Annotated in this window: 110 protein-coding genes, 3 pseudogenes and 1 riboswitch (2 of these 114 only partly in view); of the genes and pseudogenes, 85 read left to right on the top strand and 28 right to left on the bottom strand. The window is 37.9% G+C overall.

What is annotated here, in order from left to right:
- The 6 genes from uvrB to whiA form a co-directional block, all read left to right on the top strand.
- Positions 1–537, top strand: the final stretch of a protein-coding gene (gene uvrB / locus M2919_RS02485; protein WP_248849120.1) for an excinuclease ABC subunit UvrB. It extends 1,458 nt beyond the left edge of the window; 537 of the gene's 1,995 nt are visible here — the last part of the coding sequence; its start codon lies beyond the left edge, outside the window; it ends in the stop codon at positions 535–537.
- Between the two features lie 18 nt (positions 538–555).
- Positions 556–3,375, top strand: a complete 2,820-nt coding sequence (gene uvrA, locus M2919_RS02480) for an excinuclease ABC subunit UvrA (protein WP_248849119.1) — start codon at positions 556–558, stop codon at positions 3,373–3,375.
- Positions 3,376–3,503: 128 nt separating this feature from the next.
- Positions 3,504–4,541: a branched-chain amino acid aminotransferase gene (locus tag M2919_RS02475; protein WP_023606373.1), complete on the top strand. Its 1,038-nt coding sequence runs from the start codon at positions 3,504–3,506 to the stop codon at positions 4,539–4,541.
- A gap of 126 nt (positions 4,542–4,667) precedes the next feature.
- Positions 4,668–5,555 (top strand): RNase adapter RapZ, encoded by an 888-nt coding sequence (gene rapZ / locus M2919_RS02470; protein WP_023606372.1) that lies wholly within the window; start codon positions 4,668–4,670, stop codon positions 5,553–5,555.
- Complete coding sequence (locus M2919_RS02465; RefSeq protein WP_248849118.1) at positions 5,552–6,547, top strand: gluconeogenesis factor YvcK family protein; 996 nt, start codon at positions 5,552–5,554, stop codon at positions 6,545–6,547. The genes rapZ and M2919_RS02465 overlap by 4 nt, the downstream gene beginning before the upstream one ends.
- 21 nt (positions 6,548–6,568) lie before the next feature.
- Complete coding sequence (gene whiA, locus M2919_RS02460) at positions 6,569–7,510, top strand: DNA-binding protein WhiA (RefSeq protein ID WP_126763523.1); 942 nt, start codon at positions 6,569–6,571, stop codon at positions 7,508–7,510.
- A 52-nt stretch (positions 7,511–7,562) separates the two neighbouring features.
- Here whiA and M2919_RS02455 read toward each other — a convergent pair.
- Positions 7,563–8,710, bottom strand: a protein-coding gene (locus tag M2919_RS02455) for an IS3 family transposase (protein WP_248849117.1) whose coding sequence is annotated in 2 segments (ribosomal slippage) — positions 7,563–8,434 and positions 8,434–8,710 — 1,149 coding nt in all. Because the reading frame shifts where the segments join, the coding sequence is not laid out codon by codon here.
- A 128-nt stretch (positions 8,711–8,838) separates the two neighbouring features.
- Positions 8,839–9,432 carry an ATP-dependent Clp endopeptidase proteolytic subunit ClpP gene (gene clpP / locus M2919_RS02450; protein WP_023605592.1) on the bottom strand — a complete coding sequence of 198 codons (594 nt, stop codon included), beginning with the start codon at positions 9,430–9,432 and terminating at the stop codon, positions 8,839–8,841.
- Positions 9,433–9,604: 172 nt separating this feature from the next.
- Between clpP and M2919_RS02445 the strand changes: the two genes are divergently transcribed.
- Together M2919_RS02445 and rplS are read left to right on the top strand one after the other, a co-directional pair.
- On the top strand, positions 9,605–10,114 hold the full coding sequence (locus M2919_RS02445) for a hypothetical protein (RefSeq protein ID WP_126763521.1): 510 nt from the start codon (positions 9,605–9,607) through the stop codon (positions 10,112–10,114).
- Positions 10,115–10,247: 133 nt separating this feature from the next.
- Positions 10,248–10,595, top strand: coding sequence for a 50S ribosomal protein L19 (gene rplS, locus M2919_RS02440; RefSeq protein WP_126763519.1), 348 nt, complete (start codon positions 10,248–10,250; stop codon positions 10,593–10,595).
- A gap of 56 nt (positions 10,596–10,651) precedes the next feature.
- Here the strand turns inward: rplS and M2919_RS02435 are convergent, their stop codons facing one another.
- Both M2919_RS02435 and M2919_RS02430 read right to left on the bottom strand, forming a co-directional pair.
- Positions 10,652–11,485, bottom strand: a complete 834-nt coding sequence (locus M2919_RS02435; RefSeq protein ID WP_248849116.1) for a VOC family protein — start codon at positions 11,483–11,485, stop codon at positions 10,652–10,654.
- A gap of 64 nt (positions 11,486–11,549) precedes the next feature.
- Positions 11,550–12,089: a biotin transporter BioY gene (locus M2919_RS02430; RefSeq protein ID WP_248849115.1), complete on the bottom strand. Its 540-nt coding sequence runs from the start codon at positions 12,087–12,089 to the stop codon at positions 11,550–11,552.
- Positions 12,090–12,214: 125 nt separating this feature from the next.
- Between M2919_RS02430 and M2919_RS02425 the strand changes: the two genes are divergently transcribed.
- On the top strand, positions 12,215–13,123 hold the full coding sequence (locus M2919_RS02425; RefSeq protein ID WP_023605587.1) for a YitT family protein: 909 nt from the start codon (positions 12,215–12,217) through the stop codon (positions 13,121–13,123).
- 80 nt (positions 13,124–13,203) lie between these two features.
- Positions 13,204–13,593, top strand: a complete 390-nt coding sequence (locus tag M2919_RS02420) for an alpha/beta hydrolase family protein (protein ID WP_248849114.1) — start codon at positions 13,204–13,206, stop codon at positions 13,591–13,593.
- A 28-nt stretch (positions 13,594–13,621) separates the two neighbouring features.
- On the opposite strand, the gene M2919_RS02415 is transcribed toward M2919_RS02420, so the two are convergent.
- Positions 13,622–14,302 (bottom strand): IS6 family transposase, encoded by a 681-nt coding sequence (locus M2919_RS02415; RefSeq protein WP_172442041.1) that lies wholly within the window; start codon positions 14,300–14,302, stop codon positions 13,622–13,624.
- A 132-nt stretch (positions 14,303–14,434) separates the two neighbouring features.
- On the opposite strand from M2919_RS02415, the gene M2919_RS02410 reads away from it, so the two are divergent.
- From M2919_RS02410 to M2919_RS02345, 15 genes and pseudogenes are all read left to right on the top strand, one after another.
- Positions 14,435–14,779: a hypothetical protein gene (locus tag M2919_RS02410; protein ID WP_248849113.1), complete on the top strand. Its 345-nt coding sequence runs from the start codon at positions 14,435–14,437 to the stop codon at positions 14,777–14,779.
- 77 nt (positions 14,780–14,856) lie between these two features.
- Positions 14,857–15,192 (top strand): metal-sulfur cluster assembly factor, encoded by a 336-nt coding sequence (locus tag M2919_RS02405; RefSeq protein WP_126763511.1) that lies wholly within the window; start codon positions 14,857–14,859, stop codon positions 15,190–15,192.
- A 195-nt stretch (positions 15,193–15,387) separates the two neighbouring features.
- The gene (locus M2919_RS02400) at positions 15,388–16,074 is read left to right on the top strand and encodes a DUF969 domain-containing protein (RefSeq protein ID WP_126761397.1); all 687 of its coding nucleotides are present in this window, start codon (positions 15,388–15,390) and stop codon (positions 16,072–16,074) included.
- On the top strand, positions 16,071–16,994 hold the full coding sequence (locus tag M2919_RS02395; RefSeq protein ID WP_023605582.1) for a DUF979 domain-containing protein: 924 nt from the start codon (positions 16,071–16,073) through the stop codon (positions 16,992–16,994). Before M2919_RS02400 ends, M2919_RS02395 begins: the two co-directional genes overlap by 4 nt.
- Positions 16,995–17,020: 26 nt before the next feature.
- Complete coding sequence (gene pcp, locus M2919_RS02390; protein WP_248849463.1) at positions 17,021–17,668, top strand: pyroglutamyl-peptidase I; 648 nt, start codon at positions 17,021–17,023, stop codon at positions 17,666–17,668.
- A gap of 100 nt (positions 17,669–17,768) precedes the next feature.
- Complete coding sequence (locus M2919_RS02385; RefSeq protein WP_248849112.1) at positions 17,769–18,125, top strand: DUF2200 domain-containing protein; 357 nt, start codon at positions 17,769–17,771, stop codon at positions 18,123–18,125.
- 30 nt (positions 18,126–18,155) lie between these two features.
- Positions 18,156–19,070 carry an alpha/beta hydrolase gene (locus tag M2919_RS02380; RefSeq protein ID WP_248849111.1) on the top strand — a complete coding sequence of 305 codons (915 nt, stop codon included), beginning with the start codon at positions 18,156–18,158 and terminating at the stop codon, positions 19,068–19,070.
- A 242-nt stretch (positions 19,071–19,312) separates the two neighbouring features.
- On the top strand, positions 19,313–20,137 hold the full coding sequence (locus tag M2919_RS02375; protein WP_248849110.1) for a phosphate acyltransferase: 825 nt from the start codon (positions 19,313–19,315) through the stop codon (positions 20,135–20,137).
- 18 nt (positions 20,138–20,155) lie between these two features.
- Entirely contained in the window at positions 20,156–21,250 is a 1,095-nt protein-coding gene (gene buk / locus M2919_RS02370; protein WP_248849109.1) for a butyrate kinase, read from the top strand.
- Positions 21,251–22,663, top strand: a complete 1,413-nt coding sequence (gene lpdA, locus M2919_RS02365) for a dihydrolipoyl dehydrogenase (protein WP_248849108.1) — start codon at positions 21,251–21,253, stop codon at positions 22,661–22,663.
- Between the two features lie 15 nt (positions 22,664–22,678).
- On the top strand, positions 22,679–23,665 hold the full coding sequence (locus M2919_RS02360; RefSeq protein ID WP_126761380.1) for a thiamine pyrophosphate-dependent dehydrogenase E1 component subunit alpha: 987 nt from the start codon (positions 22,679–22,681) through the stop codon (positions 23,663–23,665).
- A 30-nt stretch (positions 23,666–23,695) separates the two neighbouring features.
- Positions 23,696–24,682 carry an alpha-ketoacid dehydrogenase subunit beta gene (locus tag M2919_RS02355; RefSeq protein WP_126761378.1) on the top strand — a complete coding sequence of 329 codons (987 nt, stop codon included), beginning with the start codon at positions 23,696–23,698 and terminating at the stop codon, positions 24,680–24,682.
- Between the two features lie 14 nt (positions 24,683–24,696).
- Positions 24,697–24,867 (top strand): annotated as a pseudogene (locus M2919_RS10090) (biotin/lipoyl-containing protein); the annotation flags it as partial.
- Positions 24,868–25,038: 171 nt separating this feature from the next.
- Positions 25,039–25,998 (top strand): annotated as a pseudogene (locus tag M2919_RS02350) (dihydrolipoamide acetyltransferase family protein); the annotation flags it as partial.
- Between the two features lie 166 nt (positions 25,999–26,164).
- On the top strand, positions 26,165–27,211 hold the full coding sequence (locus M2919_RS02345; protein ID WP_170167732.1) for a PTS sugar transporter subunit IIC: 1,047 nt from the start codon (positions 26,165–26,167) through the stop codon (positions 27,209–27,211).
- Here the strand turns inward: M2919_RS02345 and M2919_RS02340 are convergent.
- A complete protein-coding gene (locus M2919_RS02340) occupies positions 27,208–28,098 on the bottom strand; it encodes a LysR family transcriptional regulator (RefSeq protein ID WP_126761372.1) in 891 nt (296 codons plus the stop codon). The genes M2919_RS02345 and M2919_RS02340 overlap by 4 nt on opposite strands.
- Positions 28,099–28,296: 198 nt before the next feature.
- Between M2919_RS02340 and M2919_RS02335 the strand changes: the two genes are divergently transcribed.
- A complete protein-coding gene (locus M2919_RS02335) occupies positions 28,297–28,812 on the top strand; it encodes a DNA topology modulation protein (RefSeq protein ID WP_248849106.1) in 516 nt (171 codons plus the stop codon).
- A 15-nt stretch (positions 28,813–28,827) separates the two neighbouring features.
- Here M2919_RS02335 and cls read toward each other — a convergent pair whose 3' ends face one another.
- Positions 28,828–30,354: a cardiolipin synthase gene (gene cls / locus M2919_RS02330; RefSeq protein ID WP_202585486.1), complete on the bottom strand. Its 1,527-nt coding sequence runs from the start codon at positions 30,352–30,354 to the stop codon at positions 28,828–28,830.
- Positions 30,355–30,728: 374 nt separating this feature from the next.
- On the opposite strand from cls, the gene pflB reads away from it, so the two are divergent.
- From pflB to M2919_RS02260, 14 genes are all read left to right on the top strand, one after another.
- Positions 30,729–32,975 (top strand): formate C-acetyltransferase, encoded by a 2,247-nt coding sequence (gene pflB, locus M2919_RS02325; RefSeq protein ID WP_126761349.1) that lies wholly within the window; start codon positions 30,729–30,731, stop codon positions 32,973–32,975.
- A 58-nt stretch (positions 32,976–33,033) separates the two neighbouring features.
- Positions 33,034–33,804, top strand: a complete 771-nt coding sequence (gene pflA / locus M2919_RS02320; RefSeq protein ID WP_023605567.1) for a pyruvate formate-lyase-activating protein — start codon at positions 33,034–33,036, stop codon at positions 33,802–33,804.
- A 115-nt stretch (positions 33,805–33,919) separates the two neighbouring features.
- Positions 33,920–34,843, top strand: coding sequence for a manganese-dependent inorganic pyrophosphatase (locus M2919_RS02315; RefSeq protein WP_023605566.1), 924 nt, complete (start codon positions 33,920–33,922; stop codon positions 34,841–34,843).
- Positions 34,844–34,916: 73 nt separating this feature from the next.
- Entirely contained in the window at positions 34,917–35,711 is a 795-nt protein-coding gene (locus M2919_RS02310; protein ID WP_211329517.1) for a pseudouridine synthase, read from the top strand.
- 11 nt (positions 35,712–35,722) lie between these two features.
- Complete coding sequence (locus tag M2919_RS02305; protein WP_202585488.1) at positions 35,723–36,016, top strand: hypothetical protein; 294 nt, start codon at positions 35,723–35,725, stop codon at positions 36,014–36,016.
- Between the two features lie 141 nt (positions 36,017–36,157).
- Positions 36,158–37,117 carry a Gfo/Idh/MocA family protein gene (locus tag M2919_RS02300; protein ID WP_222317499.1) on the top strand — a complete coding sequence of 320 codons (960 nt, stop codon included), beginning with the start codon at positions 36,158–36,160 and terminating at the stop codon, positions 37,115–37,117.
- A gap of 31 nt (positions 37,118–37,148) precedes the next feature.
- Positions 37,149–39,929: a helicase C-terminal domain-containing protein gene (locus M2919_RS02295; RefSeq protein ID WP_248849105.1), complete on the top strand. Its 2,781-nt coding sequence runs from the start codon at positions 37,149–37,151 to the stop codon at positions 39,927–39,929.
- Positions 39,930–39,976: 47 nt separating this feature from the next.
- Positions 39,977–40,450 carry a cell wall elongation regulator TseB-like domain-containing protein gene (locus M2919_RS02290; protein WP_023605562.1) on the top strand — a complete coding sequence of 158 codons (474 nt, stop codon included), beginning with the start codon at positions 39,977–39,979 and terminating at the stop codon, positions 40,448–40,450.
- A gap of 17 nt (positions 40,451–40,467) precedes the next feature.
- Positions 40,468–41,670: a pyridoxal phosphate-dependent aminotransferase gene (locus M2919_RS02285; RefSeq protein WP_248849104.1), complete on the top strand. Its 1,203-nt coding sequence runs from the start codon at positions 40,468–40,470 to the stop codon at positions 41,668–41,670.
- 18 nt (positions 41,671–41,688) lie between these two features.
- Positions 41,689–42,987 carry an asparagine--tRNA ligase gene (asnS, locus tag M2919_RS02280; protein WP_126761337.1) on the top strand — a complete coding sequence of 433 codons (1,299 nt, stop codon included), beginning with the start codon at positions 41,689–41,691 and terminating at the stop codon, positions 42,985–42,987.
- Between the two features lie 115 nt (positions 42,988–43,102).
- Positions 43,103–43,552, top strand: coding sequence for a CopY/TcrY family copper transport repressor (locus tag M2919_RS02275; protein WP_248849103.1), 450 nt, complete (start codon positions 43,103–43,105; stop codon positions 43,550–43,552).
- A gap of 1 nt (position 43,553) precedes the next feature.
- On the top strand, positions 43,554–43,763 hold the full coding sequence (locus tag M2919_RS02270) for a heavy-metal-associated domain-containing protein (RefSeq protein WP_248849102.1): 210 nt from the start codon (positions 43,554–43,556) through the stop codon (positions 43,761–43,763).
- A 4-nt stretch (positions 43,764–43,767) separates the two neighbouring features.
- Positions 43,768–45,975 (top strand): heavy metal translocating P-type ATPase, encoded by a 2,208-nt coding sequence (locus tag M2919_RS02265; protein WP_276520511.1) that lies wholly within the window; start codon positions 43,768–43,770, stop codon positions 45,973–45,975.
- Positions 45,976–46,175: 200 nt separating this feature from the next.
- Positions 46,176–46,595 carry a hypothetical protein gene (locus tag M2919_RS02260; protein WP_248849101.1) on the top strand — a complete coding sequence of 140 codons (420 nt, stop codon included), beginning with the start codon at positions 46,176–46,178 and terminating at the stop codon, positions 46,593–46,595.
- 169 nt (positions 46,596–46,764) lie between these two features.
- On the opposite strand, the gene M2919_RS02255 is transcribed toward M2919_RS02260, so the two are convergent.
- A complete protein-coding gene (locus M2919_RS02255; RefSeq protein ID WP_023605555.1) occupies positions 46,765–47,358 on the bottom strand; it encodes a hypothetical protein in 594 nt (197 codons plus the stop codon).
- A gap of 318 nt (positions 47,359–47,676) precedes the next feature.
- On the opposite strand from M2919_RS02255, the gene M2919_RS02250 reads away from it, so the two are divergent.
- From M2919_RS02250 to M2919_RS02195, 12 genes are all read left to right on the top strand, one after another.
- Positions 47,677–49,113 carry an NCS2 family permease gene (locus tag M2919_RS02250; protein WP_202585495.1) on the top strand — a complete coding sequence of 479 codons (1,437 nt, stop codon included), beginning with the start codon at positions 47,677–47,679 and terminating at the stop codon, positions 49,111–49,113.
- A 74-nt stretch (positions 49,114–49,187) separates the two neighbouring features.
- Positions 49,188–49,901: an AzlC family ABC transporter permease gene (locus M2919_RS02245; RefSeq protein ID WP_248849100.1), complete on the top strand. Its 714-nt coding sequence runs from the start codon at positions 49,188–49,190 to the stop codon at positions 49,899–49,901.
- Positions 49,885–50,214 (top strand): AzlD domain-containing protein, encoded by a 330-nt coding sequence (locus M2919_RS02240; RefSeq protein ID WP_248849099.1) that lies wholly within the window; start codon positions 49,885–49,887, stop codon positions 50,212–50,214. Before M2919_RS02245 ends, M2919_RS02240 begins: the two co-directional genes overlap by 17 nt.
- A gap of 53 nt (positions 50,215–50,267) precedes the next feature.
- Positions 50,268–51,125 carry a CvfB family protein gene (locus tag M2919_RS02235; RefSeq protein WP_222317523.1) on the top strand — a complete coding sequence of 286 codons (858 nt, stop codon included), beginning with the start codon at positions 50,268–50,270 and terminating at the stop codon, positions 51,123–51,125.
- 60 nt (positions 51,126–51,185) lie between these two features.
- Positions 51,186–52,412 carry an MFS transporter gene (locus M2919_RS02230; RefSeq protein WP_248849098.1) on the top strand — a complete coding sequence of 409 codons (1,227 nt, stop codon included), beginning with the start codon at positions 51,186–51,188 and terminating at the stop codon, positions 52,410–52,412.
- A 105-nt stretch (positions 52,413–52,517) separates the two neighbouring features.
- Positions 52,518–52,985: a ferric iron uptake transcriptional regulator gene (fur, locus tag M2919_RS02225; protein WP_126761315.1), complete on the top strand. Its 468-nt coding sequence runs from the start codon at positions 52,518–52,520 to the stop codon at positions 52,983–52,985.
- 99 nt (positions 52,986–53,084) lie between these two features.
- On the top strand, positions 53,085–53,972 hold the full coding sequence (xerD, locus tag M2919_RS02220; RefSeq protein WP_202585500.1) for a site-specific tyrosine recombinase XerD: 888 nt from the start codon (positions 53,085–53,087) through the stop codon (positions 53,970–53,972).
- 65 nt (positions 53,973–54,037) lie between these two features.
- Positions 54,038–54,835, top strand: a complete 798-nt coding sequence (locus M2919_RS02215) for a segregation/condensation protein A (RefSeq protein WP_126761311.1) — start codon at positions 54,038–54,040, stop codon at positions 54,833–54,835.
- Positions 54,819–55,427: an SMC-Scp complex subunit ScpB gene (gene scpB / locus M2919_RS02210; protein ID WP_126761309.1), complete on the top strand. Its 609-nt coding sequence runs from the start codon at positions 54,819–54,821 to the stop codon at positions 55,425–55,427. Before M2919_RS02215 ends, scpB begins: the two co-directional genes overlap by 17 nt.
- Before the next feature lie 3 nt (positions 55,428–55,430).
- Positions 55,431–56,153 carry a pseudouridine synthase gene (locus M2919_RS02205; RefSeq protein WP_023605545.1) on the top strand — a complete coding sequence of 241 codons (723 nt, stop codon included), beginning with the start codon at positions 55,431–55,433 and terminating at the stop codon, positions 56,151–56,153.
- 4 nt (positions 56,154–56,157) lie between these two features.
- Entirely contained in the window at positions 56,158–56,868 is a 711-nt protein-coding gene (locus tag M2919_RS02200) for a response regulator transcription factor (RefSeq protein WP_248849097.1), read from the top strand.
- 41 nt (positions 56,869–56,909) lie between these two features.
- Positions 56,910–57,036: riboswitch (FMN riboswitch) on the top strand.
- A gap of 131 nt (positions 57,037–57,167) precedes the next feature.
- Complete coding sequence (locus M2919_RS02195) at positions 57,168–57,764, top strand: ECF transporter S component (RefSeq protein ID WP_248849096.1); 597 nt, start codon at positions 57,168–57,170, stop codon at positions 57,762–57,764.
- Between the two features lie 45 nt (positions 57,765–57,809).
- Here M2919_RS02195 and M2919_RS02190 read toward each other — a convergent pair whose 3' ends face one another.
- Positions 57,810–58,025: a ferredoxin gene (locus M2919_RS02190; protein WP_023605542.1), complete on the bottom strand. Its 216-nt coding sequence runs from the start codon at positions 58,023–58,025 to the stop codon at positions 57,810–57,812.
- Positions 58,026–58,112: 87 nt separating this feature from the next.
- Between M2919_RS02190 and M2919_RS02185 the strand changes: the two genes are divergently transcribed.
- From M2919_RS02185 to M2919_RS02105, 17 genes and pseudogenes are all read left to right on the top strand, one after another.
- The gene (locus tag M2919_RS02185) at positions 58,113–59,111 is read left to right on the top strand and encodes a helix-turn-helix domain-containing protein (RefSeq protein ID WP_248849095.1); all 999 of its coding nucleotides are present in this window, start codon (positions 58,113–58,115) and stop codon (positions 59,109–59,111) included.
- On the top strand, positions 59,108–60,574 hold the full coding sequence (locus M2919_RS02180) for a RecQ family ATP-dependent DNA helicase (RefSeq protein ID WP_248849094.1): 1,467 nt from the start codon (positions 59,108–59,110) through the stop codon (positions 60,572–60,574). Before M2919_RS02185 ends, M2919_RS02180 begins: the two co-directional genes overlap by 4 nt.
- A 31-nt stretch (positions 60,575–60,605) precedes the next feature.
- Entirely contained in the window at positions 60,606–61,286 is a 681-nt protein-coding gene (locus M2919_RS02175) for a LysM peptidoglycan-binding domain-containing protein (RefSeq protein WP_248849093.1), read from the top strand.
- Between the two features lie 65 nt (positions 61,287–61,351).
- Positions 61,352–62,032 carry a (d)CMP kinase gene (gene cmk / locus M2919_RS02170; RefSeq protein ID WP_202585703.1) on the top strand — a complete coding sequence of 227 codons (681 nt, stop codon included), beginning with the start codon at positions 61,352–61,354 and terminating at the stop codon, positions 62,030–62,032.
- 81 nt (positions 62,033–62,113) lie between these two features.
- A complete protein-coding gene (rpsA, locus tag M2919_RS02165; RefSeq protein WP_023605537.1) occupies positions 62,114–63,310 on the top strand; it encodes a 30S ribosomal protein S1 in 1,197 nt (398 codons plus the stop codon).
- Between the two features lie 140 nt (positions 63,311–63,450).
- On the top strand, positions 63,451–64,761 hold the full coding sequence (gene der, locus M2919_RS02160; RefSeq protein ID WP_023605536.1) for a ribosome biogenesis GTPase Der: 1,311 nt from the start codon (positions 63,451–63,453) through the stop codon (positions 64,759–64,761).
- Positions 64,762–64,974: 213 nt separating this feature from the next.
- Positions 64,975–65,250, top strand: coding sequence for an HU family DNA-binding protein (locus tag M2919_RS02155; RefSeq protein ID WP_023605535.1), 276 nt, complete (start codon positions 64,975–64,977; stop codon positions 65,248–65,250).
- A 141-nt stretch (positions 65,251–65,391) separates the two neighbouring features.
- Complete coding sequence (locus M2919_RS02150) at positions 65,392–66,651, top strand: tetratricopeptide repeat protein (protein WP_248849092.1); 1,260 nt, start codon at positions 65,392–65,394, stop codon at positions 66,649–66,651.
- Positions 66,652–66,672: 21 nt separating this feature from the next.
- Positions 66,673–67,161 (top strand): YpiB family protein, encoded by a 489-nt coding sequence (locus M2919_RS02145; protein ID WP_248849091.1) that lies wholly within the window; start codon positions 66,673–66,675, stop codon positions 67,159–67,161.
- A 156-nt stretch (positions 67,162–67,317) separates the two neighbouring features.
- Positions 67,318–68,355: a sugar-binding transcriptional regulator gene (locus tag M2919_RS02140; protein ID WP_126761292.1), complete on the top strand. Its 1,038-nt coding sequence runs from the start codon at positions 67,318–67,320 to the stop codon at positions 68,353–68,355.
- A 41-nt stretch (positions 68,356–68,396) separates the two neighbouring features.
- The gene (gap, locus tag M2919_RS02135; protein WP_126761290.1) at positions 68,397–69,395 is read left to right on the top strand and encodes a type I glyceraldehyde-3-phosphate dehydrogenase; all 999 of its coding nucleotides are present in this window, start codon (positions 68,397–68,399) and stop codon (positions 69,393–69,395) included.
- A 107-nt stretch (positions 69,396–69,502) separates the two neighbouring features.
- Positions 69,503–70,684 (top strand): phosphoglycerate kinase, encoded by a 1,182-nt coding sequence (locus M2919_RS02130; RefSeq protein ID WP_126761288.1) that lies wholly within the window; start codon positions 69,503–69,505, stop codon positions 70,682–70,684.
- A 39-nt stretch (positions 70,685–70,723) separates the two neighbouring features.
- Complete coding sequence (tpiA, locus tag M2919_RS02125) at positions 70,724–71,479, top strand: triose-phosphate isomerase (protein WP_126761280.1); 756 nt, start codon at positions 70,724–70,726, stop codon at positions 71,477–71,479.
- Positions 71,479–73,002, top strand: coding sequence for a 2,3-bisphosphoglycerate-independent phosphoglycerate mutase (gpmI, locus tag M2919_RS02120; protein ID WP_202585697.1), 1,524 nt, complete (start codon positions 71,479–71,481; stop codon positions 73,000–73,002). Before tpiA ends, gpmI begins: the two co-directional genes overlap by 1 nt.
- Before the next feature lie 122 nt (positions 73,003–73,124).
- A complete protein-coding gene (gene eno / locus M2919_RS02115; RefSeq protein ID WP_023605527.1) occupies positions 73,125–74,420 on the top strand; it encodes a phosphopyruvate hydratase in 1,296 nt (431 codons plus the stop codon).
- Between the two features lie 464 nt (positions 74,421–74,884).
- On the top strand, positions 74,885–75,487 hold the full coding sequence (locus tag M2919_RS02110; protein ID WP_248849090.1) for an SNIPE associated domain-containing protein: 603 nt from the start codon (positions 74,885–74,887) through the stop codon (positions 75,485–75,487).
- 85 nt (positions 75,488–75,572) lie between these two features.
- Positions 75,573–76,744 (top strand): annotated as a pseudogene (locus M2919_RS02105) (IS256-like element IS256 family transposase).
- A 129-nt stretch (positions 76,745–76,873) separates the two neighbouring features.
- Here the strand turns inward: M2919_RS02105 and M2919_RS02100 are convergent.
- From M2919_RS02100 to M2919_RS02090, 3 genes are read right to left on the bottom strand one after another with little or no spacing between them, the layout of a single operon-like run.
- Entirely contained in the window at positions 76,874–78,313 is a 1,440-nt protein-coding gene (locus tag M2919_RS02100) for a bifunctional aminoglycoside N-acetyltransferase AAC(6')-Ie/aminoglycoside O-phosphotransferase APH(2'')-Ia (RefSeq protein WP_001028144.1), read from the bottom strand.
- Entirely contained in the window at positions 78,314–78,706 is a 393-nt protein-coding gene (locus tag M2919_RS02095; RefSeq protein ID WP_000393259.1) for a GNAT family N-acetyltransferase, read from the bottom strand.
- 56 nt (positions 78,707–78,762) lie between these two features.
- Positions 78,763–79,935 (bottom strand): IS256-like element IS256 family transposase, encoded by a 1,173-nt coding sequence (locus M2919_RS02090; protein WP_000195429.1) that lies wholly within the window; start codon positions 79,933–79,935, stop codon positions 78,763–78,765.
- 62 nt (positions 79,936–79,997) lie between these two features.
- On the opposite strand from M2919_RS02090, the gene M2919_RS02085 reads away from it, so the two are divergent.
- The 3 genes from M2919_RS02085 to M2919_RS02075 all read left to right on the top strand — a co-directional run bounded on the left by M2919_RS02085 (position 79,998) and on the right by M2919_RS02075 (position 83,153).
- Positions 79,998–80,768, top strand: coding sequence for a GIY-YIG nuclease family protein (locus M2919_RS02085; RefSeq protein WP_248849089.1), 771 nt, complete (start codon positions 79,998–80,000; stop codon positions 80,766–80,768).
- A gap of 433 nt (positions 80,769–81,201) precedes the next feature.
- Positions 81,202–81,753: an RNA polymerase sigma factor gene (locus M2919_RS02080; RefSeq protein ID WP_248849088.1), complete on the top strand. Its 552-nt coding sequence runs from the start codon at positions 81,202–81,204 to the stop codon at positions 81,751–81,753.
- Complete coding sequence (locus M2919_RS02075) at positions 81,750–83,153, top strand: DUF4179 domain-containing protein (RefSeq protein WP_248849087.1); 1,404 nt, start codon at positions 81,750–81,752, stop codon at positions 83,151–83,153. Before M2919_RS02080 ends, M2919_RS02075 begins: the two co-directional genes overlap by 4 nt.
- A gap of 37 nt (positions 83,154–83,190) precedes the next feature.
- Here the strand turns inward: M2919_RS02075 and M2919_RS02070 are convergent, their stop codons facing one another.
- A complete protein-coding gene (locus M2919_RS02070; RefSeq protein ID WP_248849086.1) occupies positions 83,191–83,817 on the bottom strand; it encodes a carboxymuconolactone decarboxylase family protein in 627 nt (208 codons plus the stop codon).
- A gap of 189 nt (positions 83,818–84,006) precedes the next feature.
- On the opposite strand from M2919_RS02070, the gene M2919_RS02065 reads away from it, so the two are divergent.
- From M2919_RS02065 to M2919_RS02050, 4 genes are all read left to right on the top strand, one after another.
- Positions 84,007–84,357: a hypothetical protein gene (locus M2919_RS02065; protein WP_248849085.1), complete on the top strand. Its 351-nt coding sequence runs from the start codon at positions 84,007–84,009 to the stop codon at positions 84,355–84,357.
- Between the two features lie 267 nt (positions 84,358–84,624).
- Entirely contained in the window at positions 84,625–85,314 is a 690-nt protein-coding gene (locus M2919_RS02060; protein WP_248849084.1) for a hypothetical protein, read from the top strand.
- 172 nt (positions 85,315–85,486) lie between these two features.
- On the top strand, positions 85,487–86,341 hold the full coding sequence (locus tag M2919_RS02055) for a Cof-type HAD-IIB family hydrolase (RefSeq protein ID WP_248849083.1): 855 nt from the start codon (positions 85,487–85,489) through the stop codon (positions 86,339–86,341).
- A 331-nt stretch (positions 86,342–86,672) separates the two neighbouring features.
- The gene (locus M2919_RS02050) at positions 86,673–87,359 is read left to right on the top strand and encodes a coiled-coil domain-containing protein (protein WP_248849082.1); all 687 of its coding nucleotides are present in this window, start codon (positions 86,673–86,675) and stop codon (positions 87,357–87,359) included.
- A 53-nt stretch (positions 87,360–87,412) separates the two neighbouring features.
- Here M2919_RS02050 and M2919_RS02045 read toward each other — a convergent pair whose 3' ends face one another.
- The 15 genes from M2919_RS02045 to M2919_RS01975 form a co-directional block, all read right to left on the bottom strand.
- Positions 87,413–89,143, bottom strand: coding sequence for an ABC transporter permease/substrate binding protein (locus M2919_RS02045; RefSeq protein ID WP_248849081.1), 1,731 nt, complete (start codon positions 89,141–89,143; stop codon positions 87,413–87,415).
- Positions 89,136–90,347 carry a quaternary amine ABC transporter ATP-binding protein gene (locus M2919_RS02040; RefSeq protein ID WP_248849080.1) on the bottom strand — a complete coding sequence of 404 codons (1,212 nt, stop codon included), beginning with the start codon at positions 90,345–90,347 and terminating at the stop codon, positions 89,136–89,138. Before M2919_RS02040 ends, M2919_RS02045 begins: the two co-directional genes overlap by 8 nt.
- A gap of 124 nt (positions 90,348–90,471) precedes the next feature.
- The gene (locus M2919_RS02035; RefSeq protein WP_126761411.1) at positions 90,472–91,086 is read right to left on the bottom strand and encodes a GntR family transcriptional regulator; all 615 of its coding nucleotides are present in this window, start codon (positions 91,084–91,086) and stop codon (positions 90,472–90,474) included.
- A 113-nt stretch (positions 91,087–91,199) separates the two neighbouring features.
- Positions 91,200–92,162, bottom strand: a complete 963-nt coding sequence (locus M2919_RS02030; RefSeq protein WP_248849079.1) for an L-lactate dehydrogenase — start codon at positions 92,160–92,162, stop codon at positions 91,200–91,202.
- A gap of 82 nt (positions 92,163–92,244) precedes the next feature.
- Complete coding sequence (locus tag M2919_RS02025) at positions 92,245–93,534, bottom strand: hypothetical protein (protein WP_248849078.1); 1,290 nt, start codon at positions 93,532–93,534, stop codon at positions 92,245–92,247.
- A gap of 14 nt (positions 93,535–93,548) precedes the next feature.
- Entirely contained in the window at positions 93,549–94,226 is a 678-nt protein-coding gene (locus M2919_RS02020; protein ID WP_202585385.1) for a DUF6320 domain-containing protein, read from the bottom strand.
- An 82-nt stretch (positions 94,227–94,308) separates the two neighbouring features.
- On the bottom strand, positions 94,309–95,382 hold the full coding sequence (fni, locus tag M2919_RS02015) for a type 2 isopentenyl-diphosphate Delta-isomerase (protein WP_222317625.1): 1,074 nt from the start codon (positions 95,380–95,382) through the stop codon (positions 94,309–94,311).
- Between the two features lie 14 nt (positions 95,383–95,396).
- A complete protein-coding gene (locus M2919_RS02010) occupies positions 95,397–96,482 on the bottom strand; it encodes a phosphomevalonate kinase (protein WP_248849077.1) in 1,086 nt (361 codons plus the stop codon).
- Positions 96,479–97,480, bottom strand: coding sequence for a diphosphomevalonate decarboxylase (gene mvaD, locus M2919_RS02005; protein WP_248849076.1), 1,002 nt, complete (start codon positions 97,478–97,480; stop codon positions 96,479–96,481). The genes M2919_RS02010 and mvaD overlap by 4 nt, the downstream gene beginning before the upstream one ends.
- Positions 97,470–98,414: a mevalonate kinase gene (mvk, locus tag M2919_RS02000; protein WP_248849075.1), complete on the bottom strand. Its 945-nt coding sequence runs from the start codon at positions 98,412–98,414 to the stop codon at positions 97,470–97,472. The genes mvaD and mvk overlap by 11 nt, the downstream gene beginning before the upstream one ends.
- A gap of 20 nt (positions 98,415–98,434) precedes the next feature.
- A complete protein-coding gene (locus M2919_RS01995) occupies positions 98,435–99,787 on the bottom strand; it encodes a tripartite tricarboxylate transporter permease (RefSeq protein WP_248849074.1) in 1,353 nt (450 codons plus the stop codon).
- Complete coding sequence (locus tag M2919_RS01990; protein ID WP_038100636.1) at positions 99,784–100,023, bottom strand: hypothetical protein; 240 nt, start codon at positions 100,021–100,023, stop codon at positions 99,784–99,786. The genes M2919_RS01995 and M2919_RS01990 overlap by 4 nt, the downstream gene beginning before the upstream one ends.
- Positions 100,024–100,114: 91 nt before the next feature.
- Entirely contained in the window at positions 100,115–101,398 is a 1,284-nt protein-coding gene (locus tag M2919_RS01985) for a hydroxymethylglutaryl-CoA reductase, degradative (protein ID WP_248849073.1), read from the bottom strand.
- Between the two features lie 3 nt (positions 101,399–101,401).
- Positions 101,402–102,580 carry a hydroxymethylglutaryl-CoA synthase gene (locus tag M2919_RS01980; RefSeq protein WP_126761235.1) on the bottom strand — a complete coding sequence of 393 codons (1,179 nt, stop codon included), beginning with the start codon at positions 102,578–102,580 and terminating at the stop codon, positions 101,402–101,404.
- 162 nt (positions 102,581–102,742) lie between these two features.
- Complete coding sequence (locus M2919_RS01975; RefSeq protein ID WP_222317639.1) at positions 102,743–103,498, bottom strand: peptidylprolyl isomerase; 756 nt, start codon at positions 103,496–103,498, stop codon at positions 102,743–102,745.
- Between the two features lie 173 nt (positions 103,499–103,671).
- Here M2919_RS01975 and M2919_RS01970 point away from each other — a divergent pair, with 173 nt between their 5' ends.
- From M2919_RS01970 to obgE, 9 genes are all read left to right on the top strand, one after another.
- Positions 103,672–104,763 carry a DUF871 domain-containing protein gene (locus M2919_RS01970; protein WP_248849072.1) on the top strand — a complete coding sequence of 364 codons (1,092 nt, stop codon included), beginning with the start codon at positions 103,672–103,674 and terminating at the stop codon, positions 104,761–104,763.
- Positions 104,764–104,907: 144 nt separating this feature from the next.
- Positions 104,908–106,641: a sigma 54-interacting transcriptional regulator gene (locus M2919_RS01965; protein ID WP_248849071.1), complete on the top strand. Its 1,734-nt coding sequence runs from the start codon at positions 104,908–104,910 to the stop codon at positions 106,639–106,641.
- Between the two features lie 143 nt (positions 106,642–106,784).
- A complete protein-coding gene (locus tag M2919_RS01960) occupies positions 106,785–107,966 on the top strand; it encodes an iron-containing alcohol dehydrogenase (RefSeq protein ID WP_248849070.1) in 1,182 nt (393 codons plus the stop codon).
- 16 nt (positions 107,967–107,982) lie between these two features.
- A complete protein-coding gene (locus tag M2919_RS01955) occupies positions 107,983–109,428 on the top strand; it encodes a CoA-acylating methylmalonate-semialdehyde dehydrogenase (protein WP_126761227.1) in 1,446 nt (481 codons plus the stop codon).
- 197 nt (positions 109,429–109,625) lie between these two features.
- Positions 109,626–110,210, top strand: a complete 585-nt coding sequence (gene pduL / locus M2919_RS01950; protein ID WP_248849069.1) for a phosphate propanoyltransferase — start codon at positions 109,626–109,628, stop codon at positions 110,208–110,210.
- A 24-nt stretch (positions 110,211–110,234) separates the two neighbouring features.
- Complete coding sequence (locus M2919_RS01945) at positions 110,235–111,545, top strand: aldehyde dehydrogenase (protein WP_168413904.1); 1,311 nt, start codon at positions 110,235–110,237, stop codon at positions 111,543–111,545.
- 72 nt (positions 111,546–111,617) lie between these two features.
- Positions 111,618–112,796, top strand: coding sequence for an acetate/propionate family kinase (locus M2919_RS01940; RefSeq protein ID WP_248849068.1), 1,179 nt, complete (start codon positions 111,618–111,620; stop codon positions 112,794–112,796).
- Between the two features lie 11 nt (positions 112,797–112,807).
- The gene (locus M2919_RS01935; protein WP_276520517.1) at positions 112,808–113,968 is read left to right on the top strand and encodes an iron-containing alcohol dehydrogenase; all 1,161 of its coding nucleotides are present in this window, start codon (positions 112,808–112,810) and stop codon (positions 113,966–113,968) included.
- 209 nt (positions 113,969–114,177) lie between these two features.
- Positions 114,178–115,343: the 5' portion of a GTPase ObgE gene (obgE, locus tag M2919_RS01930; protein WP_023606277.1), read on the top strand. It continues 142 nt past the right edge of the window; only the first 1,166 of its 1,308 coding nucleotides appear in the window; its start codon is at positions 114,178–114,180; the stop codon falls past the right edge of the window.

Raw genomic sequence — 115,343 nt, 5'->3', positions numbered from 1 at the left:
TTAGAAAGAACAGAATTAATTCGCGATTTACGTTTAGGAGAATACGATGTCCTTATTGGTATTAACTTACTGCGTGAAGGGTTGGACGTGCCAGAAGTTTCTTTAATCGCCATATTAGATGCCGATAAGGAAGGCTTCTTGAGAAGTGAGCGTTCGTTAGTTCAAACAATCGGACGAGCCGCGCGTAATGAAAATGGTCGCGTCATCATGTATGCTGATAAAATAACTGACTCAATGAAAAAAGCAATGGACGAAACTGCTCGACGCCGTGAAATTCAACAAACTTATAACGAAGAACATGGTATTGTACCGAAAACTATTAAAAAAGAAATTCGCGATTTAATTCGCATTTCAAAAGTGGCAGAAGAAGACGAATCATTTAGCTTAGTAGATAACTATGCGAATTTAGATAAATCTGAAAAAGAAAAAGTCATGCTGGAAATGGAACATGAAATGAAAGAAGCGGCCAAAGCATTAGATTTTGAAAGGGCGGCTACCTTGCGTGATGCATTATTAGAATTAAAAGGAAAAAGATAGGATTCAGGAGGAGATAGCATGGCAAATGATAAGATTGTAATACACGGTGCGCGTGCTCATAATTTGAAAAATATTGATGTCACGATACCACGGGATCAACTCGTAGTTGTAACGGGGTTATCGGGCTCTGGGAAAAGTTCGTTGGCGTTTGACACTCTTTATGCTGAAGGACAAAGACGGTATGTAGAAAGCTTATCTTCTTACGCCCGCCAGTTTTTAGGACAAATGGATAAACCGGATGTCGATAGTATTGATGGACTTAGTCCAGCTATTTCGATCGACCAAAAGACGACTAGTAAAAATCCACGTTCTACTGTTGGAACTGTTACAGAGATTTATGACTACTTGCGACTTTTATATGCTAGAGTAGGGACGCCGATTTGTCCTAATGACGGCACGGAAATTGCAAGTCAATCTGTCGAACAAATGGTGGACAGAGTCATGGCGTTGGAAGAACGCTCGAAAATTCAACTTCTCGCGCCGATTATTGTTAAGAAAAAAGGGCAACATAAAAAAGTATTTGAGATGATTAAAAAACAAGGATACGTTCGTGTGCGTGTTGATGGCGAAACGTATGATGTGACAGAAGTCCCAGAATTAGAAAAAAATAAAAAACATTCGATTGCGATTGTCATCGACCGAATTATCGTGAAAGAAGGTATTCGTTCTCGTTTATTTGATTCATTTGAAGCGGCGCTACGTTTAGCAGAAGGTTATGCTTTAGTCGATGTGATGGGACAAGAAGAAATACTCTTTAGTGAGCATTATGCGTGTCCGTACTGTGGATTTACGATAGGCGAATTGGAACCGCGTTTGTTCTCTTTTAATGCGCCGTTTGGAGCGTGTCCAGATTGTGACGGATTGAGTATTAAATTAGAAGTCGACCCAGACTTAGTTGTACCAGATAAAAAGAAAACGTTGCGTGAAGGAGCGTTAGTGCCTTGGAATCCGATTAGCTCGAATTATTATCCGCAAATGCTAGAACAAGCATGTCTAGCATTTGATATCGATATGGATACGCCTTTTGAAGAGCTACCACAAACCGCTAAAGATTTAGTATTAAAAGGGTCAAACGGACAAACGTTTCATTTTCATTATGAAAATGACTTTGGAGGCGTTCGAGATGTGGAAGTTCCGTTTGAAGGCGTCTTGAATAACATTAACCGTCGCTATCATGAAACAAACAGTGACTATACGCGCGAACAAATGCGTTTATATATGACAGAGTTACAATGCCAAAGTTGTCATGGTTATCGATTAAATCCGCAAGCTTTATCTGTTAAAGTAGCCGGTAAGCATATTGGTGAAGTGACGGCCTTGTCGATTACCGACGCGTTGACATTTTTTAGAGAGTTGACACTTTCCGAACAGCATCAACTCATCGCTCGTCCAATTTTAAAAGAATTAATAGACCGATTGACATTTTTAGAAAATGTCGGATTAGACTATTTAACATTAAGTCGTGCATCGGGTACACTTTCAGGTGGTGAGGCTCAGCGTATTAGATTAGCGACACAAATTGGCTCGAACTTGTCAGGTGTCATGTATATTTTAGACGAACCCTCAATAGGGTTACATCAGCGTGATAACGACCGTCTGATTGAGTCCCTGAAAAAAATGCGAGATTTAGGCAATACGTTAATCGTAGTCGAGCATGATGAAGACACGATGCGAGCAGCTGACTATTTAATCGATATCGGACCTGGTGCCGGTGAACACGGCGGCGAAATCGTGGCAGCAGGGACTCCTGAAGAAGTGGAAGCACAAGAAAATTCTTTAACAGGGCAGTATTTATCTGGTAAGAAACAAATAGCCGTGCCTGAAAAACGTCGTCCGTCAACCGGGCAATCCGTCCAAGTTAAAGGGGCATCAGAAAATAATTTGAAAAATATCGATGTTGATTTTCCAATGGGACAATTCGTAGCAGTGACAGGGGTATCTGGTTCGGGTAAAAGCACGCTTGTTAACAGTATCTTAAAACGCGCTTTGGCTCAAAAGCTAAATGGTAACAGTGCCCGTCCCGGTAAATATCGTGAAATAACAGGCTATGAAACGATTGAAAAAATTATCGATATTGACCAAAGTCCTATTGGTCGGACACCAAGAAGTAATCCCGCAACTTACACTAGCGTATTTGACGATATTCGCGATTTGTTTGCGATGACAAATGAAGCGAAGGTTCGTGGCTATAAAAAAGGTCGTTTTAGTTTTAACGTAAAAGGTGGACGCTGTGAAGCTTGTCGCGGAGATGGTATTATTAAAATTGAAATGCACTTTTTGCCTGACGTCTATGTTCCGTGTGAAGTATGTCATGGGAAACGTTATAACTCTGAAACGTTAGAAGTCCATTATAAAGGGAAAAATATCGCAGATGTTTTAGAAATGCGAGTTGAAGAAGCGGTTGAATTTTTTGAATCAATTCCAAAAATTCAGCGAAAGCTGCAAACCATAGTCGATGTTGGACTGGGATATATTACGCTTGGACAGCCAGCGACTACCTTGTCTGGTGGTGAAGCACAGCGAATGAAATTAGCGAGTGAGCTTCACAAACGACAAAGTGGCCAAAGTTTTTATATTTTAGATGAGCCGACAACGGGCTTACATTCTGATGATATTAAACGATTATTAGAAGTTTTAAATCGTTTAGTAGATGCGGGAAATACGGTTTTAGTGATTGAACATAATCTTGATGTTATTAAAACAGCCGACCACGTCATTGACTTAGGTCCAGAAGGTGGTGCAGGTGGCGGAACAGTGATAGCGACTGGAACCCCTGAAGAGATTGCCAGTGTAGAAGAAAGCTATACCGGGCAGTATCTCAAAAATGTTTTAAAATAAAAGTCAAAACACTTTACAAATAATGGTTATTTGTAAAGTGTTTTTTGTTATTATGTAAAAAACTCTGTATCTCATGAGTTTTTAATGATACACTAGATAAAATATCATTTTATACAGGAGGAATTGCGATGACAAAAACAAATAATGTGACCCCAGAAACCTTAGACTGGGAAAATTTAGGATTTTCGTATATTAAAACTGATAAACGTTTTGTATCATACTGGAAAGATGGCCAGTGGGATAATGGTGCTTTAGTTTCAGATAATCAAATTACGATTAGTGAAGGGTCTCCAGCATTACATTATGGACAAAGTTGTTTTGAAGGAATGAAAGCGTATCGTCGTAAAGATGGAAAAATCCAACTTTTCCGTCCAGATGAAAATGCAAAGCGTATGCGTAAAAGTTGTGAACGCTTATTAATGCCATCATTTCCTGAGGATAAGTTTGTAGAAGCTGTCAAGCAAGTTGTAGCAGCCAATGAAGCATGGGTGCCACCTTATGAATCAGGTAGTACACTTTATATCCGTCCGTATATGATTGGTGTCGGTGATAACATCGGGGTGGCTCCTGCAACAGAATATCTATTTTCGATTTTTGTTTTACCAGTTGGCCCATATTTCAAAGGCGGGTTAGCTCCGACCAATTTTATCGTATCGGATTATGACCGTGCGGCTCCACAAGGAACAGGGGCAGCAAAAGTCGGAGGAAATTATGCTAGCAGTTTAATGCCAGGTAAAGAGGCGAAAGATAGACAATTTAGTGATTGTATTTATTTAGACCCAGCAACCCATACACAAATTGAAGAAGTCGGAGCTGCGAACTTCTTTGCTATCACAAAGGACGATCGATTCGTGACACCTAAGTCACCGTCTATCTTACCAAGTATTACTAAGTATTCTTTGTTATATTTAGCAGAGCATGCTTTAGGGTTAGAGGTAGCCGAGGAGCCAATATTTATTAACCAATTGGATGATTACAAAGAAGCAGGAGCGTGTGGAACAGCGGCCGTTATTTCTCCGATTGGTGGGATTCAAACGCATGATGATTTCCACGTTTTCTATTCAGAAACAGAAGTCGGACCAGTTACGCAACAACTTTACAAACTCTTAACAGGTATTCAGTTTGGCGATGTTGAAGCACCAGAAGGTTGGATAGAAGTCATTTAACCATCTATCAACACACTGTGAACTCATTGTATGTCAGTGAGTTTGCAGTGTGTTTTTATATCGAATGGATACCATGATACGCCCGGCTGTGTTATACTATATAAGAAGATTGAAGGAGATGATTAAATGATTGAAACATTAAAATTAGTCGTCATCACTGGAATGAGTGGTGCCGGTAAAACCGTTGCAATGCAAAGTTTTGAAGACATGGGATTTTTCTGTGTTGATAATATGCCACCAAGTTTATTACCAAAATTTTGGGAATTAATTAAAGAATCAGGAAAGGTTACGAAACTCGCGTTGGTTATTGATTTACGTTCTCGTTCGTTTTTTGAAGAATTACAAGATACGTTAGTTGAATTAGAGAACACTAAAATGATTGAAACGAATGTTTTGTTTTTAGATGCTTCAGATGAAGAACTAGTATCAAGATACAAAGAAACACGTCGTACCCACCCACTCGCGATGGATGGCTTAGTCACTGATGGGATTCAACGCGAACGCTTAATGTTAGCTGATATTAAAGCGGAGTCAACCGTTATCGATACGACTAATTTGACGCCTCGTCAATTGCGTGAACAAATCATTCATGAATTTAAAAGTGCCGATACTAAAACATTCCGTGTCGAAGCCGTTTCATTTGGGTTTAAATATGGGCTGCCGATTGATGCTGACATTGTAATGGACGTACGTTTTTTACCGAATCCACATTACATACCAGAATTACAACCACTCACTGGAATGGATCAACCCGTTTACGATTACGTGATGTCTTTTGAAGAAACAGAGCAGTTCTATCAACAGTTTAAAGACTTAGTGATTTCGATTTTGCCTGGTTATAAAAAAGAAGGAAAAACAAGTCTGACGATTGCAATTGGATGTACGGGCGGACAACATCGTTCTGTGGCATTAACAGAGCGTTTGAGCCAAGATATAAAAGAAACGACTGAATTTCACGTAAACACTACCCATCGTGACCGTGGAAAACGTAAAGAAACGGTGAATCGTTCATGAAGACCTATCGTATCCGTAAGCCTAAAATCGTGGTGATAGGTGGTGGGACTGGTTTACCTGTTATTCTAAAAGGATTAAAGGACCAAAGTGCTGATATTACAGCGATTGTGACGGTTGCTGATGATGGGGGGAGCAGCGGTTCATTACGCAAATCGGTTAATATTTCACCACCTGGGGATTTGAGAAATGTTTTAGTTTCACTGTCGGAGATGCCTCAAGTTTTTGAAGATTTATTTCAGTATCGTTTTCACGAGAGTGATGAATTTTTAGCTAATCATTCAGTTGGGAACTTAATTATTGCGGCATTGTCTGAAATGAAATCTAGCACATACGAAGCGATACAAATTTTAAGTAAAATTATGCAAGTTGAAGGAGCAGTTTATCCAGCTTCTGAGAAATCATTGACCTTGCATGCGACTTATACGGATGGTTCGACTGCAATGGGCGAGTCTACAATCGGTCAAAATGGCAAACAAATTCAACGTGTCCATGTCACGAATACAGGAGATGACGAAGAACCTTGTGCCTCTCGTAAAGTAGTGCAAGCGATTATGGATGCCGATATGATTGTTTTAGGACCGGGTAGTTTATTTACAAGTATCTTGCCTAATTTGATGATTAAAGAAATAGGAGATGCTGTTAAGAAGTCACCAGCAGAAGTTGTCTATATCTGCAATATTATGACACAAAAGGGAGAAACAGAGCATTTCTCAGATTGCAATCATATTGAAGTGTTACACGATCATTTAGGAGAATCGTTTGTCGATACAATTTTAGTGAATACTGAGCCTGTTCCACACGATTATATGGATCGTGAAACGTATGACGAATACCTTGTACAAGTCGCTCATGATTTTAAAGGGTTGCGTAATCAAGGTTGTCGCGTTATTTCCGCTGACTTTTTAGAATTGCGTGATGGCGGTGCCTTTCATGATGGAGACAAGGTAGTAGAAGAGTTATTTCGGATTGTATTCGGTTCTAGGTATAGTTAAAGAGGAAGGAAGGGGATTTATATGTCTTTTGCTTCCGATGTCAAAAAAGAACTGACCACATTAGAAGTAAGTCGTGAAATAGCAAAAGCTGAGCTAGCGGCATTAATTCGAATGAATGGCGCATTGTCGCTTTCCAATCGTCATTTTGTTTTAAATGTTCAAACGGAGAATGCTGCGATAGCGCGTCGTATTTATACATTGATACGAGATTATTATGACGTCCAATGTGAATTTATCGTACGACGAAAAATGAAATTGAAGAAAAATAATATTTATATTGTTAGGCTCATGCAAAATACGTCAGAAATATTGGCGGATTTAGATATTTATGAAGACGGGATGTTAAGCAATCAAATTTCTCCGCTCATTATGGGAAATGTTGAAAAAATGAAAGCTTATTTAAGAGGGGCCTTTTTAGCAGGTGGCTCGGTTAACAATCCAGAAACAAGTCGTTACCATTTAGAGATATATTCGTTATACGAAGCACATAGTGAAGAATTAAAAGAGATGATGACATATTTTTCATTCAATGCGCGAACGTTAAATCGTCGTAATGGGTATATTACTTATTTAAAAGGGGCAGAAGATATTTCAGATTTTCTCGTTCTAATTGGTGCGACTAGCAGTATGCTTAAATTTGAAGATGTACGCGTTATACGGGACATGCGAAACTCTGTCAATCGTTTAGTCAATTGTGAAACCGCCAATCTTACGAAAACGATAGATGCAGCTTCTAAGCAAATTGAAAACATCGAGTATATTGACCAAACTGTTGGATTGGGACACCTATCAGAAAAACTAAAAGAAATTGCTGAATTACGTTTAGAACATCCTGAAGTTAGTTTAAAAGAACTGGGAGAGATGGTACCGTCTGGTGCGATTTCAAAATCAGGGATTAACCATCGAATTCGTAAAATTAATGAATTTGCTGATAAACTAAGAGAAGAAAAGCAAAAAAACTGACGCTTATATTGGAACTGACCCATTAAAATGGGACAGTATCAAAAAAGCTTTCTTATTGGGTTACAGATTGCCGATATTCTATCGGTGACTTGTAGCCCAATTTTTGTTGAATTCGCGTTTTATTATAATACTTAATGTAATCTATCACGATTTGAATGACAATAGATGTAGGCTCATTATTGAGTCTATCGAGATAGAACGTTTCAGACTTTAGAGAGGAATGAAACGATTCGATGCAGGCATTATCGGCAGGAGTCCCTTTACGGGACATACTCATGGTAATGCCTCTTTTCGTTACTTCTTGCTGATAGGTGTAAGATGTATACACAGAGCCTTGATCGCTATGTAAAATACAATCATTAACTTCTGGTAGTTGATTTAATGTATCTAATACAAAATTTACATCTTGTTTATCACTAATACTATAGGCGACTATCTCTCCGTTATATAAATCCATAATCGAGGATAAATACATCATTTTAGAGCCAAAGGGTAGATAAGTGATATCTGTTACTAATTTTTTAAAGCGCTCTTCACTTTTAAAATTCCGGTTTAATACGTTGTCACATATTTTATGAGCCTTGCCAATTCTCTTTATCTTTTTTACTTTTACACGGCAATTCCAACCATATTTCTGCATTATTTTTTGAACGGTATTTTTGTTTATAATTTGAGTTCTTCTTATCACTTCGGTGACTCTTCGATAACCATAAGTAAATCGATGTTCTACACACACTTTTTGAATGAACTCTTCCGTGTCTGTTAGCCCTGATTTAAATGATTGCTTTTTCCAACGATAATAAGTTGATTTTGCAATACCAAACAATTGGCAAATCGTTCTAACGGGCAATTCCCCCTTCATTTCTTCCACTAATTCTACAAATAGTTGTGGCGCCACATCCTTTCCAATTCGTTGTACTTTTCCAAAATAGAAATTTTATTCTTTAAAAATTTATTTTCAAGTTGCAATTTATCAACCTCACTTAAGCCTTCGGGTCCTTTACCATATGTATATTGTTTCCCGACAGGTTGAAGAAATCGATGTTCTTCACTATTTAGATACCATCGCCACCATGTTTGGACTTGTGTTCTATTTTTAATACTTAGTTTCTCCATTATTTCTTTCGTTGATTTGCCTTCTAATTTCATCTTTATTGCTGCTTGTTTTACTTCTAATGGATACGATACTCTTGTTCCCATGCTAAAAAGCACCTCCTGTTAAATTCATTTTACTTGAATTCAACAAGAAGTGTTTTTTTATTGTGTCCCATTTTAATGGGTCAGTTCCTATTAAAGCGTCAGTTTTTTTATGTTTATATCGAGTTGTACTATTTCAAGCCTTGACTATTTACCATTACTTCGTCAATTAAACCATATTCTTTTGCTTGTTCAGCGGTCATAAAGTTATCACGGTCTGTATCCTGTGCGATTTTTTCGATAGGTTGACCAGTACGTTCCGCTAAAATGCGATTAAGTCGCTCGCGAGTGTTTAAGATATGACGCGCGGCAATTTCAATTTCCGTTGCTTGACCTTGTGCGCCACCTAGAGGTTGGTGAATCATGATTTCGGCATTTGGTAAAGCAAAACGTTTACCTTTTGTTCCAGCTGTTAATAAAAAGCTTCCCATTGATGCTGCCATTCCTAACACGATTGTTTGGACGTCAGATTTAACAAAATTCATCGTATCATAAATAGCAAGTCCAGCCGATACGCTTCCACCTGGTGAGTTAATATAAATATAAATATCTTTTTCTGAATCTTGTGCATCTAAAAAGAGTAATTGCGCAATCACTGAGTTTGCGACATTATCGTCAATGGGACCGCTCAACATAATAATGCGATCTTTTAATAAACGAGAGTAAATGTCATAAGCACGCTCTCCTCTGGCAGATTGTTCAATGACTGTAGGTATTAAATTCATGTTGTAGCCTCCTATAAAAGTTTCTTTCTTATTTTAGCACAAAGCATCGTATACTTCATATCTTAAGTTTAAAACAAAGGTCAACAAAGGTCAATCAAATCGGTTCATCTTTCACTCATTCGCGAAAATGTGGTATAGTATAGACATCTATCAATGAAAAGAGGGGAAGAATTTGGCAGGATTTATCGGTGTGTTACTCGGAGCGCTAATTGCTATTATTGGAATGAGATTTACCTTCAATACGATGATGAAGGAGTTTGACCGTCGCGAAATTATGAAAGAAAAAATGCGCGAAATAGATGCACTCAACTTACTTAATCATAAGATACAAGAAATTCTTCAAAAGCGAGATGTTTTATTAAAAAACGCGATTCGCGATGTACCAGATTATCAAATATTATCAGATTTAGATAATGTCATGATTACCATTGATGATTTTATTTATTTGCAATCATTTTGTGCTCAGAATCATTATTATTTACCTACTTTTATGGTCGAGGAGTTTTTTAGTAAAATCTCGCATCGTAAAGTTGTCATGGACCCAGAACAAATCCGTAAAGTGGGTGCCTACACTTACAAAGGGGGACGTCTTGTTTTAGAAGAATTTTCTGATCAACTAATGCAAATGATAAATGACCGTAAAATCGAGTTACGTCAGTATACAAAACGACGTTATATTTAGCTTGTTTTAGTTTTTTCTTTACAACAACATAGGCTTGTGCTATGATGTTTTGGTGAGTAAAAACTCACAACTATTACGACATTCCGCTGTGACATTAGCTCATATGAGTGTTTGGAATAAGGAGAAGGATAAAATGAATCCATTAATTGCATCAATCACTAGCGAACAATTACGCAGTGACATCCCAGAATTTCGTGCAGGTGACACATTACGTGTCCACGCAAAAGTTGTAGAGGGTGAACGTGAGCGTATCCAGTTATTTGAAGGCGTATGTATTAAACGTCAAGGTACTGGTATTAGCGAAACTTACACTGTACGTAAAATTTCTAACGGCGTTGGCGTTGAAAGAACTTTCCCAGTTCACACACCACGTGTAGAAAAAATTGACGTAGTACGTCGTGGTAAAGTACGTCGTGCTAAATTATACTATATCCGCGATCGTCACGGTAAATCAGCACGTATCAAAGAATTACGTCGTTAATTTATTAGGATATCAAGTAAAAAGACCTTTTGACATAAATGTCAAAAGGTCTTTTTTTATGTAGTGAAAATATAAGAAATACCGTTAGGGTCATCGAAAGATAAATGATGGTCATGGAAATTATAAGAATAATTTTCGTTTTTCATATTTGTGACAGTTTGTTCTAGTAGCTCAGGGGAGACTTGGACATGAATTCGAGCTAGGCCTGGTGTAAATGGGTTGTTTTTCGCCGTATGGTTAGTTTGCCAAATATTCCCTGCTAACTGATGGTGGTAACCGTCCATGCCGTAAAACGCGACTTGATTACCAAACTGAGAAGTATTGGTAAATCCCAGAATTGTCTCATAAAAATGATTAGAAGTTTCGACGTCAGTTACAGATAAATGTACGTGACCAATAATAGTGTCAGTCGGTAATGTCTCAAAATGCTGGTCCCCTTTGTTTAGAACACTTTCTATATCCATACGTTCCGTAATCCCCATAATAATCCCATTTTCTCGTTTATCCCATACGTTCTCCGGGCGATCTGCATATACCTCAATACCATTTCCTTCGGGGTCATTTAAATAGACAGCTTCACTGTAGGCATGGTCACTTGCGCCAACTATTGGGTAATGGCTTTCTGCAAGATGATATAAAAAGTTCCCTAAATCTTTTCGACTTGGCAGAAGATAGGCAATATGATAAAGCCCTGCGGTCATAGTAGCAGCGGTGTCTACACGGACGATTTTTAGTAATGCCTCAGGGGAATTTTTTAAACCTAAATATAACATATCATCAGTTTCCTGAATGACATGAAGTCCCATAATTTCTTGATAAAAATATTTCATTTTATTTAAGTCAACCGCATTAAGTGTGACAGTTTTAAAGTCAAAATTTTGTCGATACATTAGAATTCCTCTTTTCTTAAGTGGTAAACAAATTATAACGCAATTTTGACTTACTTACAAATAGTTAGCTTGCGAAACGTAAATAAAAAATGTGCTTTACTTTTAAACCAATGTAAGAGGCAGCAATCGCTTTGATAATACCGGGTAAGATAAAGGGAGTAAAAGCCATTGTAAAAGCAGCTGGCCACGTTTGGTTAATCGCTATTTTTAGCCAGATTGTGCCGCCAATCATGGTCACGAACGCTCCTATTAAATTGGCGACTAATGCCCAAATAAATGTGTCTTTATAACGTGTAATCAACCAGCTAGTTATCCAAGCATTCAGTAAAAAAGCGAAAAGAAAGCCACCAGTTGGGCCAAATAATGCGCCTAACCCACCAGAAAAACCTGCGAAGACAGGTAAACCAATTGCGCCCATTAATAAATAGACGGCCACCATTGTTGTGCTAAGAAGTGGTGGGAAAATAGTCGCAACTAAACCAATCGCAAAGGTCTGTCCGGTAATAGGCACGAAGCCAAGTGGAATCGTTAGTTGTGAACAGACCGCGATAATGACCGCACCTTGTGCAATTAATAGTAATTCTTTCAAAGATAATCGTTTCATTGTTAACCTCCTTTTATGATTGTTAACTATATCATGTTTAGATTATTCTGACAATATATTTTTCACTTTAGTTATTGTTCGAAGTGTAGTACGATGATTTTATAACAGTTAAAGGTGGTCTTTTTGTGAAATTTTTAGGTAGTCATTGGATTAAACATGATACATTTATAAAACTCTCAGTTGTTTTTTTAACAGGTATTTTATCAGCTATTTCGCTTAATTATTTTTTAATACCTGCCAATATTTTTTCAGCAGGAGTTAATGGCGTCGCCCAATTAGTATCGGGGGTATTAGTTCGATTTTTAAACTTAGAATTGAATACAGGATTGTTGATTTTTCTTTTAAACATCCCGATATTTTTATTAGGATGGTGGAAACTAGGTGCGAAATCAACACTTTATAGCCTGCTAACGGTGACTTGGATGTCGGTCGCGACCATGCTCTTCCCTGAAATGGTTATTACAGAGAATCCGCTTCTTAATGCGATAGTAGGAGGGGTTATTGTCGGAATAGGTGCTGGTCTGTGTTTGAAATTTGGCTTTACGACAGGAGGTTTTGATTTACTCTCAGTCATTATTGCTAAATCAACAGGAAGATCTGTAGGTAGCCTTGTTTTTGCAATGAATTTAGCCATTGTTTTTTTTGCGGGGCTATTGTTTGACTGGGAAAAAGCAATCTATACGATTATCTCTATTTATGCTTTAAGTGTTTTGATTGATAAGCTTCATACAAGTGGTCATCGTCTAACGGTCTTTATTATTTCACAAAAAGATAATGAAGCAATCATCGAAAATGTGAAACAGAAAATTGCACGAGGTATTACAGTTTTACCGGCTTACGGAGGAATTAGTAAAGAAGAGCGGTCTGTCATGATGATGGTAATCAGTCGCTATGAGTTATACGATTTACACAAACAAGTTTATGAAGTCGATGAGTTAGCATTGATTAATGTTTTACCAACGGAAGAACTGTACGGACAGTTTTTAACACCTGAAGAACAAGCAAAACTAATCGGTGAGTTATACGGATCCTAGTTAGCTTATAAGTTGTTTTTTTAACGGATGTTCATGTAAAATAGACTGTATAAATTGAACAGCAGACAGGAGCTGATAAAATGATTATTGTCAAACATCATACGATTAACAATGTTCCATTTTTAGAGGTGGTTCAAGCTGAACACGCTGAAAAATCTATTCCTTTAGTCTTTTTTTATCATGGGTGGACGAGTCAGAAAGAATCCGTATTAGTACATGGATACGAACTTGCCAAACAAGGTATACGAGCTCTGTTACCAGATGCCTTGTATCATGGAGAACGCCAAGTAGGCCCGAGTGTTGAACATCATTATGCGGAATTTTGGGATATTGTTATTCAAAATATTGAAGAGTTTCCGATGTTAGTTGATTATTTTGTGACAAAAGGATTGGCGGATTGGGAGCATGTTGGTGTCACGGGCTTGTCCATGGGAGGCATTACGAGGTTCTGTTGCAAAGTTCCAAAATGAACAATACTAGTCTAACACTAGCTATAGTTTATGCAGGTATTCCTAATAATATCTTCATTTCCGTGCAGACTGAAAACCCGAAGAGAGTGCCTTCTTTTCGGTTCTTCTTATATAATCCTCGAATGGCTTCCATGCCTTTAATCGTGGTTGAGGCTGTTCGTAAGCTTCGATAAAATTTGTTTCGTCTCTTGATGGGACGATGATCTTGTTCAATGAGGTTATTTAGATATTTCACCGTGCGATGTTCTGTTCGCTGGTAAAACCCGTGTGCCTGTAATTTTTTGAAGGCACTGGCAATAGAGGGAGCTTTATCGGTCACCAGAACCCTTGGTTCATCGAACTGTTTAACTAATCTCTTGAGAAAGGCGTAAGCTGCTTGTGTGTCCCGTTTTTTACGTAACCAAATATCCAAGGTTAAACCATCTGCATCGATGGCTCGATACAAATAATGCCATTTTCCTTTAATTTTGATGTACGTTTCATCCATTTTCCATGAATAAAAGGATTTTTTATTTTTCTTTTTCCAAATTTGATAGAGTAGTTTGCCATATTCTTGCACCCAACGATAAATCGTCGTATGAGAAACGTTAATGCCACGATCATATAAGATTTCTTGAACTTCACGATAGCTAAGGTTATAACGAAGATAGTAGCCCACGGCTACAATAATCACATCCTGCTGAAATTGCTTTCCTTTAAAATGATTCATCGTCATTCCTCCTGCTATCTTTTTCTATTATTCTACCTTATTTGATAGTAGATTTAAAACTTTGCAACAGAACCCATTACGACATGTGGGTTATTTGCAAGTGAGCCACGAATTAAAGCAGCAAGCTGTTTAATGGGGGCGCCAAATTACTCCGAGTTTATGGACATGCTCGTCTCAGAAGGACAAAAACGCTTGAATTTCACGTTCCCTGAAGCAATGGTGGAGACGGTGAGGCAAAAGCTAGAGCCTTATGATTTAGGACGTGAGCCTGAAAAAATAGCAGGTCGTCCATTTCACCTATGGCATGGAAGACAAGATGGTGTCGTGCCATTTCAACCTACCTATCATTTTTACAATACCCATAAAAATGAAGAATACGGCCGGCGCATGCGTTTCACAGCAACAGATGATGAACATAAAGTACCGTATACGATAACGCTTGAGATGTCACGTTTTTTCCGGGAGCAAATGTTTTAATCTGAACGCTATTCTTTTCTCGTTTACAACAAATAAGAATAACGGTATGATAGAGAAAATGGATGAGGAGGTATAGCATGACAGAACATTCATGGAATGAAGATGAATTAAATGAACTAAAAGGAAAGGTCATGGCGGCGTTAGAAACAGTCATCGACCCAGAGTTAGGTATAGATATTGTCAATCTTGGATTGATTTACGATGTGGATTTTGAAGAGAACGGCCTATGTGTAGTTAAAATGACGTTAACAACTATGGGTTGTCCATTAGCCGATGTGATCACTGAAGAAATTCACGAAGCAGTTCGAGATATTGAAGAGGTCAAAGATGTCGAGGTCAAACTCGTATGGTATCCTGCGTGGACGACAGATAGAATGTCGCGATATGCACGAATTGCATTGGGGATAAGATAATAATAATTTAAGAGACATTATAACTGATTCAGGTTATAGTGTCTCTTTTTTGTCTAGATATTTAGTATCTTTGAGCAAATTGATGAAAAATTAACAAAAACAGTTATATCGTAAAAATAGTTCTGTTTTTTGTTAAAAAATATAGTAAAATAGAAAATAAGTTTCTAAAATAATTATAAAGGAGAGATAATATCGATGGAATGGATAAAACTTATTGGGATTGTCATTATAGTGCTAGGCTTTATCTTCAAGTTAGATACGATTGCGGTCGTCGTTATTGCAGGGTTTGCAACAGCATTAGTATCGGGCATTACCCCAGTTGAATTTTTAGAAGCGTTAGGACAAGCTTTTGTCAATCAACGGATTGTGACGATTTTCTTTTTAACACTTCCACTAATTGGATTAGCTGAAAAAAATGGTTTGAAAGAACAGGCGGTTAATTTGATTAAGAAAGTGAAAGGAATGACCTCTGGTACTTTCTTGTCAATTTATTTAATTATTAGAGAAATTGCTGGTATGTTCTCGATTCGTCTAGGAGGACATCCGCAGTTTGTTCGCCCATTAGTTCAGCCAATGGCAGAAGCAGCTGCTGAAGCGAAACACGGTGAACTAGATGCAGCCGACAAGGAAACAATTAAAGCGAAATCAGCAGCAATGGAAAATTACGGAAACTTTTTTGGTCAAAATACTTTCTTAGGAGCTGCAGGTGTCTTGTTAATTGTTGGGACATTGGACTCTTTAGGATATAAGGTGTCAGGAATTGCGATTGCTAAAGCGTCGTTACCTATTGCGATGATTATGTTAATTATCGGTGTGACATCTAATATTTTATTTGATCGTAAGTTGAAGAAAAAATATCAAAACAAAGGAGAAGGAAAATGACACAATTTTTTGATAATTTATTAGAATTTTTCTTTGTTTTAATCGGGTTGCAATTAATGTATACGGCATTTAAAACGGCGAAGGATACTTCTAATTCAAAACGAATGGGTTCGACAATATTTTGGTTGGACTTAGGATTATTATTTATGTTTGGAAAAGTGCTTCCGAGCGTAGTCAGTGGTTTGTTAGTTGTTTTATTAGGACTTATAACGTTATTTAAACAATTTGAAATCAGTCAATTTACTCCGATTAAAGCGGAAGTTCTAGAAGGTCGTGCTAAAAAGTTTGGGAATTGGATATTTGTCCCTGTGTTATCACTAGCGGTGGTTTCTGTTGGATTAGCGATGAAAATAGAAGCATCAAGTAAGTCGGCTATTGGTGTCGCAGCTATTTTTAGTATTATTTTAGCGATGATTATTTTTAAATCAACACCTAAAGAAATGGTTCAAGAAAGTAATCGAATGATACAAGCGATGGGAACATCTGGGATTTTACCACAATTATTAGGAGCATTAGGTGCGATTTTTGCTTTAGCAGGTGTCGGTGACGTCATTGCGCAAATTATCGGTGGATTTGTTCCGGAAGGCAATCGATTATTTGGTACTATTGCCTATGTTCTCGGTATGGTTGTTTTCACGGCTATTATGGGGAATGGTTTTGCTGCTTTTACTGTTATCACGGCAGGTATTGGCGTGCCGTTCGTTATTATGCAAGGAGCAGATCCAGCGATAGCAGGAGCTTTAGCCTTAACAGCTGGTTATTGTGGAACTTTGTTAACTCCAATGGCGGCTAACTTTAACATCTTACCGGCATCATTATTAGAGATGGAAAAGCCTTATGGCGTGATTAAAGAGCAAGTTCCTGTTACGATTATTATGATTGTGGTCCATATTGTCTTAATGTACTTTTGGGCATTTTAATAGCAAATAGAAAGGAAATGATAGAAATGAAAATTTTAGTAACTGGTTTTGACCCATTTGGGACGGATACAATGAACCCAGCGATTGAAGCTGTTAAACGATTGCCTGATACTGTTAATGGAGCAGATATTATTAAATTAGAGATTCCAACAGTCTTTGGTAAAAGTGCAGAAGTCGTGCGTCAAGCTATGACGGAACATGATGTTGACTATGTTTTAAATATTGGCCAAGCTGGAGGTCGTTTTGATATGACACCAGAACGTGTTGCGATTAACTTAGATGACGCTCGTATTGCTGATAATGAAGGGAACCAACCTATCGATGTTCCAATTAAAGCAGATGGAGAAGCAGCTTATTTTAGTCAGTTACCGATAAAGGCTATGGTAACAGCGATGAAAGAAGCAGGTATACCTGCCTCTGTTTCTAACTCAGCGGGAACCTTTGTATGTAATCATATTATGTATCAAACACTTTATTTAACGCATACCGAGTTTCCAAAAGCAAAAGCAGGATTTATGCATGTGCCATTTTTGCCTGAGCAAGTTTTAGAACGATCAAACACGGCATCTATGAGTCTAAGTGATATTGTCAAAGCGATTGAAGCATCACTTAAAGCGATTGTCGATTATCACGGCAAAGATGATTTAAAAGTTGTCGGTGGTAAAACACACTAATAAGCGTTAAAAATCCAGATGAGAAATCATCTGGATTTTTATTTTGAATAAAAGATATGATAGAATAGAAAATAAATTGATTAGAAAAAAGGAGTATAACATGAAAGAACCTAGGATTTATCAGATGTCGTTTGGTTCCGTGTATCCACTTTACGTTAAAAAAGTGGAGAAAAAAGGACGAACACAAGCAGAAGTAGATGAGGTGATTAGTTGGTTGACGGGATATTCGGCCGAAGAATTGTCTTTACTAATAGAAGAAAAGAAAACATTTAAAGAATTTTTTGATGACGCTCCACAAATTCATCCTAATGCTAATTTGATTAAGGGTGTGATTTGTGGCTATCGAGTAGAAGAGATCGAAGAGCCCTTGATGCGTAATATTCGTTATATGGATAAACTGATAGATGAATTAGCTAAGGGAAAGAAAATGGAGAAAATTTTACGTTCTAGTGATTGATAAAAGTAAAGAGTAGATAGGAAGTGTTTTATGAAAAAAATTGGTTGGAGTGCTTTCGTTGTTCTAGTAGTCGGCATTATCGGAGGCCTAAGTTACGCTGTTAATTATTTATTTAATTATGCCATTGTTTCGGGTGAAAAAGATTTTATTAAAAAAGATAATATCGCACAGTTGGAAAAGGAGTGGCAGTTTGCTCCCTATCAAACGGTATCGTTAGAATCACGTGATGATTTAACATTAAAAGCGCGTATGATAAAGCATCCAGAAAAAAGTGATAAAGTTGCTATATTAGCGCATGGCTATATGGGACGTGGAGCACAAATGGGCAAGTATGCTCACTTTTTTTATGAGTTGGGTTATGATGTGCTAGTGCCAGATAACAGGTCACACGGTGACAGTGAAGGTCAATATGTAGGCTTTGGATGGCTAGATCGTCTTGATTATGTTGATTGGATTAAGGCAGTTAATGAATCTTATGATAAACAAGCTGATATGGTTTTATTTGGAATTAGCATGGGAGCGGCTACGGTCATGATGACTAGTGGTGAGTCTTTACCTTCTCAAGTCAAAGCGGTTATTGCCGACTGTGGTTATGATACGGTTGAAAATGAACTGACCTATCAATTAAAGCAAAAGTTTAACTTGCCAGCATTTCCTTTGATTCCTTTAACATCACTTTATACACAATATAAAGTGGGATATGGATTTAAAGAAGCAAGTGCTGTAAAACAATTAGCTAAAAATCAGCGACCATTACTATTGATACACGGAGATAAAGATGATTTTGTTCCAACAGAGATGGCGCAAACACTTTATGAAGCGACTGAAGGACCTAAAGAGCTCGTCATTATCGAAGGAGCGAAGCACGCGGAGAGCTGGGACGTAGCTAACAAACAGTATAAACAAGTAGTTCGTGAATTTTTAGAAAAATATTTAAAGCCTTAAAACATCTCACTGAAAACGTGAGATGTTTTTTTGTATTTGAGAAACTTATATTAAAAAACTCTGTGAAAAATAACTTTTAAATCGAAAAGATGTAATTTTCTGACAATTAAAACGTTGTTAAATCAACGATGTAAGCGTTATAAAAGTTTTTAATATCGGAATTAAAATTAACAATTAGTCAAACAAAATATTCTCGTCTATTCTAAATGTAAGCGGTTGCTAAATAATTAAGAGGTGAGAAGATGAAAACAATTTCAGTGGCTGGAGGTTCGCAACCTGAAATATTAGAGCTTGTCAAAGAAGCGCATAAACGTTATCCAAACGAGCTTGAGTTTGTAGTATTTGATACAAACGAAAATATTGATAATGAAAATTTATGGTGTTATGAACAGTGTCAAGATGAAAAAGAAATGGTCTTTCGCGCAGTTTCTTTAGTCGCCAAGGGTGAAGCTCAGCTGTTATTAAAAGGAATCGTACAGACACATGCTATTTTGAAAGAAGTTTTACAAAAAGAACACAACTTACGGGATCAGAAAGTTTTATCACATGTCGCAATGGTTGACATACCTAAGCTAAATCGCACTATCTTACTGACAGACTGTGGCATGAACATTGCGCCTGATACGGAAACATTATCGAGTATTGTCGATAACGCGGTGGGTGTTGCACATAAAATTGGACTGACGCATCCTAAGGTGGCGTTGTTAAGCGCCGCAGAAAATGTCAATCCTAAAATGCCGTCATCTGTTTTAACAAAAGAGGTAAGTGATCGCTATCAAAATAGTGAAGATTGCACCGTTTATGGTCCGATTTCACTCGACTTAGCATTATCACAAGAAGCAGTTGCTCATAAAAAATTTGAAGGACCGATAGCTGGAGACGCGGATATATTAGTTGTTCCTTCTATCGATACAGGAAATTGCTTGTATAAGTCGCTAACACTTTTCGGTGATGCATTAGTTGGAGGAACGATTGTTGGGACAAAAGTTCCAGTCATACTAACATCGCGAAGCGACAAAATTGAAAGCAAACTTCACTCATTATCATTCGCATTAAAGCAAGTTTAAGAAGCAGGGGGGAAAAGAATGGGAGCTATTTTAGTTATTAATCCAGGTTCAACATCAACGAAACTAGCAGTTTTTGCTAATCATGAATTACTCGCTGAAGAAACAATACGACATACGGTAGATGAAATCGAACAGTTTGAAGGGGTGATTGATCAAACTGCTTTTCGCAAACAGTTGATACTTGAATTTATTGAAACCTATAATTTCGCCGACGAATTGGTGGCGATTGTTGGGCGTGGAGGTTTATTAAAACCTATTCCAGGCGGCACGTATTATGTAGATGATGCGATGCTTGAGGATTTGTTGACAGAAAAATATAACACGCACGCTTCAAACTTAGGTGGTATTTTAGCACATGAATTTGGTCAAGAATATCATGTTCCTGCCTTTATCGTAGATCCAGTAGTCGTCGATGAGATGATGCCAATTGCACGTATCTCAGGCTTAAAAGGAATTGAGCGTCGTAGTGTTGCTCATGTCTTGAATCAAAAAGCAGTAGCGAGAAAAATACTCGAAGAAAATAGTCTGACCTATGAAGATGGGCGTGTGATTGTGGCACATTTAGGTGGCGGTATTAGTGTTGGTGCTCATGCAAACGGCAAAATGATTGACGTCGTAAATGGTTTGGATGGCGAAGGTGCTTATTCACCAGAAAGAAGTGGGACATTACCACTGATTGAGTTATCTAAAATTATTATTGACAATGAAATGACGTTAGCAGAAGTCAAAAGTTTAATCGCAGGTCATAGCGGTATGAAATCATATCTGAATGAAACAGACTTACGAAATATTCAAGAAAAAGTCGATAATGGTGATGAAGTTGCAAAATACTATTTAGATGGTATGTGTTACCAAGTAGCAAAGAGCATTGCCGAAATGTCTGTCACTTTAGAAGGAAAAGTAGATTACATTATTTTAACAGGCGGAGCGAGTCATTCTAAATATATTTTAGAAAAAATCAATCAATATGTTTCTTGGATGGCGCCTGTGGAAGTCTATCCAGGAGAGATGGAGATGGAAGCATTATATGAAGGAGCTAGACGTGTATTAGAAGGCGAAGAGGAAGTTCGTCATTACGCAGATGAAACAATATCAAGAGTGGGAGTGAAATAGATGGCAGAAGAAACAGATTTACTTATTTTAGGTGGTGGAACGGGCGGTTATGTAGCTGCAATAAGAGCAGCTCAAAAAGGCATGAGTGTGACAATTGTTGAAAAAAATAAGATAGGAGGAACCTGTCTTCATAAAGGGTGTATTCCAACAAAAGCGTTATTACGAAGCGCGGAAGTCTATGACACCTTAAAAGACGCTGAATCGTTTGGTTTAGAAGGGATAGGAAAACCAACCGTTAATTTTAAGCGAATTCAAGAGAGAAAACAAAATATTATCAATCAACTACATATGGGAGTTGAAGGATTATGTAAGAAAAATAAGATTCGTATTCTTGAAGGAGAAGGTGCGGTACTTGGTCCCTCCATTTTTTCTCCAGTATCTGGTGCTGTAGCGGTAACGTTTAACGACAAAGAAAAAGAAGAAGAAATCATTGTTCCTAAAAAAGTATTAATTGCAACTGGCTCACGTCCGAGAACATTGCCTAATTTACCACTTGATGAAGAAATGATTTTATCTTCTGACGGTATGTTAGAATTAGAAACTTTACCAAAATCCATGGCTATAGTAGGTGGCGGTGTGATAGGAGTAGAGTGGGCGTCTCTTCTCAATAGTTTAGGAGTAGAGGTCACATTGATTGAATTTATGGATCGCTTATTAATCAATGAAAGTACCACTGTTTCGCGCGAATTGAAAAAGCAGTTTGAGCAGCGTGGAATTAACGTCATGTTGGGAACGAAAGTGGAAGAAGCGAAAGTAAATAAAAAGAGCGTTGTTTTACAATTAGGAGAAAAAGAAGAACTAAAAGTGGAGAAAGTCATGGTTGCGATTGGACGTCAGCCAAATGTTGACGGAATTGGCTTACAAAACACTTCAGTAAAATATGATGAAAAAGGAATTCATGTTAACGAATATTATCAAACAACTGAAGGACATATTTATGCAGTTGGTGATTGTATTGATACGTTACAACTCGCGCATGTTGCGATGAAAGAAGGAGAAATTGCGGTAAGTCATATGTTAGATGAACAAGTTGACACTATTCATTATCATAATGTACCACGTTGTGTCTATACGCAACCAGAAATCGCTAGTGTGGGTTATACGAAAGAAAATGTCCCTGAAGGAAAAAATGTTAAAGTGGGAACATTTAACTTTGCAGGAAATGGAAAGGCGTTGGTATATGGAGAAGGTTCAGGATTTGTAGAAGTCATTCGCGATACGGACACGGATGATTTACTAGGTGTCACAATTATCGGCCCTCATGCAACAGATTTAATCTCTGAAGCAAGTACGGCGATATACATGGATGCAAGTCCAATAGAAATTGGAGAAGCCATTCATCCGCATCCAACCATGTCCGAAGTGATTCAAGAAGCAGCATTAGATACGTATGGTAAAGCAATACATAAATAGAAAGGTTGATGAAAAATGAAAGCACTAAAAAAATCAGGCTTATCAAAAGAAGAGATTATTCAAGCATATCGTGAAGTGTTGAGAGGTCGTCGTTTAGATGAACGTTTATGGCAATTAACACGTATCGGAAAAACATCGTTTAATATTTCAGGTCAAGGAGCTGAAGTCGCACAAGTGGCAATGGCGATGGCTTTTGATCATCAAAAAGATTACTTCTTGCCGTACTATCGTGACATGACGGCATGTCTAGTTTGGGGAATGACACCTAAAGATATCATCATGGGTTCTTTCGGTAAAGAAGATGATCCATCATCTCATGGTCGTCAAATGCCAAACCATTACGGTTCAAAAGAACATAATATCGTTTCATTTGCTTCAACGGTAAGTACACAAATGCCGTTAGCGACAGGAGTTGCTTATGGTGCTCAATTAGCGAATGAAGATTTTGTTGCTTTAACGACAACAGGGGAAGGTTCTGCTAACCAAGGGGAAGTTCAAGAAGCGATGAACTTTGCCGGTGTTAAAAAATTACCAGTTATTTTCGTTGTTGAAAATAACGAATATGCGATCTCGGTAGGAATTGAAGAACAATATGCTAACGAAAAAATGTCAGACCGTGCACATGGTTATGGTTTTAAAGGAGTGACGGTAGACGGAAATGACTTTACAGAAGTGTATTTAACTTTCAAGAAAGCAGTCAAAGATGCTCGCGACAAAAAAGGACCAATGTTAATTGAATTGATGGTATCACGTTTAACATCTCACTCTGCAGATGACGACCAATCAGTTTACCGTTCAAAAGAGGAGTTAGAAAAACTAAAAGAAACAGATGCGCTCTTAGTCTTTGAAAAACAATTAATAGATGAAGGATATTTAACAAAAGAAGAAATTGCCAAAATCGATGAAGAAGTAAAAGAAGAAGTTAACAAAGCAACAGACGAAGCGGAAGCAATGCCAGATCCAAAACCAGAATCAATGATGGAACAAGTTTACGCTGAATAATTTGATAAATTCGAGAGAGGGATGAATAAAATGGCAGAAATGACATATTTAGAGGCAATTAACTTAGGTATCTCTGAAGAAATGGCTCGTGATGAGAAAGTCGTAATCTTTGGAGAAGACGTAGGTGGCGATAAAGGTGGCGTGTTCGGTGTCACGAAAGGTTTAGCAGCAAAATATGGAGATGACCGTTGTTTTAACACTCCATTAACTGAGGGATTAATCGGGGGGCTAGCAGTCGGTTTAGGGTTACTAGGGTATCGCGCTATTGGGGAATTCCAATTTGCTGACTACATCTTACCAGCTACCAACCAAATCTTATCTGAAGCTCGTACAATGCGTTATCGTTCAAAAGGTGATTGGACAGCACCGATAGTTTATCGTACGCCTTATGGTGGTGGTGTTCGTGGTGGACTATATCACTCTCAATCAACTGAAAAAGTTTTCTGTGGTCAACCTGGCTTACGTGTCGTAACACCATCAAATCCTTATGACGCGAAAGGCATGATAAAAGCAGCGATTCGTTCAGATGATCCAGTTATCTTCTATGAACATAAACGCTTATATCGTTTGCTAAAAGCAGATGTGCCGGAAGAGGATTACATCGTGCCAATCGACAAAGCAAATGTTGTGCGCGAAGGATCAGACATTACAGTTATTGGCTATGGAATGGTTTTACAATACGCAATCTCAGCTGCTGAGCAATTAGCAAAAGAGGGCATTGAAGCTGAAGTAGTTGACGTTCGTTCGTTGTATCCTTTAGACCGAGAAACGTTAGTAGAAGCAGCGAAGAAAACTGGAAAAGTTTTATTAATTACTGAGGACAATAAAGAAGGTAGTGTCATGAGTGAAATTGCAGCCATGATTTCAGAAGATGCTTTGTTCGATCTTGATGCACCAATTCAACGTTTGGCTGGGCCAGACTGCCCAAGTATGCCTTATGCTTTATCGCTTGAGCGTGAGTTCTTAGTCAATGAAGAACAAGTATTAGAAGCAATGAGAAACTTAGCAGAATTTTAGAGGGGGAAAAATATATGGCAATCAAAGAAGTATTAATGCCGAATTTAGGAGAAAGTGTGACGGAAGCATCTGTTACCAATTGGTTAGTAAAACCTGGAGATAAAGTGAAACGCTATGATTCTTTAATGGAAGTCGTTTCAGATAAAGTCACAACAGAAGTACCGTCTGATTTTGATGGTGAAGTGAAAGAATTCTTGATTGACTTAGATCAAAGTGTTCCAATTGGGACGGCTATTTTAACATTAGAAGTTGAAGGAGCGGCTGATGAAACCCCAGCTGTTGAAGAGAAACAGAGTGAAAGTAGTCAAGAGAAACCAAAAGCCACTCAACCAAAACCTGCTAAAGCAGAAAAACCTAAAAATATCGGACGCTTGTCGCCAGCTGTTGTTCGATTAGCACAAGAAAAGGGAATCGACCTAGAACAAGTAACAGGTACAGGTTCAGGTGGTAGAATTACACGTAAAGATATTATGAACTTTAATCCAGAAGACCAAGTTGTTTCTGGTGCTGAAATGCCAGTGGATATTGAACCAAAAGAGCAAGTTCATGTCGACGTACCGCAAGAAAATAAAGCACCTGCGCCAAAACCAAAACATGAAGAACCTTTATCTAGCAGTCATGCAGAAAGCGTTCCTGCTGATGGTGTGAGAAAAGCTATCGCGAAGAAAATGGTTCAAAGTGTTAATGAAATCCCACATGCATGGATTATGGTCGAAGCAGATGTCAGCAATATTGTAAAACTTCGTAATGAAGTGAAAGAAGACTATAAGAAACGTGAAGGCCATTCACTAAGTTTCTTCCCATTCTTTGCTAAAGCGGTTATTCAAGCATTGAAGAAAAATCCAAAAATCAATACGTCTTGGGATAATGGAAATATCATTTACCACAAAGACATCAATATGTCGATCGCTGTCACAACAGATGAGCATCTATATGTACCAGTGATTCATCAAGCGGATAACTATTCAATCTCAGGGTTAGCCAAAGAAATCAATCGATTAGCTGGAGATGTCCGCAAGGGAACACTAAAATCTCAAGACATGCAAGGTGGCACATTTACACTTAATAACACAGGTTCAATAGGATCTGTTCAATCAATGGGAATTATTAATCATCCACAAGCAGCTATATTGCAAGTAGAATCTATTAATAAGCGCATTGTACCAACTGCTGATGGTGGATTTAAAACAGCTGATATGGTGAACCTATGCTTATCAATTGACCATCGTATTTTAGACGGTCAACAAGCTGGAAAATTCTTGAAAGATGTCAAAGAAAACTTGGCACGTTTCTCATCGGAATCAGACGTTTACTAATTAAAAAGAAAGAGATAAGACTGAGAAAGTAGAAAAGGGGGACAGCCTTATCTCGTACTAAAATCTAATAAATAAGTGAAACGTGAATTCTTCGTTATGAGTCCTAAGCTATCTCATTACCAGAAGAATTCACGTTTTAAAATGAAAACGATTAGGAGAATGAATCATGACAGAAAAAGCAGAAAAAATCACACCCAAAATATTTATGAACAAAGTTCTTGCAGGAACAGCACTAGGTACGATTGTGGCACTTATTCCAAACGCTGTGTTAAGCGCGATTTTAAAATATTTTGCTCAGTACAAAATAATCGCAATGATTATAGATGCAGCCGTTATTTTTCAGTTAGCAACACCTTTGATAATTGGTGGGTTGATTGCGGTTCAATTTGGTTTTAATCCGGCTAAGATCATGGTTACAGCAGGGGCAGCCTTTGTTGGCTCAGGTGTTATTAAATTTAATCCAGATATGAAAGTTTTTGTAGGGGCTGGTACAGGGGATATCATTAATATCATGTTGACAGCGTCAGTAGCTGTTTTAATGTTACTCTATATTGGTGATAAATTTGGTTCAGTGGCAATTATTGGTTTACCGATTGTCGTCGGCATTGGTGCCGGTGTTTTCGGTATGTTGACCTACCCGTTTGTGACCCAAATCACAGTAGCGATTGGAAAAGTGATTAATAACTTTACTGATTTCCAACCTGTTATCATGAGTATCTTGATTGCTTGTTCGTTTGCTGCGTTGATTATTTCACCGATTACAACGGTAGCGATTGGCTTAGCTATTCAGCTTAATGGTGTTTCGGCAGGAGCGGCAGCAATGGGAATTGCTGCGACAACAGTCGTGTTGGTGATTAACTCTTGGAAAGTCAATGAATCTGGTGTCACGCTAGCGATTGCATTAGGTGGAATGAAGATGATGATGCCTAACTTATTTAAGTATCCGATTATTTTACTGCCTTGTCTCTTTACCGCGACTATTTCAGCGATTCCAGTCGCCATGCTGTCCATTTCAGGAGTACCACAATCAGCAGGTTTTGGTTTAGTTGGCTTGGTTGGCCCGCTTGCCTCACTTGATGCAGGTCTTAATATTGTAGCCGTCATCGTGTGTTGGTTTGTTATTCCTATTATAGCGGGCTTTGTTTCCAAGTTTTTATTTGAAAAGACATTGAAACTATACGATAGCTCAGTTGTTTTTGCTTTCCAAGGTTAGTTTTCTTTTAAAATTGAAATAAATTTATCAATCAGTTCCGTGCGATGGAAATCTTTTCGTAAGGCAATGCCGATAGAAAAGTAATTGCAGCGATCTTTTAATGGAATCCATTTTACACCTTCGACTTCACTGACTACCCGATACTCTATCGGCAGTAGGCAGATGGAGTCGTTTTTCTTTAAACTATATAAAAGCACCTGTAAATCATCATTATGCATGACAACATTTGGTTCGAAACCAAATGCTCGAGCTCGGTCAGTAAGCATACGCCCAATCATATAATCGTCAGTAAGAGATGAAAAGCGTTCATTTTTCAAGTCGTTAAAAATAAGCTCGTCATATTCAGAAAGTGGGTTTGTTTCAGGCACGACCACATATACATGATACCCCTTTGTCGTCGTTTCTAATGGTTCAATGGTGATGGATTCGGGATGGTAGTTTGGGAATGAAATCAACCCTAAATCAATTTGTTTATCGACGAGTAAATCTTGCAGTCGATGTGATCCATCTTGTTTGATTACTAACTCAACATTGGGATGGGTCGCTAAAAACTGTGAAATTTCTTTCATAAATTGAATCGCAAATAACGTCGTCAGCCCTAATCGAATCGTTTGCTTTGTCGGTTTGCCTTGCATATCATAAATGTCATCAATAAGTTGGTCAAATTGGCGTACGAGTTCTCGCCCACGATTATACAAAACAAGACCTGTATCTGTAAGTTGGAATGGACTATCAGTATGAACAAAAAGTTTGGTATTTAAATCATTTTCCATTTTCTTTAGAGAGAGGGAGAGAGTTGGTTGCGTAACAAATAAGTTGCGTGCAGCATCTGAAATATTACGCGTATTCGCAATTTCTACAAAATAACGTAACTGTTGAATATTCATATAATCTTCCTTTCTTCACAAACATAAGACTCAGTCATATCATACGAAAACGTAGATGTTTATTCAATTGAAAACCCTTACTTTTATCTGAAAAAACGCTGTTATGATGAAATTAATATATTAGGATTTAAGTTGTTTTTTTAGCAAATTAAGAGTACACTTGAAATTCTTAAATAACAATGGAAAAGGCGGTGTTGAATGATGAAAGTGGCTATTATTGGATATAGCGGGAGCGGGAAATCGACTTTAGCTCGTGAGATAGGAGTAGTGAATGACATTCCTGTACTTCATCTCGATACCGTCCAATTTTTACCGAATTGGCAAGTTAAAGAAGACAAAGAAGCTCTTAAAGAAGTAAGTGACTTTATGGCAAGAGAACAATGGATTATTGAGGGGAATTATACACGTTATCATCAAGCACAAAGATTGGAAGAAGCAACGTGGATTATTTGGCTGAAGTTCTCGCGTTGGGCTTGTTTAAAGCGTGTCATTAAACGTTATATAAAATATCAAGGAACGACAAGGCCAGACATGGCAAAAGGCTGTGAAGAAAAACTGGATTGGGAGTTTATTACTTGGGTTTTATATAAGGGAAGAACGCGAGACAAACAGCAACATTATCAAAATATTGTCAATAGATATCCTGATAAGATGACAATTATCAAGAATCAACGACATTTGAATAAAATAAAAAACGTTATGCTTAAACATTAGCATAACGTTTTTTGCTTACATAAGTGGGGCAAAAACATTTAAAACAGCTCGTCCTAAATGTCGCCACCAACCAACTCGTCTTACTTCATCAATAGTAATTTCCTGACATAACGCTTGGGTCGCGATAAAGTCATCATATACTTCTTGGACCGCTGTCGTTTTATACATCCATACGCCACATTCAATATGAAGATATAAACTGCGATAATCCATGTTAATCGAACCGACCACCGCATATTCGTCATCAACCACAAATGTTTTAGAATGGATAAAGCCAGGCGTGTATTCATAAATCTTTACACCTGCTTCTATTAGTTGGTCGTAATTAGAGCGTGTGACAGCATGTACATACCATTTATCAGGAATATGAGGTGTTTGAATTCTAACATCAACCCCACTCTTCGCGGCATTACATAGAGCTTCCATTAATAAATTATCAATAATCAGATACGGTGTTGTAATGTAAACATAGTGATCCGCTCGATTAATAAGTGATAGATAGACATTACTGCTGAGAGACTCTTCATCAAAAGGAATGTCAGTATATGGTTGATAAAAGCCTTCATCATCAGGAAGTTCTGGAAAATGACCAGGATGATAGTCTTCATAGACGTCATTCTCACCACGGACAAAATCCCAAAGTGTTAAGAACATCAGTGTAAATCCCCAAGCTGCTTCACCTTCTAAGCGAATCGCCGTATCTTTCCAGTGACCGAATCGCTCAATTTCATTAATGTATTCATCAGCTAGATTAGCGCCGCCAGTAAACGCTACTTTTCCGTCAATCACGGTAATTTTTCGATGATTACGATTATTGAAAATAGAAGAAAGAACTGGAACGAAAGGATTAAACACACAAGATTTTATTCCCATTTTTTCTAGTTCAAGATCATAGCGATGAGGAAGTGTAAACATACAGCCAAAGTCGTCGTACATTAATCTGACATCAACGCCTTGTTCAGCTTTACGAACGAGTATTTCTAGTATTTCGTCCCACATTTTTCCTTTTTCGATAATAAAGTATTCCATAAAAATGTATTTTTCAGCTTTTTCTAATTCGATCTTCATCGATTCAAACATATCTTCACCTAGTGGGAGGTACTGACTCTTTGTGTTTTTAAATAAGGGTACAAGACCGTAGTTGGTGAGATAGTTTGATTGAATGATTGCATCCATATCATTTTCAGGCAAAGCGACTTTTTCTACCGTTTGTTCGATTGCTCGCGTTTCAGCCACTTGTACTTTACGCATGCGATTAACAAAATCGCTCCGTACATATAGATGACCGAAAATAAAATAAATCACCACACCTATATAAGGTAATAACATGACTGGGATAAGCCATGCAATTTTATAAGCTGGATTGCGACGACTATTAATAATACTTAAAATGGCAAATAAAGCTGCGATAACGTAAACGGCATAGAAGTAAACGAAGTACTCTTGAAATTGCCAAAGGATCCCGACAATTAGCAATAGTTGAATTAATAATAAAACACCAATTAAAAAGACTCGATTTGTTATAATTTTTAATAATTTCATACATCACCACTCTCTGAATCGTTACTCCCATGCCTTATTATAACTGATTTTATCTAATAGTGTTATTAAAATATCGGGTAGTTAAAAAATAAATTTATGAAAACGGTGTTATAATGCAGAAAGCCTTAAAAACACAACTGTATTAGTACAGAGGAAGGTAATGTTTGAAACAGTTAAAACAATCATTTTATATAAATTTGTGATAAGCATAACATTTTAAAATGTTGATATTAATAGCTTTATTCACTTTTTTTAAAATAAAAAAAGAAAAATAGATTATTTTCACACAAAATGCTTGTGATATTTTTATCTTGTGTTATACTGTAATTGTAAAGCTGTTACAAAGATGTAAAAAGAAAGAGGAGGTCCAGTTAATGGGACATTGGGATGGATTTAAAGGCGAAGCGTGGAAAAAAGAAGTTAACGTACGTGACTTTATTCAAGCAAACTACACTGAGTATCGCGGAGATGACAGTTTCCTAGAGCCAATCGCACCAAGCACAGACAAATTATGGACTAAATTACAAGAACTTTTTGAAATTCAACATGAAAAAAATGGCGTATACGACATGGATAGTAATATTCCTGCAACGATTACGTCGCATGAACCAGGTTATTTAATCAAAGAAGAAGAAAAAATTGTCGGATTACAAACAGACGTACCATTGAAACAAGCATTCATGCCTTTTGGTGGAATCAAAATGGCAAACAATGCCTTAACATCAAACGGTTATGAAACAGATGAAGAAATGACGAAAATCTTTACTGACTGGAGAAAAACACATAACCAAGGTGTTTTCGATGCTTACACACCAGAAATGCGTGCTGCTCGTCGTAACAAAATTATTACTGGTTTACCAGACGCATACGGACGTGGCCGTATAATCGGTGACTACCGTCGTATTGCTTTGTATGGTATTGACTTCTTAATGGAGCAAAAAGCCAAAGATCATGCTAACACTGGTAACAAAGTGATGACAGATGATGTTATTCGTTTACGTGAAGAAATCACAGAACAATATCGTGCATTAGCACAAATGAAAGAGATGGCAGCTTCTTATGGATTTGATATTTCTCGTCCAGCTGAAAATGCAAAAGAAGCTATTCAATGGCTATACTTTGGTTATTTAGCCGCTATTAAATCTCAAAACGGTGCTGCAATGTCTATCGGACGTATCTCAGCATTCTTAGATATTTATATTCAACGTGATTTAGAACGTGGTTTAATCACTGAATTTGAAGCACAAGAGTTAATTGACCACTTAATTATGAAATTACGTATGGTTAAATTCGCTCGTACACCAGAATATAACCAATTATTCTCTGGTTACCCAATTTGGGCAACATTAAGTATTGCGGGTATGGGATTAGATGGCCGTTCATTAGTAACGAAAAATGATTTCCGTATTTTACATACATTAACAAATATGGGACCATCTCCAGAGCCAAACTTAACTGTTTTATACTCATCAAGATTACCAGAAGGTTTCCGTACTTTTGCTGCAAAAATCGCAAAAGAAAGCTCATCTATTCAATTTGAAAATGATGATTTATTACGTGAAAACTGGGGTTCAGATGACTGCGCTATCGCATGTTGTGTGTCTGCAACAGTCGTTGGTAAAGATATGCAATTCTTTGGAGCACGTGCTAACTTAGCTAAAGCTGTTCTTTATGCGATTAACGGTGGTGTCGATGAAATGACAAAACAACAAGTGGCACCTCGTTTCCGTCCAATGACTGGTGATAAATTAGACTACGATGAATTTATCGAAAACTATAAAGATATTATGGACTGGTTAGCAGAATTGTACGTTAACACATTAAATGTTATTCACTTCATGCATGATAAATATGCATATGAAGCACCTCAATTAGCTTTAATGGATAGCGACTTAAAACGTACTTTCGCAACAGGTATTGCCGGTATCTCACATGCTGCGGATAGTTTAATGGCTATCAAACATGGTAATGTTGAAGTAATTCGTGATGAAGATGGTTTAGCAGTAGACTATGTACCAACAAACGAATTCCCTACATACGGTAATGACCAAGAAGAAGCAGATGCTACAGCAAACTGGATTCTTGAATACTTTATGACACAAATTAAACGTCAACACACATACCGTAATTCAACACCAACAACATCATTATTAACGATTACATCAAACGTTGTATACGGTAAAGCAACAGGTAATACACCTGATGGACGTCGTGCAGGTAAACCATTAGCACCAGGTGCTAACCCAAGTTACCAAGACGGTAAATATTTAGGTGAGAAAAATGGCTTGTTAGCTTCATTAAACTCAACTGCACGTCTTGATTATACAAATGCTCTAGATGGTATTTCTAATACTCAAACGATTAACCCTAATGGATTAGGTAAAGATGATGCAACACGTATCAATAACTTACGTAACGTAATGGACGGATACTTTGACAAAGGTGGTTACCACTTGAACGTCAACGTCTTCACAAATGAGTTATTACTTGATGCACAAGCACATCCAGAAAAATATCCAAACTTAACGATTCGTGTATCTGGTTACGCTGTTAAATTCCGTGACTTAACACCGGAACAACAAGCAGACGTTATCGCAAGAACATCACACGATCACATGTAATAAAAAATAATGGGATGGCGAGAGTCATCCCATTTTTAAAAAATGGAGATGAGAAAAGATGTCGAAACAAGTTGTCGGAAGAATACATTCCACTGAAAACTTCGGAACCGTAGACGGTCCTGGTGTACGCTTTATTATTTTTACTCAAGGGTGTCAAATGAGATGCCAGTTCTGTCATAACCCTGATACATGGAAAATCGGTGGGGGACGTGAAGTCACGGCAGATGAGATGATAGAGGAAGCTTTAAAATATCGTAGCTATTGGGGAGCAGAAGGGGGCATCACAGTAAGTGGTGGCGAACCTTTACTTCAGTTAGATTTCTTGCTAGATTTATTTAAAAAAGCTAAAAAAGAAGGTATTCATACGACTATCGACACTTGTGGGAAACCTTTTACTCGTCGTGAACCATTCTTTAGTAAATTTGAAGAATTAATGCAGTACACAGATTTGCTGTTATTTGATATCAAACACATTGATAGTGATGGACATCGTGAATTAACATCCCATCCAAATGAGAATATTTTGGAAATGGCACAGTACCTTTCAGATATTAATCAACCGGTATGGATTCGCCACGTCCTTGTTCCACAACGTACAGACTACGATGAATATTTAATACGTTTAGATGCTTTCATCAAAACATTAAATAATGTTGATAAAGTTGAAGTGTTGCCTTATCACACAATGGGAATATACAAGTGGCAAGAGTTAGGCTTGGATTACCCGTTAGAAGGTATCAATCCACCTGCTCAAGAGCGTGTTAAAAATGCTCAGCAACTATTACATGTCGATGATTACAAAGGCTATCAAACACGTGTATGGTCATAAAAGTGTTAAAAGACGTCAATTTTGACGTCTTTTTTATTTGCTCGTTTAAAACGGTATAACATATAAGGTGATTTATGATATAATGAAACCACATGAAGAAAGAAGGAGTTTTTGTATGTCAACGATTTTAATTTTTGGTCATAAAAATCCGGATACGGATACTATTACTTCAGCTATTTCAATGAGCTACTTACAAAATCAATTAGGTCTTAAAACAGAAGCAGTTGCATTAGGTGCTCCTAATGAAGAAACACAATTTGCGTTGGATTATTTTAAAGTAGCTGCGCCACGTATTATAGAGCGTGCGAGTGACGAGACGAAACAAGTCATGTTAGTGGATCATAATGAAGCACAACAAAGTGTCGACGATATTAAAGACGTCGAAGTTTTAGCTGTTGTTGATCATCATCGTATAGCTAATTTTGAAACGGCGAATCCACTGTACTATCGTGCAGAGCCAGTTGGTTGTACGGCGACAATCTTATATAAAATGTATCAAGAAAATGACATTGCTATTCCTAAAGAAATTGCAGGATTAATGCTTTCTGCTATCGTTTCTGATACGCTTTTATTTAAATCACCAACATGCACGCATCAAGATGAAAAAGTTGCAAAACTTTTGGCTGAAATAGCAGATGTTAATTTAGAAGAATACGGTCTGGAAATGTTAAAAGCAGGCACGAATCTTGCTACAAAAACAGATGAAGAAATTTTAGACTTAGACGCGAAATCATTTACGATGAATGGCAAGATTGTGCGTATTGGTCAAGTTAACACAGTGGATGTGGCGGAAGTTTTAGCACGTCAAGCGTCATTAGAAGCATTGATGACTGAAAAAAATGCCAAAGATGGCTTTGACTTATTCGTTCTTGTTATTACTAATATTTTAGATAGCGATTCCGTTGTTTTAGCTATTGGAGAAGAGATTGCGGCTGTTGAGAAAGCCTTTAACGTGACCTTAGAAAATCATACTGCGTTACTTCCTGGTGTTGTTTCTCGTAAAAAACAAGTCGTGCCACAATTAACTGAAGCATTTTAAAACCTAACAGTCAAGCCACTCTTCTGAGAGCTTGGCTGTTTTTTAAGTCGTAAGAGAAAGAGGCATTCTAAAGATGAAAAAGGCAAGATTGATGAGTCATCAACATGCAAATCCTTCGCAACTAATACAGCATGAGCAAGCCGACGCGATTCGTCTGAATAAGTACATTAGTCAGTCAGGCTTTTGCTCGAGAAGGGAAGCAGATCGCCATATCGAAAGTGGTGCTGTAAAAATTGATGGTCAAGTAGCAGAAGTGGGAACTAAAGTTTTTGCTCACCAACACGTTACAGTCAATGGACAAGCTATTGTACCGAAGCAAGCGCATGTATACTTGGCATTAAATAAACCAGTAGGAGTTACCTCAACCACCGATACTAAAGTTGAGGGCAATTTAACTGAGTTTATGGATTATCCCGAGATGATTTTCCCAATCGGTCGTTTAGATAAAGAGTCTACGGGACTTTTATTGATGACCAATGACGGAGATATCGTCAATAAAATATTAAGAGAAGAAAATGGACACGATAAGTCGTATAAAGTGGCCGTAGACCAACCGATTTCCGAAGAGTTTTTGAAACAAATGGCGCAAGGAGTGACAATTTTTAATCCTGTAACAGGTAAGCATCAGAAAACTAAAAAATGTCAGGTGAAACAAGTATCGACTTATCAGTTTGAGATTACGTTACAACAAGGGTTGAACCGTCAAATAAGAAGAATGGCTCAAGCGCTTGGTTATCACGTGACAGCCTTAGAAAGAACACGCGTGATGATGATTGAGTTAGGGAATTTAAAGCCAGGTTACTATCGTTATCTATCAGAGAAAGAGCTGATTGCTTTAAACGAAGCTCTTAAAAATTCAACGAAGTAAGGAGTGAAAAAATGTTAGATGAGATTTTTTCATTGTTTAAGACCCAACAAGATGCACAAGGTCGAACGTTGTTAGAACGTTATTTACATCCGAATAATCGTTGGTCGCACGACAGACAGGAAACAGTTCAGCAGTACTTGACGGACAAATTTAAGCAGATAACCTCTGTTTTTGACTTGGAGGCCATAGAGATATTTAGTTACTGGTCGGATTTAGAAATCCGCACGCGTTGTGGTGGCTATCGTGTAGAGGAATTTAGCGAAGCCATTATCGATTTTCAAAAAGGAGAAGCTGGTTTTACCTGAGGGGCGAAACGGCCGGTCGCAGTTCTTAGCGACCATTTATTCGAGTATTATAATATTGATTTAAGTCAGTATGAACAAGTTTCATCTGACATGATTGCTGAAACTTTTTGTCTTACTAAGATTAAGAAATGAGGAATGAATATGACAACCTATCAATGGGGAATCGTCGGTTTAGGAAATATCGCACATCGTTTTGCTAGTACGATGAATGAACATGGTTTACAACCATATGCCGTAGCATCTCGTAATCAAGCACGTTCAGATGAATTTAAAGAGAAATTCAACGCTGTTAAATCATACGGGGATTACACGTCACTCTTTCAAGATGAAGATGTGGATGTCGTCTATATTGCGTCAATTAATAGTCAGCATTTTGCGTTAATTAAAGAGGCGCTTGAGAATGGCAAACACGTGTTGTGTGAAAAGGCTATTTGGCACGACAGCCGTGAATTAGCGCTTTTAAAACAATTGGCCGACGACCGTCAACTCATTTTAGCAGAAGCGATGACGATTTTTCATATGCCTTTAATGCACGAGTTGAAACGATTGATTGCGAGTGGTAAATTAGGTGAGATTAAACAAGTTCAAGCTGATTTTGGTAGTTTGAAAGAAGATGATCCGACTAACCGCTTTTTCTCTAAAGAAAAAGGGGGCGGGTCAATGTTGGACATTGGGACGTATGCCTTGTCTTTCTTAAGTTTCTTTTCGGATGGCGCTCTTGTAGAGTTGGATAGTTTCATGATTCCTTACGCGCCAACAGGTGTCGATGAGCGATGGGCTATTTCAATGCGCACGACGGACGATATTATGTTGACCTCTAATTTAAGTTTTCGTGCGAAATTACCAAAGCGTGCATTGATTGCTGGAGACTTAGCATATGTTGAAATTATGGAGTATCCACGGGCAGATGAAGCAACGATTGTTTATCCAGATGGTTCGGAAGAAGTCATTCGTGCAGGTCGAACTGAAGACGCTTTATGGTACGAATTAACGAATATGGAAGAGGCAATCGCGGGTAATCGCGAAGCCATTCTTTATGAAAAAACAGCGCAGACGGTTGACTGGATGTCTACATTACTGAAGCGCGAACATTTAATCTAAAAGAGAAATTAAAGGGTTAGGAGAGAGTAACATGCAACGAAGTGATATCTATGCAGTGGTTGATTTGGAAACCACTGGCGCAAATATTGAAGAGGATGCATTAATTCAAATTGGGTGTGTCTTTGTTCAAAATGGCATAACGATTGATCGTTTTGTGACAGACATTAATCCTAACCGAACACTCTCTCCACATATCCAACAATTAACTAAAATTACGAATGAACAGTTGGCAACAGCCCCTTATTTTGAAGAAGTGGCTGCCGATTTATATCAACGTTTGCAAGGTTGCGTTTTTGTCGCACATAACGTGCATTTTGATTATCAGTTTTTAAATGAGTCTTTTTCACGGGTTGGATTGCCTCGTTTAAATATTCTGGCGATTGATACGGTAGAATTAGCTCAGATTTTTTATCCTAGACTTCCTAGTTTTCGCTTGACAGATATTGCCAATGAACTGCAGTTGACACATGAGCGTCCGCATCAAGCTGATAGCGACGCTGAAGTCACGGAAGAGTTGTTACAAAAAATTACGGATAAGGCGTTATCCCTTCCTCTTGTAACACTTGAACGTATTACGGTTTTAAGCACGATGTTGGCGTTTGATACACGCGAATTCTTGCAAATGCTTTTAGCGGAAAGTCGGCAACAAAAAAAAGACTTACCTGAGGAGCTATTTATCCATTATGGTATAGCTTTAAGAAAAAAAGAAGTTTTTTTAAATGAAAAAATCGCTAATCCAGAAGACTATCCGAAAACACGTACCGACAAGCAACGAATATTTGCTGGAGAGATTGAGTATCGAGATGAACAAGTAAAAATGATGGATGAGGTCTTTGATTATTTTTCACAAAAGACGAAAAACAGACCGTTTGTATTAGAAGCACCAACGGGAAGTGGTAAAACAATAGGATATTTGTATCCTTTAAGTTACTTAGCTACGTCTACTAACCCAGTGGTTGTAAGTACGCGCTCGATTTTATTAGAAGAACAACTCATGCTATATGCAGTTCCTGAAGTAAACCGGCTTCATCCGGATGCGTTACAAGCCACATTAGTGAAAAGTCATCGTCATTATCTAGATTTGACACGCTTTGCTGAAACGCTGTCACATCCAGTTGAACAAAAGCAATACTTGCTTTACCAAATGGGGGTTCTCGTGTGGCTCACAGAAACGGTCACAGGAGATTTAACAGAACTTCAATTGGCTAACTACGAACACTTATTTTTTGAACATGTTCGACATAGAGGAGAGCAATGGTTAATAGCGACCGACCCGTTTTATGATGTAGATTTTTATCGTCATTTGAAAGAACGACAACGAGTATCGAATGTCATCATCGTCAATCATGCTTATTTAATAGAAGAAGATAGACGTGAAACATTTCAGTTGCCTTGTAGTGATTTTCTTATTATAGATGAGGCGCACCACTTACCAGACATGTTGTGGCAACGAAATCAAGCAACGAGTAACAAACGCCTTCTTTTTTATCAAGTAACAGAGTTATTGAAAGGGCCTGAGTTAAGTGTTGCTCAGTTGTTAAAACATGATGAGTGGGGCAATCTTTTACAACATATGACCTTAATTTTGACAGAGATACATACTTATTTAGAGCATGTTTTTTCTGATATTACGGAAATAGCGCAAATTGATTATGGTCTAGCATACGGTGAAACGTATCATTTTAAACCAGATGAAAAACGTCGTTTACCTTTATATTTAGAAAGTGATTTGGCTAATTTACTATCATGTGTCAATGAATTACAAGAGTTGATAAATGAAGCGAAAGAGACCTTTGAATCACATCAAGAGAAATGGCTTTTATCGGAAAGAATGGCGTTTAGTCGTCAAATAGAATTGTTAGAACAATTCATTGAGCGGTTTCGTATTTTACAGTTATGGCAAGATGATGTTGATACTATTTTTTGGATACGTCTAGAGAAAAAACATGAAAATGTTGTGATAGGATGTTTGTCAAAAGAGAAAGTAGAAGTCACTGAGCAAGTCTGGTATCAACGTTACCGTCAATGTTTATTGACGGGTGGCACGTTGGAAGTCAACCATGACTTTCATTTTTTGATGAATCAATTAGGGATTCAGACGTTTCAAGAACTGACTTTAAAAGAACCCTATGCTTACGATGAACAGGCATGTATTATGACGTTAGAAGATAGTCAGGATTATTTTTACCAGTCGCCGTTTGTCTATGCAAAGTATTTAAGCCGTTTAATTACCGCTATTGCACGTGAAAAAAAGGGATCGATGTTGGTTCTCTTCACTTCACATGAACAGTTAGCAAAAGTTTATCAAATGACGCACGAAGTTCTTTTACAAGAGGGCATTGAAGTATATGCTCAGTCAATTTCGGGAACGAATGAACGAATAACTAAGCAATTTAAACGCAAACCTAATAGCATTTTACTTGGAACGGATACATTTTGGGAAGGAATCGACTTACCGAGAAACGAATTAGAAATTTTGATGATAACCCGGATCCCATTCGAGTCACCTGAGCGATTATCAGCGCGCATGCGTTTAGACGAAATTGAGCGAGCAGGTGGGAATGGCTTTTATGATTATACGTTACCTAAGGCGACGTTGCGTTTAAGACAGGGGGTTGGAAGATTGATACGGTCGGTTGATGACCGTGGCATTATTATTATGACCGACCCACGTTTTACACGTGCGAGCTATGCGTCAATGATGCAAAGGTCTTTACCACGAGATTTACCGATTCACCCAACGTCTTCAGATGACATTGCTACAGATGTACGTGATTTTTTTGAGAATGTGTCATCAGAACGTGACAATTAAAAATCTAATTTGTTATAATAGACGGTAAAAGAGAAAGAGGTGTCCTTTTGAAAAAAACAATGACCTTTATCAGTGTAATGCTATCGCTATTTATCTTGTTTTCTACTGTTTTTTACGTTAGGGCACAGCGTCCTTATCGACAAGCGAAACAAGAGGCTATCGAGGTAGCGCAAGCACATACTAATTTAAAACATGTCGATAAATTTTATTGGTATAATCGTGAAGAAGATTACTTTTCACTCTTAGGAAGAAGTGAAAAGGGAGAGAAAATGTATGTGATTATTCCAAAATCAGGAGAAAAAATACAGTTGCTTGATCCGGAAAAAGGTTTATCGGAATATGAAGCGTTGAAATTAGTGGAAGATGAGTTTAAACCACATAAGTTGTTAAAGGCAACAATTGGCCTTCACCGAGATATACCGACTTGGGAAGTAGTGACTCAAAACAAAGATAAATCACTAAATTATTATTTGATTAACTTTGAAGATGGTCAGTTACAAACGGTACTAGAAAACGTATAGTAAGGAGGTTTTTATCGATGAAGTTATCCGCTAAAGCACAAAATATGTCAGCATCTGTTACGTTAGCAACTGCTGCAAAAGCACGTCAGCTAAAACAAGCTGGTCATGATGTCTTAAATTTGACGTTAGGCCAACCAGATTTTCCGACACCTTTAACCATTCAATCAGAAGCCATTCGTGCTATTTCATCTGGAGAGGCGAGTTATTACACGGCATCTGATGGAATCCTACCTTTGAAGCAAGCCATTCAAAAACGGACGAAGCTCGACTATGGTTTGGACTATGATTTGTCAGAAATTGTGGTAACTGATGGCGTCAAGTTTGGTCTTTTTGCTTTGTTTCAAGTGTTGCTAGATGAGGGTGATGAAGTGCTCATTCCAGTCCCTTACTGGGTTAGCTATGCTGAACAAATCAAATTAGCAGGCGGACGACCTGTCTTTGTAGAGCCTTCAGATGAAGTGAAGATGAAAATAACGGTCGAAGAGCTTGAAAAAGCACGGACGGACAAGACGAAAATAATCGTATTAAACTCTCCTTCCAATCCAACGGGAATGATTTATTCTGCTGAAGAGCTTCGCAAAATAGGTGAATGGGCTGTGTTACATCAAATAATCATTTTAGCAGATGATATTTATGCCAAATTGGTATATAATCAACATGAGTTCACGTCGATTGCAACGCTTTCTGATGACATCAGAAAGCAAACGATTATTCTGAATGGTGTTTCAAAAAGCTATGCGATGACAGGTTGGCGAATTGGTTATTTATTAGGTAATCAATCTGTTATAAAAGCTGTGACCAAGCTGATTAGTCAATCGGTTAGCAATAGCGCAGCCGTCAGTCAATATGCTGCCGTAGAGGCATTAACTGGTGATCAGTCTGCCGTAGAGCAGATGCGCTTGGCATTTGAAGCGCGCTTAAATAAGTTTTATCCCAAAGTTGCTGCTCTGCCTGGTTTTGAAATCGCAAAACCAGAAGGTGCTTTTTATCTGTATCCTAATATCAAAGAATGTTTGACTCTTTGTGGGTATCAATCTGTCACACAGTGGGTGAATGATTTACTCGAGGAAGAAAAAGTGGCAGTGGTAACGGGTGAAGGTTTTGGTAGCGCTCATCATATTCGGATTAGTTATGCTTCTGATGATGAAACATTGGAACGTGCAATACAACGTATTCAGGCTTTTATAGCAAGAAAAATGAACGATACGCAACAAGCGTAAAGAAATGGAGAGACACTGATGGAAAGAATTCGTATAATTGATTCAAAAAAACACGTGGGAGAAGTTGTAACGATAGCGGGTTGGATTGCTAACAAGCGCTCAAGTGGTAAAATAGCTTTCTTACAAATTCGTGACGGTTCTGCTTTTTTCCAAGGGGTAGTAGTCAAAAACGAAGTAGGAGAAGAAGTTTTCGACTTAGCTAAGTCATTAAACCAAGAGACATCTGTTATTATTACAGGTGAGATTCGTGAAGATACACGCTCTAAATTCGGCTATGAAATTGGCGTGCAAGGTATTGAAGTAGTTGGAGAAAGTCATGACTATCCGATAACACCAAAAGAACACGGAACAGACTTTTTAATGGATCATCGTCATTTATGGCTACGTTCTAGTCGCCAACATGCTATCATGCAAATACGTAATGAAATGATTCGTGCGACTTACGAATTTTTCAACACGCGTGGCTTTATTAAAATTGACCCACCTATTTTAACAAGTAGTGCACCAGAAGGGACGACAGAATTGTTCCACACTGACTATTTTGGAGAAGAGGCTTATCTTTCTCAAACAGGCCAGTTATACTTAGAAGCTGCTGCGATGGCTTTTGGAAAAGTCTTTTCATTTGGGCCAACATTCAGAGCGGAAAAATCTAAAACACGCCGTCACTTAACGGAGTTTTGGATGATGGAGCCAGAGATGGCATTTGTCAAACATGATGAAAGTTTAGAAATTCAAGAACAATATGTGGCCTTTATGATTGAATGTGTTTTAGAGAATTGTGATTATGCTTTAGATGTTTTAGGACGAGATAAAGACTTATTGAAATCTTACACAGAATTGCCATATCCACGCATTAGTTATGATGATGCTGTCACATTGTTACAAGAAAATGGATTTGAAGATATTGAGTGGGGCGATGACTTTGGTTCTCCACATGAAACCTTTATTGCGAATCATTTTAGCAAGCCAGTTTTCATCTTAAACTATCCGAAATCCATGAGTCCTTTCTACATGAAGCCACATCCAGATCGCGATGATGTTGTTATTCGTGCGGATATGATTGCGCCAGAAGGTTATGGTGAAATTATCGGTGGTAGTGAACGTGCTATCGGTTACGATTACTTGATGGAACAATTAGAAAAAGATCAACTCAACTATGACGATTATGCTTGGTACCTAGATTTAAATAAATATGGTCCTGTACCACATTCAGGATTCGGATTAGGTTTAGAGCGTGCCGTAACTTGGGTGTCTGGAATTGAACACGTACGTGAAGCAAGCCCATTCCCACGTTTGTTGCACCGTATTTACCCATAATAATAAAAGTCAAAACCGTTATTTCATATGAAATAGCGGTTTTTTTTGTCTAAGTAAAAACACTTGCGTTTTATCGTTTACAAATGTAAACTTAAATAGAAAGGAGGCGTGGCAAATGAATGAAACGACAATTAGTGAAGCAGAATGGGAAATCATGCGTGTTGTCTGGGCAAATAGTCCGGTAACCAGTCAGACGATTATAAATGTGCTTACGCCTAAAATGGATTGGAAACCGAGTACGATTAAGACCTTGATTAATCGGTTGCTGAATAAAGGGTATATCAAAGCTGAGAAAGAAGGGCGCGCCTTTCTTTATGAAGCGACCGTCTCTGAAAAAGAAATGCTGATGACAGCTTTTAAGGCATTGCTTGGTCAAACATGCGCGCGACGATCGGGTGAATTACTACAAGAATTAATCACCGATACAGTTTTAAGTCAAAAAGATTTAGCACGACTCGAGCAAGTTATTCGAGATAAACAATTAACAGCTCCACTTGAAGTGCCGTGTGATTGCTTACCCGGACAATGTCAATGTCATCTATTTTATGGAAAAGGAGAGAAATAAATTGAAAAAGAAATTAGTCATGAAAATACCTAATATTAGTTGTGAACATTGTGTGGCACGTATTGAAGATGCCTTAACAGAAATAACAGGTGTTGCGAAAGTGAAAGGCAACGTGAAAAAGCAGCAGATAACGGCTGTTTTATCGGATTCAAGCGTGGAAATTGATGTGAAAGAAAAACTATCAGAAATAGGCTACCCAGTAGAGGAGTGAGAACGTGAGTAAGGAAACGACACAAATAGAAACACTTGCGATATCAGGCATGACGTGTGCGAACTGTTCCGCAAGAGTTGAAAAAGGATTGTTAGAACAAGAGGGCGTTAAAACAGCTCATGTTAATTTAGCGACAGAACGCGCGACTGTTGAGTTTGATGAACGTACTTCAGTGACTAACTTATTACAAGCAGTAGCTGACAGCGGCTATCAAGCGATTCTTTATGATGAGGCACATCGCGAGCAAATCAAACAAGAACAATTAAAAGAACAGCGCCATATGAAACTTCAGTTGATTATTAGTGCAGCGTTGAGTTTACCAATGGTAATAGGCATGATATTGATGATGCTAGGTGTTACGCATCCTATTGTACATTGGCTACATTTGCCTATGGTGCAGCTGTTATTGGCGACTACCGTTCAATTTTATATCGGTATGCGCTTTTATAAAGGAGCGTACCATGCGATTAAAGCCAAAGCCCCTAATATGGATGTCTTAGTAGCGATGGGCACATCAGCAGCCTATGGTTTAAGTGTTTATAACGGCTTTTTTGGCGGCAATCCCGAGCACCTGTATTTTGAAAGTAGTGCGGTAATTATCACGCTTATATTACTAGGTAAGTATCTAGAACAACGTGCGAAAAGCAAAACAGGCGAAGCGATTAAAGAGTTAATGAATTTGCAAGTGAAAATCGCAAATGTCTTGCGTGATGAAAAGGTCGTCTCCATTCCTATTGATGACGTGCTAGTTGGTGATATCGTCGTCATTCGTCCCGGAGAGCAAGTTCCTATCGATGGGGTCATTGTATCTGGACGCTCTGCGATTGATGAAAGTATGTTGACTGGTGAGAGCATGCCAGTAGAAAAAGAGAGCGAAGACCGTGTATTTGGAGGAACAGTCAATCAAACAGGTGTCTTGCAAGTCGAGGCAACGAATATTGGTGCTAGCACTGCACTCTCACGTATCATTCGCATGGTAGAAGAAGCACAGGGGACGAAAGCACCGATACAAAGTGTGGCGGATCGTATATCACATATTTTTGTCCCTGTAGTGTTACTTGTAGCTTTTGTCACCTTCTTAGTGACGTTCTGGGTCTCAGGTTATATTGAACAAGCTGTCTTACATAGCGTGGCAGTATTAGTGATTGCCTGCCCATGCGCTTTAGGACTTGCGACACCAACAGCCATTATGGTTGGAACGGGGCTTGGTGCTAAAAATGGCATTCTGATTAAAGGCGGCGGTGCGCTAGAAAAAGCAGCGACAATTAACGCGGTCGTATTTGATAAGACAGGAACGATTACGGAAGGAAAGCCGAAAGTAACAGATGTCAAATGGGCGAGTGACGATGACGCTCGTCAACAAGAATATCTTAAAATATTAATGGCGCTAGAAAGAGATTCGGAACATGCTTTAGCACGAGCTATAGTCGCTTACGGAGAATCGTATGAAATTGAGATACCTGATGCACATGAGGTAGAAGCATTAGTTGGAATGGGTATTACTGGGATAGTCAGTCAAGCTCGATACAGTGTCGGAGCAGAACGCTTAGTTAGACAGCATAAATTAACGATTCCTACTCATTTTGATTATCGGAAATTAGAAGAAGAGGGCCAAACAGTCATGTTTTTACTTTCTGAGACCGAAGTGTTGGCTCAAATTGCCGTATCTGACCCGATAAAAGCTACTTCTAAACAAGCGATCCAGACGTTACACGAACAAGGTGTCGCAGTTTATCTATTAACAGGTGATAACAAGCGAGCTGCACAATCGATTGGGAAGCAAGTCGGGATTGATGCTAAACGAATTATTGCCGAAGTTTTACCAGAAGAAAAAGCAAGCGTGATTCAAGCAAGACAAGCAGAAGGCGAAATCGTTGCGATGGTAGGAGATGGAATTAATGATGCACCGGCACTTGCCGTTGCTGATGTGGGAATTGCAATGGGAAGCGGTACGGATATTGCAATGGAAACGGCAGATGTCACGCTGATGAGTAGTGACTTACGTCAAATTGCCAAAACTATCCAGCTTTCGGAATTAACGATGAAAAAAATCAAGCAAAATCTGTTTTGGGCATTTGTGTATAATACGATTGGTATTCCGTTTGCCGCATTTGGCTTACTAAACCCTATGGTAGCTGGAGGCGCTATGGCTTTTAGTTCAGTCAGTGTTTTATTAAACTCATTGCGATTAAATCAAGCGAAATTAAAATAAAAAAATAACTATTTATAAAATAATTTCGATAAGTCAACATAAAAAGGTGAATGGAACGACTTCGTTTCATTCACCTTTTTATTTAAGGGGAATAGAAGAATGTTAACAATATAGTGGTTGACTCTACTACTAAAAAGTTGTTATACTAAGTTTTAGTGGTAAACACCACCACTAAAACTTGTGAAGAGAAGGAGAGCGCTATGAGTAGAGTACAGTTTTATCCGGATAAGGATCTTTTAAAAGCATTAGATAAAGATGCAAAACGATATGGCGTTACGATGAGCATGCTTGTAAATGATCTTTTAAAAAGACACTATGGATTGGTTCCAGAAACATCTTTGTCAGAAACAGAATTAAATTCAATAATATTTCAAGAGATTAAGGATTTTATTGAGTCGAAAAAAACAGGAGAAGAATTTGATTTACTTAGAGCGTCTAAAACATTTAGTGAAATCGAAATGACTTACTCTGGTCGACCTAGTACTATAAGGGCAAAGATTGGGAAGAATTTTGCTAAAGTTGTTGGTCATCATCCTGATTTTAAAGAGGTAGAAGTTGTTAAAATAAACGATAAAATCAAAAGAAACCTAAATAATGCTGCAATATACCGAATAAAATAAGATTCTATTCAAACAATAAGAATTATTTTGACAAGAAATGAGTGAAGACATGAGAACCTATCGTAAATAACTCTTTTGATGAAACATAAAAAATAAAAAGGCCTGTTGAATTAAAAAATTCATCAGGCCTTTAAAATATATTGTTACTATTGAAAGAGTTCAAACTTGATTAAAATGTGATAGAAGATAATTCTTTTTCTTTAGATTTTGCTTGCGTAAAAACAGGGAAATCGAACTGTTTGCTAAGTGTTTTTCCTAAATAAAATGCAATACTGTAATCAATCATACTATGAATAAATCCACCGACTCCGATTAAACCGACTACAACATATAGAAAACTGTGTTCATAGGTTGCGGCACTCATATTACCTGCAAAGAAGAATACACTGACGACAGCTAACTCCACAACAGCATGAATCACACCGATAACAGCATTAAACATAAAAAATTGCTTGCGGTTCATTACGATATTAGGATGTTTCTGCAAGTAAACAGCACCAAGATAGGCGAAAATCACATGAGAAAGAGCACGAAACGCGATAATCACGGGCGTAGTTAAAAAGAAACCAAAGGCAGTCCCTAAAGCGACAATGACAGCGACTTGGGGCGAAATGAACATGGCTAGAAAAGTCGGAACATGACTCGCTAGTGTAAAGGATGCTGGACCAATAACCACTTTGACAGGCATAACCATTGGAATTAAAATCCCTAGAGCGACTAAGATGGCCGAGAACGTTAAGCGTTTGACAGAACTATTGGACATGAGATGAATCCCTCCATTTATATTGTTGTGATAATCTTATACAAACGTTCACAGACTGTCAAGTTTAAACGTTCATTATTTAACAATGACAGTAGATTATTTTGATTAGAGATTAACCTTTAAAATATTAACTTTTTATCTCCATTTGATTGATACACCTTATAAAAATAAGTGAAAACGATTGAAAGACGAACAATAACATTAAAAAATGATTTAAAGTGAAGAAAATGCTTGATTGATTAAAAACTTAGTCTTATAGTGTAAATGTAAAGATTAATCAAAAATGTGCGTCATAGCACAAAAGGAGAAAAGTCTAAAATGGAAAAGTTTTTTAAGCTAAAGGAAAATGGTACGACAATAGGGACAGAGGTAATGGCAGGTTTTACGACCTTTTTTGCGATGAGTTATATTTTATTCGTTAACCCGTCAATTCTGGCTATCTCAGGCATGCCGTTTCAGGCGGTGTTTCTTGCGACGATTATAGCAGCAGCGATTGGTACATTGATTATGGGGTTGTTCGCTAATGTGCCGTATGCTCAAGCACCGGGTATGGGACTCAACGCGTTCTTTACTTTTACGGTAGTTATCGGATTAGGATATACGTGGCAACAAGCTTTAGGGATGGTATTTTTATGTGGAATTATTAATATTATTATTACAGTGACTCGTATAAGGAAATTGATTATTCGAGCAATTCCAGAGAGTTTACAACATGCAATCGGTGGCGGTATCGGGATTTTTGTTGCCTATGCAGGTTTAAAAAGTGCCAACTTATTAAGTTTTTCAGCGGATCAAGGTGCCATTACACATGCTGTCGTTGAAGACGGTGAAGTAACAAATGTTTTTATGAATGGTGGTATCGTGCCAAGTTTAACGACTTTTAATCATCCAGAAGTTATTTTAGCGGTGGTCGGCTTATTACTTACAATTGTATTAGTCGTATTAGATGTCAAAGGTGCGATTTTAATTGGGATTATCGGGACGACTCTTGTAGGGATGATGATGAATGTCGTAGACGTTTCAGCGATTGATTTTGAATCAAATTCTTTAAGTAGTTCGATTAAAGAATTAAAAACAACTTTCGGTGCAGCATTTGGGGCAGAAGGATTGCCAAGTCTATTTACTGACAAAGCTAAAATTCCACAAGTATTAATGACGATTTTGGCATTTAGTTTATCGGACACATTTGATACGATTGGAACATTTATTGGAACAGGTCGACGCACTGGTATTTTTAGTCAAGAGGATGAAGAAGCACTGGAAGACAGTAAAGGACTTAATTCTAAGATGGACCGTGCATTGTTCGCGGATGCGATTGCGACAAGTATCGGAGCTGTTTTTGGAACGTCTAATACGACTACTTTCGTGGAAAGTGCAGCGGGTATTGGTGCAGGTGGACGTACCGGTCTAACATCTGTTGTGGTAGCCATTCTATTTTTATTAAGTAGTTTATTTGCACCGATTATTGGTGTAGTACCACCTCAAGCAACCGCGCCTGCTCTAATTGTTGTAGGTGTCATGATGTTAGCTTCATTTAAAGAAATCAACTGGTCATCATTAGAAGAAGCGGTTCCAGCGTTTTTTGCTTCTATTTTTATGGGCTTATCTTTTAGTATTTCTTACGGAATTGCTGTTGGATTTATCTTCTATGTTTTATTGAAAGTTGTAAAAGGGAAAGCGAAAGAAATCAGTCCTATTTTATGGATTGTGACCGGCCTATTCATTTTAAACTTCGTCATTTTAGCAGTATTATAATCATTCAAAATATGATAAAATTAAAATCTCACTATAAATTAGTGAGATTTTTTTCATGAAGGAGTGACGATAAAATGCAGAAAATTACCCAATCGTATACTTTTGAAGATGGTGTCAAGGCTTGCTTGCCAACTGTTCTTGGCTATGTTGGGATTGGTTTAGCTGCTGGAATTGTGGGCAAAGGAGCAGGCTTAAGCGTACTAGAGGTAACGCTGATGTCATTATTAATATATGGGGGTAGCTCTCAGTTTGTTATTAGTGGGTTACTCTTGTCGGGAGCGTCACTATCAAGTATGGTGCTAGCGACTTTTCTTGTAAATTTCCGTCATTTATTAATGAGTCTTTCCGTATCTTTTCATTTTAAAGAGGCAACACTCGCGCATCGTGTGGGAATTGGCAGTTTGTTAACGGATGAATCTTATGGCGTCTTGATGACAGCTATTCAAAATAAAGAAGCTATTAATACAGCATGGGTACATGGATTAAATCTTATGGCTTATATTACGTGGGTGGTTTCAACAGCAATAGGTGCTTTGTTAGGATCGATCATTCCCAATCCTGAAATTTTTGGGTTAGATTTTGCGATTACAGCGATGTTTATCGGACTGGTTACACTACAAGCGGAGTCTTTTATGCGAGTTAAGCGTCGGGCAACTATCATCGTCATAATAAGTGTGGTGGTGACGTTTATCGTCAGTCAGTGGTTGTTATCAGCTGAAATGAGTGTCATCGTTGCGACATTGATAGGATGTTTTATGGGGGTGCAAGTCGATGAGTCTAAGAATTGAGATAGTTATTTTAATCATATTGGCAGCGCTTGTGACTTGGGTACCACGTGTGCTACCGTTTTTACTTTCTTCAAAAATGAGTTTTTCACCTAAGAGCCAAAAATTCTTGTCTTTTTTACCTATTGCTATTTTAGTCGCTTTATTAACGCAGTCGTTTGTTAGTTTAAATGATGTCGGACGTTTGACGGTTGATAGTTTAAAACTCATAGCAGCGGTACCGACATTGTTAGTTAGTGTTTTAACGAAAAACTTAATGTGGACCGTGCTTGTTGGGATGATAAGTATGGCGCTTTTACGATTCTTCGTGTCCTAATCGGTAGGATATGTTATAATAATAGCTACTTTAAGGAATGGACTGAGGAAATTATGAAAGAACTTTTAGGGACAACATTTACAGGTCTAGTGACCGATGAAAATGAACACTCTTATTTTATTCAAAAACAAGGGATTACTTTTCGCTTAGATAAAAGCGAAGGGGAACATGAATTAGGCGAAGCGGTTGAAGGGTTTGGATATGTTAACCAACAAGGGGACTATCGTATGACAACGGAAATACCAGCTATTCGTCAAGGACAATATGCTTTTGGTGAAGTGGTGGCAACACGTCGTGATTTAGGTGCTTTTGTTGATATTGGATTACCAGACAAGGAGATGGCGTTATCTTTAGATGAACTATCTGAAATGCGCGAACTATGGCCTAAAAAAGGGGATAAACTTTGTGTGACCTTGCGTGTCGATGATAAAAATCGTATGTGGGCAAGTTTAGCTGAGGACGAGTACATTCACAGTTTGAGCCGAGTGGCAACAGAGGATATGCATAATAAAGATGTTTTGGCAATCGTTTATCGGACAAAACTGGTCGGTACGTTTGTCTTAACAGAAGATTTTCATCTTGGTTTTATTCATCCAGATGAGCGTGAACAAGAACCGCGTTTAGGTGAAGAAGTTAAAGCACGTGTTATTGGAGTGCGACCAGATGGCATGTTAAACTTATCGTTAAAACCGCGCGCTCATGAAGTTATCAGTGATGACGCGATGATGATTTTAACCTTCTTGGAACAATCAAGAGATGGCGTGATTCCCTATTCAGACAAATCGACACCTGAAGAGATTAAGCAAATGTTTGCGATTAGCAAAGGACAATTTAAACGTGCTTTAGGATCGTTAATGAAGCAAGGGAAAATTAAGCAAGAGAACGGAAAAACGTATTTAATTAAAAAATAATTTACAAAGGAAGACGATTGCTTCGGCTTCCTTTTTCTCATGATATTGGGGGAAGAGAGAATGACAGACATTACGTCTATGCAAACGCGTTTGCATTTGCATGTCACACAAGCGATATATTGGATTTCATTTTGTTTTATTTCTGGTTATGCAACGGTTTACTTGTTATCTAAAGATTTTTCAGATGGGCATATAGGGATGATTATCTCGTTAGCTAGTCTTTCGTCGGTCGTGATTCAATTTTCAACAGGGCGTATTTTAGATAGCGTTAAAGGACTGACTGTTCGTAAACTCATGATGTTTTTTGTGGCATTGATTACAGTCACGAGCTTTTTACTCGCACGATTTACTTTTTCAGACGGACTTTTATCTATCTTATATTGTTTATCCTTAATCTTTTTATTAAATTTACAACCATTAGTGACATCGTTAATCTATGAGTACATTAACTTGGGAACGCCAATGTCTTTTTCATTTTCAAGAGGAATTGGTTCACTAGTATTTGCGACGACCTCTTTAATTTTAGGGCAATGGTTAGCCACACATTCGACACAGTGGCTTCCAAACTTATCGACATTAAGCATGGCGTTACTTTGGGTGTTACTATGGCGCTTGCCTGTTGTAAAGGATGAAAGGCATCATGATGAGTTATCTGAACAAGCTTTGAAAACTGCGACTCATGAAGAAAAGATGAACGACTTATCTCAAGCGACATCGCTTTTTAAAAAGTATCCTAATTTGGCATTGTTCATGTTGGGAATGACCTTTATTTTTTCTTTTCATACAATTGTTAACGTCTACTTGCCACAGATATTACATCGTTTAGGAGGCGGAACATCAGCAGTGGGAACGGCGATTGCTGTCGCAGCATTTTGCGAAATTCCTGTTATGTTTGGTTTTCAACGTTTAGAGAAAAAAGTCTCGGTTGAAAAACTGATTCAATTTTCAGTCGTCTTTTTCTTCATTCGTAGTTTGATTTATTTATTTGCCAGTCAACTTTTAGCCATTGTACCCGCACAACTTTTACAAGGGTTATCATTTGCTATTTTAACACCAGCCTATGCTCACTATGTCAATCAAAATATGTCGGCACTAGACCGCGTGAAAGGGCAAACGTATATGATGGCCTGTGTCACTCTAGGGAACGTGATTGGGAGCTTTGTTGGTGGCTATATCTTAGAATGGCGCAATGTTACAGCGTTATTAATATTCGGAACAATCTTAGCATTTTTAGGGATGGTCAGTTTGATTCGCAGCGTGCGCACACATGAGAATGTTTCACAGTAAATCTAATTGAGAATCGCTTGATTAAGCAGTGGATTTAGATTATAATGAGTTTAATTTGGTGAAACGTTAATAATTCTAAATGAGAATGAGAAAAGGAGAATGAACATGGATGCCACAACTTCGACATTAAAAAATATTCGGAAACAATTACACGAAGGTGGCTATAAATTGACTCCTCAACGTGAAGCAACGGTTTTAGTTTTACTAGAGAACGAAAAAGATCACTTGTCAGCAGAAGAAATCTATATGTTAGTCAAACAAAAGAGCCCAGACATTGGGTTAGCAACAGTCTATCGTACGTTAGAGATGTTAACAGAATTGAAAATTATTGATAAAATCAGTTTCAATGATGGTTTATCACGCTATGATATGAGAAAAGAAGGCGCTAAACATTTTCATCATCACTTGTTATGTTTAGAATGTGGTGACATAGAAGAAATAGAAGAGGATTTGTTGATTGATGTGGAGAAAGTCGTTGAACGACGCTTTCGTTTTCAGGTTACCGACCATCGTCTAACATTTCACGGTGTCTGTCATCAATGTCAACGTCAATCACCTAAACGAGCTCGTTAAGTTAAAAAAATCAGACCTCATAAAAAGGTCTGATTTTTATTTTGCTGCTTGTATACATAATCAGATTATTGTAAACTTGTTAAAAAGGAGAGGGTTTTTATGATGCGTGAAATAGAAGATTTTTTATATTATAGTAAAATTGAACGTGGATTATCGCAAAATACGATTATCAGCTACCAACGTGATTTAAATCAATATGTAGCGTATCTGCAAGAAGAAGGGATAAATAGTTGGTCGGATATTGATGTAACAGTTGTCAAAGTGTTTTTGCAGCGGATGTCGGAAGCAAACAAATCAGCCGCTACTATTACGAGAATGATTTCGACGTTGAAACGATTTCATCAATATATCCGTCAAGAACGGATCATCGATCATGACCCTATGCAACACATTAAGCGTCCTAAAAAAGGCGTCCAGCTTCCTAAAACACTAACGCTTGAAGAGATTGAAACGTTAATTCAAACACCCGATACGACCACAGCTCTAGGGTTGCGCGACCGTGCTATTTTAGAAGTCATGTACGCGTCAGGTTTGCGTGTGAGCGAGTTGACGCATTTGAAATTAGACGATTTACGACTAGAATTAGGGTTAATCCAAACTATCGGAAAAGGGGATAAAGAACGCATTATTCCACTAGGTGATCATGCAATTTATTGGATTGAACAATACTTAGAAAAAGCACGGCCTGAGCTAGTTCGAGATTCAAGTGTGCCTTACTTATTTTTAAATCATCGTGGCGGTGGTTTTTCTCGTCAAGGAATTTGGAAAAATTTAAACCAGCATGTTTTGACAGCAGGTATTCAAAAAAATGTCACCCCGCATATGCTTCGTCATAGTTTCGCTACGCATTTACTAGAAAATGGGGCGGATTTAAGAATCGTGCAAGAACTTTTAGGTCACGCGGATATTTCGACGACGCAAATTTATACGCACGTTTCAAAACAACGCATGAGCGAAGTCTATCAGCAATATTTTCCTCGTGCATAAAAAAGTAAACGTCGCTAGTCGTCTATGTTATAATAAGAGATTGACAAACGCTGTTGGAGGTAAGTATGAGTGAAGAGCTAAAAGTGAAACTGGATGTGTTTGAAGGGCCGTTAGATTTGCTACTTCACTTGATTCAGACGTTAGAAATAGATATTTATGATATACCCATTGCGGAGATTACAACTCAGTATATGAATTATATTGACACGATGACGATTTTACAATTGGATGTCGCGGGTGATTACATTGTGATGGCCGCGACGTTGATGTCGATTAAAAGTCAAATGTTATTGCCCATCGAAGACGTGACACATGATGACTTAGAGATGGATTATGAAGTGGAAGATCCACGAGAAGCCCTTGTTCAGCAATTATTAGAATATAAAAAGTACAAAGTGGCGGCAACTGTCTTACATGAAAAAGAAGCCGAACGCCAACATTATTTTTCTCGTCCACCGACTAACTTGGATGACTTTAAAGAAGAAGTCCCACCATTAGAGCCAAATCAAGTGAATACATTAGACTTATTCTTGGCGTTTCATGATATGATTGAACGTCAGAAAAAACGTCTGCCACGGCATACGACAGTTCAAAGTGAAAATAGGACCATCGAAGAACAGATGACACGTGTCTTAGAAAAAGTAAAGACAGCCTCTGCGAGTGAAGCCGTACGTTTTGATGATTTATTTGACGTGTTTACCCGTCCTGAAATCGTGACGACATTTATGGCGGTTTTAGAACTTATAAAAACAAAAGAGATTGTCGTGCGTCAATCAGAGGCGTTTCAACCAATCTATGTATTTCAACACTCGGGGAATGAAGAAACAGAATTAAGGAGTGAAATCGATGACACTGCAAGGTAAAATCGAAAGTTTATTATTTGTGGTAGGGGATGAAGGGTTAACGTTAGACGAACTGGCGTATCTGTGTGAAGATAATACGGCCACCATCTATCGCATGATTGAACAGATGAATGAACGCTATACATCGGAAACGCACTCGAGTTTTTATATCATGGAAACAGGTCATCGCTTCACGCTTGTGACTAAAAAGGAATATGCGCCATTGTTACAAAAATACGCACAGTCGCCGATGTCTAATAAATTATCGCAAGCTAGCTTAGAAACACTGGCAATTATTGCTTACAAACAGCCGGTAACACGCGCTGAAATTGATGAAATTAGAGGCGTGCAATCATCTGGTGCTTTACAAAATCTCGTCACGCGACATTTGATAAAAGAAGTGGGTCGAGTTGAAGGGCCGGGTCGTCCAATTTTATATGGTGTGACGGATTACTTCATGAATTACTTTGGATTAGAACAGCTGAGTGAATTGCCGTCAATCAGTGAGATGGAAGCTGAACTATCTGAAATGACAACAGAAGATTTATTTTTTCAATCGTCAGTCGAAGAAATAATCGAAGAAGAAACAGGGTTAATGGAAGGGGAAATATAAATAGTGGAACGTTTACAAAAAGTGATGGCTCAAAGCGGTGTGGCTTCACGCCGAAAATCCGAGCAACTAATATTAGAGGGTAAAGTAAAGGTCAATGGCAAAAAAGTAACAGAACTTGGTACAAAAGTAAGTAAGAAAGACACGATTGAAGTAAATGGTGTACCTGTTTTACAAGAAGAACATGTCTATTTCATGTTATATAAACCTAGAGGCTATATTTCAGCTGTTACCGATGATAAAGGAAGAGAAACGGTAGTAGACTTATTACCAGGTGTGACAGAACGCATCTTCCCAGTCGGTCGTTTGGATTATGATACGTCTGGCCTTATCTTACTGACTAACGACGGTGAGTTTACCAACCAATTAAACCACCCTCGCCATGAAGTAGATAAAGTATATGTCGCGAAAGTAAAGGGCGTCCCTACCAATGCGATGTTATCGCCTTTGAAAAAGGGTGTTAAAATTGATGGACGGATGACAGCGCCAGCACGCTATGAAATATTATCTACTGATCGAAAAGCAGATACGGCGATTGTTTCTTTAACAATTCATGAGGGTCGTAATCATCAAGTTAAAAAAATGTTAAAAGAAGTAGGCTTTCCAGTGATGAAATTGAAGCGTGAGCAGTATGGCAATCTAACATTGAAAGGATTAAAACCTGGACAATATCGTAGCTTGTCACAAAAAGAAGTGCGTCAACTATTAGATCTTTCAAAAGAGGGATAGAGAGATGAACTATCGGATTTTGTTGCTAGAAGAAAATCCACGAACCGTTCGCTTAGTTCGAACACTTTGTGAGATGAACGGTTACGAGATGACTGTTTTATCGGATTTAACTAAACTTGAGAAAACACTCGCACTCGTAAAACCTCATTTAGTGATAATGAATTTAAATTGGCAAAATCATTTTACCTATCAACCACTTAAAAAGGTGGTCAAAACAACGCAATTACCTGTTTTCGTCCTTTCACGTTTCGAAGATGATGGACAGGTAATTCGCGCGTTTGAGGAGGGAGCGCAAGAAGTGTTGCGTCAGCCTTTCCACGAAGCAGAGTTGCTTCATCGAGTGCATCGCTTACTCTCACTCTACTATGCTCCGCCAGCTTTCATTCGTATTAATGGTTATCGTTTTTTTGAAGGATTGCGGCTAGATGAAGAGCGACAGGTCGCTTGGCTATTTTTACAACAAATTGATTTAAAACCCTTAGAGTTTCGCTTGCTCGCTTTTTTGATTGACCATGTAGAAGAAGTTTGCACGCGTGAGCAATTATTAAAAGAAGTCTGGGGGTATCATCTGACCGACCACGGTCGCGTCGTCGATGCACAGATTACGCAGTTGCGTAAACAGATTGGTCGCGTTTCGCCAGCCTATGCCGAACTGATTACAACAGTGCGTGGCAAAGGCTATCGATTAGTTAAGCCAAAGACTTGCATCTTGTGAGAAATTTGGTATACTATAAAATGAACATAAAATTAAAAAAGGTTCGTCTTCAGGGCAGGGTGTAATTCCCGACCGGTGGTGATAGTCCACGACCTATCTTGGCAACAAGATGGCTGAATTGGTGAAATTCCAATACCGACAGTAAAGTCTGGATGGAAGAGGATAGAGCTTATTTGGTGAACAATTCCAATTAAGACTTTAGCTATTTTCTGCCCTTATACAGAAAATAGCTTTTTATTTTGGTTAATTGTTGACAAACAAAGCTCCATGAAGATGAATTCTTCACAGGAGGAAGAAAAATGAAGAATTATCGTGCAAGAAAAATGGTCACAGTAGCAATGTTGGCGTCTATTTCGTTCGTTATTATGTTTTTTGCGTTCCCGGTTGTCCCACTATTTCCTTTTATGAAAGTCGATTTTAGTGAGATTCCGATTTTAATCGGTGCTTACTTATTGGGACCAGGAGCAGCGGTTGCGATTGCAGGACTACGTTCGATTTTGCACCTTTTAGCAACCGGAAGCGACTTATCACAAGTCGTCGGTAATTTTGCGAGCTTTTTAGCAGCTTTAGCGTACGTCTTACCGATATACTATATTACTAATCGCTCAAAGGCAGACACTTCAAGACTAGGATTGGGACTTGTCACGGGGACGACTTCCATGACTGTTCTGATGATGTTAGCGAACTATACGTTTATTTTACCGCTCTACATGAAAATCTTAAACTTTGATTTAGGAATGAGTACGATGAAATATTTAGTCGTCGGAGTTTTACCTTTCAACGTTATTAAAGGGATGATTGTTAGTACGGTATTCGTTCTTGTCTATAAAAAATTAATTCCTTGGCTCATTTTAAAGCAAGGGTTTGGCAATGAAAATCAAATCATAAAAAAATAAGAGAATAAAAGGAGCGTTTGTGTGCGAACACAAACGCTCCTTTTTTTATGCCTGTTTGTCAATTACAATTGCGCGTGTCGGACATTTACGATAAGCGGCAAGCGTAGTTTCTTGTAATGCAGGGGGAATGACTTGTTCCTTCATCGTCTGATTGTCTTTAAAAAGGACTAAACCGTCTAAATCATAATCAAAGACGTCAGGCGCTTTTAATTGACAAAGTCCGCATGCAATACATTTTTCTGGTATAATTTTACATAACATAGATGATAAACTCCTAACGAGGTGAGAATTTTGCTGACGACTGACCATTTTATTTTAACGTGTTTCGACCATGGATACAAGGTGCGTATGAGTACGTTGTATCATGTACTCGTAGGGAAACGTACTGGCTCTGTTTTAGTCTACGCTTTTTTTTATCACCAGATGAGATATTTCGGCCTGCTCCCAAATTTAAACCGCGACGTGTATGATGACGTATTAGCGCGACTTGTTGCGAATGAGTTTTTATTACAAGATGAAGCGACCGTTCAGTTGACGTTAAAAGGTCAGCGTGAATTAACTAGGTTACGTGCGTTACCTACTGAGAATATTTGCTCTCATCGTTATTTAAAAATCGACGATGAGTTTTTAGACTTACTATTGTTTGTCACGCAAGTGATTTCTCATTTAGCGTACGTTGAAAAAGACTACACACCGATTGAGGTACGCGTTGATAAACAACGTTTTATACGAAGTTGGTTGCAATCTCAAACGTCTGACAGATATGTGTTGGCTGAAGCCTTTTATCAAGAGTGGTTTTCGCTATTAACAAAACTCCCAATAGAAGAAGCGACTTATTGGACAAAACGTCTGTCAGGTCACGAGAAGATAGGACGGACGAGTCATCAATTATTGACGGAAAGTACGACAGATGCTTTTGCGGTCTTTTTGTGTGAGAAAAACTATCAACATCATTTATTATCAGTCTTGGAGCAAGATATTGTTCATCTTCCTATGATGAGAAGTCTGAGAAAAGGGCTGACACATCACCCATACAATCAAAGTATGTTAGAAACCGTAGAGGTGATAAAAGAAAAAGGAACGTTAGAAGCCGTTCAAACAATACGACGTTTAAAATATAGTACGGTCGTCGATCATTTGATTGAATGGGCAATTTATGACGAGCATTATCAAACGTGGTTCAGTCTAGCACCTGAAACAGCTGCGAAGCTGAAAGCATATGAGAAGCAACATCCGATGATTAGAGATTGGCGCTTTAAGGATGTACAAGCAGTATTGCCTGAAATTGAATTTTATGAAATGCGGCTGTTTCAAATCAATGAAATAAGAGCGGAGGTAAGACGATGAAAGACTTACAGTCGGCTTTATCACACTATTTTGGCTATCAAGACTTTCGAAAAGGCCAACGTGAAACGATTCAAGCCGTTATGCAACAACGGAATGTCTTGGCAATATTGCCGACGGGAACGGGCAAATCGTTATGTTATCAGTTACCGACTTTATTGTTAGACGGTTTGACGGTCGTCGTTTCTCCTCTGATTGCATTAATGGATGACCAAGTACAGTCGCTGAAACAAAAAGGTGTTTTTTCGGCAGTTACCTATAATAGTTCGTTAGATTTTAATGAAAAACGAGCATTGCTTTCCTCTCTTTCTCAACAAAAGTTTTTGTTCATCAGTCCAGAAAGCTTGGCAACCTCAGCTGTTATCGAAGCTCTTCAGAGATGCTCGATTAGTTTGTTTGTTGTAGATGAGGCTCACTGTATTTCTGAATGGGGGTTAGATTTTCGTCCAGAGTATGAGCAGATTCCTCAAATTGTCGCACAATTAACTATTAAAAAATGTCTAGCCCTTTCAGCTACTGCCACTGCTGCCGTCCAACAAGATATCGAACAAAAATTATTTTTGAATGAAGAGGTAAAAGTCATACGCTATTCGGTTGACCGGCCTAATATTACCTACTCGGTTGTGACATGCACGACTAAAAATGAAAAAGAAGACTTTATAGATTCATTTTTAGCCCGTCATACTTCGCAACAAGGTATTTTATATTTTTCTAGCAAAGCAGAAGCCGTGCGTATTAGCGATTGGTTGCGTCATGAACGTCATCAATCAAGTGCTTTTTATCATAGCGATTTATCTCATCAAGATCGTCGATTGATTCAAGAACAGTTTTTAAAAGGCGACGTGCGCATACTCTGTGCGACGAGTGCTTTTGGTATGGGGATAGATAAATCAGACATTCGTTTTGTAATACATTTTCATTTGCCTAGTAGTTTAGAAGCGCTTGTGCAAGAGTCTGGTCGAGCGGGAAGAGATGGCAAACTCGCTCACAGCATTGTACTGTATCAACCAGCTGACTGGCACATACATCGTCATTTAGCAAGTGAGAGCTTGGCCGAATATCGTGATTTTAAAGCACGTATGGAAAGTGCACAAAAAGACGTCCAATCCTTTACTGATTTACAAAAAACGTGGTATGACCATTACCAACAAGGGTGGCTGTCGCTTAGTCGACTTGAAAAAATGTGGGAGAAAAAACTACAACAACGTGAAAGACAAGCTACTATTATGCGTAGGTGGTTGGAGATGACGAATTGTCGCAGACTGGGTATTCATCATTATTTTGAAAGTGGGATGTTTCCAGCGCCCATCAAGAACGAGCATTGCTGTGATAATTGTCAGCTAGATATTTGGCAAACACGTTTACCGGAAACTGAAAAAGTAGAAAGTCATGATTCGACAGAATGGCAAACGGTATTAAAAAAACTTTTTAACGTTGGCTATTCAAGTCAAAATATTGTAAAATAAGAAGCGAGTATAAAAAGAGGGGGATTCAGACGTGAGTAAACAACCAGATGAAAAACAGCCATGGGAACAACCGATTTATGAGACGGAATATGAAACGAATAGTTCACGTTCCGAAAAACGAACAGGTAATAAAGGAAATATCGTCTTTATGTCGATATTAGTCCTGTTATTAGTTGCGATTGCTGCCATTTTAGTCTATATATTTGTTATTGCAACCAAAGGAGATGTCGCTGAACCGCCGAAAGAGCCAGCTAAAGTCGAACAAGTAGAAAAGAAAGAATCTGAGGCTTCTAAGAAAGAAAAAGCTGAAAAAGAAAAGGCCGAAAAAGAAAAAGCTGAGAAAGAGAAAGCAGCAAAAGAAAAGGCTGAAAAGGAAAAAGCTGAGCAAGAAGCAGCTGAAAGAGAAAAGGCTGAACAGGAAGCAGCACAACAAGCTGAACAGCAAGCAGCTGAACAAGAAGCGGCGCAACAACAGAACCAACAAAACCAAAATAACCAACAAAATCAACAGAATCAAAATAATCAACAAAACCAAACGCAACAAAATGAACAACCGCAAGCTGGAGGACCAGGAACGCACACAGTTCAGCAAGGGGAATGGTTGTGGAGCATCGCTAGACAGTATGGAATAGACCCTAAACATTTAGCTGAATTAAATGGATTAGGTACTGACTCAGAGCTTCAACCAGGACAAGTATTACGAACACAATAAGCAAAAAGTCGTCAATTGACGACTTTTCTTATGGTTAAAATGTAGGATGGATTAGGGAGAGAATCATGAAGAATAAGATGCAAATTGCTATTGACGGACCAGCCTCAGCTGGAAAAAGTACGGTCGCTAAGATACTGGCGAAAAAACTCGGTTATGTTTACTGTGACACGGGAGCTATGTATCGAGCGCTAACTTATATGGCGCTTATGAATAAAGTTTCGTTAGCTGATGAAAAACGGCTCGTATCTCTTTTGGACGAGATGACGATTAGTTTTCGACAAGAAGCAGACGGACAGCGCGTTCTCGTTAATCATCAAGATGTTACCGATGAGATTCGTGAAGCTAATGTTAGTCAAAATGTTTCGGAAGTATCCGCTCACTCAGGTGTACGAGAAGCGTTAGTACGCCAACAGCAAGAAATTGCTGCACAAAGTGACATTGTGATGGATGGTCGTGATATTGGGACGATTGTTTTACCTAACGCTCCTGTTAAGATTTTTCTGATTGCCAGTGTCGCTGAACGTGCGCAGCGCCGATATGAAGAAAACAAAGCTAAAGGGATGACCGTAGAGCTTGAGCAGATCAAAAAAGAAATTGAAGAGCGAGATTACAAAGATACTACTCGCAAAGTATCACCGCTTGTTAAAGCAGAAGACGCGATAGAATTAGATACAACGGGACTGTCTATTGAACAAGTCGTAGAAAAAATCGAGCAAATTATCCAAAAACACGACTTTTTTCAATAAATAAGGGTATATCCTAGAAATCGTCCGTTAGATAAGGTACAATGGTATTAGAACTTTTTGTTGGTAAGGAGGCCACGAGTTATGTCAGAAATGGAAAAAAATGAAATGGAAACGACAAGCATGATGGATGCTCTAGATAGCGTTCAAGAAGTTAAAATTGGAGATGTGGTGCAAGGGGAAGTTTTACAACTTGAAGATAAACAAGCCCTTGTTGGAATCGTAGGAGCTGGATTAGAAGGCGTTGTTCCTTTGAAAGAGTTATCTACTATGCCAGTTGAGGATATTAACGACGTCGTAAGCGTTGGAGATGTTTTAGACTTGGTAGTCATTACCGCTATCGGCAAAGATAAAGAAAATGGTAACTATTTATTGTCTAAACGTCGCTTAGAAGCGAAAAAAGTTTGGGAAGAAATCGAAGAAGATTTCAAAAACAATAAAATTATCGAAGCCCCTGTGACAGATGTTGTCAAAGGTGGTTTAGTCGTCGACGTAGGTGTTCGCGGATTTGTGCCGGCATCTATGGTAGAAGATCATTTTGTCTCTGATTTTTCTGAATATAAAGGCAAAACAATGACCTTCAAAATTATTGAAATTGAACCATCAGAAAACCGCTTAATTTTATCTCACAAAGCTGTTGTTCAAGAAGAAAAAGCTGAAATGAAAGAAAAAGTTTTAGCTGACCTTGAAGAAGGAGCAGTTGTGACAGGTAAAGTTGCGCGCTTAACAGACTTTGGTGCGTTTGTTGATTTAGGAGGAATCGATGGCTTAGTTCACGTTTCTGAAATTTCACATGCACACGTTGCAAAACCATCAGATGTCTTAGAACCAGGACAAGAAGTAGAAGTGAAAGTTCTTTCAATCGATCCAGAAAAAGAGCGTATCTCACTTTCTATTAAAGAAACATTACCTGGACCTTGGGCAGATATTGAAGAGAAAGCAGCCGTTGACACTGTTTTAGACGGAGTTGTTAAACGTCTGACAACCTTTGGAGCTTTCGTTGAAGTCTTCCCTGGAGTTGAAGGGTTAGTCCATATTTCGCAAATTTCACATAAACATATTGCAACGCCTCATGAAGTGTTAACAGAAGGTGATGAAGTCCAAGTGAAAGTATTGGATGTACGCCCAGAAGAGCACCGCATTGCTTTAAGTATTAAAGCATTGGAAGAAAAAGAAGAGGAAGAGCCAGTCGTTGAGGAAACATACGAAGTAGAAGAAGAATCAACAGGCTTTACACTTGGTGATATGATTGGTGACGATTTAGACGGAATGTCAGAATAATCATGAAATAAATGAAACTCAGATGACGTTTTGTTGTCTGAGTTTTTTTGTGGGAATTTATAATGAAGAAATAGCTTGCCACAAGCGTATTAGGTAGGGTAAACTACTAAAGTATGAGGAATTTAAAGGAGGGATGTCTCATGGCAAACCCAACAATTGCCATCGTCGGACGACCAAACGTTGGAAAGTCGACGATTTTTAATCGGATCGCAGGAGAACGTATCTCGATAGTGGAAGATACGCCCGGAGTTACACGCGACCGTATTTATGCCGTAGGAGAATGGCTTGGAAGAGAATTTAGTATTATTGATACGGGTGGTATCGACTTAGGTGACGAACCATTTATGGATCAAATTAAATATCAAGCAGAAATTGCAATGGATGAAGCCGATGTGATTATTTTAGTGACGAGCGGACGTGAGGGTGTCACAGACGCTGATGAAATGGTCGCAAGAATGTTGTATAGTACGAACAAGCCAGTATTATTAGCCGTCAATAAAGTTGACAATCCAGAGATGCGAAATGATATTTTTGATTTTTATGCATTAGGACTTGGAGACCCATATCCCGTATCAGGTAGTCATGGTATCGGATTGGGAGATTTATTAGATGACGCAGTGAAACACTTCAATCAAGAGCAAGAAGAAGAGGATGACAGCATCATTCGCTTTAGTTTAATTGGACGTCCAAACGTCGGCAAGTCATCATTAATCAATGCGATTCTTGGTGAAGAGCGAGTGATTGTTTCTAACGTTGCAGGCACGACGCGTGACGCGATTGATACGCACTTTACATCAGAAAGCGGTCAGGAATTTTTAATGATTGATACTGCCGGTATGCGTAAGAGCGGAAAAGTGTACGAGAATACGGAAAAATATAGTGTCATGCGAGCCATGCGAGCGATAGATCGTTCTGACATCGTGCTAATGGTCATAAACGGTGAAGAAGGAATTCGTGAGTATGATAAACGAATTGCCGGTTTTGCTCATGAAGCTGGTAAAGGCGTCATTATCGTCGTGAATAAGTGGGATTTAGTAAAAAAAGACACCCACACGATGAAAAAGTTTGAAGAAGACATTCGCAAAGAGTTTAAGTACTTAGACTATGCGCCGATTATTTTCGTATCAGCGAAAACCAAACAACGATTACATTTGTTACCTGATTTAATCGAAACGATTAGTTTAAATCAAAACTTACGTATTACATCGTCTGTGTTAAATGATGTTATCTTAGATGCGGTAGCGATTCATCCGACACCAACAGATAAGGGTAAACGTTTGAAAATTTTCTACGGCACACAGGTAGCAGTTAAACCGCCTACTTTTGTTATGTTCGTGAATGAAGAAGAGCTGATGCACTTTTCATATGCTCGGTTCTTAGAAAACCAAATTCGTAAAGCTTTTCCGTTTGAAGGAACACCTATTCGAATTTTAGCACGTCGTCGAAAATAAAAACTGGCATTTTATCACAGGTTATCTAAATGTGCAAATCAATTTGTTATTCTATAAAAAATACTCAAATTCCTTGATAATACAATGTTTGTGTGGTATCTTTGTTAATGAAATATTGAGTCATCAATTTTTCGTTAGCATCAAACTTTTCGTAAGTTTGATGACTCAGATGTCCAAACACATCTTATCATTTTTCGGAGGTGAAATTGAAACATGGCAAACAAAGCAGAATTAATTGAAAAAGTAGTTGAGAAAACAGACTTAACGAAGAAAGACGCAACAGTTGCTGTTGATGCAGTCTTTTCATCTATTCAAGACTTTTTAGCTGATGGCGAAAAAGTACAAGTGATTGGTTTCGGTAACTTTGAAGTACGCGACCGTGCGGCTCGTAAAGGACGTAACCCACAAACAGGTGAAGAAATCAGCATCGCTGCAAGTAAAGTACCTGCATTTAAACCAGGTAAAGCACTTAAAGACGCTGTTAAATAATAAAAGATAGTTAAGACTAGTAAGTTGTAAAACTTGCTAGTCTTTTTATCTCGCTTTATGCTTATGAGAGTTGACTTTAGTTGCCAAAACAAAAGAAAATTGTCATAATCATGAATAGTGAAAGAAGAAAGGGTGCAAAACATGGCCGAATTTTATAGCATACAAGCACTTCAAGCAATCGAAGAAGGCGATTTAATTGAGTTTCAATTATTATTTGAAGAAGCGCTTATTAATGATCCAGATGAAGTAAAAGAACAACTTGCTTATCAGTTATTAGAGATTGGCTTTATTCAACAAGCTGAACAATTATTTGAACGCTTGTTAGAAGCGCATCCAACACAGCATCATTATCGTTTACCGTTAATTGACATTGCGATTGATAATGATGACATTGATCAAGCAGAGTATCACTTAGACCAGATACCTCAAGATGACGAAAGCTATCCAGGTTCATTATTAGCTGCAGCTGATTTATATATGACGTTAGGCTATCCAGAAGTAGCAGAGATTAAGCTGAAAGAAGCGCATGAGCTATTACCTACTAACGCGACGATTCAGTTTGCACTTGCTGAGTATTATTTCGACCAAGCTAACTATGAAGCAGCGATTCCTTATTACACTTATTTAGCAAAATTACGTTTACCAGAGTTTAAAGATTTGTTTGTTTTAGACCGATTAGGTATGTGTTATAGCTATGAAGGGGAGTTTGAAGAAGCGGTTGTCGTGTTAGAAGAAGCGCTAGAAGACGAGCGACGTGATGAAACATTGTATCAACTTGCTTTAGTTTATATTCAACTTGGACAGTTAGAAAAAGGCATTTCGTTATTAGAAGAAATTCGATTATTGGGAGAGTTGAGTGCGGGTGGTTATCTTGCGTTAGCAAGTGCCTATCTAGACGAAGAAGAGCGAGAAAAAGGTGAAGAAGTGATTTTAGAAGGGGTTAAACACTTCCCTTATAACAGTTCACTTTATCATTTAGCGTCTGATTTTTACTTCCAATATCACGATGAAGTTCATGCGGAAGAGTACTTGCGCCAAGTGATTTCTTTTGAAGAAGATAGTGAACTATCTAAAGTAAAATTAAGTTTCTTGTTATTGCGTCAAGAACGTTACGATGATGTGATTGAGATGTTAGCCGAGTTAGGAGAAGCTATGACAGCACAAGGTCATTGGAGCTTAGCTCAAGCCTATGTTGGAACGGAAGACTATCCTAAAGCCTTTAAGCACTATCAACTAGCGCTACCAGGTTTGGCAGAAGACCCAGAGTTTCTAAAAGAATATGCGTTATTCTTGCGTGAAGAAGGCGAAAACAAACTCGCGTATCATGTCTTGCTACGCTATTTACAATTAGTACCTGAAGATTTAGAAATGAACGACTTATTTGAACAGCTAAGAGAGTAAAGGGATGGGAACATGATAGGGATGAAACAAAAATGGTTGTGTGAAGTCGTAACGCAACATTCGTTACAAAATCGTGAAAGCTACTGGTTACTAACCTATCTTTTAGAACATGAAACTATTTTAAAAAACGTTCATTTTGTTGAGCGGTGTGCCGCAACACCTCGTGGACTTGAGATTAATTTGAATTCAGCGTATGAACCATTTGTCTTCTATAAAAATGGCCAAGCGTTTTTTGACTATCATCAAATTTTTCATGAAATACGTTTACATTGGCAAGACGACCTTTATGTAGAGATTAAACTCGAGCGACCATCCGAACATTTATATCACCTTGCCGTTCTTGAAGCTAATCCTTATATTGACTCAGAGGAAGAAGGAAAAGAGTGGGATGATTTTTTCCATGAACTTCATCGTGAAAGACAATGGCAAGTCGTCAACCGTGCATTAGACCAAGGGGATATTAAAACCTTTCAAAACGTACTAAGCCAGTTAGACGGTGCGCTTAACTAAAAATAAAGGCTCTGACTTGCCAACAAAATAAGAGAGTGTTATACTAAGACTATAGTGATGATTAAGAGTTTTAGTTCGCACTCTTTTTTTTACACTACATGGGTCGTAAAATGACTAGCTGGGTCATTTGTCGTCCAGCTAAGGAGTTTGATAGCAGTGGAGAAAGAACTTCAGCTTTTACAAACGATTGCACCGGACATCATGGATGTTGTCCAAGAACGTTTTACGATATTACGCCAGATTCATTGGATGGCGCCTGTCGGAAGACGAACTTTGGCTGAACGTTTACACATGTCTGAACGTGCGTTACGAACCGAAACCGATTTGTTACGACAGTTAAATTTGATTGACAGTTCTAAAAGTGGAATGACGCTTACCAAGCAAGGTGTAGATCTTGTGCGAGAGCTAGAAGATGTCATGTCCCAACTTTCTGGTATGAAGAAGATGGAGAAAGAGTTAGCCACACTTCTTAATATTGAAAAAGTCATTATCGTCGCTGGAGATAGCGATGTTGATGCGAAAGTATTTGAAAAGTTCGGTCAAGTGGTAACAGACTCACTTAAAATGTTATTACCCGATCGCGATAATATTATCGCTGTGATGGGAGGCACGACAATGGCAGCTGTTGCAAATCAGATGACGCCATTTTCAGAACACGTGCAAAATAATATTTTTGTACCTGCTCGAGGCGGTATTGGTGAGGCGGTTGATATACAGGCAAACTCTGTGAGTGAAATGATGGCAAATCGCACGGGTGGGACATCACGTCCGCTATATGTACCAGAGCGAGTCAGTCAAGAAACATATAACTCACTTTTACAAGAGCCTTTTGTTCATCAAGTATTAGACTTGATTAAAGAGGCGACGTGTGTGATTCATAGCATCGGTCGTGCCATGCATATGGCTAAACGACGAGGCATGTCTGCTCAGGAGCTGGAGATGCTAAAAGAAAAGCATGCGGTCAGTGAAGCTTTCGGATATTTTTTCAATGAAGAAGGCGAAATAGTTTATAAAATACCCAGAATAGGGTTACAATTAAAAGAGTTAGAGGAAGTACCTTATGTGCTTGCTGTAACTGGAGGTAGTCGCAAAGCAGAGGCGATTACATCTTATATGACACATGCTCCACATCAAACATGGTTAATCACCGATGAAGGAGCAGCTAATCAGATTTTAAAAGGGGTAACCCTTTAAAATAAAAAATTTTTTCGATTTTCTAAAGGAGGAAATCTAGCATGACAGTTAAAGTAGGTATTAATGGATTTGGACGTATTGGACGTTTAGCATTCCGCCGTATTCAAGAATTAGAAGGTATTGAAGTTGTAGCAATTAACGACTTAACAGATGCATCAACATTAGCACACTTGTTAAAATATGATACAACTCAAGGACGTTTCAATGGTGAAGTTGAAGTTCATGAAGGATTCTTCAACGTAAACGGTAAGGAAGTTAAAGTTCTTGCGAACCGTAATCCTGAAGAATTACCTTGGGGTGAATTAGGAGTTGAAATCGTATTAGAATGTACTGGTTTCTTCACTTCTAAAGAAGCTGCTGAAAAACACTTAACAGCTGGCGCTAAACGCGTTGTTATTTCTGCACCAGGTGGTAACGATGTACCAACAATCGTTTACAACACAAACCATGAAGTTTTAACAGGTGAAGAAACAGTTATTTCAGGTGCTTCATGTACAACAAACTGTTTAGCTCCAATGGCTAAAGCTTTACATGACAAATTTGGTGTTGTTGAAGGTATGATGACAACAATCCACGCTTACACAGGTGACCAAATGACATTAGATGGTCCTCATAAAGACTTACGTCGTGCACGTGCTGCTGCAGAAAACATTGTACCTAACACTACAGGTGCTGCTAAAGCAATCGGTTTAGTTATTCCAGAATTAAACGGTAAATTAGACGGAGCTGCACAACGTGTACCAGTAGCAACTGGTTCATTAACAGAATTATTCACAGTTTTAGAAACAAAAGTAACAGAAGAAGAAGTTAACGCTGCTATGAAAGAAGCTGCTAACGAATCTTACGGTTACAACGTAGACCCAATCGTATCTTCTGATATCGTTGGTATGACTTACGGTTCTTTATTTGACGCAACTCAAACAAAAGTTATGACAGTTGGCGACAAACAATTAGTTAAAACGGTAGCTTGGTATGATAACGAAATGTCATACACTGCTCAATTAATCCGTACATTAGAATACTTTGCAAAATTAGGTTAATTCAAACTTAATTAGATCAGTACTTAATATTCGAACGTAAAAAGCGGGGAAGCAAACGCGCTTCCTCGCTTTTCTATTTGGTATATTATAAAGGAGGCTTTCCCCCGATGACGAAACAAACAGTAAAAGACTTAGACTTAAAAGGTAAAAAAGTATTAGTGCGTGTGGACTTCAACGTTCCACTAAAAGATGGCGTTATTACAGATGACAACCGTATCGTAGCTGCATTACCTACAGTAAAATATATTGTAGAGCAAGGCGGCAAAGCGATTTTATTCTCTCACTTAGGCCGTGTAAAAACGGAAGAGGATAAAGAAGGTAAATCTTTAGCACCTGTTGCAAAACGTTTAGGCGAATTGTTAGAAAAAGACGTAACATTTGTACCTGAAACACGTGGTGAAAAATTAGAAGCTGCTATCGACGCAATGAACGAAGGCGATGTATTAGTCTTTGAAAACACACGTTTTGAAGATATCGATGGTAAAAAAGAAAGCAAAAACGATCCAGAACTAGGTAAATACTGGGCTTCTTTAGGTGATGTTTTTGTGAACGATGCTTTTGGTACAGCTCACCGTTCTCACGCATCTAATGTTGGTGTTTCTTCTAACTTACCTTCAGCAGCTGGTTTCTTAATGGAAAAAGAAATCAACTTTATCGGCGGTGCAGTAGACTCTCCAAAACGTCCATTTGTGGCGATTTTAGGTGGAGCAAAAGTATCAGATAAAATTGGTGTCATTGAAAATCTTTTAACAAAAGCAGATAAAATCTTAATCGGTGGCGGTATGGCGTATACCTTCATGCGTGCACAAGGTAAAGAAATTGGTAAATCACTTGTCGAAGAAGATAAAGTGGAGTTAGCAAAAGAATTACTTGAACGCGCTGACGGTAAAATCATCTTACCAATCGATTTTGGTGTCATTGAAGATTTTGAGAATATTCCTCCTGAATATGTATCAGAAATCCCAGCGAATAAAGAGTCATTAGATATCGGACCAAAAACAATTGAACTATTCCGCAATGAATTAGCTGGTGCTAAAACAGTTGTTTGGAATGGCCCAATGGGAGTTTTTGAAATGAGTAACTTTGCTAAAGGAACTATTGGCGTGTGTGAAGCCATTGCGAATTTAGAAGAGGCGACAACAATTATCGGTGGTGGCGACTCTGCAGCAGCAGCGATTCAATTAGGCTTTGCAGAAAAATTCTCACATATTTCAACAGGTGGTGGAGCTTCTCTAGAATATCTAGAAGGTAAAGCATTACCAGGTGTAGAAGCTATCTCAGATAAATAAAAACGAGAAATCGTTTCAAATTAGAAGGAGTGCATATACATGCGTAAACCAATTATTGCAGGAAACTGGAAGATGAATAAAACAATCAGCGAAGCATTAGACTTTGCTGAAGCAGTAAAAAACAAAGTACCTAGCCATGATAAAGTGGATGCGGTGATCGGTTCACCTGCTTTATTCTTACACGGTTTAGTAGAAGCAACAAAAGGAACAGACGTTCAAATTGCTGCTCAAAATAGCTACTTTGAAAACAGTGGTGCGTTCACAGGTGAAAACTCACCAGCAGCTTTAGCTGACATGGGCGTTGACTACGTTATTATCGGACATTCTGAGCGTCGTGAGTACTTCCACGAAACAGATGAAGATATTAACAAAAAAGCAAAAGCGATTATTGCTAATGGTATGACACCAATCGTTTGTTGTGGTGAAACATTAGAACAACGTGAAGCCGGCGAAACAAACGCTTGGGTTAGCGGACAAATCGAAGCTGCGCTTGACGGTTTAACAGCAGAGCAAGTAAGCAACTTAGTATTAGCTTACGAACCAATCTGGGCAATCGGAACAGGTAAATCATCAACAGCTAAAGATGCGAACGACACTTGTGGTGTAGTACGTGAAACAGTAGCGAAAAAATTTGGCGAAGAAACAGCTGAAAAAGTACGTATTCAATACGGTGGCAGTGTTAAACCTGAGAATATTAAAGAGTACATGGCTGAAGAACATATCGACGGTGCTTTAGTCGGTGGCGCAAGTTTAGAAGCAGATTCTTTCTTAGCATTATTGGAGGCAGTGAAGTAATGAGTAAATCACCCGTTGCGATTATTATTTTAGACGGTTACGGTAAACGCGATGAAACAGTCGGTAATGCCGTAGCACAAGCTAACACACCTAACTTTGATCGCTATTGGGAAACATTCCCACATAGTACATTAAAAGCAGCTGGTTTAGATGTGGGACTACCTGAGGGCCAAATGGGGAACTCAGAAGTTGGACATACTAATATTGGTGCAGGACGTATTGTTTATCAAAGTTTAACACGTATTGATAAAGCAATCACAGATGGCGAATTCCAAACAAATGATGTTTTAATCGAAGCGATGGACCATGCTATTAAAAATGATACGGCCCTTCACTTATTTGGTTTATTATCAGACGGCGGTGTTCACAGTCATCAAAACCATCTTTATGCCTTGTTGGAAACAGCTAAAGAAAAAGGCGTTAAAGAAACGTATGTTCATGCCTTCTTAGATGGACGTGACGTAGCACCCACTTCTGGCGCAGGTTTCATGCAAGAGTTAGTCGACAAAATGGCTGAACTTTCTTATGGTAAAGTTGCGACAGTTACTGGTCGTTTCTATGCTATGGACCGCGACAAACGTTGGGAACGTGTCGAAAAAGCGTATAATGCGTTAGTAAATGGGGAAGGTGTTAAAGCAACTGACCCAGTACAAGCGATTAAAGATTCTTACGCTAATGGCGTCAATGATGAGTTTGTTTTACCAATCGTAATTGAAGAAAACGGAGAGCCTGTTGCGACAGTTAAAGAGAATGACGCTGTGATTTTCTTCAACTTCCGTCCAGACCGCGCCATTCAATTATCAAATGCCTTTACAGATAAAGAGTGGGAGTTCTTCGCAAGAGAAAACCACCCTGTTGTCAAATTTGTAACGATGACTTTATATAACCCAAGTATTGACGCGAAAGTGGCATACCCACCAATCGAGCTTAAAAATGTACTTGGAGAAGTATTGTCAAACGCTGGTTTAAAACAACTACGTATTGCTGAAACAGAAAAATATCCGCACGTTACTTTCTTTATGAATGGCGGACGTAATGAAGAGTTTCCAGGAGAAAGTCGTATTTTAATCAACTCACCAAAAGTTGAAACTTACGATTTAAAACCTGAAATGAGTGCTTACGAAGTAACAGATGCATTAGTTGCAGATATTGAAGCGGATAAACATGATGCGATTATCTTAAACTTTGCAAACCCAGACATGGTTGGTCACTCTGGTATGTTAGAACCAACGATTAAAGCAATCGAAGCAGTGGATGAGAATCTAGGTCGTGTGGTAGATGCTATTTTAGCGAAAGACGGTTATGCTGTTATTTTCGCAGATCATGGAAACTCTGAAACAATGATGACACCAGAAGGTAAACCACATACAGCACATACAACGGTTCCGGTTCCTGTTATTGTAACGAAAAAAGACGTGACATTAAGAGAAGACGGTCGTTTAGCAGATGTGGCGCCAACAATGTTAGATTTATTAAATATTGAACAACCGGTTGAAATGACTGGTGAAAGTTTAATTAAGTAAAGGCTATTCATTGCATCTTTACTTAAAAAAACTTAAAATAGAGCTTGAGGAGTCATCCTCAGGCATAATAACCTTAACGAAAAATCACTGATTTTTCACAACAACAAAGGAGAGAAAAAAACATGTCAATTATTACAGACGTATACGCACGCGAAGTCTTAGACTCACGTGGTAACCCAACAATCGAAGTAGAAGTTTACACAGAAAGTGGTGCTTTTGGACGCGGTATGGTTCCTTCAGGTGCTTCAACTGGTGAATACGAAGCCGTTGAATTACGTGATGGCGACAAATCTCGTTACTTAGGTAAAGGGGTACAAAAAGCAGTTGACAATGTAAACAACGTAATTGCTGAAGCAATTATCGGCTTTGACGTTCGTGATCAAATGGCTATTGACCGTGCTATGATTGAATTAGACGGAACTCCAAACAAAGGTAAATTAGGCGCTAACGCTATTTTAGGTGTTTCTATCGCTGCTGCTCGTGCTGCTGCTGATTACTTAGAAATTCCTTTATACCACTACTTAGGCGGATTCAATACTAAAGTATTGCCAACACCTATGATGAACATCATTAACGGTGGTTCTCATGCTGATAACAGCGTAGACTTCCAAGAGTTCATGATTATGCCTGTAGGAGCGAAAACATTTAAAGAAGCTATCCGTATGGGTACTGAAGTATTCCATAGCTTAGCAGCTGTATTAAAATCTAAAGGCCACAGCACAGCTGTTGGTGATGAAGGTGGATTTGCACCTAACTTAGGTTCTAACGAAGAAGCTTTAGAAGTTATTATCGAAGCAATCGAAAAAGCTGGTTACAAACCAGGTTCTGACGTTCGTCTAGCAATGGACGTTGCTTCATCAGAATTCTACAATAAAGAAACAGGTCTTTATGACTTAGAATCTGAAGGACGTTCTTTAACTTCAGCTGAAATGGTTGCTTTATATGAAGAATTATGTGCAAAATACCCAATCATCTCTATTGAAGATGGTTTAGACGAAAACGACTGGGATGGTTTCAAACACTTAACAGAAGTTTTAGGCGAAAAAGTTCAATTAGTTGGTGACGACTTATTCGTTACAAACACTGAAAAATTAAAACGTGGTATCGAAGAAGGTATCTCAAACTCAATCTTAATCAAAGTTAACCAAATCGGTACTTTAACTGAAACATTTGAAGCGATTGAAATGGCTAAAGAAGCTGGCTACACAGCTGTTGTTTCTCACCGTTCAGGTGAAACAGAAGATGCTACAATTGCTGACATCGCTGTCGCAACTAACGCTGGTCAAATCAAAACTGGTTCTGCTAGCCGTACTGACCGTATTGCTAAATACAACCAATTATTACGTATTGAAGACCAATTAGGTGAAGTAGCTGAATACAAAGGTTTAGCTTCATTCTACAACTTAAAAAACAAATAATCCGTTAAACGGATCTTGATATTCTTTTGGAATTAAAACTATTCGGACGTAACGCCCTCTAAGTGATTAGAGGGTGTTTTTTTGTTGTTTTGTAATATGCTACATAAAAAAACTATAGAACTATCTGCAAGTGATTAATAATAATATCTTACTGGTATATGATAGTTGAAGAACAAATATAATTATAGTATATTTATATTTACTTAAATAAATACAGTTTATCGAAGTGCTAGTTATTATTTACTATCCAATTTTGGTATAATTACTAATAAAATGTTCATTTATATAAGGTTATTCTTTTTGTTTTTTATTGAAGAGGTTTCTTAAAAGTATTGATAATCAATCAATGCCCCTTTTTTTGTACTATGTTTTAAAGACCTCTAAAGCGTTGAATTCTAAGGGGCAGTATAATTAAGAGTTTACAATTTTCTGGTTTGAAAAAAATTAGTTTGAGAGGTGTTTATATGAGTTTTTTTGATTTTTTTAAGGTTAACGAATATAAAAAGGAGATAGAAGGATTAAAAGAGGACTTATCAAAGATAAAAAATAAGCAACTATCAATGGAACAAATGACTGTCTTAGAATTAAATGAAGAAATTTTAAAACAACAAAAAAGGTTGCAATCACTTGAGAATGAGATAGAGAAAAAAACATCTGAATATAAAGACATAGAAAGAACATTTATGAAAAAGCAAGAAGAAATAAGCACATTAAAAACAAAGTTTCTTGTTTTGGAAGATGATTTATTAATGGAGTCATATGGTCTTTATGTCCCTAAATATGATTTTGCAACATCTATGGGATACAAAGAAAAATTAAAGAATATTCGAACTGATCAAAAACAAATGATTAAAAATAAAAGTGCGGTCTCTTATTATGATAATTGGACAGTTAATGGGAGTAAAGCAAAAGGAAGGAAAATGACCAATGATAATATAAAACAAATTTTAAGGTCATTTAATAATGAATGTGAAGCAGCAATCAATAAAGTTAAATATAATAATATACAATCTATTGAAAAACGAATCATAAAATCATTTGAACAATTAAAGATAAAGTCCGTATAATTGTGTAAAAGTAAAAAGGCCATATAACAGTCCTTTTACGGTACAATGTTTTTAACGACAAAAACATACCCAGGAGGACTTTTACATGACCCAAGTACATTTTACACTGAAAAGCGAAGAGATTCAAAGCATTATTGAATATTCTGTAAAGGATGACGTTTCTAAAAATATTTTAACAACGGTATTTAATCAACTAATGGAAAATCAACGAACAGAATATATTCAAGCAAAAGAATATGAACGAACAGAAAACCGACAAAGTCAACGAAATGGCTATTATGAGCGCAGCTTTACGACACGTGTAGGCACGCTAGAATTAAAAGTACCCAGAACACGTGATGGCCATTTTTCACCCACAGTGTTTGAACGTTATCAACGAAACGAAAAAGCCCTCATGGCTTCAATGTTGGAAATGTATGTATCAGGCGTTTCAACTCGTAAAGTATCAAAAATTGTGGAAGAACTTTGTGGTAAATCCGTCTCTAAGTCCTTCGTTTCTAGCTTAACAGAACAGCTAGAACCTATGGTTAACGAGTGGCAGAATCGTTTATTATCAGAAAAAATTATCCTTACTTAATGACCGATGTACTCTATATAAAAGTACGAGAAGAAAATCGAGTACTCTCAAAAAGCTGTCATATAGCGATTGGAATAACCAAAGATGGCGACCGTGAAATTATCGGCTTCATGATTCAAAGTGGCGAAAGCGAAGAGACCTGGACAACATTTTTTGAATACCTAAAAGAACGCGGTTTACAAGGTACGGAACTCGTTATTTCTGATGCGCACAAAGGATTAGTCTCTGCCATTAGAAAATCCTTCACCAACGTAAGTTGGCAAAGATGCCAAGTTCACTTCCTAAGAAATATCTTTACCACCATTCCTAAAAAAAATTCAAAATCTTTCAGAGAAGCTGTTAAAGGAATTTTTAAGTTCACAGATATTAACTTAGCGCGTGAGGCTAAAAATCGATTGATTCATGATTATATCGATCAACCAAAATATTCAAAAGCTTGCGCATCATTGGATGATGGATTCGAAGACGCCTTTCAATATACCGTACAAGGAAATTCCCACAATCGACTAAAGAGTACCAATCTAATTGAACGACTGAATCAAGAAGTACGCAGAAGAGAAAAGATTATTCGCATCTTCCCCAATCAAACATCAGCCAATCGCTTAATTGGAGCCGTTCTTATGGACCTACATGATGAATGGATTTATTCTTCAAGAAAATACATCAATTTTGATAAGTAGAAATGGTAAAAACATTGTATAGCATTTTACACAGGAGTCTGGACTTGACTCACTTCCTTTATTATTTTTCATTTTTTTAAACTATTTAATACTAATGTCTTTTATAATAGCTTTTCATATATTATATAATCAATCTTTATAAGTCCTTTTATAAATTTCTTTTCTACCATTTTCGATAAATTCCTGTTTAATATTTTTAATTCCATAAACAATAGTTTCAATAGGATAATATTCTTCAACTATATCTTGATATTCTTTTGCTTTCTCAATATCTATATTTCCATACATTCTTAATATATCTTCTCCAAAATTTGTTCCTATTTCTTCTTCACTATCTTCAAGTAAGTATATAAAATCACAATATTCATCTATAATTCCAGAATCTCCAAAATCAATTATTCCAGTTAATCTATTATTGCCATCTAACAATAGATGATTACAACTAAAATCATTATGGCATAAACACTTTTTACCCTCAAAAACTGTTGTTGCATTTAGTCTTTCCATAAAACTTTCTATATAATCTTTTTCTATATCAGTTAAATCATTATAAATAGTTTCACGCAACAATATATACTCTTCTAATACATTTTGTTTATTATCAATAGTACATTCACTAATATCTGTATAATCTAAACCGTGCATTTGTCTTAAAAAACTGGCAATATCTCGTTTTAACAAATTTTGTTCTTCTTCTGACATAGTAGAATAAATTTCTGGTGTTAAAAAAGTTCCTTTAATTTCTTTATAACCTAGTATAGATAATTCATCACTAATATACGAATATTCAATATTAGGAATTTTTACATTAGTTTCTAAATTTGTATTTAAAAAATTATATATTGCTTTTTCTTTTGCATAACCTTTTTTCTTATTAGTACTAAATTTTGTTTTAAAAATGTATTCATTATTAACTAAATATGCCACACTATCATAACCACTACCGATTATTTCAATACTATCTACTTTGAAATTATCAAAGTAATGCTCAATTAAATATTTCATTGCCTTAACATTTGTGGCATTATCATCATATCTATATTCCATTAAATAACAATCTTCTTTTTTGCCCTCGTGTAATTCATGTTCTGGCAAATCTTCAATAATTCTAAAACCAGATTTTTGGTATGCCCTTATTGCTCTTGGATTATTTTTATGAGGGTCTAAAATAACTGCATTAGCATTTCTTTCTTTTTTCAAAAATTCAAAAATCAATTTAATATATCTTGTACCAATTCCTTTACTCCAATAATTTGGCTCTCCTATAAATTGATCCATACCATAGACTATCTCATCAGTTTTTGGATAATGATAATCAGTATATAACTCATCATACATTTTATATATTTGTCCATATCCAATAGGAACATTGTTATATTCAATAATTACTCTAAAAACTTCATCTTCCCAAGGCTCTGTATAATGTTTTTTTAATGATTCTAATGTATATTTTTTATCTCTACCACCATAAAATTCTAATACTCTTTCATCAGTTAACCATTTTAACATCAAAGGAAAATCATCATCTATTAAAGTTCTTATACATATTTCATTTTCAACTATATTCATTTATTTATCACCTTTTTCATAATCATATACATATACTATTTCATCTTTATAATCATTTTTACCACCTAATTTTTCATATACATGGCAAGCTCTAGGATTACCTTTATCAGTTATTAAAAACATTTCAGAACAACCAATCTCTTTAGAATATTCCTTAATAAAAGATAATAATTTTGAACCATAACCTTTGTCTTGATAGTTAGGTAACATTCCTATTGAGTGTAAATAAAACATTGTTTTTCCATCAGGTCTTAAAAGTGTATAGCAATATGCAAATCCTATAATTTTATTATTTTCTTTAGCTATAAACCCAAATGAACTGGTATCATTAAGAAATCCTTTTAAATTATCAATATCAAAAACCATATTATCATCAATTAAAACTTCTTCCATAAACTCAGTCAAGTCCAGACTCCTGTGTAAAATGCTATACAATGTTTTTACCATTTCTACTTATCAAAATTGATGTATTTTCTTGAAGAATAAATCCATTCATCATGTAGGTCCATAAGAACGGCTCCAATTAAGCGATTGGCTGATGTTTGATTGGGGAAGATGCGAATAATCTTTTCTCTTCTGCGTACTTCTTGATTCAGTCGTTCAATTAGATTGGTACTCTTTAGTCGATTGTGGGAATTTCCTTGTACGGTATATTGAAAGGCGTCTTCGAATCCATCATCCAATGATGCGCAAGCTTTTGAATATTTTGGTTGATCGATATAATCATGAATCAATCGATTTTTAGCCTCACGCGCTAAGTTAATATCTGTGAACTTAAAAATTCCTTTAACAGCTTCTCTGAAAGATTTTGAATTTTTTTTAGGAATGGTGGTAAAGATATTTCTTAGGAAGTGAACTTGGCATCTTTGCCAACTTACGTTGGTGAAGGATTTTCTAATGGCAGAGACTAATCCTTTGTGCGCATCAGAAATAACGAGTTCCGTACCTTGTAAACCGCGTTCTTTTAGGTATTCAAAAAATGTTGTCCAGGTCTCTTCGCTTTCGCCACTTTGAATCATGAAGCCGATAATTTCACGGTCGCCATCTTTGGTTATTCCAATCGCTATATGACAGCTTTTTGAGAGTACTCGATTTTCTTCTCGTACTTTTATATAGAGTACATCGGTCATTAAGTAAGGATAATTTTTTTCTGATAATAAACGATTCTGCCACTCGTTAACCATAGGTTCTAGCTGTTCTGTTAAGCTAGAAACGAAGGACTTAGAGACGGATTTACCACAAAGTTCTTCCACAATTTTTGATACTTTACGAGTTGAAACGCCTGATACATACATTTCCAACATTGAAGCCATGAGGGCTTTTTCGTTTCGTTGATAACGTTCAAACACTGTGGGTGAAAAATGGCCATCACGTGTTCTGGGTACTTTTAATTCTAGCGTGCCTACACGTGTCGTAAAGCTGCGCTCATAATAGCCATTTCGTTGACTTTGTCGGTTTTCTGTTCGTTCATATTCTTTTGCTTGAATATATTCTGTTCGTTGATTTTCCATTAGTTGATTAAATACCGTTGTTAAAATATTTTTAGAAACGTCATCCTTTACAGAATATTCAATAATGCTTTGAATCTCTTCGCTTTTCAGTGTAAAATGTACTTGGGTCATGTAAAAGTCCTCCTGGGTATGTTTTTGTCGTTAAAAACATTGTACCGTAAAAGGACTGTTATATGGCCTTTTTACTTTTACACAATTATACGGACTTTATCCAATTAAATAAACTTAATAGTTCAAATCGACTATCTATTAGTGAGATGTATTTAGATTTAAAACTTAGTGAATTGTATTTGGCTTATGAATATGAAAGAAAAAAACAAGATGAAAAAGAAGCCCTAAGAGAACAACGTGAACGTGAAAGGGAAGAGAAAGCATTACAAAAAGAAATTCAAAGCAAAAAGAAAATAATTGATAAAGACATTAAACATTATCAGAATTTAATTAATGAATTAAAGAAAAAGATGAATGAGTTAACTTCGGAGGAAGAAAGAGACTCAATAGAGCAACAAATTATTGATTTAAATGTAAAAGTAAACGAAAGAGAAGAAGAAAAAAAAGAATTAGATTATAGAACTGCCCATGCATCAGCTGGTTATGTGTATATTATTAGTAATATTGGAGCTTTCGGTGATGATGTGGTGAAAATTGGAGTAACTAAAAGAATTGATCCACTAGAAAGAATCAATGAGTTAAGTAGTGCTTCGGTACCGTTTAAATTTGATGTACATGCTTTGATATTTAGTTACGATGCATACAAGCTAGAAACAGAATTGCATCAGTACTTTGATTCTTATAGAATAAATAAAGTGAATAATCGTAAAGAGTTCTTTAAGGTTCCGATTTCTAAGATAGAAGAAAAATTGTCTGAATATGGAGAGCTAACAATTGATTTTAAAGCAAACGTGGATGCAGAGGAGTATAGGGAGTCGCTTCTATTAAAATAATTTAGCATAAATGAAACAAGAGTTATATCCAATTTAATGAAAGCGCAAATTAGTAATAATGAGAATATAGAAAAAATAATTGAAGCTAAAAGGGAATTTTTTTGCACACAATAACTGTTTATTACTATCTTTAACATAATCTACATAATTTATATAAATGTTTATCAAATCAGTCTAATAATTCTAGATGAAATCAAGCGATAAATAGAACAAAGTAAGTGTAGCGCCCCCTAATAGACTATGTATTGGGAGCACTACACTTTTTTTCGTACTCTTTTAAGAAACCCTGTTTGGATCGATTTTTTCTATCATCGGTATATTTTGGTTGAAAAAATGACACAATGAATGTTAACGACAAAAATATCCAAGTTTTTTTAGGAAATATCAAAGACTAATTGTACTGTATGTGAGACCGTAAAAAGGAGGGAAGCGCATGACAGATGAAGAATACTTGACAGCCTTGCTTAATCGAGATGAAGAGGCGCTCGATCAGTTAATGACGCAGTATAGTCGCTTGCTTTGGTTAATCGCCACAAAATATCTTTCTGACGTGTCATCGAACACAGAAGACATCGAAGAGGTTGTGAGTGATGTTTATTTAAGGCTTTGGCGTCATCCAGAAGGGTTCAATCCTGCGCGAGGTAGTTTAAAGACGTATTTAGCTGTTCTGACACGAAGTATGGCGCTAAATAAGCGAAAAGCACTGACAAAACGCATTTTTAACGCTCTTGAAGATGATATGTTGGATAGAGAGCCATTATTGGAAGCATCGTTTGATATGGATTGGGAGGCTTTTTATGAGGCTGTGATGACATTAGATCCAGTGACGAGAGAAATTATTATTCAGCGTTATTTCTTTGATAGACAGCCGCGTGAAATTCAAGCATTGACAGGATATGAAGCTAAGTATATTGATAACCAGTTGTATCACGGAAAGAGAAAACTCGCACGTCATTTTAAAGAGTTGGGAGGAGAAATAGGATGAAGCATATTGATAAAGAACCATTTGAATCATTATCCGAAGAGCAATTAAAAGAAATGGAACAATTTATTGAAGAACCATTGACAGATGAACGTATGATGACGATTAAAAACCGCGTGAAACGTGAAATTGAAAATGAAAATAATGAAAAAAAAGAGAAGGTTGTGCCAATGAAAAAACGAGGAAATAAGCGGTATATGTGGGTCGCCGCAGCAAGTCTCATGTTATTAGTAGGATTTGGTATGCGTGATGAAATAAAAATTGCTTATCAACGTGCGTTTGGCACAGAAGGAGAGCAACTATTAAAACAAGTTGATTCTTTAGATGAAGTTGCAGAAGACCAAGGATTACGGCTAACCGCCAAAAATTCGTTTAAAGATGGTGATACGACCTATGTTATGATGACTTTACAGGACCTGGAAGGTGATCGTCTTGCGAAAGATACGCAAATCGACGCATGGGAAATGTTGAATGGTGGGAATACACGTGTCGTTGATTATAATGAAAAGACGAAGACAGCTGTTTTATTAACCTCGGCTATTAGTTGGAAGGAGCATGAAAACCAAGGCTTTTTATTACGTCGATTTAAAAGTCATGAACAAGAGAGTACTAACCAAGTCGCATTGGATTGGGATAAGCTGATACAACCACAACCAGAATGGGAAAAGCTAAAAGTATCAGACGGTATAGGTGGAGGGTATCGTTCAGAAGCACTTGATGCTCATAAGCTAGACTTTGATGAGCTAGCTAGTCAAAACTTAAAACCAGGCGTTCTGAATCAGCCTTTGGATGAAACAGAACAAATTATTTTAGAGAACGCGGCGTATAAAGATGGCTTACTACATTTACTCGTACGTTACCCTAATGATTTTCAACATGATTACTTAGACGTTTCATTAAATAACGAGGGAAAAGCGATAGAAAGTATTGCTAGTTTCAATGCTGGAAGAGGAACACATCGAAATGAAACGGGTAGGACGGATTTTATCGAATTTGTGTTTGATGTCAAAGAAGACACTCTTAAAAAGGCCCAGTTATCAGTAGAAACACGTTCAATGAAAGAGGTAGTAGAAGGAAACTGGGCGATTCGTTTAGCTGAGCCAACGGCGTTAAAAAAACAAGAGTTAAGCGATGTGGCATTAACCAGTCATACTCAGTTTACAAAATTATCTTTTTCAGGCTTATCCTTAACCGGCATGTTAACATCTGATACGGCTGAAGAGATACCTGTTGAATTGATCGCTGTGTTAAAAGATGGCAGTAAAAAGACGCTGATTGCTGAAGAAGATCAAGTAGTGTTAAATTCAGAAGATGCTGATCAATCACTCATGTTTAATTATATTTCTTTGGAAGAAGTTCAAACGTTGTATTTAAATGGCAAAGAACTTCCTTTATCAGATTAAACTAAAAGTCGCTTAAATTTCTTTAAGCGACTTTTTTTTATGCGTTTTTTTCTTTATCTAAACAAACAAATGTAGCTTTAGGTTGTTTTGTTAATGAAGCAAGGAGAGAATGAACGAGTGCAATAGGCAGGAAAAGAAGAGCTGCCACCAACATTCCCCACTCGTATGCTAGTGTTGTTCGCTCGTCTTTTTTGAAGATGGGGCGTTTGGAAATGCGTGAAAAAAGTGACCCAATAGGGATACCAAAAGTATTCCCCATCATAATCACTTGAACAGAGGCTAAGATTGCTTCGGCTTGTTTTTCTCCATATAGTGTGATTAAGTGTTCCCATGCTTTTTCTGACACAGCACCACGTTGATCTGCGACGTGTTGAGCGAATAAAATGGCTGCTTGTTCATGCTCAGGTGTATCATCCATTTCACCACCTAAGAGTTGGCTAATTTCGGTTTGATTCATACCGGATTCTAGTGCTAAGGTGGTATGTCCATACGAACAAAGATTGCAGCCATTAACTTCTGTAACAGCTAACATAATACGTGAATTAAAATGTTCCGATAATAATCCGCTTTTTCTCGCTTTTTGGAGAGTTGGCATATTTCGTAAAGCATAGTAAAGGGTTCGATATGCTTCTGAGAACGTTGCAAGTGACTTTTGTTTTAACATTGTGAAATTGGCACCTTTCTTTCATCTTATTAATATCTCTATCATAGCTGAAATAACAATGATTTGGAATTTTTAAGTTCTAGAATAAGCTACGTTTCACTAAGATTTTAACAAACCATCTTTTAAAAAGCAGGATAATCGCTCGGACAAGTGGGATTTGATAAAATAGAGATAAGAGGTGGCGAGACTATGAAGAAGATGAAAACGAAACTAACCGATATCTACGTCCCAAGTTTTATGAAGTTTGATAAATGTTGTATAGATGATGCCAGTGATATTCAGACTATGAAGCGATTAGCTGTTGAGCAGGAGAAACTAGTAGACTTTACTCAATTAGTTAAAAAAACACGACTTCATGATGAATGGACGAGCCATCGTCACGACTCAGCAATGATTGTTTGGATTGGTGAAGTACCATATGATTTAGAAGGCTATCATCATTTGTATGAAATCGCGCTCATGCTTAAACACAATGGACTGTGGCAAGATTTTTCAACCTTTGATTGTGATAAACGTGATGGCGAGCTATCTTTAAACTGAATAATTAAAACTTCGCTTATACTTATAGCGAAGTTTTTTGATATATAAATCAAAAAAACGCCTTCTCAATGATATATCTAGTTTGGCATAATCGCCCTAAATTATTATTGTTATCGAATTGAAAATAATCTCATGATAAAGATAACTAAATTAAAAATGATAAAAGTTATTATTTTTAGGTTTGCGGTTATATCTACAAATAAATAAAGTGTAAGGGTTTACAAACCGTGATAAATTGTGTTTATTAAAACATTAGGAGGAAGTATCATGAAAAAGTCAAAAAAAGGATTAATCGCTTTACTAGCAACTTTAGTTATTGGATTTGCAGGGGTCGGAATCGCATCTGAGTTTATTAATTGGGGTGGAGAAGATAATATTGATGCTATTTATCAAGCCGTAGATGATTTAGATAGTCAATTAACACTTCGTAAACGTGATCTGAAAAAAGCTGAAGGTGAAGTAAAAAGTGCGAAAGACAAATTAAATGAAGCGATTAGTGAAAAAGAAGTTGCCGCTAATGATTTACAAGTGTTAAATCAAGAATTACAAGAAAAGCTTGTCGAAATTGAGATAATCAATGTCGACTTGGATGCTACCAAAAATCAAGTAACTGAGAGAGATGCTATCATTTCTGACAAAGAGAAGAAGGTAGAACGTCAAGCTGAATTATTACAGCAATATGCCGACGCTCTAGAAGATACAAGTGAGAAAGTAAATATTTTAGATGAAAGAATTAAGAACTATATGAAGGAAGTAGATAATAAAGAACTTGCATTGAAACAGAGTCAAGCAGAAGTTTCACAATTAACAGCTGAAAAAGAAGCATTATTAAATGAAAATCAAGCATTAAAAGCATCTCAAACGGACACTGAAGCTAAGTTAGAAAAAGCGTTAAATGATGTTGATATGTTAAGAAAGCATGTCGAGAATAAAGTCATCGAACAAGCAAACGAATAATTAAACATATATGAAGACAACGTATACCCACTGCGTTGTCTTTTTTGATAGATTTTTTCAATTCTAACTGAAAAAAATGACGAATAGGAAAAACTTTATCAGAATTGATGGGATAATACACTACTTGCTGCTTTTTGGTTATAATAGAAGTATCTTAAAATGAGGTGAAGAGATGAAAATAAAAGCAATCGTTTTAGATATTGATGGAACGTTATTAACCGATGATAGGCAAATAAGTGACGCGACCATTACGTCCTTACGTCAACAACAAGAAAAAGGAGTCAAGGTAATTTTAGCTTCAGGAAGACCGACTTCTGGTATGATGCCGTTTATTAAAGCGTTAGAGCTCGATCGTTTTGGTGGCTACTTAGTTTCGTATAATGGCGCAAGTGTCTATGCGTGTCGTGAACAAGAAGAGATATTTATTCAAGCGCTTCCGATTTCAACAAGTCAGCAAATATTAGAGCATTTAAAACAATTTGATTTAATCCCAATGATTGCTCACGATGACTATTTATATGTCAACGATGTTTATAATGGAATGTTGTCGCTTGAAAATGGTCCTTTCAATATTATTGAGTATGAGGCAAGAGGCGGCCGGTTTAAATTATGTGAGAAACATGATTTAGCAGCGTTTGCTACGATGCCACTTCATAAAATTTTAGTAGCTGGTCAACCGGACTACATTCAAGGATTAGAAAAAGAATTACGAGAACCTTTTGGTGATACGGTTACTGCCAGCTATTCTGCGCCGTTTTATTTTGAATATACTGATAAAGGTGTTGATAAAGCTCAAACATTAGCTAAGGTATTTCAGCCAATGGGGATCTTGCCTGAAAATATCGTAGCGTTTGGCGATGGGCATAATGATTTAACTATGATTCAATACGCCAAGTATGGTATTGCAATGGGAAATGCTGTTCCTGAATTAAAGGAAAATGCCTATGCCATAACTAAAAGTAATAATGATGATGGAATTGCCATTTTCTTAAATGAAGGGCTGAATAATATCAAATCACTAAACTAAGAAAAGCCTTTCTATTGCCATATTTAATACGTCGTATTATTAGATTCTCTCAAATTCAAATATTTTTTTCACAAATACTATGATGCCGAATTATACAATACTATACCTATTAATTAATAAATAAACGATAGTAAAGCTTGATTTATCAAAACGTTATCCGATTTACTAAATAAAATAATTGTTCAACGTTTAATAAAGAAAAGCGTTTTTGTTTGTGAATAAAAAGTTATCAAACATTGCATATCGTTATGTAATTTTAAAATTTGTTATTATTATTTTTTGTGTTAAAGTTTCCTTACTAAAGAAACAATTTAATGGAGGAAACATTAACATGAAAAAGAGAATTTTTGTAGGATTAGTAATACTTTTAAGTAGTTTTGGCACGATGAGTTTGGCATCACAACTACTTAAATGGGGTGGAGAAGAGGATGTAGCTGCGATCCACGAAGCGATAGTTGACTTAGATAGCAAATTATCAAACAAAGAAACACAATTGCTTTCAACAAAAGATTCAATGTCCCAATTGACACAAACGTTAAACGCCACTCAAGTTGACTATCAAACCGCTCAAAGTCAATATCAAGCCCTATTAGCAGAGAAAGAAAATCAAACCGATGAGTTAAAATGGTTGGAATCTGAAACTGCTAGACTCCAGTCTGAGAAAGATACAGATACACATGAACTAGCAAGCTTGAGAGAAAAAATGGAACGTCGTCGTATCGAAGCGATGGACCGAGAAAATGTTTTAGCTGAACAGTTGGCACATGCTAACGAAGCTATATTAACTATAGAAGAGGATATAAAAGGCTATCATAGTACAATTGAAACGTTAGAGAAAGAAAGCAAAGCATTATCAGACGAAATTGCACAAGTAAAAAATGAAAAACTAGCTTTAGTACAAGAAAATCAGCAGTTAAAAACAGCTAAAAGCGATAGCGATGAAAAGTTAGCGGAAGCATTGCGTGAAATTAAAGAATTACGTGCGTTTGCAGAAGAAACTGTTGATAAACATGAATAAAAAATACCACAGATTGAATCGATGAAATGTCGATTCAATCTGTGGTTTTTATTTTATTTAAGCCATGCTTTAACCGTATCAGGATTTTCTTTAATCCAGTTCTGTGCTGCTTTTACAGGGTCTGTACCACTATTTATTTCTAACATGACTTTTTCCATATCGTCTTTTGACCATTTGAAATTTTTTAAAATGCGATAGGCTTCAGGTGAATCTTCTTTTAAGTTTTCACGCGCCATTGTATTAATGGTTTCTTCAGCACCCATTGCTTGTTTTGGATCTTCAAGATAGTTTAAGTCATATTTTGCAAACATCCAATGAGGTGACCAGCCGGTAATAACAATTGGCTCTTTTTTCTTATACGCTTGTCCAAGTGCGACGGTCATAGCACCAGAAGATGAGGTTTCTAGTTGCCAATCACTTAGGTTATCGTAAGCAGTAAGTGTTTCTTCTGCGGCTTTTACAACGCCTGCGCCAGGTTCAATACCTGTGATAGTTTGATTTGCTTCGTCAGTCAATTCGTCTATGCTGTTGACGTTCATGTAAGAAGGAACAGTAAGACCGACTTTCGCACCTTCAAGGTTTACACCGAGATTATCCACCTTATCTTGATACTGCTCATACTGAGCACCATGCGTATTAGGGAGCCAAGCAGCTACCATAGCATCAGATTCGCCATTAGCGATAGATTCCCACATAATAGCATTATCAAGTGGGGTAATCGTCACATCAAATCCTTCTTGTTTTAAAACTTCGGCAATGACGTTCGTCGAAGCGACTTCAGTATCCCATTCCACATAGGAAAGTGAGATGGCTTCTTTTTTATTTTTATTTGTGACTAGTGAGTTAGCTGTCAGAGCTGCAATGATAACTGCTATGATAGCAATTGTCGTGCCTATTTTACGTTGACGAGACATAGGCTCTTTAGTCGTATCTTTTTGTGTTTTCGGTTTATTGAGATACTGCGTGAAGCGGTCGATAATAATCGCTAAAATAACAAGTGCCACCCCACTGACAAAACCGTTTCCGACTTGTGCGCGCTGTAATGCGGATAACACGCCACGTCCGAGCCCCGGTGCTCCAATCATTGAGGCAATAACGACCATAGATAGTGACAACATAGTTGTTTGGTTAACACCTGCGAGAATCGTACTTTTAGCTAGTGGTAATTCTAATTTAATTAATTTTTGCCAACCGGTTCCGCCAAAAGAGTCTGTCGCTTCAACTAGCTCGGTAGGCACTTGGCGAATCCCTAGATTAGTAAAGCGAACAGTAGGTGGTAGCGCAAAAATAACAGAGGCGAAGACGCCCGGTACCATTCCTATTCCGAAAAAGGCCACAGCAGGTATTAAGTAAACAAAACCTGGCATTGTCTGCATGAAGTCAAGAATCGGTGTGATAATTTTTTCAGCTAAATCACTTTTTGCCATTAAAATCCCAAGTGGAATCCCAATCAGAATGGAAACTAAACTTGAAATTAAAACGAGGGTGAAAGTGTTCATCAATTCATTCCATAATTGCTGGTTATAAATAAAAAGCAATCCTAGAAATGTAAAGACGGTTAATCCCCATTTTTTATTCGAAATCCAAAAAGCCAGGAAAGTTAAGAGTCCAATAAAGACGAAAGGCGGAATCCATAGGAGTAGTTGAGTTACATTTTCCATGAGTCCTTGTCCAAAAGATTGGAAGAAAGAAAATAATCCAGCAAAAGTATCGGTCATCCATTCGGTTAAGTTTTCCACCCAGTCGGCGACTGGAAGAGGCGCCATTAAAAAGTTATTAAACATTTGCCGTCACCTCCATTTGAGTATCTTTTTCTGACGTGTCGGTTAATGATTCAATGACACTTCCACGTATGATAACACCTAAAAGTTTTTCATTTTCAACGACAGCAAGTGGTGTCGGTGAATCATATATAAGAGGGAATAGCTCACTGACTAAAGTATCTTTTGTGACAGTAATAACATCTGGATTCATTACCTCTCGAAGGGCACGTTGCTCTTTACGTGCAGTCACGGCCTCATCTGCCGTAAGTGTACCGACTAAACGACGTTGACGGTCGACAGCCATTAACATACTGACTTCTTCACTTCGCATTTTTGAGAGAGCCACGTTGGGACCATCAATATCAACATTTGTTGTAATAGCAGGCACCATAATGTTTTGTGCCGTTAAAACGCGCGCACGATCGACATCTTCAACAAACTCTCGTACGTAGTCATTGGCTGGATTGGTTAAAATTTCTTCTCCAGTGCCAATTTGCATGATTTGACCGTCTTTCATCAAGGCAATACGGTCGCCTAAACGTAAAGCTTCATTAAGGTCGTGGGTGATAAAGATTATGGTCTTTTGCACGTTCGCTTGCAAATCAAGCAATTCATCTTGCATTTCACGACGGATTAAAGGGTCTAATGCGGAGAAAGCTTCATCCATAAGTAAGATTTCAGGGTCATTGGCTAAAGCACGAGCTAAGCCAACACGTTGTTGCATCCCACCAGAAAGTTGGTCTGGATATTGGTCTTTAAAAGATAGTAGACCTGAATTTTCTAAGGCTTTTTCAGCTTTTGCTACACGTTCTTCCTTTGAAATACCACGTAATTCTAACCCTAGTTGAGTATTTTCTAAAATCGTACGGTGAGGGTAGAGGCCGAAGTTTTGGAACACCATGCTCATTTTGTGACGACGGACATCACGCAATTCTTCTTTATCCATTTTAGCAATATCTTGACCATCTATATAAATATCCCCTGATGTTGGTTCGATTAAACGATTAATCAGACGTATCAGAGTTGATTTTCCACTTCCAGAAAGTCCCATAATGACGAAGATTTCACCTTCGTTGACTTCGAAATTGGCGTCATACACTCCAACTGTTGCCCCTGTTTTTTCTAAAATTTCATTTTTAGGTCGTTGTTCTTGTACCATACTCAACGCGGCTTGGTGTTTCTTACCAAAGACTTTTGTGAGATGTTTGACTTGAACTTTTACCATTTATTTCACTCCTTTGATTTTCTTTTTATTATCAGAAAACATTCTGAAAATAAAGTGACCATACAATCGTAACATCGTGTGGTCACTTTGTCAAAGGATAAAAAAAAGAAGAGCTTTTGCTCTTCTAAGCTGTTCCATTCGGATAAAAATAGTTAAACATTTTTTGTTTGGCATACTCGTCTCCTACAAAGTACAGACAGTCACCTGCTTGCAACTTAGCATACGGACCAGGGGAGAGAAGTAACTCATCGGCATGTGAAATAGCGACCACTGTAGCAGCTGTTTCATGCCATAGGTTCAGTTCACTAATACTTTTTTCAAGATGAGAAGCTTCATCCGTCAAGACTAATTCAGCTGGAATAAACGGACTAACTTGGTTCATTTTTTTGGTTTGTTGGATTAGGCGTTCGATTTTTTGTGCCATATTATCAAACTCTTGCTTTTGTGTTTCAATACTCTGAAATACATCTTGCTTAATCTCTTGTATAGATTGTATATCACGATGTTGACTTAGTAGTTCTTCGGCTTTTATTTTAGATGAAACAATCGTGCCGCTGCCATGTTTCGCCTCCATAATGCCTAAATCAACAAGCACATTTACAGCTTTACGTGCTGTCTCTGGCGATACGCCAAAGGTATTAGCAAGTGTGGATCGTGCGTGGATTTTTTCGCCAACGCGATATTGACCGCATGCAATTCGTTCAGAAATCTCAATGGCGACTTGTTGGTAACGTGGCATGGTCACTTTTTTTGTATTGCCCACTTACTGATGGCTCCTTTCTAATCGCTTTTCTTTAGTATACAATAAAAAACACTCGCTGTGTTAAATCACAGCGAGTGCCGATAGAGAGGTTATCCTAATTGTTCAAACGCTTTCGTTTGCATTTCACGAATTGTTTGCACGGATTCACTCATTTTTTGTTTTTCTAAATCGTTTAATGGAAGTTCAACGACACTCTTAAGCCCTTGACGATTGATAATAGCCGGTGTACCGATACAAATATCAGAGACGCCATATTCGCCTTCTAATAAAACTGAGAGAGGGAGAATCGCATTTTGGTCGTTAAAAATAGCTTGGGTAATTCGAGCTAAGGCGACAGCGATGCCGTAGTGAGTGGAACCTTTTCGTTGAATAATTTCATACGCGGCATCACGCACGCCAGCAACCAGTTCGATGAGACTTTCTTCCGTGACGTCAGGTTGCCCTTTCATCCATTCGTAGACTTGTAAGCCACCAATATTAGCGTGTGACCAGACTGGGAACTGGGAGTCACCGTGCTCGCCGATAATATAGGCATGAACGTCACGAGCATCTACATCCGCAATCTGTGCTAATGACTTTCTAAAACGAGCGCTATCAAGAGAAGTACCAGAACCGATGACTTGATTTTTTGGTAATCCTGAGAATTTTAAAACGGCATAGGTTAGGATATCAACCGGATTACTTGCTACTAAGAAGATACCGTTAAAACCACTTGCCATGATGTTTTCAACAATCCCTTTTGTAATGGCTAAGTTTTTATTGACTAAATCTAAACGAGTTTCACCTGGTTTTTGGGCAGCGCCTGCTGTTAAAACAACTAAATCTGCATCATGACAGTCTGCATAAGTAGCAGCGTATATTTTTTTAGGAGAGGTAAAAGCTAAACCGTCTGATAAATCGAGTGCATCGCCTTCACTTTTTCCAACATTTAAATCAATAATACCTAATTCACGACCGATGTTTTGTGTCACAAGAGTAAATGCATAACTGGAACCGACATCACCAGCACCGACTAGAATAATCTTTTCTTTTGAATGTGTATCACTTAACATAAAATACCTCCTTATTATATCGCTATCTCTATTTTACTACTAAAATTTGTGAAATAACAAGGAGGAGCTATATGAATACGTTTTATTCCGTTATAGTAGGATCAAAAGAAGCTTTTAAGTCATTGCTATAAACAGAAATGTTTATTCCTTCTTGAGCAGCTAGATAGGAGAAGAAGTACTGAATAATATCTTTTTCAGCGATATTTTTGATAAAGTTAATGCTCAGTGTTTCTCCAAGAGAAATCACTCCGCATGCCATCGGACTTTTTTGAGTGGGATAGGCGTAGACTTCAGCATGATAGATGTGTTCTAGCATTGTTTCGGGTAAAGAAAGTTGTCCTAAATTAGTTAGATTAATGGTTTTGCGACGTTCACTAAGATAGCCAAAACCAATCCGCACCGCAATTTTTTTTATAAAAAGTGGGATGAATTTAGACGCAATGTTTCGTTCAAAGTTTACATTGTGATTAATCAATGACTGTAAATATGTTTTATTGGTCTTTTGGACTAACATCTCTTGAACGAGTGGTACAAGTTCCGCAACCGTCATGTCGTCGGTCATATAAGCTCCAACGTTGACCACACTGAAAAAGTTACGCAGCGTTTCAGAAGGGAACGCTTTACGCAAATTGACAGGAACAGCGATGACAATGGGTTTTTTAGTTCGTTGTTGTTTTGCCCGTGCATGATAAATAGAATAAATAAGTATCGATGCCAAGTATGAAGTAATCGAACCGCCATATGACTTAGCAATGGCATTTAGTTCTCTACTATTTACAAGACCGCTTATCACGCTTGTTTCATATTCATCTAAAGTAATCCCTTTAATATGATAAGAAGGTGGGCTTGAAAAAGTTTCAGCGTATACAGGCGTATAGTTTTCACTAAAACTATCTTCCATTTCCTGCGACTTGACCGTTTCATTTGCTTTTAAAATACCTTGTTGAGAGGTGTCTATTTCAATGCCTTGAAATTCAAAGTAGTAATATAAAATAGATTTTAAGAGTTCTAAAGCCCCACTTCCGTCCGCAAGTGCATGGAACATTTCAAGGGACAGACGGTGGTGGTGGTATAGCACGCGTAGCGAATAACCTTGGTCTTCGGGTGTGATAGGCGTACATGGTGTCATCTCATCCGGTTTCACCTTTAAAGGTTGTTGATTTTCATCTAAATAATTCCAAAAGACGCCCTGTCTTAAACGGACGGAAAACATCGGAAAGCGTGGCATAACACAATCGACAGCTTTTTGTAAAATATCAGGTTTTACAGGTTCTTTTAAGACGACTGAAAAACGGAAGACTGATGAGTTGCGTTGATTGGTTACCGACGGAAAAACTTTTGCAGCGTTGTCTAAACGATACCATTTATACACGTTGTTCACTCCTTTTAAAAATGAAATCTTTTTTGTAATTCATACATCAGTCTTTTCCCAGAAAATATCCAAATTCCGACTGCAGTCAGTGTTCCGTATAAAATACTTAGGACGCTTGGCCAAAGAACCGTGACAGCTTTAAAAAAGAAGAGGAGCAAGGGAAGTGAATTGACACCGATGATAAGTAATAAATAGCCGATATCGTCACGCCACATCGATTTATTTTTAATCGACCATAACGTCATCAGTAAGCCTGTTCCAATACCTAGAAACGGAATGGCATAGTTTAACGACCAACGTAAAAAATGATTCGATAAGTCAATAACAATCATTAACGTGCTGAGAATTAAGTAATTGTACCAAAGTGTTTTAGCAACTAGATTGATATAAAAACGACGATACAGTTCTCGTGCTAAAAACCAAAAATAAAAGAGTAAGATGGCAACAATAGGTGACCAAGCGTGGGAGAATTGACTCCAAGTTAAAGCGTTGGTCGCAATGGCAAGTGTACTAAGTACAAAAGTTACAAAGAGCCATACTTTAATGGTTTTTCGATGTTTATGTCGTTCTTTTTGATAATGTGGAAATGCTGTTGGAGAGGGAGTAGCGTGTTCATTTAATGGAAAGTCGCATAACGGACAGTGCGTATGTTCAGAAGCGACTTCGACTTGACAACGTAGACATTGCGTCATGTTCATCTTCCTTTTCAATATCATTTTTATAATGAGTTAATGGTTTTAGCATAGCATATTTTTGATAAAAAAAAAGGAAGAGTTAACTCTTCCTGAAATCAGATCGTCGTGCGTAAGCTTGCCAAGGGAGTTGACGGGCTTCACACCAGTCTTTAACAGGTCCTTGGATGACTACGTCTGTTTGTTTGAGCTGTTCAATTTTTTCTTGACCTAGCAATGTCATTAACGTTTGAATCGTATTTTGCCATTCTACAACCGTTTCAATCGTAGCGTTCACGCCATGATTTAAGACACTATGCAAGAAGAATCCAGATACACCAACCGCTTTAGCTCCTAAAGCCAGTGCTTTGACAACGTCCACTGGATTTTGGATACCACCAGAGGCTAGAATATCAATAGAGTTCATGGCACGCTGTGCTTCGATTAATGAGATAGGCGTCGACTGTCCCCAATTTTCTAAAATCGATAGTTCTTGATGTTCACGTCGTGCGTTCTCGATTTGAACAAAATTGGTACCACCACGACCACTAATATCGACTGTCGTGACGCCTGCTTGCATGAGTTGTTGAATCGTACGGTCACTCATTCCAAATCCGACTTCTTTTACTATCACGGGTTTATCGAGTGAGTGAGTAAGGGTCGCAATATTGGTCAGCCATTTTTCAAATTGTCGTTCACCTTCTGGCATTACTAGTTCTTGTGGGGCATTGACATGAATTTGAATCCCGTCAGCCTCTAATAATTCAATGGCTCTCTTGGCATTTTCTAAAGAGTGTTCAGGGCCTAGATTAGCGAGTATATAGCCGTCAGGGTGCATTTGACGAATGACACGATAGCTTTCTGCAGTTTCAGGATGTTTTAATCCCGCACTGACTGAACCAGACGCCATTAGCAAGCCTGTTTCACGCGCGACTATCGCTAAATCGCGATTTATTTCATAAGATTTATCACTGCCACCTGTCATCCCGTTAATGTAAAAAGGGGAAGTCAGCTTCATGTTCGAAAAGCTTGTTTCTAAAGAAACATTCGCTTGGTTGATCTCTGGAAAGGAATGATGGACAAATTGTAAATAATCAAAATGACGCAAAGGACGACTATTATAAAAAGATTCGGCTAAAGCGACATGTTCATCTTTTCGATTTTTATGAATACTCAATTTTTTTCCTCATTTCATAAAGGAGTATACTCCCGTTCTTCATGAACTGCTAGTGGAAGAGGTACGATATGATTATCTTTCCAACTGGCAAAAAGTTCACGTGTATCAATTTTTTCATCAATAATGACAATCCCACAGTCGCCGCCACCTGCTCCAGATGATTTAGCAGCGCCACCCATGTCTTCTGCCGATTCACAAAGATTGTAAAGGCTAAGCGTTTCGATATGAACGCCACTGCTTTTACCTAAGTCTTGTAATAAACGTCGATTGGCACGAATGCCTCGTTGTATGCCAGTTAAGTCTTGCATTTTAAATGCGTCAATCATACTTTGGACGACTTGACGACTATCAGCTAAAAAATGACGATAGTAAATCGAAATTTCATCTTTTTCTTCGTTTAAACGGTCGACTAAATGAGTGGTTGAAGCAGGAGAACCCGTCCAACCAATTAATAAGGATAGGTTTTCAGGGGGAATCAATGCTTCAATGGCTAGTTTCGGCCAAGTTGCTTCTAAGAGCGTCAAAATGGGCACAGTGACTAATTGTTCTCGAACCCAATCGCGGTCAAAACATGAGTAAGCAATCCATCCGCCATAAGTACTTGCAGCTAAATCGCCAAACGAGCCATTACTATTGATTGCTAAATGGGCTAATGCAGCTAATTTATAAATTAGTTCATTATCATAAGGGACTTGATAAAACTTTAAAAGTGCTTTGATAGTTGCCACGGTAACGGCGCCACTAGAACCCAGACCGTATTTTCGACCATCTTTATTGTCTAGGTCACTTTGAATTTCAATATCAAAGAAGGTGACCTTTTTGCCTAGCGCGACAGCGTATTTTTCGGTAATCGTCATTGCTTGTACAACATAGGCAAAAGGATTTTCTCGTTCATCGATAAATACTTTTCCGTTTCGTCTTGTCCATGGAATAGGGAAGTGGTTGGTTAAACTTGAGCGAATACTTCCTTGCGTATCTGTTTTTGTCAATTTGACGGTAATATACTGATTTAGCGCGACAAGTATCGCAGGTTGCCCAGGTTCTAAAACAGCATATTCCCCTGCAATATAAAGTTTACCGGGTGCACTCGCTTCTATCATGGCAACCATCCTTTCGTATTCTCTTCAAGTAGATGAGCTCCAGGTCCGACGGTGGATATAATCGACGGTGTAGTTGGAAAGCAGTCATCTAGTAATTCTTTTATTTTTTGACTGTCCGAGTAGCGACATAAAATTTTGACGTTTGGACCAGCATCCATTGTAAAATAACAAGGCAGTCCATAAGATTCTTTAATTTCTCGAACGCGATTTAAAACACTCACTGTTAAAGGTTCCCAATAACTAAAAGGAGGGATGGCGCCAAGCATGGTGCCGTGCATCTTCATACCGTTTGCTTCAGTAATTTCTCCCATTCGGATGAAATCTTTATCTTTAATGGCTTCTTTAATAGCGATTAAATCAGACTTAGCTGATTCTATCCAAGCAGGGTAGAAAGCAGAGGTTTCAACAGTCCGTTGCATGCCTTCACGACTTGATAGTGTTTTTTGCTTGGTGTTGACAGGTACAGTAATCATCGCGATATCCCAATCGGCATTATCAATAGGAATCGCCCGACTACTTTCACTATCGGTTCCCATATCCCATTCGACAAATCCGCCAAATAAGCTACGCGTTGCACTACCAGAGCCTTGTCTTACGAAAGTTGATAGTTGGCCGAGTGGCATGTTTAAACCGAGTAAATGGTTTAAAGATAGGCCAAGCGCCGCATAAGCTGAAGCAGACGAAGCTAATCCTGCTGCAGTAGGGACGTGGTTATGGCTTTCGATTTGTATCGGCTGTTCTATTCCAGCCTGTTCACGAAAGAGATTTAAAAAGCGCTGAACTTTTTTTAACTCAGCGTCGGATTGTTTCACACCATTTAAAAAGAAGAGATCACTCTCTTCATCTTCTAAAAATGTTGTTCTCGTATCAGTATAAAATTCATTTAAGGTTAAGGAAAGACTACTATTGGTAGGTAAAAATAGTCTTTGATCACGTTTCCCCCAGTATTTAATTAAAGCAATATTAGTATGGGCACGCGCGGTTATACTAGTTTTCATCTATTGTTTCACTCATTTCATAGAGCCAAGTTTGATAGGCTCCAGCTTTTTTCAATGCGTTAGCAATGATAGTGGCATCTTGTTGATTTTTAGCGAGTGCAATCATACAACCGCCACGGCCACCACCCGTTAGTTTAGCACCGTATGCATTATTTTTCAATGAAACTTCTACTAATTCATTAAGCAGTGCATTGGAGACACCCAGTTTATCTAGTAGTCGATGAGCTTTTGTCATGTTTTTACCTAATAAAGCAGGTTCGTCTTCTTGCATATAGTGTTGACTCTCGCTCGTCAAACTTCCTAATTCACGAATCATTTGTTGATAGTGAGCACCATTTTCTCCTTGGATTTTCTCAGCAATACTTGCGACAGCCGCTTTTGTTTGACCCGTCACACCTGTATCAGCAACAACTAATACCGCACTCATTGCCAATGTGAATGGAAGTGGTGATTTGCCTTTTGTATAAGTATACGGTTGTGAGCTACTGGTCATTAAAGCATCTAGCCCACTAGGATTACCGTGAGCGATTTTTTCAGCAATATTGACGATTTCTAACAATGTGCTTTTTTCAAGTGGCACTTGGAAGTAGTCATAAAGCGCTCGAACGGTAGCAACCGCAACGGCAGCACTTGACCCCATGCCTCTTTCAGCGGGGATAGTACTTTCAATGATGATTTTAACTGTTTCGTCCTGCCCGAGCCGTTCTAAAGTAACGTCAATCGCTTTATGTAAGCTTTCTAATAACTCTGGCATTTCTAAAACCAACCCTTTATAAAAATCACATTCTATAAACAATTCGTCATGGGATGTCACATGAACGTGGATGTGTGTTGCAGGAAAAGGAATGGCAATAGAAGGCTCACCATAAACAACTGCGTGTTCTCCCATTAAAATAATCTTGCCGTTGGCTTGACCAAACCCAAGTGCTTTCATACTGTAACCTCCAAAATAATTTAACTAAATAATTGTAAAAGAGCAGGTGCTGCATACAGAGTCATAAACTGCACGCCGTAATTTACACCTAAACGATTTAATGTACCGGATGTAATCCCAATCAGTAAAATACCACACAAATTTAACAGTCCAGCATCCATATAGCCAAGTAAGAGTATTAATGAAATAAATAACCCTAAAATTGCTTCATGCGGTATTTTTTGTAAAACAAAAGTGGTAATAGGCGCTGCTAGACGCATAGCGACGATATAGACGATACTAATGGCTAGCAGACTACCGATTGCAAAAGCTAGCATCAGTTGTGGAGACGTTAGCACAGATTTTATCGTCTGTTGTTGACTAATATCAAACACAGGTGGGGCATTAAAAAATGCTGCTCCCGGACCAATAGCAGAGGGGGATAAAGGAATTCCCAATGCAATCATACTAATCATTAAACCAGAGAGATAGGTACTCTGTGCTAGAGCACTCATAGTTACGATACTCGTTTCCGCTTTTTTAATCGGATTTTTTTCTTTTTTACCAGCTAGTTCGCCAAAAAGAATAGTTAGCCCGACAGGACTTAGAACGAATAAAAAGTTTGCAATGAAACTAGCACCCACACTACTAATCAACTCGCTTTTTGATAGGACGTTGAAAGGACTTAAACTTTCATTTTTAATCGCAGGAATATATGTAGGTGGGATTGTTTCAATAATCTCTTGTTCACGTTTTTCTTTATTAAAGAGAGATAGTAGTGTTAAGAGCAGAGGCGCCACGGTAATGCCTAAAAAGAAAGAGGTGGTAATATTCTTTTCGAGTGGTACGATACCTAACTCCCAGTATACGTGCCGTAACCCTTGAAAAAGAAGTGCTAGTGGCACGATACTTAAAACGGAGATAATTTTACTACTACTTAAAAGAGCTAAAAATAATGCCCCACCGATGAAAAACCAACTGGCGTTATCTTTTAAAAAATCAACATAGGGCATGATTAATTTTGAAATAGTTAAACTTGTGGGCAATGCTACTAATACCCCGATTAGACTTCCGACTGCGCCTTTTTTGATTGCAATTGCGGTACGTCCTTCTTTTTTCAACATTAATGAATGTTCGACAATCGGAGAAGACATTACGCCACCGGGTAAGCCAACGATAAGAGTGGGCATTAAATTCATTAAACCTAGTGTAACGAATGATGCAACGAAGAAAGTCAGTGCGACGATTGGATTAATTCCAGATAAAATTACTGCCATAGAGATGGGAAGTAGTACGGAAGTTTCATCTGTACCAGGTATAAAACCGATAAAAATATATAAGACAATGGCAAGCAATGCTGCTAGCACCATTTGACCTAATATAAGCAAACTCATAAGGAATCCTCCTGTTTTTCTCCAATAATAACGATACGCTTAGGTTTTATTAAAAATGTATTTAAAAGAAAGCCGATAACGGCACCGGCTAAGCCAAAAAATAATTGCTGAGTCGTATTGGTATCATTGGCAAGAAAGTATCCGAGTAGGGTAGGAATACTTGCAAGGATAAATGCTTTGATTAAATCATTTACGCCGACAAAATCTTGCCAGACACTAATCCATTGTTTTTTCACAATATAGCCTCCTTCAGTTTTGACGCCATTATATTGAGTGTAACGCAACTTTTTCAATTATAGAACAGCTCGTTCATATTTTAAACTTTTTTTATGATTTATTCCTTAATTCGCTTAAAATCGCTTTTGCTTGTTCTTGGCTATATGTTTTAAGAGCCGTTAACTGAGCGGCCACTTGTTGAATCTCGTTATCTTTTGCCCCAACAGTAATTGCTAGTGATTGTGCATGTAAGCGCATGTGTCCTTTTTGAATACCGTCGGTTACTAGTGCGCGTAAAGCAGCAAAGTTTTGTGCCAATCCAATGGCAGCAGCAATTTCTGACCACTGATACGCGTGTGAGACATTTGCGATTTCTCGAGCGACTTTAGCTGTCGGTATAACATTGATTGCGCCACCTACTGCCCCTAATAATAAAGGTAAGGTTATTTCGCCTTCGAGGGCCTCGTCACTTAGTTGCCATTTTGTTAAACTTTGATAGCGACCATTTTTAGCCGCATGAGCATGAATACTAGCATTTGCTGCGCGTGTATCATTGCCAGAAGCAAGTACTACGGCTTCAACACCATTCATAATCCCTTTATTATGTGTCACAGCACGATAAGGGTCTAAGTTAGCATATTGGGTTGCTAAGACAATTTTCTTGGCTAAGTCTTTTCCTTTTTCGGTGTCAGATTGACCTAATAGGATAAAAGGAAGTGTGACTTTTGCCGTAGTACAAGCATGTTGATTGTGATTACTTAAGATGCTCATTAACGCTTGTGTCTCAAATTTACTTTCTAAGTAGGGTGTTATTCCTTCTAAAATAGTATTGATAATATTTGCGCCCATTGCCTCTTGAACGTCAACGTGAACATAAAACGTAACAAATGAGGGCGTGTCATTCTCATCTTCTATAATAGTCGTCTCAATGTGACTTAACCCACCGCCGCGTTTTACGATCGAAGGATGTGCTTCTTTCGCAAGCGTCTTGATAGCTGCTAAGTCGCTTGAGGACAAAGGTAAATGGTTCGCAATTGTTGACGAATAGGTAAAGATAATTTGACCTGTTAGTAATCGTTCAGAGGTATGAGTGATGACACCACTTGCTTGATTGAAAATTTTTGCCGCATGATTGGCAGCTGCTACTACGGAAGGCTCTTCTGTAACCATTGGCACGATAACGTCTTGATGATTAATCGAAATATGGTTGACCACACCGAGCGGTAAACTAAACTGTCCGATTTGATTTTCAATTAAATGATTAGCGACATCCTCTGTTAACGCTGGCTGTTCAGTAAGGATTCGGGCACTTTCTGTCGAAAGAACCTGTTGATGGACTAGCTCATCACGACGCTCTTGTGGTGTTAATTGATAAAATTTTCGTTTATCTGTCATTTTTTATTGCTCCACTTTGTCATAAATTTGATAGATACGGCGATGTTGATCCATCGCGGCTAATTGTATCACTGCTTTATCCTGAGGGTGTGATAGTGCGACAGAGCTTCCGTCTTCTGGTAACGATTCTAAAAATGTTGTTTCATATTCTTCTATCGTTAATGGATAGCGCTGGCTTAGCATTTTCTCATGGTCAGACGTGTAAAGGTGGTGGCGATAGTTTTCTACTAGTTCTCCTGTAAAGAACTCTGCCACGGAACCTGACCCGTAACTAAAGAACCCGATAGTCTCTCCTGCATTTAAACTCTCATCTAAATCGAGTAAGGAGGCAAACCCTAAGTAAAGTGAGCCTGTGTAAATATTCCCAATTTGGCGTGTGTACTGAACACTTTTTTCATAACGTGTTAGTAATCGGTTAGTTGTATCACTTTCTTCATCTAAAATAGTAGTGAGTGCTTTTTTGCCCATTTTAGAATAAGGAAGATGGAAACAGACAGCAGCTAGTGCATCTAAAGTGGTATGGTGACGGCGTTGATGTTCATTCCAAGTTTTTTGAAAAGCGTCGATATAAGCTTGGTTGGAATATTTTCCATCGACTAACGCATTTTTAGCGTAGTTAGGACGCCAAAAATCAAAATTATGAAAGGTGTAAGGAACAGAGTCGTTGTTTAAAGTCAAAACTCGTGGATTTTGACTTATAATCATTGCGACGGCGCCAGCTCCCTGCGTGACTTCTCCAGCAGTTCCTAGTCCATATCGAGCGATGTCAGATGCGACAACTAAAACTTTACGGTCGGGATGATTACTCACGTAGTCATAAGCCATCATAATACCAGCAGTTCCGCTATAACAAGCTTGTTTGACTTCGATTGCTCGCGCGAAAGGTTGAATTGCTAATAAGTCGTGCAAATAAGTCGCACCCGATTTAGAATAGTCAGTTCCAGACTCGGTTGCTAAAATAATCATATCAATTTCACTCGCATTTCTAGCGTTAATGAGTGGAAAAGCGGCATTGGCTGCCATTGAAACGGTATCCTGTGTGATAGGATTAATGCCCATTCGGTCCTGTCCGATACCAATCGTATATTTATCTGGGTCTACTTGACGTGCTTTCGCTAAATCTTTTAAATCGAGGTAAAGAGAGGGAGTATAAACGTGTAGTTGATCAATCCCTATTTTCATATTAAATTCCTACTTTCTAACATAATATAAACATGTTTTATATATACGTTAGAAGTTTATCAGAAAACCAACGATAAAGGAAGAAAACGCTCAAACCTTAATTTTAAATTAAACAACAAAGAAAACTAGCTCACTTGTTTCTTTCAAGTGAGCTAGTTTGGTTTATTTTTTCGGTATATCTTTTAAAATTTCAATTTTTTTAATCGTCACGTCTTCGACAGGACGGTCTGTTTTGGCATCTGTTTCTGTTTCGGCAATCTTGTCAACCACATCCATGCCTTCAATAACTTGACCAAAGACCGTGTGACTCGATGGACTACCTTCAAATGCGTAGTCTAGATAAAAGGCCCCTCCATTTTTATAGGCGTCAATAATTGCTTGCGGATATTCATCCGTTAATAAACCGTCTGATTGATCATCGTGATTTTGAACGATGAAAAATTGACTGCCGTTTGTATCAGGACCAGAGTTCGCCATTGAGAGTGCGCCTCTTAAATTATACAATTCATGATTTAACTCATCTTCAAAAGGCTCTCCCCAGATACTTTCACCACCAGTACCTGTTCCTTTTGGGTCACCGCCTTGAATCATAAAGTTATCAATTACGCGATGGAAAATTAATCCATCATAGTAGCCTTCTTTAGCATGTGTTACAAAGTTTTCGACTGTTTTAGGCGCATATTTCGGGAATAATTTAATTTTAATCGTTCCCATAGAAGTTTCCATTGCGACCAAAGCTTCATCTTCAGCGACCTCTTCAGATAACTGAGGTAGCGTTAATGATTTAAAATCCACGACTTTTGTTGTTTCTGATGTCGCGGTTTGTTCGTTTTTTGAAGAATCTGTTTGATTTTGACATGCGGCAAGTGTCAATCCGCATAAGCCAATGACTGCAGCTGTTAACCATTTTTTTCTCATATAAAATAACCTTCTTTCTTTCATCATGATATATCATAATTCTATCATACCAATTATCATAACAAATTCATGAAAAATGTGAAAGATTTTAATAAAATAAACATCCGTTTTATCGACAAAACTGAAAACGGTGTTATAATAAACTTATCGTTTAAATTTAGGAGGAATTACCCATGGGAAAATTAGGTATTTCATTATACCCAGAGCGTTCAACTTTAGAGAAAGATAAAGCGTATTTAGATTTAGCACATAAATACGGTTTTAAACGTGTGTTTACAAGTTTGTTACAAATTACAGATGATAAAGAAAAAGTGCTAAAAGAGTTTAAAGATGTCATTGATTATGCTAATCAATTAGATTTTGAAGTAATGGTTGATATTAACCCAGGTTTATTTGATCAACTAGGTATTTCATATGATGATTTGTCATTTTTCCATGAATTAGGAGCAGATGGTGTCCGTTTAGACATTGGGATGACAGGTCAGGAAGAAGCTAAAATGACACGTAATCCATATAACTTAAAAATTGAAATCAATATGAGTACAGGTACTAGCTATGTTGACAATATTATGAGCTATTCACCTAATACTCAAAACCTTTTAGGGTCACATAACTTCTATCCGCACCGTTATTCAGGTTTAGGTTACGATCATTTTGTCTTTTGTTCTGAAAAATTTAGAAACTACAATCTAAATACAATGGCTTTTGTTAACTCACAAGCAGCGACATTTGGACCTTGGCCAACACAAGATGGTTTATGTACATTAGAAGACCATCGCGAGCTAGATATTGCGACACAAGTCAAACACCTAGTTTTAACAGGTTTAATTGATGATATTATTATCGGAAATGCGTATGCTTCCGAAGCGGAATTAAAAGCTATGTCCGAAGCTTTCTTTGCAGATTTTCCTACTATTAAAGTGGATGTGCATGAAGGAATCACAGAAAATGAGCGTGTGTGCCTGTTTGATAACTTACACAGCTATCGAGGAGATCGTTCTGAATATATGATGCGTTCTACGATGACTCGTATCTACTATAAAGACCGAGAATTTCCACCACATAATACCGTCGATATTAAAAAAGGTGACGTCTTAATTGATAATGTTGAATTTGGTCAATATAAAGGTGAAACACAAATTGCCTTGAAAGAGATGAAGAATGACGGTCGAGTTAACGTGGTAGGAAAAATTAGTGAGGATGAATTATTCTTACTTGACTTCTTACAACCATGGTCAAGCTTTAAATTAATTGAAAATAAATAACATCGTTCAATTAGCCAGTAAATGATTACTGGCTTTTTTTATTGGTTAAAGCTAATTATTTTAAAGCGTTTACTTTGTTATATTATATGGTATTCTTTATTTGATAGAGTAAGTTTAGGAATGAGTGAGAAAGAGGGCGTTTCCATGCAACCAATAATTAATGCAGATCCTGTCAGTAAGTGGATGACTAAAAATGTGATTACGGTTTATCAGGATCAGTCCGTTCAGCAAGCTATTCAAATACTAGAAAATCAAACGATTTTTGGTTTACCTGTGGTGAATGAGTTAAAAGAGTACCAAGGGTTAGTTTCCAAAACCGTTTTAATGAATTACTTTAACGAAGAAAGTTTATTTCATAAAAATGTATCAGAAATCATGCTTGTCAATGCTAAAACAGTGTTACCACATACAACGATTAAAGAAGCCTCCGAAATGATAGAAGGCTGTCTACCAGTAGTTGACAAAGACGGAATATTACAAGGAATCATTACGCGTACTGATATTATTCGCTCTAATACTTATCAGCTCGAGCGAGCACGTCAAAAAATTGACTATTCTGAAACCTTAAAACAAGTTTTGGAATCAGCGTATGAAGGAATTGTTGTCGTCAATCGACAAGGCTACATTCAAGAAATTAATGAATCGTATTGTCGTTTAATTGATATGACCCGTGAGGAAGTAATTGGAAGACATGTGGCGGATGTGATTGAAAACACTCGTCTACATATTATCGCGAAAACTGGGAAAGAAGAGCGTGGGTATATTCAACGTATACGTGGACACGAGCTGATTGTTCATCGTATTCCTATTTTCAAAAATCAACGGGCTGACGGTGCAATCGGAATGTTAGTTTTTCAAGATGTTTTAGAACTGAACCGTATATTAGATAATTTAACTGTTCAACAAAATGAACAGGAACCGGACGTGGTGCTAGAAGCAACGAAAGACCATGTTTTTCAAAAAGTATTAGGAAAATCACCCACCATTCAAGAGACAAAACGCCAAGCTATACGAGCGGCTCAGACAACGGCAACGGTTTTTATTTCAGGCGAAAGTGGGACGGGAAAGGAAGTTTTCGCACGAGCCATTCACGACATGAGTCCAGTAGCTGATGGGAAGTTTGTGACAGTAAACTGCTCTGCCATACCAGAATCACTCATGGAATCAGAATTATTTGGTTATGAAGAAGGAGCATTTACAGATGCGAAAAAGGGTGGTAAGGTTGGAAAGTTTGAAATGGCTGATAATGGTACGATTTTTTTAGATGAAATCGGAGATATGCCGTATACACTTCAAGCGAAACTTTTACGCGTTCTTCAAGAACAAACGATTGAAAAAGTGGGCTCTGCTTTGCCTAAGCAAGTCAAAGTCCGTGTGATTGCTGCCACTCACCGCGATATTAAACAAATGGTGAAGGAAGGTACTTTTAGAGAGGATTTATATTATCGTATTCATGTTATCCCGTTAAAATTGCCGTCATTAAAAGAACGACGTCAAGATATCCCGTTATTTATTGATTTTCATTTAAAAAGAGTAGCCCATGAATATGGTTTACCGATGAAACATCTCACACATGAAGCGATGGAGAAACTTGTCGCGTATGATTGGCCCGGAAACGTGCGTCAGTTGATTAATGTGTGTGAAACGATGGTGGTTTTAACAGAAGGTAATAAAATTACCACATCAGATTTACCTGCTGATATTTTAGAGGAAGAAAAAGAATGGTCGCATCTTACTCCGATGGAACAAAACGAGCGTGATTTGATTATTGATATGTTGAAGCAAACAAATGGTAATAAATCAGAAGCGGCAAAACTACTCGGTATTCAACGAGGAACGCTCTACCAAAAACTTTCAAAATATGACATTTCCTCATAAGTGTCTGTTTATCATACGCTAGGTGTTCGCTATTAGAACGCTTAGCGTATTTATTTTTGCTTTAAACGTGATATCGCTTACTTTTAAAGTTGGCATGTAACTTGCTCATAGTAAGACAGAAAATGAGTAAGGAGGAAAGAAAGATGAATCAAATAGCAAAATTTGAGATGCCAGCTCACGTTTATTACGGTGAAGGCGCTCTTGACCATCTCGGCACATTGACGGCTGAGTTAGGGAAAAAAGCTTTAATCGTTAGTGATGAAATGATGGAGCAAATCGGTCATGTAGACCGCGTTGTCCATTTATTAGAAGACGAAGGGGTCACAGCAGCGTTATATCTCGGAGCTAATACTGAGCCGACCGATGAATTTGTGGCGGATGCTTTGGCAATCTATCAAAGCGAAGCTTGTGATTGTATCGTGTCTATTGGCGGCGGAAGTTGTTTAGATACGGCAAAGGCAGTTGCAATGGTTGCGACTAACGGAGGCAATATCAATGAATATGGCATGAAACGCCGCGATATTCTTGCACCGTCAGTGCCGATGGTTTTAATCCCGACAACAGCTGGTACTGGATCGGAAGCAACAGATGTGACAGTGATTACGAACACGAAAGAAAATATTAAGATGATGATCAAGCATCATGCTTTCTTGCCGACTGTTGCGCTAGTCGATCCTATGTTGACGATGACCGCACCAAAACATGTCACAGCAGCTACAGCGATTGATGCATTATGTCACGCCATGGAATCATTGATTTCAAAAAAAGCACAGCCTATGACAGAAATCTTTTCAACCCATGCGATTGAAGCGATTATGTCGAATATCGAAGAAGTGTATCACAATGGTGACAATGTTCAAGCGCGACAAGAAGTGTCATTAGCAGCGTTACAAGCAGGCATTGCATTTTCAAATGCTTCCGTGACATTGGTCCACGGGATGAGTCGTCCAATGGGAGCGATGTTCCATGTACCACATGGTGTATCGAATGCGATGTTACTTCCGGCAGTTTTAGAGTTTACTCGCGAAGAATGTGAACCGTCGCTTGCTAAAGTAGCAAAAGTCGTTTTACAAGAAACTAATGGGATGAGTCAATCTCAATTAGTCGACGAATTGATTAAAGAAATTAAACGACTTTGTCACGTATTAGAAATACCTAACATGCATGATTGGGGTATTGATGAAAAGGCCTTTGAAGCGGCGTTAGATAAAATGGCAACGGATGCCCTTGATAGTGGTAGTCCCGCTAATAATCCTCGGGTCCCAAGTCACGCAGAAGTCGTCGATTTATACCGCACGTGTTTCCGATATGATTTTTCAAAATAAAAAAGGAGAATAGAAGATGACAAAACAATTAAAAAACTTTATCAATGGTGAATGGGTAACAGCAAAATCAACAGTCTATGAAGACGTTCCAAATCCAGCGACAGGTGAGATTTTAGCTCAAGTGCCACTTTCTAACGAAGATGACTTTCAATTAGCAGTAGATGCAGCAGATGAAGCATTTAAAACATGGAGTAAAACGCCTGTCCCTAGACGTGCACGCTTGATGTTTAAATTTCAACAATTGTTAGTAAAACACTGGGATGAATTAGCAGAAATTATTACGATTGAAAATGGAAAGAGTTTTTCAGAAGCGCGCGGTGAAGTCCAGCGTGGAATTGAAAACGTGGAATTTGCTTCTGGTGTGCCAACGTTGATGATGGGTGACACACTACCTGATATTGCAACAGGTGTTGAATCTAGTATGTTCCGCTATCCATTAGGGATTGTTGGGGGAATTACACCATTTAACTTCCCGATGATGGTGCCAGCATGGATGTTCCCAATGGCGCTTGCAACGGGTAATACATTTATCTTAAAGCCATCTGAAAGAACACCTTTACTAGCAAATCGTTTGGCTGAATTAACCGTTGAAGCTGGCTTCCCTAAAGGTATTTTTAATATTGTTCATGGGGCACATGATGTCGTCAACCAAATCTTAACGCATGAACAAGTAAAAGCTGTGTCATTTGTCGGTTCAGAACCTGTTGCAAAATATGTGTATCAAACAGCGGCAGCACATGGCAAACGTGTTCAAGCGCTAGCAGGTGCCAAAAACCATTCGATTGTACTTCCAGATGCCGATTTAGATTTAACCGTTCGTAATATTACAAGTGCGGCCTTTGGTTCAGCAGGAGAGCGCTGTATGGCGGCGGCTGTCGTTGTCGCAGTTGGAGATGTAGCAGATGAATTAGTAGAGCGTCTGAAAAAAGCAGCTGACGACATAAAAGTTGGAAATGGTTTAGAAGAAAATGTCTTTTTAGGCCCGGTTATTCGAGAATCTCATAAGGAAAAAACACTCGGTTATATTAAATCTGGAGAAGAATCAGGAGCTACTCTTGTAAGAGATGGTCGTTTAGATGCTCATGTCGATGAATCAGGTTACTTTGTCGGTGCAACTATCTTTGATCATGTCAATACTGATATGAAGATTTGGCAAGAAGAAATCTTTGCTCCTGTTCTCTCTATCGTGCGTGTTGAAACACTAGAAGAAGCGATTGCTCTAACGAATCAGTCTGAGTTTGCTAACGGTGCATGTTTGTATACTGACAGCGCAAAAGCCATTCGTCACTTCCGCGACAATATTGATGCAGGTATGTTAGGCATTAACTTGGGTGTGCCAGCGCCAATGGCTTTCTTCCCATTCTCTGGTTACAAAAAATCATTCTATGGCGACTTACATGCAAATGGTAAAGATGGTGTTCATTTCTATACACGTAAAAAAGTAGTAACAGCTATGTATTAATTCTTTGTGAAAGCAAGTGTCTAATAATCATGACAAGTGTTGTCTGAAAAACAGACAGCATTTGTCTAGCTTTTAAAGATATAATGAAAAGGCTTACTTTGAAAAGTTGATGTATCAGTTTTCTTGAATTTCACAAAGTTGGCACGAGAGTTGCTTATATAAAAGTGAGAACAAATGAGAAAGAGGTGATACGTATTATGTCAAACCCTACGCCAATTCCAATCGGTATTTCTAATCGGCATATTCATCTGTCAGAAGCAGATTATCAAACACTGTTTCCAAATACCGAAGTGAGTGTTCGCAATTGGCTGAAACAACCGGGAGTCTTCGCAGCAGATCAACTCGTAACACTTGTCGGTCCAAAAGGCCAGATTGAACGCGTCCGACTTTTAGCACCATTTAGAAAAGAAACACAGGTCGAAGTATCGTTAACTGATGCTCGCGCGCTTGGAATTAACGTCCCCATCGCGATGTCTGGTGATTTAAGCAAAGCCAGTGATATTACTGTTAAAACGGAAGAAGGCGAAATTGTCGTCAAAGGTGCAATCGCAGCTAAGCGACATATTCACATGAATCCTGAAGAAGCCACGAGTTTAAATGTTGTCGACCATGAAGAAGTTCAAGTTTCACTAGGTTCCGATGATCGTCGTACGATTTATGACGATGTGATTGTCCGAGTTTCACCCGATTTTGTTTTAGAGATGCATATTGATACTGATGAGGCAAACGCCGCAGGTATCACCCCACAAAGTACAGGCATTATTATTAAAAAAATTAAATAAAACAAACGATAAGGAGAATGAACGATGAGTAAAGGAATTTTTAAAACAGTTGATGAGGCAATTAAAGCAGCAAAGGTAGCAGAGGATAAATTTATTCATGAACCAATTGCGACACGTGTAAAAGCGATTGAAGCGATGAAAGATGGTTTCCGTCCTTATTTAGATCAAATGGCTAAAGAAACACATGAAGAAACAGGTATGGGAACGGTAGAAGCAAAATTAGCGAAATTAAATAATGCTATTTACAATACACCAGGACCAGAAATTTTAATGCCCGATGTTGAAACAGGTGACGGCGGTATGATTATGTATGAATATGCACCGTACGGCGTAATTGGCGCAGTCACACCAAGTACGAACCCTGCTGAAACTGTTATCTCAAATGCGATTAAATTCCTAGCTGGTGGTAACACAGTATATTTCAGTGTTCACCCAGGTGCTAAAAAAATCTCTCGTTGGGCTGTTGAAAAATGTAATGAATTTATCTATGAGGCAACAGGCTATGAAAACTTAGTTGTGTCAATCGAGCAGCCTTCACTAGAAGCAGTTGACCAAATGATGACACATCCATTAATTGACGCTTTAGTTGTCACAGGCGGACCAGTTCTAGTTAAACAAGCTATGGAAAGTGGTAAAAAAGCGTTCGGAGCAGGCGAAGGTAACGTACCAGCAATGGTTGATGCGACGGCTGATATTGAGTTAGCTGGTAAAAATATTGCTGAAAGTGCAGCATTTGATAACAACATTTTATGTACATCAGAAAAAAGCTGTTTAGTAGAGAAAGCTGTTAAAGATCAATTAATAGAAGAAATGCAAAAACATAAAGCCTTACTATTAACTGATCAAAAAGATATTGATAAATTAGTTAACTTAACAGTAGACGGTAACAAACCAGCTCGTCCTTACATCGGTAAAGATGCAACATTTATCTTAGATGAAGCGGGAATTAGCTACGAAGGTAAACCAGAATTAATTATCTTAGAAGCGAAAAAAGATCATCCGTTCGTTGTGATTGAAATGTTAATGCCAATTCTAGCAGTGGTAACGGTTGAAGATTTTGAAGACTTATTAAAAGTTGGTTTAGAAGTAGAGCGTAACTGTCGTCATACAGCAACGATTCACTCTCAAAACCTTGTTCACATGAACCGTGCAGCACATGTGATGAACACATCAATTTTTGTTGTAAATGGTCCTTCTTCAGCTGGTACAGGAGTAGGTGACACGGGTGCATCAGCCCTTACTATTTGTACAGCAACAGGTGAAGGAACAACGACTGCTAAAACATTTACAAGAAGACGTCGTTTGAACGCTTTAGAAGGTTTCTCAATCAGATAAACCAACATCAGAATAGGCTTTCATTTGGAAGTCTATTCTGACTTATTGAATAGATGGATGGAGAGAATCAAGATGTCAAAAAAAATTATGGCAATTAATTCAGGGAGCTCGTCTTTAAAATTTAAATTGTTTGAAATGCCCAGCGAAACTGTCATGCTAGAAGGTCAATTTGAACGAATTGGAGAACAGACGAGTCAATTTTCATATAAATATCAAGGTGAAAAAACAATCAAGAAACACCCCGTATATAATCATCGTGAAGCGGTTGAATGGTTGATGCGTGAAATGGGGGATGTTGGTATATTGGATAGTCTAGAAGATATTGAAGGGATTGGACACCGGATTTCTCATGGTGGGACATACTATAAAGGCGCCACACTTATTGATGAAACAGTTATGGAACGAATAGGTGAATTAGGTACCTTATCCCCACTCCATAATCCTGTTAATCTAATTGGAATTAAAGCTTTTCGTGATGTTTTACCGATGATTCCGTCAGTCGCTATTTTTGATACATCTTTTAGTCATACAATTACACCAGACAAACACGTTTATGCAATTCCTTATCATTTTTATGAAGAATATGGAATTAAGCGCTATGGTTTTCATGGCATTAGCCATCAGTATATTGCAGAACAATTGCCGCAGTATGTGGCAGAAGAAAAGCTAGGCCGCGTCATTTCTTGCCATTTAGGAAGTGGGGGAAGTTTATCAGCTTTAAGTCACGGTAAGACGATTAATAACTCAATGGGCTTTACACCATTGGCAGGGATCGTGATGGGGACGCGTTCAGGAGACGTGGATCCTCAAATCTTACCTTATATCGCTGAGAAAACCGGAAAAGACGTGTTTGAAATAAAGGAAATGTTAAATAAAGAGTCAGGTTTATTAGGTATCTCAAAGTTATCCAACGATTGTCGCGATGTGGAAGAGGCTGCTTTTGCAGGTAATCAACAAGCGCAATTGGCACTTGATGTGTATATCCAAAGTATTTGCAAGTATATTGGTAGCTATCTAGTAGATTTAGGGGGTCTAGATACGCTCGTCTTTACGGCAGGTATTGGAGAACACTCGAGTTATATTCGGACGGAAGTCTGTAAACGTTTAGCGTTTTTAGGACTTAAAATTGATCAAGACAAAAATCAAAAAAATGAAACATATATCCATCATCCAACTTCTCAGGTTGACGTGATTGTCATTCCGACGGATGAAGAAATTATTATTGCCCGTGAAGTATTCAGAAAAATATAAGAAGGAGCGTTATAATGAGATATTATGATTATTTTTTACCTAATGTAAACTTTTTTGGACCGAAATCAGTAGAGGTAACGGGTGAACGTGTTGCGTTACTTGGCATGAAAAAAGCGTTAATCGTTACGGATAAATTTTTACGAGGATTAGAAAATGGCCCGGTAGCACAAGTGGTCGCGTCATTAGAAGCACAAAAAATTGACTATGCTTTCTACGATGGGGTTGAGCCTAATCCGAAAATTGTAAACTGTCATTCTGGTCATGAAATTTATGAAGCAGAAAAATGTGATGGTATTATTACAGTAGGGGGCGGATCGGCTCATGACTGTGGTAAAGGAATCGGAATCGTTGCGACACATGATGAAGATTTAACAGAATTAGCTGGTATCGATACCTTAACTAATCCACTACCACCAATCGTAGCAGTCAATACAACAGCTGGAACAGCGAGTGAAGTGACACGTCACTGTGTGTTAACAAACACTGAAACAAAATTAAAATTCGTCATTGTCAGCTGGCGTAACGTTCCATTAGTCTCAATCAATGATCCTTTATTAATGATTGGGATTCCACCTGCTCTAACAGCAGCGACTGGTATGGATGCTTTAACACATGCGGTAGAAGCGTATGTATCTAAAAATGCCAACCCTGTAACAGATGCTGCTGCTATTCAAGCGATGAAATTAATCAGTAAAAACTTGCGTCAAGCAGTAGCCAATGGTGAAAACGTAGAAGCTCGTGAAAATATGGCGTATGCTTCACTGTTAGCAGGTATGGCGTTTAACAATGCGGACTTAGGTTATGTTCATGCAATGGCTCATCAACTAGGTGGACAATACGATATGCCTCATGGTGTTGCTAATGCTATTCTTTTACCAACTGTGGAAGAATATAACATGATTTCTAATCCTCAACGTTTTGCTGATATTGCAGAATTCTTAGGCGAAAATATTGACGGCTTATCAACACGTGAAGCAGCTGAAAAAGCTATCTCTGCACTTCGTACGCTAGCTACTGATGTTGGTATCCCTGCGACTTTAGAAGAGATGGGCGTTAAGAAAGAAGACTTTGAATTAATGGCAGAAAATGCCTTACGCGACGGAAATGCTTTCAGTAATCCTCGTCAAGGTAACAAACAAGATATTATCGACATGTTTGAAAAAGCTTTTTAAAAAATAGAAAAAATAATTCATTTATAATATCGCTAATTATAATGACCAAACGGGAAGAGAAACATCTTTTCCCGTTTTTTTGTGATGTTATGTCAGGATGTGGTTTAAAATGATACGTAATACGTGAATGAAAGGAATTTAATTGGACAAACCGTTGAATTCCCTATAAAATGAGTAAGAGATTTCAATAAGATTAGGAGGACACATATATGTCCATGTTTTTAGATCAGGTAACCATTGACGTAAAAGCCGGAAAAGGCGGCGACGGTATGGTTGCATTTAGAAGAGAAAAGTATGTGCCGGATGGCGGCCCTGCCGGTGGTGACGGTGGTCGTGGTGGCGACGTTATATTTGTAGTTGATGAAGGATTACGAACATTGATGGATTTTCGTTTTAACAAACATTTCCGTGCGAAACCAGGTGAGAATGGTATGCGTAAAGGAATGCACGGAAGAGGAGCGGATGATTTAATCGTGCCAATCCCTCCGGGTACGACGATTCGTGAAGCTGAAACAGGCAGATTGCTAGGAGATTTAGTGGAGCATGGCGAGCAATTAGTGGTCGCTAAAGGTGGCCGTGGCGGTCGTGGTAACATTCGTTTTGCGACACCAAGTAACCCCGCTCCAGAAATTTCCGAAAATGGAGAACCTGGAGAAGAATTTCGCTTGGAACTAGAATTAAAAGTTTTAGCAGACGTAGGATTGGTCGGCTTTCCTTCTGTTGGAAAATCGACGTTGCTTTCAATCGTATCAAAGGCAAAACCTAAAATTGGGGACTACCACTTTACAACACTTGCGCCAAACTTGGGTATGGTGACTGTGAAGGACGGTCGTAGTTTTGCTATGGCTGATTTACCTGGATTAATTGAAGGTGCCTCTCAAGGCGTTGGTTTAGGAACACAGTTTTTACGCCATATTGAACGCACACGTGTTATTTTACATGTGATTGATATGAGTGCGATGGAAGGTCGCGACCCGTTTGAAGATTATTTAGCGATTAATCAGGAGTTAGAAGCGCACAACTTACGTTTACTAGAACGTCCTCAAATTATCGTGGCGAATAAGATGGATATGCCAGATGCTGAAGAGAATTTAGTCGCCTTTAAAAAAGAACTGGCAGCCTACCATGACGGTGACATGCCTATCGTTTTTGCGATATCAGGTGTGACGCATCAAGGCGTTGAAGCACTTTTACAGAAAACAGCAGATTTAATCGAATCAACACCTGAATTCCCACTTTACGATGAGGAAGAGCAAGTCGAAGAAAGTGTGACGTATGAATTCAAACCAAATGAGCGTGAATTTGATGTGACACGTGATCCAGACGGTACATGGGTGCTTTCTGGTGAAAAACTTGAAAAACTATTTGTAATGAC

It is taken from the genome of Vagococcus lutrae (assembly GCF_023299185.1).
GTDB lineage: Bacteria > Bacillota > Bacilli > Lactobacillales > Vagococcaceae > Vagococcus_A > Vagococcus_A lutrae.
The sequence above is the reverse complement of the archived record's forward strand: the minus strand, read 5'-3'. Positions and strand labels throughout refer to the sequence as shown.

Excerpts from the sequence above, each read along its gene's own strand:
- M2919_RS02150 (WP_248849092.1), top strand. The coding sequence starts at position 65,392 with ATGGCCGAATTTTATAGCATACAAGCACTTCAAGCAATCGAAGAAGGC.
- pflB (WP_126761349.1), top strand. The coding sequence starts at position 30,729 with ATGGGACATTGGGATGGATTTAAAGGCGAAGCGTGGAAAAAAGAAGTT.
- M2919_RS01955 (WP_126761227.1), top strand. The coding sequence starts at position 107,983 with ATGACAAAACAATTAAAAAACTTTATCAATGGTGAATGGGTAACAGCA.
- M2919_RS01995 (WP_248849074.1), bottom strand. The coding sequence starts at position 99,787 with ATGAGTTTGCTTATATTAGGTCAAATGGTGCTAGCAGCATTGCTTGCC.
- pduL (WP_248849069.1), top strand. The coding sequence starts at position 109,626 with ATGTCAAACCCTACGCCAATTCCAATCGGTATTTCTAATCGGCATATT.
- M2919_RS01965 (WP_248849071.1), top strand. The coding sequence starts at position 104,908 with ATGCAACCAATAATTAATGCAGATCCTGTCAGTAAGTGGATGACTAAA.
- M2919_RS02360 (WP_126761380.1), top strand. The coding sequence starts at position 22,679 with ATGAAAGCACTAAAAAAATCAGGCTTATCAAAAGAAGAGATTATTCAA.
- cls (WP_202585486.1), bottom strand. The coding sequence starts at position 30,354 with ATGAAATTATTAAAAATTATAACAAATCGAGTCTTTTTAATTGGTGTT.
- M2919_RS02435 (WP_248849116.1), bottom strand. The coding sequence starts at position 11,485 with ATGTATCGACAAAATTTTGACTTTAAAACTGTCACACTTAATGCGGTT.
- M2919_RS02335 (WP_248849106.1), top strand. The coding sequence starts at position 28,297 with ATGATGAAAGTGGCTATTATTGGATATAGCGGGAGCGGGAAATCGACT.
- gpmI (WP_202585697.1), top strand. The coding sequence starts at position 71,479 with ATGAGTAAATCACCCGTTGCGATTATTATTTTAGACGGTTACGGTAAA.
- M2919_RS02410 (WP_248849113.1), top strand. The coding sequence starts at position 14,435 with ATGGGGGCGCCAAATTACTCCGAGTTTATGGACATGCTCGTCTCAGAA.
- M2919_RS02300 (WP_222317499.1), top strand. The coding sequence starts at position 36,158 with ATGACAACCTATCAATGGGGAATCGTCGGTTTAGGAAATATCGCACAT.
- M2919_RS02405 (WP_126763511.1), top strand. The coding sequence starts at position 14,857 with ATGACAGAACATTCATGGAATGAAGATGAATTAAATGAACTAAAAGGA.
- whiA (WP_126763523.1), top strand. The coding sequence starts at position 6,569 with ATGTCTTTTGCTTCCGATGTCAAAAAAGAACTGACCACATTAGAAGTA.
- M2919_RS02430 (WP_248849115.1), bottom strand. The coding sequence starts at position 12,089 with ATGAAACGATTATCTTTGAAAGAATTACTATTAATTGCACAAGGTGCG.
- pcp (WP_248849463.1), top strand. The coding sequence starts at position 17,021 with ATGAAAATTTTAGTAACTGGTTTTGACCCATTTGGGACGGATACAATG.
- M2919_RS01960 (WP_248849070.1), top strand. The coding sequence starts at position 106,785 with ATGAATCAAATAGCAAAATTTGAGATGCCAGCTCACGTTTATTACGGT.
- M2919_RS02090 (WP_000195429.1), bottom strand. The coding sequence starts at position 79,935 with ATGACCCAAGTACATTTTACACTGAAAAGCGAAGAGATTCAAAGCATT.
- rplS (WP_126763519.1), top strand. The coding sequence starts at position 10,248 with ATGAATCCATTAATTGCATCAATCACTAGCGAACAATTACGCAGTGAC.
- M2919_RS02095 (WP_000393259.1), bottom strand. The coding sequence starts at position 78,706 with ATGGAAGAAGTTTTAATTGATGATAATATGGTTTTTGATATTGATAAT.
- der (WP_023605536.1), top strand. The coding sequence starts at position 63,451 with ATGGCAAACCCAACAATTGCCATCGTCGGACGACCAAACGTTGGAAAG.
- M2919_RS01985 (WP_248849073.1), bottom strand. The coding sequence starts at position 101,398 with ATGACAGATAAACGAAAATTTTATCAATTAACACCACAAGAGCGTCGT.
- M2919_RS02110 (WP_248849090.1), top strand. The coding sequence starts at position 74,885 with ATGAGTTTTTTTGATTTTTTTAAGGTTAACGAATATAAAAAGGAGATA.
- M2919_RS02065 (WP_248849085.1), top strand. The coding sequence starts at position 84,007 with ATGAAGAAGATGAAAACGAAACTAACCGATATCTACGTCCCAAGTTTT.
- M2919_RS02215 (WP_126761311.1), top strand. The coding sequence starts at position 54,038 with ATGAGTGAAGAGCTAAAAGTGAAACTGGATGTGTTTGAAGGGCCGTTA.
- M2919_RS02010 (WP_248849077.1), bottom strand. The coding sequence starts at position 96,482 with ATGATAGAAGCGAGTGCACCCGGTAAACTTTATATTGCAGGGGAATAT.
- M2919_RS02200 (WP_248849097.1), top strand. The coding sequence starts at position 56,158 with ATGAACTATCGGATTTTGTTGCTAGAAGAAAATCCACGAACCGTTCGC.
- M2919_RS02060 (WP_248849084.1), top strand. The coding sequence starts at position 84,625 with ATGAAAAAGTCAAAAAAAGGATTAATCGCTTTACTAGCAACTTTAGTT.
- M2919_RS02040 (WP_248849080.1), bottom strand. The coding sequence starts at position 90,347 with ATGGTAAAAGTTCAAGTCAAACATCTCACAAAAGTCTTTGGTAAGAAA.
- M2919_RS02030 (WP_248849079.1), bottom strand. The coding sequence starts at position 92,162 with ATGTTAAGTGATACACATTCAAAAGAAAAGATTATTCTAGTCGGTGCT.
- M2919_RS02255 (WP_023605555.1), bottom strand. The coding sequence starts at position 47,358 with ATGTCCAATAGTTCTGTCAAACGCTTAACGTTCTCGGCCATCTTAGTC.
- clpP (WP_023605592.1), bottom strand. The coding sequence starts at position 9,432 with ATGAATTTAATACCTACAGTCATTGAACAATCTGCCAGAGGAGAGCGT.
- M2919_RS02340 (WP_126761372.1), bottom strand. The coding sequence starts at position 28,098 with ATGAATATTCAACAGTTACGTTATTTTGTAGAAATTGCGAATACGCGT.
- M2919_RS02295 (WP_248849105.1), top strand. The coding sequence starts at position 37,149 with ATGCAACGAAGTGATATCTATGCAGTGGTTGATTTGGAAACCACTGGC.
- M2919_RS02235 (WP_222317523.1), top strand. The coding sequence starts at position 50,268 with ATGAAAGAACTTTTAGGGACAACATTTACAGGTCTAGTGACCGATGAA.
- M2919_RS02395 (WP_023605582.1), top strand. The coding sequence starts at position 16,071 with ATGACACAATTTTTTGATAATTTATTAGAATTTTTCTTTGTTTTAATC.
- M2919_RS02155 (WP_023605535.1), top strand. The coding sequence starts at position 64,975 with ATGGCAAACAAAGCAGAATTAATTGAAAAAGTAGTTGAGAAAACAGAC.
- M2919_RS02185 (WP_248849095.1), top strand. The coding sequence starts at position 58,113 with ATGAGTACGTTGTATCATGTACTCGTAGGGAAACGTACTGGCTCTGTT.
- M2919_RS02080 (WP_248849088.1), top strand. The coding sequence starts at position 81,202 with ATGACAGATGAAGAATACTTGACAGCCTTGCTTAATCGAGATGAAGAG.
- M2919_RS02180 (WP_248849094.1), top strand. The coding sequence starts at position 59,108 with ATGAAAGACTTACAGTCGGCTTTATCACACTATTTTGGCTATCAAGAC.
- M2919_RS02075 (WP_248849087.1), top strand. The coding sequence starts at position 81,750 with ATGAAGCATATTGATAAAGAACCATTTGAATCATTATCCGAAGAGCAA.
- gap (WP_126761290.1), top strand. The coding sequence starts at position 68,397 with ATGACAGTTAAAGTAGGTATTAATGGATTTGGACGTATTGGACGTTTA.
- mvaD (WP_248849076.1), bottom strand. The coding sequence starts at position 97,480 with ATGAAAACTAGTATAACCGCGCGTGCCCATACTAATATTGCTTTAATT.
- M2919_RS02355 (WP_126761378.1), top strand. The coding sequence starts at position 23,696 with ATGGCAGAAATGACATATTTAGAGGCAATTAACTTAGGTATCTCTGAA.
- xerD (WP_202585500.1), top strand. The coding sequence starts at position 53,085 with ATGATGCGTGAAATAGAAGATTTTTTATATTATAGTAAAATTGAACGT.
- M2919_RS01945 (WP_168413904.1), top strand. The coding sequence starts at position 110,235 with ATGAGTAAAGGAATTTTTAAAACAGTTGATGAGGCAATTAAAGCAGCA.
- M2919_RS02475 (WP_023606373.1), top strand. The coding sequence starts at position 3,504 with ATGACAAAAACAAATAATGTGACCCCAGAAACCTTAGACTGGGAAAAT.
- M2919_RS01980 (WP_126761235.1), bottom strand. The coding sequence starts at position 102,580 with ATGAAAATAGGGATTGATCAACTACACGTTTATACTCCCTCTCTTTAC.
- M2919_RS02145 (WP_248849091.1), top strand. The coding sequence starts at position 66,673 with ATGAAACAAAAATGGTTGTGTGAAGTCGTAACGCAACATTCGTTACAA.
- scpB (WP_126761309.1), top strand. The coding sequence starts at position 54,819 with ATGACACTGCAAGGTAAAATCGAAAGTTTATTATTTGTGGTAGGGGAT.
- M2919_RS02305 (WP_202585488.1), top strand. The coding sequence starts at position 35,723 with ATGTTAGATGAGATTTTTTCATTGTTTAAGACCCAACAAGATGCACAA.
- M2919_RS02380 (WP_248849111.1), top strand. The coding sequence starts at position 18,156 with ATGAAAAAAATTGGTTGGAGTGCTTTCGTTGTTCTAGTAGTCGGCATT.
- M2919_RS02035 (WP_126761411.1), bottom strand. The coding sequence starts at position 91,086 with ATGCCACGTTACCAACAAGTCGCCATTGAGATTTCTGAACGAATTGCA.
- M2919_RS02240 (WP_248849099.1), top strand. The coding sequence starts at position 49,885 with ATGAGTCTAAGAATTGAGATAGTTATTTTAATCATATTGGCAGCGCTT.
- M2919_RS02250 (WP_202585495.1), top strand. The coding sequence starts at position 47,677 with ATGGAAAAGTTTTTTAAGCTAAAGGAAAATGGTACGACAATAGGGACA.
- M2919_RS02375 (WP_248849110.1), top strand. The coding sequence starts at position 19,313 with ATGAAAACAATTTCAGTGGCTGGAGGTTCGCAACCTGAAATATTAGAG.
- M2919_RS02315 (WP_023605566.1), top strand. The coding sequence starts at position 33,920 with ATGTCAACGATTTTAATTTTTGGTCATAAAAATCCGGATACGGATACT.
- M2919_RS02190 (WP_023605542.1), bottom strand. The coding sequence starts at position 58,025 with ATGTTATGTAAAATTATACCAGAAAAATGTATTGCATGCGGACTTTGT.
- M2919_RS02085 (WP_248849089.1), top strand. The coding sequence starts at position 79,998 with ATGGCCTTTTTACTTTTACACAATTATACGGACTTTATCCAATTAAAT.
- cmk (WP_202585703.1), top strand. The coding sequence starts at position 61,352 with ATGAAGAATAAGATGCAAATTGCTATTGACGGACCAGCCTCAGCTGGA.
- M2919_RS02275 (WP_248849103.1), top strand. The coding sequence starts at position 43,103 with ATGAATGAAACGACAATTAGTGAAGCAGAATGGGAAATCATGCGTGTT.
- M2919_RS02045 (WP_248849081.1), bottom strand. The coding sequence starts at position 89,143 with ATGTTTAATAACTTTTTAATGGCGCCTCTTCCAGTCGCCGACTGGGTG.
- M2919_RS01975 (WP_222317639.1), bottom strand. The coding sequence starts at position 103,498 with ATGAGAAAAAAATGGTTAACAGCTGCAGTCATTGGCTTATGCGGATTG.
- M2919_RS02420 (WP_248849114.1), top strand. The coding sequence starts at position 13,204 with ATGATTATTGTCAAACATCATACGATTAACAATGTTCCATTTTTAGAG.
- pflA (WP_023605567.1), top strand. The coding sequence starts at position 33,034 with ATGTCGAAACAAGTTGTCGGAAGAATACATTCCACTGAAAACTTCGGA.
- M2919_RS02230 (WP_248849098.1), top strand. The coding sequence starts at position 51,186 with ATGACAGACATTACGTCTATGCAAACGCGTTTGCATTTGCATGTCACA.
- buk (WP_248849109.1), top strand. The coding sequence starts at position 20,156 with ATGGGAGCTATTTTAGTTATTAATCCAGGTTCAACATCAACGAAACTA.
- fur (WP_126761315.1), top strand. The coding sequence starts at position 52,518 with ATGGATGCCACAACTTCGACATTAAAAAATATTCGGAAACAATTACAC.
- M2919_RS02050 (WP_248849082.1), top strand. The coding sequence starts at position 86,673 with ATGAAAAAGAGAATTTTTGTAGGATTAGTAATACTTTTAAGTAGTTTT.
- M2919_RS02285 (WP_248849104.1), top strand. The coding sequence starts at position 40,468 with ATGAAGTTATCCGCTAAAGCACAAAATATGTCAGCATCTGTTACGTTA.
- M2919_RS02415 (WP_172442041.1), bottom strand. The coding sequence starts at position 14,302 with ATGAATCATTTTAAAGGAAAGCAATTTCAGCAGGATGTGATTATTGTA.
- M2919_RS02245 (WP_248849100.1), top strand. The coding sequence starts at position 49,188 with ATGCAGAAAATTACCCAATCGTATACTTTTGAAGATGGTGTCAAGGCT.
- M2919_RS02055 (WP_248849083.1), top strand. The coding sequence starts at position 85,487 with ATGAAAATAAAAGCAATCGTTTTAGATATTGATGGAACGTTATTAACC.
- rpsA (WP_023605537.1), top strand. The coding sequence starts at position 62,114 with ATGTCAGAAATGGAAAAAAATGAAATGGAAACGACAAGCATGATGGAT.
- rapZ (WP_023606372.1), top strand. The coding sequence starts at position 4,668 with ATGATTGAAACATTAAAATTAGTCGTCATCACTGGAATGAGTGGTGCC.
- M2919_RS01940 (WP_248849068.1), top strand. The coding sequence starts at position 111,618 with ATGTCAAAAAAAATTATGGCAATTAATTCAGGGAGCTCGTCTTTAAAA.
- eno (WP_023605527.1), top strand. The coding sequence starts at position 73,125 with ATGTCAATTATTACAGACGTATACGCACGCGAAGTCTTAGACTCACGT.
- M2919_RS02345 (WP_170167732.1), top strand. The coding sequence starts at position 26,165 with ATGACAGAAAAAGCAGAAAAAATCACACCCAAAATATTTATGAACAAA.
- M2919_RS02465 (WP_248849118.1), top strand. The coding sequence starts at position 5,552 with ATGAAGACCTATCGTATCCGTAAGCCTAAAATCGTGGTGATAGGTGGT.
- uvrA (WP_248849119.1), top strand. The coding sequence starts at position 556 with ATGGCAAATGATAAGATTGTAATACACGGTGCGCGTGCTCATAATTTG.
- M2919_RS02400 (WP_126761397.1), top strand. The coding sequence starts at position 15,388 with ATGGAATGGATAAAACTTATTGGGATTGTCATTATAGTGCTAGGCTTT.
- M2919_RS02070 (WP_248849086.1), bottom strand. The coding sequence starts at position 83,817 with ATGTTAAAACAAAAGTCACTTGCAACGTTCTCAGAAGCATATCGAACC.
- mvk (WP_248849075.1), bottom strand. The coding sequence starts at position 98,414 with ATGAAAGCACTTGGGTTTGGTCAAGCCAACGGCAAGATTATTTTAATG.
- M2919_RS02130 (WP_126761288.1), top strand. The coding sequence starts at position 69,503 with ATGACGAAACAAACAGTAAAAGACTTAGACTTAAAAGGTAAAAAAGTA.
- M2919_RS02260 (WP_248849101.1), top strand. The coding sequence starts at position 46,176 with ATGAGTAGAGTACAGTTTTATCCGGATAAGGATCTTTTAAAAGCATTA.
- M2919_RS02020 (WP_202585385.1), bottom strand. The coding sequence starts at position 94,226 with ATGACGCAATGTCTACGTTGTCAAGTCGAAGTCGCTTCTGAACATACG.
- lpdA (WP_248849108.1), top strand. The coding sequence starts at position 21,251 with ATGGCAGAAGAAACAGATTTACTTATTTTAGGTGGTGGAACGGGCGGT.
- M2919_RS02385 (WP_248849112.1), top strand. The coding sequence starts at position 17,769 with ATGAAAGAACCTAGGATTTATCAGATGTCGTTTGGTTCCGTGTATCCA.
- M2919_RS02310 (WP_211329517.1), top strand. The coding sequence starts at position 34,917 with ATGAAAAAGGCAAGATTGATGAGTCATCAACATGCAAATCCTTCGCAA.
- asnS (WP_126761337.1), top strand. The coding sequence starts at position 41,689 with ATGGAAAGAATTCGTATAATTGATTCAAAAAAACACGTGGGAGAAGTT.
- M2919_RS01970 (WP_248849072.1), top strand. The coding sequence starts at position 103,672 with ATGGGAAAATTAGGTATTTCATTATACCCAGAGCGTTCAACTTTAGAG.
- tpiA (WP_126761280.1), top strand. The coding sequence starts at position 70,724 with ATGCGTAAACCAATTATTGCAGGAAACTGGAAGATGAATAAAACAATC.
- M2919_RS02195 (WP_248849096.1), top strand. The coding sequence starts at position 57,168 with ATGAAGAATTATCGTGCAAGAAAAATGGTCACAGTAGCAATGTTGGCG.
- M2919_RS02100 (WP_001028144.1), bottom strand. The coding sequence starts at position 78,313 with ATGAATATAGTTGAAAATGAAATATGTATAAGAACTTTAATAGATGAT.